We start from the raw sequence: 115,343 nt of genomic DNA, 5'->3' as shown, positions 1-115,343 counted from the left end.
GTGGCCCTTCGTCGCGGGGATTCGACGCGGGAGGCGCCGAGGTGGCCGGGGCGCCCCCGAGGGGTCCGCGCCGCGCACCGAATGTAGAAGCCCCGCCACTTCCCGGTCACCGTGCAGATGTCGGCAGGTCAACCAGCGGCTTCCGACACCTGAAGGAGCATGGATGCCTCCGCATCCCCATCGACACGACATTATGTTCGACTACGTCGATGTCTCGATCATGGCAATCGGCGTACCGCTATGAAGATCACCACCAGGCCGCCGTTCTGGAGCTTCGGTTCGCCGTCCGGACCGCGATAGCCCGCGTCGCGGCAGACCAGGTCATCGCAGAAGCCGCCGCCCGTCGCCGCACGGACATGTGGGGGGTACGACGAAGCGTGGCGACGCCGAACTCGGCACTGTCATCGGGTGACCGCCAGCCCGGCCTTCGCGCTGACACTGCTCGCCTTGTTCGCCCGCCGACCACGTACGCGACGGGCTCGACCTGCCCAGCAGTGATCGCGGCGGAACTCGCCGCCTCCGGCCTTCCCCCGGACTCGGTCCGGTACGGCTACCGTCCCCTCCACAGGCAGCCGCTTTTCCGCGCATATGCTACGGACTGCCCGAATGCCGAAGTGCTCGCGGCGACGACCCTGCAACTTCCGTGCCACCCCGGCACGGCGTCGGAGACGATCGAGTGGGTGGCTCGGCGGACGGCCGCTATCGCACGAAGGGAAACCTGACATGACCGTTCGACACAACACCGCATCCGCCATCGTCCTCGACGGCAGAGATCGGGTGCTCCTCGTCCATCACCGGAAGTCCGGGCTGTGGCTGTACCCGGGTGGGCACGTCGACCCGAACGAGGACCCGGCGGAGGCGGCCGTCCGGGAGGCTCGGGAGGAGACCGGCGTTGAAGTCGAACTCGTCGGCAAGCCCTCGTTCGAGCATCCGGCGGTACGGAGCATCGTTGCTCCGTTCGCGATCATCGAGATGGACGTCGCAGACTCGCGGGACGGAAAGCACCGGCACATCGACTTCGTCTATGTGTGTCGCGCTCGGACTGCGGCACTGACTGCTCAGGTGGAAGAGGTGGCCGGCGCGGAGTGGGTGGCCATCGGCTCGGTCGCCGACCTGAACGTGCCCCAGGAGTTGCCGACGCTTGTCGTGGCCGGCGCCCGGTGGGCGGAACGCTTCGGAGCCCTGACCCACACCGTCTAGGCAACCAGACACCACGGGGCGGAAGGTCCGGCGCCCACTCACCCCACAAGCGCAAGGAAGGGCCCCTTATTAACGCTATGCGTTAATAAGGGGCCCTTCCTTGCACTTCAGCTTGCGCTTCAGCAGCGCGGTTCAGATGAGGAAGCCTTCGGGGAAGGGGTCCTCGGGGTCGAGCAGGTACTGGGCGGTGGCGGTGATCCAGGCTCGGCCGGTGACGGTGGGGAGGACGGCGGGCAGGTCGCCGACGGTGGTGGTACCGACCAGGCGGCCGGTGAAGCGGGTGCCGACCGGGGACTCGTTGACGAAGTCGGTGTCCAGGGCGAGTTGACCACGGGCGTACCGCTGGGCCATCCGGGCGGAGGTGCCCGTACCGCACGGGGAGCGGTCCACCCAACCGGGGTGGATCACCACCGCGTTGCGCGCGTCGGCGCCGTCCCGGCCGGGCTGGACGATCTGTACGTGTCGGCAGTCGTCGATCCCCGGGTTGGTCGGGTGCACCGGCGGCGCCTGCTCGCCGATCGCCGCCATGATTTTCAGGCCCTGCCGGATCAGCTCCGGTACGGTCGCCGGCTCGACCGCCAGGCCGAGCGACTCGGCCTCCACGATGGCGTAGAAGTTACCGCCGTACGCCATGTCGTAACGTACGTCGCCGATGTCGCCGCCCACCTTGACCACCTGGTCGGTGGCGAGCACGAACGACGGCACGTTCTGGACGGTGACCCCGGTGGCGCGGCCGTCGCGTACCGCCACGTCGACGGTGACCAGCCCGGCCGGGGTGTCCAGCCGAACCGTGGTCACCGGCTCCACCACCGGCACCATGCCGGTTTCGACCAGCACCGTGGCCACCCCGATGGTGCCGTGACCGCACATCGGCAGCAGGCCGGAGACCTCGATGAACAGGACCCCGAAGTCGGCGTCCGGCCGGGTCGGCGGTTGCAGGATCGCACCCGACATCGCCGAGTGGCCGCGCGGCTCGAACATCAGCAGCCGGCGCAGACCGTCCCGGTCCCGCTCGAACAGGCGCTTGCGCTCGAACATGGTCTCGCCCGGCAGCACCCCGACGCCGCCGGTGATGACCCGGGTCGGCATCCCCTCGGTGTGCGAGTCGACCGCGTGCAGGACCATCCGGCTACGCATCGGGGCCACCGGGGACGACCGCGAGCGCGCGGGCCATGTCCTTGCGGACCTGGGCCTCGACCTCGGCCGAGAGGGGACCGCGCGGCGGGCGGCACGGGCCGCCGTACCGGCCGGCGAGTTCCATCCCGAGCTTGATCGCCTGTACGAACACCGGCCGGCTGTCCCAACCGAAGATCGGGTGCAGGGCGGAGTACAGCGGCAACGCGGCGGCGAGGTCCTGGGCCCGGGAGAGTTCGTAGAGCTGGACCGAGAGCTTCGGCAGCGCGTTCGGGAAGCCGGCGATCCAGCCCTTGGCCCCGCAGACCACCAGTTCCAGCAGTACGTCGTCGGCGCCGGCCAGCACGTCGAGGTGCGGGCTCAGGTCGAGGATCCGGTGCAGTCGGCGTACGTCGCCGCTGAACTCCTTCACCGCCACCACACCGTCGGTCTCGGCGATCGTGGCGAGCAGTTCCGGGGTGAGGTCCACCTTGGTGTCGAACGGGTTGTTGTACGCCACCACCGGCAGCCCGGCCGCGGCCACCTCGCGGAAGTGGGCCACCACCTCGCTGTCCCGGGCCGCGTACGTGTTCGGCGGCAGCGCCAGTACGGCGTGCGCGCCGACCTTCGCGGCGTGCTCGGCCCAGCGGCGGGACTGGCGGCTGCCGTACCCTCCGACGCCCGGGACCACGGCGAACCCGGCGGGCGCCGCCTCGACCGTCGCCCGGACCACGTCGGCGCGCTCGTCGTCGCTGAGGTTCTGGTACTCCCCCAGCGACCCGCACGGGGTGACCCCGTGGCACCCCTCGTCGGCGAGCCAGCGCACGTGTTCCTGCAACCGGTCGAAATCGATGGAGAGGTCGTCGCGGAACGGCGTGGGGATGGCGACCACGACGCCCTGCCACGGCTTGAGAGTTGTCACGGGGTTGTTCCTTCCTCGGCGACGGTGCGCAGCGGCACCGGCATGGCTAGTTGACGGTTCGCGAAGGTGGCCAGCGGCTGTGGCCGCCCGCTCACCTGTCCCAGCAGGCAGGCCGCGGCCCGCCCGCACATCCGGCCCTGGCAGCGGCCCATGCCGATCCGGGTGACCAGCTTGAGTGCGCGCACGTCGTCGATGCCGTACGCGGCGACGTCGTCCCGGACCCGGCCGACGGTCACCTCCTCGCACCGACAGAGCACGGTTTCCGGCCGCAGCCACCCGGTCCAGCCGTCGGGCACCGGGTGGACCCGGTGCAGGGCGGCGGCGAAGCGGCGCTGGCGGGCGATCCGGCGCCGCAGTCCGACGGCGGCGACCTGGTACGCGGCGGCGTCGAGGCGGCCGATCCGGTGCGCCGCGGCGAGTCCGGCCAGGGTGCCCTCGTTGCGGGCGAGGTCGGCGCCACCGATTCCGGTCGCCTCACCGGCGACAAAGACCCCGGGCACGGTGCTGGCCTGGGCGTCGTCGACGTCGACCACGAGACTGCCGTCGGCCGGGTCGGTCCGGGTGGCGCAGCCGAGCGCGACGGCCAGTTCGACCGACGGGGTGAACCCGTGGCCGACACAGACCGCGTCCACCTCCAGCGTTCTGGTCTCCCTGCCCGCACGCCAGTCCCGGTCCACCCGGCGTACGGTGGCGCGCAGCCGGTCGCCGTACGGCTCGACCGAGGTGACGGCCTGCCCGGACCAGATCGGGATCCGGCGGCGGCGCAGCGAGCCCAGGTAGCGAAACGCTTCGCCGAGCTTGCCGGGACTGCTGGCGATCGCACCCGGGTGTCCCGCCCAGCGGCGCAGCCGGGACGCCTCGACCACCCCGGCCACCTCCGCCCCGGCGGCGGCGAGCCCGTCCGCGACGGTGAGCAGGAACGGACCGGTCCCGGCCACCACCACCCGTCGGCCGACCAGCACGCCCTGTCCCTTGGCCAGCGCCTGGGCGGCACCGGCGGTGACCACGCCGGGCAGGTCCCAACCGGGGAAGGGGACCACCCGGTCGTGACCGCCGGGGGCGAGCACGAGTGCGGCCGTACGGAGCGTGACCGGCCCCGCCGGCCCCGCCAGCCGCAGCGTCAGTACGCTCTCCGCCTCCGGGCCGCCTTCCTGCGGAGACGGTTCGACGGTGGCCTGCCAGACCTGGTGCCCGAGCAGGAACGTGATCCGGGGGTGGTTACGGCTACGGTCGAGCAGGCGTTGCGCGGCCGCGCCGTGGCGTACCGGTGGCAGCCCCTCGACCGCCGGCTGGCGCAGGTACTGGCCGCCGGGGAGCGCGCCGAGGTCGACCACGGTCACCTCGGCCCCGGCGTCGGCGGCGGCGATCGCCGCCGCCAGCCCGGCCGGTCCGGCACCGACCACCACGGTCCGCCCGGTCATGCCCGTTCCCCCGTCCGGAACGGTCCCGCGTCGGGCGAGACGACGCCGCCCGACAACCGATCCGCGTCGGGCTCGACGACATCGCCCGGCGACCGCTCGGCGTCGGTTTCGATGACGTCGTCCGGGGCGACCGGGCGCAGGCAGGCGCGGACGCCCGGCTCGCCGTTGCAGACGACGAGGCAGTCGAAGCACATCCCGATGCCGCAGAACACCCCGCGCGGGCGCCCGCCGATCCGGGTCCGCCTGGTCGCCCGCTGGCCGGCGGCGAGCAGCACCGCGGCGATGGTCTGTCCGGGGCGGGCGGTGAGCCGGGCACCGTCCACTGTGATCACGAACCCGGCGGCGGCCGGCGGCGACTGGTCAAGCGGCTGCACCGAGGTCCACCTCCTCTTCGGTGTCGAAACGGGCCGGATCGAACGGCGTCAGGTCCAGCTCCGGCGGCTCCCCGAGCACCACCTGGGCGACCAACTCCCCGGTCGCCGGGGCCAACCCGATCCCGGCCCCCTCGTGGCCGTGCGCGTGGACCAGGCCGGGGACCCGCGGGTCGGCGCCGATCACCGGCAGGTGGTCCGGCGAGAACGGCCGGAAGCCGTGGTACACCCGCATCGCCCGGATCCGGGCCAGCGCCGGGAAGAGCGAGATCGCGCCGTACGCGAGCCGGCGTACCGCCTCCGGGTTCGGTGTCGGGTCGAAGCCGACCAGCTCACGGGTGGCGCCGATCAGGATGGTGCCGCTCGGCGTCCCCTCGACCACGGCCGAGGACTGGAGGTCGGAGTCGCCGCTGGCCACGTTGTCGAGATAGTCGGCGGCGTAGACCTTGTGCCGCACCAACGGTGGGACCGGTTCGGTGACCAGCACAAACCCGCGCCGGGGAGTGACCGGGACCGGTGCGGCGGCGAGCCCGGCGAGCCGACCGGCCCAGGCACCCGCGGCGTTGACCACGTAGCCGGCGTCGACCACCCCGTCCGGCGTACCGACGCCGGTTATCCGGCCGGCGGCGTCCCGGCGCACGGAGGTGACCTCGGTACGCAGCCGTACGCTCGCCCCGTGACCGCGTGCCGCGGCGAGCAGGACGGCGGCGGCCCGAGCAGGCATGAGCTGCATGTCCTGCGGGTAGTACACGCCACCGGCCAGGCCGGCGGTGAGCGCCGGTTCGAGCCGGGCCAACCCGTCCGGGTCGACCGCCTCGACGGTGGCCCCGACGGCCGCCTGACCGGCGGCGTACTCGTTCAACGCGACAAGACCGGCGGCCGAACGGGTCACCATCAACCCGCCCTTGGGCTCCAGCTCGAAGTCGCCGTACCGGGCCGGCAGTTCGGCGCCGAACTGCCGCCAGAGCCGGTTGCTGTAGAGCGCCAGGTCCAACTCGGGGCCGGGTGCCTTGTCCGACACCAGCAGGTTGCCCTCGCCGGACCCGGTGGCACCGCTGGCCAACCCACCGCGTTCGAGTACGGCCACCGAGAGGCCCCGGCGGGCGCAGGCGTACGCGCACGCGGCGCCGACGATCCCCGCACCTACCACCACCACGTCGTACCTGTCCGGCATGTCGCCTCCTCCCCCGTTCTTCGGGCAACCGTAGGTACGCCGGTTACTGCGAGTCTTCGGACAGTTGCCGGAACAGCGCCGGGCGTGGCAGTCACTTCTGTCGGTGGCGGTTCGCCCCGACTTCTGCCGTTAGGTGGTCCCGCCGGGGCCCGTACCCGGGCCGGTCGTCAACATCGGCGCGGTGGCGCTTTGGTAACGGGCTCTTGCGCTCGGACCAATATCAACGCGAAGGTAGGGCCTGGCGGTCCAACGGCTCCGGTCGGATTCCCGGGGCACCTGCCCTTTCGGCAACCGAGGACGACCAGGGGATGACATGCAGGCTGAGCTGCAACGCATTGTCGACGCCGTCGCCGCCCGGGTCGGCCGACCGGCGCTGATCGAGGACCGGCGCCAACGCGTCGTCGTCTACAGCGAACACACCGGGGTGCTCGACGACGTTCGCCGGGCCTCCATCCTGCGGCGGCAGACCACCCCCGAGGTGATCGCCTGGTTCCGCAACGTCGGCATCATGAAGGCCCGCGAACCGGTACGCACGCCGGCCTGCGAAGAACTCGACCTGCTGCCCCGGGTCTGCGTGCCGATCCGGCACGACGACCTGCTGCTCGGCTTCGTCTGGTTCATCGACGCCGACGAGGGGATGACCGACGCCGACATCGACACCGCGACGGGTGTGATGGTTGACCTCGCGCTCGCCCTCTACCGGGAGAACCTGCTCGGCGAGCTGGCCTCGCAGCGGGAGACCGAGGCGGCCCGTACGCTGCTGGTGGAGAGCCTGGAGGCGCGTCGGCACGCGGTCCGTACGCTGCTCGAAGAGGGCGTCATCGCCGGTGACGGGTCGGCCACCGGCCTGGTCGCGCAGCTTGTCGTGCAGCGCGGCGAGGTGCCGGACGAGGTGGCCCGGATCGCGCTGGAGCAGGCCCTCGTCACCACCCGCCGCTGGATCGGCATCCGGGAGGCGCTGCACCTGGTCCGGCACGACCACGGGGTGCTGCTGCTCTGCGGCGGGCGGGTCGCCGGACGGCCGGCACCGGAGGCGGTCGCCCGGCACCTGGACGAGGCGCTGCAACACGCGACCCGGGGACTCGGCTCGGTCGCCCGTACCGTCATCGGCATCGGGGCCTCCCGCCCCGGCCTGGTCGACGCCGTCAGCTCGTACGAGGAGGCGGTGCAGTCGGCCCGGGTCGGCGTGCAGCTTCCGGCGCTCGGGCGGGTGGTCTCCTGGGCCAGCCTGGGCATCTACCGGGTGCTGTCCCGCCTGGACCACCAGCACCTGGACGTGGCCGGGGTCCATCCGGGACTGGAGCGACTGCTCCGCGACGACGCCAACCACGTGCTGCTGGAGACGCTGGAGGCGTACCTGGACCTGGCCGGCAACGCGCACGCCACCGCCGAGCAGCTCCGCCTGCACCGGACCACCCTCTACTACCGGCTGCAACGGGTCGAGCAGCTCGCCGAGACCGACCTGAAGGACGGCAACGAGCGACTCTGCCTGCACCTGGCGCTGAAGCTGGGCCGACTCACCGGCAACTACCGCCCGCAACACTGAGGAGGGGACCCATGTCCGAGACGCTCGACACCGGCAGTCACGACCTACCCATTCCCGCCGCCCTGGCCGAGTTCATGGGCACCGGCTGGAGCGAGCCGGAGGCGCCGGTCGAGGTCCACCCCGAGGTCGCGGTCTGGGCGGCGAAGCGCCGGGCCCGACTCGCCGGCATGTTCCCGGGCGAGCACCTGGTCGTTCCGGCCGGCGGCGCGCCGGTCCGCAGCAACGACCAGTACCACCGGTTCCGTCCCGGCGCCGACTACACCTGGTTGACCGGTGACGGCGCGCGCGGCGGCACGCTGGTGCTGTACCCGGACGGCGAGGCGACCCTGTTCACCGACGAACCGCCCCGGCTGGGCAGCACCGAGTACTGGGCCGACCGGACCAGCGGGGTGGTCTGGAACGGCGCCCGAGCCGACCTGGTCACCCTGGGCCGGGCCCTCGACCTGCGCTGCCGCCCGCTGGCGGAACTACCCGCCGTCCTGCGTACGGCGCAACGTCCCCGGCTGCTGCGCGGGGTGGACCCGTACCTCGACGCGCTGGTCCCGGCGACCGACCCGGCCGCCGACCGCGACCTCGCCGTGGCCTGCGCGGACCTGCGGCTGGTCAAGGATCCTTGGGAGATCGCCCAGCTCCAGCACGCGGTGGACGTCACCGTCCGTGGTTTCGCCGACGTGGTACGGGCCCTGCCGGAGGCGATCGCCGCCGGTGGCGAACGTTGGTTGGAGGGAACCTTCTGGCGGCGCGCCCGGACCGAGGGCGAGGAGGTCGGTTACCACTCGATCGTCGCCGCCGGGGCGCACGCGGCGACCCTGCACTGGAAGGACAACACCGGACCGGTACGCCCCGGCCAGTTGCTGCTGCTCGACGCCGGGGTGGAGGTCGGCACCCGCTACACCGCCGACATCACCCGTGTGCTGCCGGTCAGCGGGCGGTTCACCCCGGTCCAGCGCGACGTCTACGAACTGGTACGCGCCGCGAACGACGCCGCCATCGCGGCACTGCGGCCGGGCGCGGCGTTCCGCGACTACCACTGGGCGGCGATGGCGGTCTTCGCCACCGGGCTGGTCGACATGGGCCTGCTGCGCTGCTCGCTGGAGGAGGCGCTCGACCCGGACCGGCAGCTCTACCGCCGGTGGACCCTCTGCGGCTCCGGCCACATGCTCGGCCTGGACGTGCACGACTGCGCCCGGGCCACCCCCGGCCGGTACGCCGAGGGCGAGTTGCAGGCCGGCATGACGCTGACCGTGGAGCCGGGGATCTACTTCCAGCCGAACGACGAGCTGGTCCCGGCCGAGTTGCGCGGACTGGGCATGCGGATCGAGGAGGACCTGGTGATCACCCCGACCGGCAGCCGCAACCTCTCCGCCGCGCTGCCGCGTACCGCCGACGACGTCGAGTCGTGGATGGCCGGTCTGGCCGGGTAGGCCGGGCGGTCTCTGGCCGGGTAGGCCGGGCGGTCTCTGGCCGGGTAGGCCGGGCGGTCTCTGGCCGGGTAGGCCGGGCGGTCGGGACGAACTGGCTGAGTCCGGACGCGGCGTGCCCGCCGGGACACCGGGTCCGGTGTCGGCCGCCACTGATCGTGGCACTGCCGGCGGATCCGGGCCCGGTGTCCGTAGCCTTGTCCGGGTGGCGTCGGTGCGGGAGCGGATCAGGGCGGTGGTGACCGGGGCGGTCGGCTACGAGTCCGGGCTCGACGCGCTCACCGTGACACCCTCGACCGAGGTTGATCCGGCCCTGGTCGGCGCGCTGCACGAGGCGCTCGCCGGGTTGTGGCGGCGCGGCTGGCAACCGGTCGAGGTGCACCGGGTGGTCGCCCGGCGGGGGCAGCCGCAGCAGACGGAGCTGGTGACCGACGGGGTCGCGGCGTACCTGCGGGGGTTCGACCGGAGCACGGTCGACCAGCGCTGGCTGGCGCAGGTGGAGACGCTGGGTGCCCGGATCTGGTGGAGCGACGACACCGGCTACCTGGACCAACTCGCCGCCCGGTGGCGGCTCGACCGGGTGGCCGTACTCGACCTGGTGCTGAGCCTGCTCGGCATCCTGGCCGAGCTGCCGCCGGTCGAGGTGCTCGTGCCGCCGCCGGGGTCCGCCGTCACACCGGCCGGGCGGCCGGGCGCCGACGGGTCGTCCCGGGTCGACACCCGCCTGCTGGACCGGGTACGCGCACTGCTGGCCAAGGCCGAGTCGACCACCTTCCCGGCGGAGGCGGAGGCGTACACCGCCAAGGCCCAGGAACTCGTCTCCCGGCACAGCCTCGACGAGGCGCTGCTGGTCGCGCGCGGCGGCGAGACGGCGACCGTGGTGCCGTTCGCGCGGCGGATCGGGGTGGACCACCCGTACGAGAGCGAGAAGGCGTCCCTGCTCGACGCGGTCGCCAGGGCCAACCGTTGCCACACGGTGTGGTCGCCGGAGTTGGCCTTCAGCACCGTCTTCGGCTTCGACGCCGACATCGACGCGGTCGACCTGCTCTACACCTCGCTGCTGGTGCAGGCGCACCGGGCGATGGCGCGCGACGAGCCGCCGGGCGGCAAGGCCGGGCGGGCCCGGCTCAAGGCGTTCCGCCAGTCCTTCCTGGTGGCGTTCGCGGTACGGATCGGCGAACGGCTGGCGGCTGCCGCCCGGGCCGCCCTGGAACAGGCCACGACCGGCGACGACGGGGCCGGGGGCGGCGACCCGGCCGACCTGCTGCCGGTGCTCGCGTCCCGGGACGAGCAGGTCCGCGAGACGATGCGACGGATTTTCCCGCGTACGGTCCGGGCCAGGGGCAGCCGGGTCGACAGCCGCGAGGGTTGGGAGTCCGGCCGGGCGGCCGCCGACCGGGCGGCTCTGCCCGAGTCCGGTCGCTAGGGCGGCGGTTCCCGGTCCGCTGTAAACGTTCTGTAGTGGCGCTTGCAGCGGGATTCAAGCGACCCCGGGCAGGCTCGGTCGAATTATCGACCTCGCCGCCGGGTTTCGCGGGAGGGCAGTCCTCGTGAAGTAGGTGCTGAACATGGAGATGGTGCTGCTGTCCGATCCGGACGTGACCGGGATCCCGGTGGCGGAGTGCGGCGAGCCACTGGTCGACCTCCGTGACGTCGCGGGATTCCGGATCGACCCGCGACTCGCCGACGCCGAGGGGGCGTTCGCGCACCTGCGGGCGGGGGTGGTCGAGCGGCTGGTGACCGCACAGGCCCTGCTGCCGGCCGGACTCCGGTTCCTGGTGGTGGAGGGCTACCGCCCGTTGGCGTTGCAGGAACACTACTTCCAGGCGCACGTCGGGCGGTTGCGCGAGCGGACACCGGAGGCGGCGGAGTCGACGCTGCGCCGCCAGGCGAGCCGGTACATCTCGCCGCCGGAGGTGGCGCCGCACGTGGCCGGCGCGGCCGTGGACCTGACCCTGTGCGGTCCCGACGGCGAGGAAATCTGGATGGGTACGGAGGTGAACGACACCGACACCACCGCCTGCCACAGCGACTCGACCGAGATCGACGAGCGGGCGCGGGGCAACCGGGACCGGCTCGCCCACGTCCTGCGGGAGGTGGGTCTGGTGAACTACCCGAGCGAGTGGTGGCACTGGTCGTACGGCGACCGGTACTGGGCCTACCGGACCGGGAGCGGCCAGGCCGGTTACGGTCCCGTCGACGCCGTCCCGACCAGACCCGCGCACTGACCACCGGCGCCCGCTCAGCTCACGGCGGCACGCCGGAAGACGTGCCGGTACGTCTGCGGCGAGACGCTGGTGACCCGGCGGAAGTGCCGGCGCAGGCTGACCGGGTTGCCGAAGCCGGCCCGCCGGGCGATCCGCTCCACCGGTTCGTCCGTGGTCTCCAACAGCTCCTGGGCCACCCGTACCCGCTGTTCGACCAGCCACTGCAACGGGCTGGTGCCGACGGTGTCGCGGAACCGGCGGGCGAACGTACGCGGGCTCAGGTGTGCCCGGTGTGCCAACTCCGCCACGGTCAGCGGCTGGTCCAGGTGTCCACGGGCCCAGTCGAGCAGCGGCGACAGGTCCGAGTGCGGTTCGGCCCGGGTGACCGGGCGGGCGTACTGGGCCTGGCCGCCGTCGCGGTGCGGGGGCACCACCATCCGGCGGGCCACCTCGTTGGCGACGGCGGTGCCGTGGTCGCGGCGGACCAGGTGCAGGCAGAGGTCGATCGCGGCACCGGTGCCGGCGGAGGTGAACAGGTCTCCGTCGTCGGTGTAGAGCACGTCGGGCTCGACCTTGACCAGGGGAAACCGGTGGGCGAAGTCGACCGCGTTCAGCCAGTGCGTGGTGGCCCGGCGCCCGTCGAGCAGGCCGGCGTGGGCCAGCAGGTAGGCGCCGGAGCAGATCGAGACGATCCGGGCGCCGCGCCGGTGCGCCCGGCTCACGGCGTCGAGCAGTGCCGCGGGTGGGCGCAACTGCACCGACCGGTTGCAGGCCGCGAGGATCACGGTGTCCGCGTCGGCCAGCCCGTCGAGCCCGTACGGGGTGTCGATCCGCAGACCGGCCGTGGTGCGCAGCGGACCCGGCTCGACGGCGCAGAGGCGCAGCTCGTACCAGGGGTCGACCAGGTCGGACCGGTCGAGGCCGAAGACCTCGCAGGGTACGGCGAGTTCGAACACCGGGATGGCGTCGGTGACGGCGACGGCGACCACGTGCGGCGACTTCATGGCAGGAACGTATCGCAGATCGGCATTCCTGCCACTGTTCGACCGGCCCCGGTTCGACCAGGTTGGACCCGTGACCGATTCGTTGATCAAAAACGCTCCCACCGTACGTTCCGGCGGGCGGCTGACCGTCGGCCAGGGCACCGCGCTCTACGTCGGAGCGGTGCTCGGCACCGGCGTCATCGCACTGCCCGCGCTGGCGGCGGAGGCGGCCGGACCCGCCTCGCTGCTGGCCTGGCTGGCGCTGGTGCTGCTCTCGGCTCCACTCGCCGCGACCTTCGCCGCGCTGGGCGCGCGTTATCCGGACGCGGGCGGCGTCTCCACGTACGTCCGCAACGCCTTCGGATCGCGGGCGGCGGCCGTGGTCGGGTGGTGTTTCTACTTCGCGGTCCCGGCCGGCGCGCCCGCCGCCGCACTCTTCGCCGGCGACTACGTGGCGGCGGCGCTCGGTGGCGGTGAGACCACCACCGCGATCACCGGGTCGCTCCTGATCCTGGTGGTGACGGTGACCAACGCGTTCGGCCTGCGGGTCTCCGGGCGGCTGCAACTGGTGCTCGCCGCCCTGCTGGTGGCACTGCTGCTCACCGCCGTGGTGGCCGCGCTGCCGCACCTGCGGTGGGAGAACCTGCGGCCGTTCGCGCCGCACGGCTGGCTCGCGGTCGGCCCGGCGGCGGCCCTGCTGGTCTGGAGTTTCGCCGGTTGGGAGGCGATCACCCACCTGGCCGCGGACTTCCGCCGGCCAAAGCGTGACCTGCCCCGGGCCGCCGCCATCGCGGTGGTCGTGGTCGGGCTGCTCTACCTGGGCATCGCCGCCGCCACCGTGCTCGTCCTCGGCCCGGCGGCCGGCAGCAGCGAGGCACCGCTGGCGGAGTTGCTCGCCCTGGGCATCGGCGCCGAGGTGCACCTGCTCGCCGCCGTCGCCGCCCTGCTGCTCACCCTCGGCACGATGAACGCCTACTTCGCCGGGGCGGCGAAGCTCGGCGCGGCGCTCGGCCGCGACGGCGCGCTCCCCGGCTGGCTGGACCGGGGAACGAGCGCGGGCGAGGTCCCCCGGCGCAGCCTGCTGCTGGTCTCGGTGCTGGCCGCGACGGCGATGGCGGTCGCGGTGGCGGCCGGGATCGGGCCGAAACCGCTGGTGTTGCTCACCACCGGCTGTTTCGTCCTGGTGTACGCGTTGGGCACGGCCGCCGCGCTCCGGCTGCTGCCCCGGGGCGGCTGGGCGCGTCGCTGCGCGCTGCTCGCGCTGGTGGCGGTCACCGCGCTGCTGGTGATGACCGGCTGGTACCTGCTCTGGCCGCTGGTCCTGGCCGTTGGCGCACTGCTCTACCTACGACTGCGCCGCTGACCGAACGGCTGATCTCGGCGCCCGCATCGACAGTTAGCCTTGTCGATTGGAGACGCGTCCTGCGGGGAGGATGGCGTGGAATTTCGTCTGCTGGGGCCGGTCGAAGCCTGGGCAAGTGAGCATCCGGTGCAGTTGGGCGGGACGAAGCCACGGACGCTGCTCACCGTCCTCCTGGTCGAGCACGACCAGGTGGTCCCGGGCACCCGGTTGATCGACGCGATCTGGGGCAGCGACCCGCCGGACCGGGCCCGCAACGTGTTGCAGACCTACATCTCCACCCTGCGTCAGGTGCTGGCCCGGGTCGGCGGAACCGACATGATCGTCACCCGCCCGCCCGGCTACACGCTGCGGCTGGCCCCGCACACGCTCGACCGTGACGTGTTCGAACGGTTGCTGGCGCAGGGGCGCGCGGCGGCGGCCGACCACCGACACCGCGACGCGGCCGAGTTGCTGCGCGCGGCGTCGGCCCAGTGGCGGGGCGCGGCCCTGGGCGGTGCCGAGAGTGAACTGCTCGCCGGTGAGGCGGCCCGCCTGAACGACCTGCGGATGGCCGCCGTCGAGGACCGGATCAACGCCGACCTGGAGCTGGGCCGGTTCGACGAGGTCAGCGCGGAGCTTGCCGACCTGGTCAACCGGTACCCGTTCCGGGAGCGCCTGCGGGGGCAACTGATGCGGGCGCTGTCCGGGCTGGGCCGGCGCCCGGAGGCGCTCGTGGTCTACCAGAACGCCCGGACCGCGCTGGTGGAGGAGTTGGGCATCGAGCCGGGACCGGAGCTCCAGGCGATACAGAACGCGATCCTGCGCGACGAACCACCCGCCAGCGAGCCGAACGCCGGGCGGGAGCGGTCCCGCGCCGGCCGGTCCGAGCAGCCGGGGCCGGGTTCGCCGGAGGACGCACCGGGCGCCGCGCCGCGTACGACACCGGCTCAGCTACCACCGGTGCCGGCCGACTTCACCGGGCGCGAGACCGAGGTCCTCGCCCTCGCCACCGCCCTGACCGACCAGGCACCGGTGGTGCCGGTGCACGTGGTGGCGGGCAAGGGCGGCTCCGGCAAGTCCGCGCTGGCCGCCCGGGTGGCGCACACGGTGGCCCCGGAGTACCCCGCCGGTCAGCTCTACGCCGACCTGCGTGGGATGAGCGAGACCCCGGCGGAACCTCGCGAGGTCCTGGGCCGTTTCCTCCAGGCGCTCGGGATCGCGCCGGCCGACCTGCCGGAGACCACCGAGGCGCGGATCGGTCGCTACCGTACGTTGATGGCCGGCAAACGGATGCTGGTGCTGCTCGACGACGCGGGGACCGAGCAGCAGGTGCGCCCCCTGCTTCCCGGCACCCCCGGCTGTTCGGTCATCATCACCTCGCGTAGCCGGCTGATGGGACTCGCCGGCCCGTCGGTGACCGAACTCGACGTGATGGGCACGGACGAGTCGCTGGCCCTGCTGACCAAGATCGTCAACGCCGAACGGGTGGAGAACGAGCCGGACGCGGCCCGCTGGATCGCCGCCCAGTGCGGTGGCCTCCCGCTGGCCATCCGGGTGGCCGGAGCCCGGTTGGCCAGCCGGCAACGATGGCCGCTGCAACTCCTGGCCGACCGGCTCGCCGACGAGCGTCGGCGGCTGGACGAACTCAGCGTCGGCGACCAGGAGGTACGCGCCAGCATCTCGCTGAGCTACCGGACGCTCGACCCCGAGGCGCAGTCCGCGCTGCGGATCCTCGGCCTGCTCGGCCTGCCCGACTTTCCGTCCTGGATCGTCGCCGCCGCGCTCCGCCTCTCCGAACTGGATGGTGAACAGGCGGTCGAACGGCTGGTCGACGCGCAACTGGTCGACTTCACCAGCATCGACGGCCTGGGCGACCTGCGGTACCGGATGCACGACCTGGTACGCATCTTCGCGCGGGAACGGGCCGAGGCGGAGGAGACGGTCGACACCCGCAACGAGATCGTCTGTCAGGTGGTCGGGCACTGGCTCTGGCTGATCCAGACGATCACCGCCGGGTCGCCCTCCGGCCAGTTCGACATCCTGGAGAAGTCACCGGTGGCGTCCGCCCCGTACGAGGGGGTGACCCGGCGGGTCGCCGCCAACCACCAGATCTGGTTCGACGCCGAGCACAACGCGCTGATCACGGCGGTCGAGGTCGCCGCCGGCATGGGTCTCGACCAGGTCGCCTGCGACCTGGCCCGCGCACTGTCCACGGTCGAGTACTCCAAGGCGAACCGGTTCGACGCGTGGACCCGTACGCACGACGCGGCGCTCCAGGCGGCCCGTCGCAGCGGTAACCGCTACGGCGAGGCGATCCTGCTCTCCGGCTTCGGCGAGTTGCGGTACGCCCAGGACCGGTACACCGACGCGAAGGACTATCTCCGGCAGGCGCTGGACGCCTTCCGCCAGGACAAGGACGCTCGGGGCGAGGCCACCACCCTCGCCGGTCTGGGACAGGTCTGCCGGGAACAGGGACACCTGGCCGAGTCGCTGCACTTCTTCGGGCGGGCGGCGGTGATCGTCGAGGAACTCGGCGACGACAACGCGACCGGCTTCCTCCGCCGCCTCGCCGGCTCGGTACGGGTCGAGCAGGGCGACTACCCGGCCGCGTACCAGGACCTGACCGAGGCGCTCGCCGCGTACCGCCGCTCCGGCAGCCGGCGGGGTGAGGCGATGACGCAGCGCTCGTTGGCGTTGTACCACCGTTCCCGGGGCGAACTGGACGAGGCGCTGGAGCAGTCCTCCCGGGCGCTCGACGGGTTCCGGCAGGTCGGCGACGCCCTGCTGGAGGCGTACGGGCTCCGGGCCCTCGGCAAGACGCTGGTCCGGCTGGATCGCCCCGGCGAGGCGGAGGAGCCGCTGCAACGCTCGCTGGCGATCTGCCAGGAGATCGACGACCGCTGGGGCCAGGCGGCGACCTTGCGGGTCCTCGGTGAGCTGGCGCTGAGCACCGGTGAGCTGGACCGGGCCGAACGGCTGCTCAACTCCGCGCTGGGACGGTGGGACGAGTTGGGGCTGCCGCTGTGGCGAGCCAGGACCCTGCGCGACCTGGTCTGGCTGCACACCGAGCGCGGTGACACCGAGGCAGCCGCGACGGCGGCGACCGAGGCGGTCTCGATCTTCGAAAGCTTCGGCAGCCGGGAGTACGGAGAACTCGTCGACGCGTTGCAGGAAAAGCTGTAGCCGCTTCAGAATCCGCTGAAGCGGCTTTGGCGTGAAGCTTCAGTACCCACCGCCAACCTTTCCATGTCGGGCACGGTGCCCGGATCGGAAAGGAATCGGCAGTCATGCAGAAGCTCTCTCGGCGGACCCGGCTACTGCGCGGTGTGGCCACCGCCTTCGCGGTCGTGGCGACCGCCGCAGGTCTTGTCGGCACCAACCTGGTGCTGACCGTACAGCCGGCCTCGGCCGCCTCCGCCGTCAACGGTTCGATCACCCGGGCCGAGGTGCTGGCCCGCGCGCAGTACTGGGTCGATCGTAGATTCACCTACAGCCAGGCCCGGTCGGCGCCGGACAGCAGCGGTCGCGACTACCGCACCGACTGCTCCGGTCTGGTCTCCATGGCCTGGCACCTGGGCACCAGCTACACCACCGACAGCTTCCCCGACTCGGGGCAGATCAGGACCCTGCCCAGCCTGCACTCGCTCAAGCCCGGCGACGCGGTGCTGCGCAGCGGGCACATGGAGCTCTTCTCGCACTGGAAGAACCCGAACGACCACGCCCAGGGTGCGTACGTCTACTCGTTCAACTCCGACGGGCAGACGGTGCAGAACCCGTACGCGCCGAACAACGTGGGCAGTCTCGGCTTCAACTCGTGGAGCGACATGAACACCTTCTCGCCGGTCCGGTACAAGCGGATCATCGACGGCGAGCCGGGCGGCGACTTCAACGGTGACGGCAAGGCGGACGTGATCGCCCGCCACGCCACCAACTCCGACCTGTACCTCTACCAGGGCAACGGGTCCGGCGGCTTCGCCGGCAGCCGGGTGATCGGCAACAACTGGTCCGGCTTCGACATCCTCTCCACCTCGGCCGACTTCAACGGCGACGGTGACGCCGACATCCTGGCCCGGCACGCCACCAACTCCGACCTCTACCTCTACCCGGGCAACGGCACCGGTGGCTTCGAGACCAGCAAGGTGATCGGCAACAACTGGTCCGGCTTCGACGTGATCTTCTCGGCCGGCGACTTCGACGGCGACGGCAACGCCGACGTACTGGCCCGGCACGCCACGAACTCCGACCTCTACCTCTACTCCGGCAACGGGACCGGTGGCTTCGCAGGCAGCCGCGTGGTGGGCAACAACTGGTCCGGCTTCGACGTGATCTTCTCCGCCGGGGACTTCAACGGCGACGGCAAGGCGGACGTGATCGCCCGGCACGCCACCAACTCCGACCTCTACCTCTACCCGGGCAACGGGTCCGGCGGCTTCGGCGCCAGCAAGGTGATCGGCGACAACTGGTCCGGCTTCGACGCCATCTTCTCCGCCGGGGACTTTGACGGCGACGGGAACAGCGACGTACTCGCCCGCCACGCCACCAACTCCGACCTGTACCTCTACCCGGGCAACGGGTCCGGCGGCTTCGGCACCAGCAAGGTGATCGGCAACAACTGGTCCGGCTTCGACCTCATCTTCTGATCGAGGCACCTCATTCCGGACGACCCGGCACCGCACAGAACCTTCCTCGATCGGTGACACCCCTACCCGTACCCAAGGAGAGACCATGACCGTCGTCGGACGTACCCGTCGTCTGTTGACCAGCGCCGTCACCGCCCTCGCGGCCCTTTCGATCGGCGCGGCCGGCGCCATCGGACCGGCACAGAGCGCCCAGGCGGCCGGGCCCCGCCCCCTCTTCCAACTCCCGGTGAACTGCGGCGAGACCTGGCGCCTGTCCACCTACGTCGGACACGACAACTACGACATCGACATGACGCCCACCTCGGGCAGCGCGTGGGGTCGACCGATCCTCGCCTCGTTCGCCGGCACCGTGGTCGCCTCCGGCATCGACGGGACGCTCGGCGGACGGACGCCGCAGAACCCGGGCGGCCCGATGGGGACCGGCGGCGGCTACTACGTGAAGGTCGACCACGGCAACGGCTGGCGCACCCTCTACCTGCACATGCTCCAGTCGCCGATGGTACGCGTCGGCGACACCGTCGCCCGAGGTCAACAGCTCGGCAAGGTCGGCAGTACGGGCAGTTCCTCCGGCCCACACCTGCACTACGAGCAGCAGCGGGACGGCGCCAAGATCGAGTCCTGGTTCGACGGCGTGCCCTCCGGCATCACCCACGACGACGCCAACTACAGCGTCAACCGGACCAGCCAGAACTGCGGCAGCACGTTGCCGGTGGACTTCAGCGGCGACGGTAAGGCCGACGTGCTGGCCCGGCACGCCACCAACTCCGACCTCTACCTCTACCGGGGCAACGGCTCGGGCGGCTTCGCCGGCAGCGCCGTGGTCGGCAACAACTGGTCCGGCTTCGACGCGATCTTCTCGGCCGGCGACTTCAACGGCGACGGCGACGGCGACGTACTGGCCCGGCACGCTACGAACAAGGACCTCTACCTCTACCCGGGCAACGGGGCCGGCGGCTTCGACGCCAGCCGCGTCATCGGCAACAACTGGTCCGGCTTCGACCTCATCTTCTCGCCGGGCGACTTCGACGGCGACGGCAACGTGGACGTGATCGGCCGGCACGCCACCAACAAGGATCTCTACCTCTACCCCGGCAACGGCAGCGGCGGCTTCGAGGCCAGTCGGGTGATCGGCAACAACTGGTCCGGGTTCGACACGATCTTCTCCGCCGGCGACTTCAACGGCGACGGCAAGGCTGACGTACTGGCCCGGCACACCGCCAGCCAGGACCTCTACCTCTACCCGGGCAACGGCAGCGGCGGGTTCGGCGCCAGCAAGGTGATCGGCAACAACTGGTCCGGCTTCGACAGGATCCTCTCGCCCGGCGACTTCAACGGCGACGGCGACGCTGACGTACTGGCCCGGCACGCCACCAACTCCGACCTCTACCTCTACCCGGGCAACGGGGCCGGCGGCTTCGAGGCCAGCCGGGTCGTGGGCAACAACTGGTCCGGGTTCGACTTCATCTTCTGATCACCCCCGCCGACGGTGACCACCGCCCACACCCCCGGGCGGTGGTCACCGTCCCCCAGGTCCGGCTCGCGCGTTGGACCTCAATAGGAAGGACCAAGACATGTCGCGCTTCACCCGACTTCGCCGCCACCTCATCATCTCGGTCACCGCGCTCGCGGCAACCGTCGTGGGCCTGGCTCCCTCGGCCCCGGCGAGCGCCGCCGCACCACCCGGGTACGCCGTACACGGCATCGACGTGTCGGTGTACCAGGGGACGATCAACTGGGCCTCGGTGGCCGGAGCCGGCACCGACTTCGCGTACGCCCGAGCCAGTCTCGGCAGCGGCTACACCGACCCCACGTTCACCGCGAACCACAACGGCGCCAAGTCGAACGGCCTCTACTTCGGGGCGTACCACTTCGCCCGGCCGGACCAGAGCAGCGGGCGGCAGCAGGCGGACTACTTCCTCGACCGGGCCCGGGTGGTGAACGACGGCAGGACCCTACCCCCGATGCTCGACCTGGAATGGGGTCCGGCGAGCGTGCCCACCTGCTTCGGTCTCTCCCAGAGCGAGATGGTGACCTGGATCGACGAGTTCCTCGATCGGGTCAAGACCCGCACCGGCCGTACCGCGATGATCTACACCAACCGCAACTGGTGGAACCCCTGCGTCGGCTCGACCAGCTTCGGCGGACACCCGCTGGCGCACCCCTGTTACTGCGCCAGCCCCGGCACGCTGGCCAACGGCTGGTCCCGGTTCACCGTCTGGCAGTACACCTCGACCGGCTCGGTGCCCGGTGTCTCGGGCAACGTCGACCAGGACGTCTTCAACGGCTCGATGGCCGACCTCCAGGCGCTGGCAACGGGTTCCTCGCCGGCCCGCGACTTCGACGGTGACGGTCACGCGGACGTGCTCGCCCGGCACGCGACCAACCAGGATCTGTATCTCTACCAGGGCAACGGATCCGGTGGCTTCGCCGGCAGCCGGGTGATCGGCAACAACTGGTCCGGCTTCGACACCATCTTCTCGCCGGGAGACTTCGACGGCGACGGGAACAGCGACGTACTCGCCCGCCACGCCACCAACTCCGACCTGTACCTCTACCCGGGCAACGGGTCCGGCGGCTTCGGCGCCAGCAGGGTGATCGGCAACAACTGGTCCGGCTTCGACACCATCCTCTCCCCCGGCGACTTCGACGGCGACGGAAACAGCGACGTACTCGCCCGCCACACCACCAACAAAGACCTCTACCTCTACCCCGGCAACGGCACCGGCGGCTTCGAAACCAGCCGCATCATCGGCAACAACTGGTCCGGCTTCGACACCGTCCTGTCGCCGGGAGACTTCGACGGCGACGGCAACACGGACGTACTCGCCCGCCACGCCACCAACTCCGACCTGTACCTCTACCCGGGCAACGGGTCCGGCGGCTTCGGCACCAGCAAGGTGATCGGCAACAACTGGTCCGGCTTCGACGCCATCCTCTCGGCCGGGGACTTCGACGGCGACGGAAACACCGACGTACTCGCCCGCCACACCACCAACAAAGACCTCTACCTCTACCCCGGCAACGGCACCGGCGGCTTCGGCACCAGCAAGGTGATCGGCAACAACTGGTCCGGCTTCGACCTCGTCTTCTGACCCTTCGACCTCGTCTTCCGACCCCGACCCCCGATCGAACCCAGGTGACCCGGGCCGCCGACGGCGGCCCGGGCGCCGTACCCTTTCCGACCCATGTCTCGGAGGCCACCATGTCCGACATCGTGCTGTCGGTCGATCAGACGATCGCCGAGATTCCGGTGGTCGAGAACGGCGAGCCACTCGTCGATCTCGACACCGTCGACGCGCTCCGGGTCGAACGTCGTCCCGACTCCGCCGCGCCCGGCGTGAGCCTGCGACTCGGCCTGGTCGACCGCCTCATCGCCGCGCAGACCCTGCTTCCCGCCGGTCTGCTGCTGCTCGTCGTCGACGGGCACCGGCCGCTGACCGACCAGCGTCGGCGCCTCGCCACCGCCCTCGACGAGCTGCGCCGGGCCCGGCCGGACTGGTCGGAGGAGAAGGTACGGGCGACCGTACGTCAACGGGTGCAACCCGGCGAGTTCGGCTCGCACCTGACCGGCGGGGCGGTGGACCTCACCCTGTGCCACCGGTCCGGTGAACCGCTCTGGCTCGGCAGCGCGCTGCACACCGGCCCGGAGGCCAGCTCGGGCGCGTGTTACGCCGCCTCCCCGGTGGTGTCGCCGGACGCGCGTGCCCGCCGTCTGATCATCCGGCAGGCACTCGCCGCGGTGGACCTGGTCAACCGCCCCACCGCGTGGTGGCACTGGTCGTACGGCGACCGCTACTGGGCGTACGTCTGCGGCGCGGAATCGGCGCGGTACGGCCCGGTCTGAACCGAGCCCTGCGCCCTGCTGTGTACGGGAGCGGTCCGGTCTACCTGCGACCGCGTCGCTGAGCCGCCCGGAAGGCTGACAGGCGGGAGTGGAGCGGACCAACCTGCGGCTTCGCCGTCGGCCGGGTGCGGGGCAACCGGTCGGGCCGCCGGCTCATACTATGGTCACCCGCTGGCCGCGCGCCGGACCGATGTGAGAGAGGCCCCCATGTCACGCTCCACAATCGTTCGACGCCGGTTCACCGTCGTCACCGTCGCGCTCGCGGCGGCCGTCGGGGGCCTCCTCGGGCAGGCCAGCCCGGCGGCGGCGGCCGCACCGCCCGGGTACGACGTACACGGGATCGACGTCTCGATGTGGCAGGGGACGATCGACTGGGCCGAGGTGGCCGGCGCCGGCACCGACTTCGCGTACGCCCGAGCGAGCCTCGGCAGCGACTACACCGACCCCACATTCGACGCGAACCTTGACGGCGCCAAGTCGAACGGCCTCTACTTCGGTGCCTACCACTTCGCCCGTCCCGACCAGAGCGGCGGGCAGCAGCAGGCGGACTTCTTCCTCGACCGGGCCCGGGTGCTGCGCGACGGCCGGACCCTGCCCCCGATGCTCGACCTGGAGTGGGGTCCCGCGAGCGTGCCCACCTGCTTCGGACTCTCGCAGAGTCAGATGGTCGCCTGGATCACTGACTTCGTCGACCGGGTCGAGGCCCGTACCGGCCGTACCGCGGTGATCTACACCAACCGGAACTGGTGGGACCCGTGCGTCGGCTCGACGGCGTTCGGTGGTCACCCGCTGGCCCACCCCTGCTACTGCGTCAGCCCCGGCACCCTCGCGAGCGGCTGGTCACAATTCACCATCTGGCAGTACACGTCCACCGGCTCGGTGCCCGGCGTCGCGGGCAACGTCGACCAGGACGTCTTCAACGGCTCGATGGGGCAACTCTCGGCACTGGCGGCGGTTCCGCCTCCGGTCAAATCATTGCCATCTCGGCCGCGCTCGACCCCGCCCCCCGACCGGGACTTGCACCCCGGCACTACCCCTGCGCCGCGGGGGCCTGGGCCCCGATCTCTGCCTCGCTGACCCGGGTCGGTTCGAGCACCCGGTGCAGGAACTCCCGGGTACGGGCCTCACGTGGCGCGCCGAAGACCTCCTCGGGCGGCCCGGACTCGACAACCGTGCCGCCGTCCATGAAGACCACCCTTGACGCGACCTCCCGGGCGAAGCTCATCTCGTGCGTGACCACCAGCATGGTCATGCCCTCGGCGGCGAGCGAACGCATCACCGCCAGCACCTCGCCGACCAGTTCCGGGTCGAGCGCGCTGGTCGGCTCGTCGAAGAGCATCAGCCCCGGCTCCATCGCCAGCGCGCGGGCGATCGCCACCCGCTGTTGCTGCCCACCGGAGAGCTGCGCCGGGTAGGCGTCGGCCTTCTCGGCCAGCCCGACCCGGTCGAGGTTCGCCATCGCGATCCGCTCCGCCTCGGCGCGGGACCGGCGCAGCACCCGACGCTGGGCGATGGTGAGGTTCTCCCGCACCCGCAGGTGGCCGAAGAGGTTGAACTGCTGAAAGACCATGCCGATCCGGCGCCGTACGGCGTCGATGTCGCAGTCCGGGTCGGTGACCTCGACACCGTCGACACGCACCGTGCCGCTGGACGGTTCCTCCAGCAGGTTGACGCAGCGCAGCAGGGTGGACTTGCCGGACCCGGACGGTCCGATCACGCACACGACCTCGCCGGTCTCCACCGACAGGTCGATGCCGCGCAGCACCTCCAGCCTGCCGAACGACTTACGCAGGTCGCGGATCTCGATCGCGGGCACCGCCGGTCACCTCTCCTTCTCGGCCCGGCGTTCCAGCCAGCGGACCAGTTGTGACAGCGGCAGCGTGATCGCCAGGTAGAGCAGGCCGGCGACGACCAGCGGGGTCGGGTTGACCCGGGTGTTGAGGGCATCGCCGGCGAACTTGGTCAGCTCGATGGTGGTCGCGGTGACACCCAGGACGTACGCGAGCGAGGTGTCCTTGGTGAGCAGGATGATCTCGTTGGTCAGGGGCGGGATGACGATCCGGAACGCCTGCGGCAGCACGATCGAGACCATCGCGCGGCCGTGCGACATGCCGAGTGTCCGGGCGGCCTCGAGCTGCCCCTTCGGTACGGCCTGGATCCCGGCCCGGATCGTCTCCGCCATGTACGCGGCGGCGGTCGCGCCGAGGCCGACCGTCACCGCGCCGTACACCCCGCCCGGGATCTCCCGGTCCGGGAAGGCCAGCGGCACGCCGTAGCCGACCATGAAGAGCACCAGCAGCGAGGGCAGCCCCCGGAACAGTTCGATGTAGGCGGTGGCGAACCAGCGGTACGGCGCGACGGACGAGAGCCGCATCAGCGCCAGCACCAGGCCGACCACCAGGCCGAAGGCAAATGCCAGCAGCGTGTAGACGATGGTGTTGCGCAGCGCGACCGTGATCGCCTCGGGGAACATGCCCGAGGCGATGTCCAGCCGGAAGAACGATTCGGCGAGCCGGTCCCAGTCGGCCGCCAACACCACGCCGAGCAGCACGAGCGCGAAGACCAGGTAGCCGGCCAGCCGCCAGAGCCGCTGGCGCTGCCGGCGACCGAGTCGCCGTCGGCCGGTCGGCGGGACCGGGGACGGTCGTTCCGTGTCCCCGGCCGTCAACGTCGTCGGATCTGCCATGCCTCCCCCAGACCGCCCGGCGGTGGCCGCCGGGCGGTGTCGTCACAGCTCAGAGCAGGTCAGAGCGTCGGCTTCGCGCCGATCCACTGCTCGTAGATCTTGTCATAGCTGCCGTCGGCCCGCGCCTCGGTGAGCGCCTGGTTGATCGTCTCCAGCAGCTTGGCGTTGCCCTTCTTGACCGCCAGGCCGTACTGCTCGCCGGTGTCGAACCCGCCCGCGACCACAACCTTGCCGGGGTTGGCCTTGACGTACTCGTTCCAGACCGGCAGGTCGCCGACGGCCGCCTCGATCTGGCCGGTGGCCAGGGCCTGCTGCTCGGCCCCGAGGTCCTTGTAGGAGACCACCTCGATCTTCAGGCCCTGCTGCTGGACCTGCTGCTTGACGTAGTCCTCGCCGGTGGTGGCACCCTGCACGCCGAGCCGCTTGCCGGCCAGGTCGGCGAGGGTCTTGTACGGCTTGCCGACCGGCACGACGAGCGCCTGGGTGGCGTCGAAGTACGGCGCGGAGAAGTCGAGCACCTTCTTGCGCTCGTCGGTGATGGTCATGCCGGCGGCGGCGACGTCGCACTTGCCGGCGTTGAGGTCGGCCCCGGACTTGATGCCCTCGAACGGGGTGTCGACGATCTCCTGGGTCAGGCCGAGCTTCTTGGCCGCGAGGTCGACGATGTCGACGTCGAAGCCGACCACCTTGCCGCTGTTGTCCTTCGACTGGAACGGCGAGTACGGCAGGTGGGTGCAGGTGGTCAACTTGCCGGCCGCCACCACCTGCACACCGTCGGCAGTGGTGCCGCCGGTGTCCTCCTTCGCGCAACCGGTCAGGCCGGCGATCGCGAGCACCGCGCCCACGGCCAGCGCCGTGCCGCGCCGGGCCCCTCGAAGCTCTACCATCCGCGCATCCTCCCCAGGCGAGTCAAACCGTATGTTCCCTATAGGTTAAGCCAGGATATGACGAGGTGACCTCGGGGTCCGCGTCATGATCCGTTCACCACATCCCATGGGACCACACCTACCCTGGCAGGGTCGCCTCGATTCCGGCGAGGATGCGGTCGAGGCCTCGGTCGAACCGGGTGTCGAAGTCCCGGTCCGCGCCCGCCCGTGCCACCCGGGCGAGGTAGGGGTAGTCACCGCTGTCGATCAGTGCCTCCAGGTGTCGGGCCATGCCCCGCTGCCACTGCTCCTCGTCCAGACCTCGGTCCCGGCGGGCCGCCTGCTCGGCGATCTCCTCCTGCACGAAGCCACCGACCCAGCTACTGACCAGGGCGAATATCTCCAGCATGTCGACCGTGTCCAGGCCGAGCCGGTCCAGGATGGACATGCCGTACTCGAAGATCTCCAGCATGTTCGGACCCATCGCCGGCCGACCGGCGGCGATCCGGGCCAGCCAGGGATGGCTGAGCTGGGCCCGCCGCAGGCTGCGGGCCACCTCGGCGAGGTCGACCCGCCAGTCGCCGGTCGGCTCGGGCAGTTCGGTCTCGCCGAACATGTGGTCGAGCATCAGCTCGCAGAGGGCTTCCTTGTTGTCGACGTACCGGTAGAGGCTCATCGGCCCGGTGCCGAGCGCGGCGGCCACCCTGCGCATGGAGACGGCCTCGATGCCGGACTCGTCCGCGATCCGGATCGCGGCGGCGGCGACCTGGGCCCGGCTGTAGGTCGGCGCCGGTCCCCGGGAGGAGGTGGGCGCGGGCAGGCTGACCCGGACCGACAGGGGCAGGGCGGGCGGCACGTCCCGGGCGGGACCGGAGGTGTCGTCGCTGTTCCCGCCGCTCGATCTCACCGACGTGCCCTCCGTGGTCGCCGTACCGCCGGGTCTCCCCGTCGGTCGACGCGCTTTCCGTTCGTCCGTCTACTTGCGTACAGCGTACCCGGTTAGCTAGCGTACGAGACACAAAACCGCGTACGGCGTACCCAGTAGGAGGTCCGATGGGGCAGACGACGGGCGACGCGGTGGTCGTCGCGGAGGGGCTGCGCAAACGGTTCGGCAGCACCGAGGCGCTCGCCGGACTCGACCTCACCGTGCCCGCCGGCACGGTCTACGGCCTGCTCGGGCCGAACGGCGCCGGCAAGAGCACGGCCATCCGGATCTTCGCCACCCTCACCCGACCGGACGCCGGGCGCGCCCTGGTCGCCGGCCACGACGTGGTCCGGGACGCGGTCCGGGTGCGCCACCGGATCGGCCTCGCCGGACAGTACGCGGCCCTGGACGAGGGACTCACCGGCCGGGAGAACCTGCACATCTTCGGTCGACTGTTCCACCTCACCGGACGTACCGCCCGGCGGCGGGCCGACGACCTGCTCGACCGCTTCGACCTCGCGCACGCCGCGGACCGGCTGGTCCGGACCTACTCCGGCGGCATGCGCCGACGGCTCGACCTGATCTCCAGCCTGATCGTCTCGCCGGCCGTGCTCTTCCTGGACGAGCCCACCACCGGTCTGGACCCGCGCAGCCGCAACGAGATCTGGCAGACCGTCCGCGAACTGGTCGCCGACGGCATGACCGTGCTGCTGACCACGCAGTACCTGGACGAGGCGGACCACCTGGCGCGACACATCGCGGTGATCGACCACGGTCGGGTGGTCACCTCGGGCAGCCCGGAGGCGCTCAAGGCGGAACTCGGCGGGCGGATCGACGTGGTGGTCCGGGCGGTGGCCGAACTCGACACCGCCGCCCCGGTCCTGGCCCGGCTGGCCGGGTCGGCGCCGGACGTCGACGTCGACCAGCGGCTGCTCAGCGTGCCGATCAGCGCCGACGCGGTGAGTCTCCCCTCGGTGGTGCGGCTGCTGGACCAGGCCGGCGTCGACCCCGAGGACGTCGCCGTACGGCGTCCCACCCTGGACGAGGTCTTCCTCCGACTGACCGACCGGGCCCGACCGACGGACGGACCGACCGACGGGACGACCGACGGGACGACCGACCGGACCACCACGACCAAGGAGACCGTCGGATGACCGCGATCAGCGGTGGCGTACCGGACAGCCACGGCCTGACCCGGCTGCGCTGGCGGATCGCCGACGTACTGACCATCTGCTACCGGGTGTTGCTCCAGCTCAAGCACGCCCCGGGGCAGATCATCGGTACGCTCGCCTTCCCGCTCGCCGCCGTGGTGCTCTTCGGGTACGTCTTCGGCAGCGCGATCCCGATCGGCGACGGCGGCAACTACCGGGCGTACCTCATGCCGGGCCTGTTCGTGATGTCGACGGTGACCACACTGGTCACTGCGATGATCACCGTCGCCAGCGACAGTGACCTCGGGGTGATGGACCGCTTCCGGTCCATGCCGGCCGCGCGATCGTCGATCCTGCTCGGGCAGACCACCGCCGACCTGCTGGTCAACGGGGTGAGCCTGCTGGTGATGGCCGGCACCGGCCTGCTGGTCGGCTGGCGGGTGCAGACCGGTCCCGGTGCCGCGCTCGGTGCGTTCGGACTGTTGATGCTGCTCCAGTTCTCGGTCTCCTGGGTCGGCATCTACCTCGGCACGGTGATCCGGAACGTGCAGACCGCGGCCAAACTCGGCCCGCTGGTCATGCCGGTCACGATGATCTCGAACGTCTTCGTGCCGACCGAGGGCATGCCGGCGGTGCTGCGTACGGTCGCCGACTGGAACCCGGTCAGCGCGGCCGTCGCCGCCTGCCGGCACCTCTTCGGCAACCCGGCCACCACCTCGGCCGACCCGGCCTGGCCGATCGCGCACCCGGTCGCCGCGACCGTCGGCTGGTGCCTGCTGTTGCTGGCGGTCTTCATGCCGCTGGCCATCCGGCGCTTCGACACCGGCCCGAACTGAGCCGAGCCGGCGGGCGCCGAGCGGGGTCAGATCGAGTAGCCCCACTCGGCCAGCGGTTTCTCCAGCACCCGCTCGATCGCCCCGAGCTGGAGCGGGCTGAGTTCGTCGCGGTAGGCGGCGGCCCGGCCGGGCGGGAAATCGTACCGGGCGAAGCCCTTCTCGAAGGCCGGCGACCAGTCCAGCCCGAGGAAGTCGAGCATCCGTTCGACCTGCTCACGCGGAGACGCGACCAGGTCCTCGTAGCGTACGTCGAGCCACTGGTCGGCCGGGTGGCGCAACCGGGCCTGCACGAACGCCTCCATCAGCATCTTCCAGCCGAGCGCGGCGAGCACCTGGAACGAGCGGCCGGACTCGATCCACTCTTCGCGCAGGTCGGACGGGAGCGGGCCGTAGATCCAGTTGTCCGGCCCACGCCACCCGTCCCACCAGCCCATCTGGAGCCAGGAGTTGGCCACCGCCCGACCGTCGCGTACGACGTTGACCACCCGCAGGTCCGGGTAGGCGGCGTGCAGCAGGCCGGTACGCGGCCAACCGGTGACGTGCTGCACCAACTGCTGGCAGCCCTGCCGGGCGATCCGCTCGTCGAAGAACGCCCGCAGCCGCCGGGCGACGAACGGGGTCAGGTCCTCGGCGAGCAGGTCCCGGCACGGCCGGGAGAACCCGGCGAGCACGTGCCGGTCGAGCAGGTGGTACGCCTCCGACGGCGCCACCCGCAGCCGGCCGCGCTCCAGCAGCCGCCGGCTGTGCCGCAGCGACGTCATCCCGGCCGGGCGCGGCGCGGACCGGCGGTAGAGCGTGCCGTTGAACCGGCCCTTCGGGTTCAACCGGGAGAGTTTGTCGTCCAGCCCGGAGACAAAGCCGACCGCCGGGTGCCGGGAGAGCAGCTCCTGGACCAGGGTCGAACCGCACCGACCGGTGCCCACCACCAGTGAGAGCATCGTTCAGCCTTCCTGCCGGGCGACGGGTGACGGGGAGACGGTGGCCTTGGTTGACGCCGGCCCGACGGCGGGACGACGCAACGGGTAGCCGAACCGGCGCAGGGTCGACCAGGTCAGGGCGGTGACCACGGCGTACCCGCGGGCGCCGAGCCCGGTCACCCACTCGGTGTCGGCGACCACCTCGACCACCCCGGTACGGTGCCGGGACGGGTTGCCGGCGACCGAGTGGGTGGGGGCGAGCCGGACCGTGTCCGGGGTGGGGAAGGGCAGGTCGCCCGGGGTGGCACCGACAAAACCGGTGATCCGCGCGGTGGTGCCGGCCGGGTCGTCGACGAAGTCCTCGTAACGGATCCGCAGGTAACGTTCGGGTCGGGCGCCCCAGAGCCGTACGGTCGCGGTGTTCCAGACCAGCCAGAGCAGGGCCGCCTTCCACACCGGTGGCCGGCTCATCAGCCGGTCGTCGGCGCCCCCGTCCAGGGGCCGGCGGCGGCGCCAGGAGAAGGCGGTGGCGCGCGGGTCGCGTACCACGTGCAGCACGTAGAGCTCGATGTCGGGCAGCCCGCCGAGCAGGGCGCCGTACGGGGGCAGCTTGGACGAGTCGACGACCACGCCCTCGCCCGGTCCGGGCAGCGCGTGCTCGGCGATGGAGGCGTAGAGCCGGGCCAGGTGGGTGTCGTCGGGATGACCGGGCACCGGTGGTCGCCCCCGGCGGTGCCGGCGCAGCAGCGCGGGCAGCCGGCGCAGCCGCAGCCGCTCGACCAGCCGGCCGGCGATCCCGGTGGGGTCGTGTTCGGGCAGGTCGGCCCGGATCCGGGTCCAGAGCGCACACTCGGCCAGCGGCAGTCCGCACCCGCACGGACGATTCTCCAGGATGCCCCGCCGCCACAGGTAACGCAGCTCGCCAGCGGCGAAGAAACCGGGCAACTGTCCCAGCACGGTGGTGACCAGGGTGCTGCCGCTGCGACCGCTACCGGCGAGGTAGAGCACCCGGACCGGGTTCACCGGGCCACTCCCCCGCCGACCGGGGCCGGGGCCGACCGGCGCCGGACCGGCCGCGCCTCGGCGGCCTCGGCGTACAACTCGCGGATCCGGGACAAATGCCGGTCGGGTGCGAAGTCCCGGGCCACCTTCGCCCGACCGGCCAGCCCCATCCGGTGCGCCCGCCCCGGGTCGGCCAGCAGGTCGCGCAGCGCGTCGGCGAGCGCCGCCGGCTGGTCCGCCGGCACGATCCGGCCGTCCACGTCGGGCTCGACCAGCTCGGGCAGGCCGCCGAGGTCGCTGGCGACCACCGGTACGCCGCAGGCGAACGCCTCCAGCACCGCCATCGGCTGGTTCTCGTGCCAGCGGGACGGCACCGCGACCACCGCCGCCGAGCGGACCAGGTCGTGCAGTCGCGCCTTGTCGAGCCGGCCGTGGAACCGGACCCGGCCGGGCGCCACCCGTTCGGCCAGCGCCTCCAACGCGGGTCGGGCCGGGCCGTCCCCGGCGATGTCGACCGGCACCCCGTCGGGCAGCGCGGCGACCGCCTCGACCAGCACGTCCACCCCCTTCTCCGGGGCGAGCCGGCCGGCGAAGACAACACCCCCGCCGGGTTCTTCCTTGGCCGCGATCCCGTTCAGGTCGACAAAGTGGTTCACCACCCGCAGCCGGTCGGGGAAGACACCGGCGCGACGCATCACGTCCGCCAGGAACCCGCTCGGGCTGACGAAGACCTGCACCGGGTCGTACAGGCCCAGTTCCCGGTGCAACCAGGACTCGACCGCGAGCAACGCGCTACGGGACAGCGATCCGTCCTTGCAGCGGCGCCGGGCCGCCTGCAACGGGCCGTCGGTGACACACGCCTGGCACGGTCGGCCCCGGTCCAGCAACTGGTAACTGGGGCAGGCGAGCTTGTAGTCGTGCATGGTGAGCACGCACGGTACGCCAGCCGACCGGGCGGCGGCCAGCACCGACGGGGAGAGCTGGTGGTAGATGTTGTGCAGGTGCAGCACGTCCGGCCGGAAGTCGTCGATGACCCGGGCCAGACCTCGCCGGCTCGACGGTGACCAGAGCATCCGACCGGCGGCCACCGTCCTGGGGCGCAGCCCGCTCGGCGCCGGCTCCAACTCCACCTCGCTCGGGAAGTGCCCGGCGTACGGCAACGGCGAGTCGTTCTCCGGGTGGCTCATGCCGAAGTAGGCGACCGTGTCGCCGGCTGCCCGCTGGAGTGCGGCGAGGTCGAGCAGGTAACCCTCCGCGCCGCCACGGCGGTAGAGGAACTTGTTGACATGCAGCACGCGCATCGACTCGGCCCGCTCCCGTCGATCGGGCGAACCCGGCCCGGAGGTGGTGACCGGAGCTTGCCCGCTCCGACCAGCGCTCACGCTATGCAGGGCGGGTCGGCGAGTCCAGTTCACCAATGTCATGTGCCTGAACGGATGATCTTTGTGTGCCCGTACGGACCGCAGCCTGGCCTCCCGCCACGATCTCCCGATAGCCTGGCTCCGCCGCCGGCCGTACCCGCTTGTCCCGCAGGGCGGGCCGGGTGCCTGAGCGAGGAGGACCGTGGCAGCCGACAACGAGGTCTCCACGCTCGTGTACACCGCCCGGCGGGTAGCGCGACACCTGCGCTGGGCGCGTACCGAGGGAATCGGGCGGCTGATCGAGGAGGACCGGCTCGATCCGGTCGACCGGATCGGCACCGCGCTGGCCAAGCGGCGCTGGCGACGGCAGGCCGGTCGGGAGCCCGGGTCGGCGGTGCCGGTCTACCTGGTCGGGCTGCAACGCTCCGGCACCAACATGCTGGTCCGAGGGCTCGACTCGGCCCCCGAGGTCGAGGTACGCAACGAGAACGACCAGACCGTCTTCCACCGCTTCCAGCTCCGCCCCGACGACGTGCTGGCCGCCACGATCCGGCGCAGCCGGCACGCGTACGTCCTGGTCAAGCCGCTCTGCGAGAGCCACCGGGTGGACGAGTTGCTGGCCCTGCCGGGACTGGCACCGGGGCGCGCGCTCTGGGTGTACCGGGATGTCGACGACCGGGCCCGCTCCGAGGTGGCCAAGTTCGGCGACGCCAACCTGCGGGCGCTGCGCGCGATCGCCGACGGCAGCATCGGCGGGCGGTGGCAGGGGCAACGGCTCGACCCCGGCACGGTCGGGCTGATCCGCCAGCTCGAGCCGGAGCGTCTGGACCCGTACGACGGCGCGGCACTGTTCTGGTACGTCCGCAACTCGCTCTACTTCCGGCTCGACCTGGACCGGCGCGACGACGTGCTGCTCTGCCGCTACGACACCCTGGTCACCGAGCCCGAGGCGCAGATCCGGCGGCTCTGTGACTTCCTCGACTTCCCCTACCACCCCCGGCTGCACGCGCACATCGCCCCCCGCCGCTCGCACGGCGCGGCGAGCGACCGCGACGGCGACCGTAATGGCGCACGCGACGGCGCACGGACGTTGCCGCTCGACGCGCGGATCCGGGCGCTCTGTGACGAACTGGCCGAGCGACTCGACCGGAAGGCGGCCGACCGTGGCTGAGACCGAATCCCGTACCGCGCCGATCTTCCTGGTCGGGTGCCAGCGGTCGGGCACCACGATGCTCCGGCTGGTGCTCGACTCGCACTCCGGCATCAGTTGCGGCCCGGAGACCCGGTTCCTGCCGGACCTGCGGCGGATCGTCGGACGGGACTGGGAACGACTGGCCCGCTTCGGCTTCCCGCGCGAGGACTGGCTGCGCCGGATCCGCGAGTTCTTCGGCGGCATCCACGCCGACTACGCCGCCGCCCGGGGCAAGACCCGGTGGGCCGACAAGACCCCGCTGTACGCGATGTCGCTGGACTTCGTCACCGAGGTCTTCCCGGACGCGCAGATCGTGCACCTGATCCGGGACGGGCGGGACGTGGTCGTCTCGCACCGCAAACGGTTCGGCTACTGGTCGGCGGTGAAGTGCGTGGTGAAGTGGCCGCGCTACATCCGTACCGCCCGCGCGGTCGGCGCCACCCTGCCGGCGGACCGCTACTACGAACTGCGCTACGAGGACACGGTGACCGAGCCGGAGAAGGCGATGCGCGGCCTGTTCGAGTTCCTCGGCGAACCGTGGGAGGACGGCATCCTCGACTACGACAGCAAGCAGCACGACGTGGCCCGCAAGTACACCACCGAGGCGGAGCGGCGGCGGGAGGCCGGCGGGGGCTCGGCACCGATCTACGGGTCCCGGGTGGGCAGCTACCGCCGCGAACTCGACCCGTTCCTCCGCCTGCTGGTCTGGATCTTCTCCGGGCCGACCCTGCGCGCGCTGGGCTACCGGTGAACCGGCTCCGGGCCGGGGCTGTGGGCCACCGGAACCGCCGCCTGCCGGGTCGGGCGCGCGCGCTCGCCGCCGTACTCGCCGCCGCGTTGCTGGTCAGTGCCGGTTGCACCGCCGACGACAACGATCCGCCGCCGGCCCCGCCGAGCACCGGCGCGCCATCGGGTACGCCGGCAGCCGGCGACGCCGGACCGGCCCCGGAGGTGACCGGCGTACGCAACCCGTTCGGCGCGCACTGGGACTGGTCGCGGTACCAGCAGTTCGCGCCGTACCTGGGCCGGATCGGCGGCTCGGCGACGTACGAGGAGATCGCCTGGTGCGAGATCGAGCGCACCTCCGGGCAGTTGGACTGGACCGGGCTGGACGAGATCGCCACCCGTAGCCGGGACCTCGGCATCACCCTGCACCTGAAGATCCGCACCGGGGTGTGCTGGGCCACCGGGGGCACCGCGAAGTACACCCGGGGCGCGGCGAACAAGACCGAGTCGGCGATGCCGACGGATCTGGCCGCGTACCAGCGCTTCGTGCAGACGGTGGTGAAACGCTACGCACCGTACGGGGTGCGCGAGTACGCGATCGAGAACGAGGTCAACGCGCCGAGTTACTGGGCCGGCACACCCGAGGAGTACGTACGGCTGGTCAAGGCCGCCGCCGAGACGATCCGGGCCACCGATCCGGCGGCGAGGGTGGTCGACTCCGGGATCAGCAGCGTCGCGTACGGCATGGGTGTGGCCGACCGGCTGCTACAGGCCGGTCGGGTGCCCGACGCGATCGCCGCCTACCGGGCGTACTTCCAGCGCCGGGTCGGCACCCGGGGACAGCAGATCCCGGAGGTGACGGCGGAGGCGCAGCTACGCAAGGCGCTCGGCACCGACACCAACAGTCGCAGCCTGCGGTTCCTGGCCGCGACCGAGTCGCTGCTGGCCGACCGGACGGTCGACGTACGCCAGGTGCACTTCTACGAACACTTCGACGGCGTACCACCGCTCCTGGACTACCTGCGTGCGAAGACCCCGACCGGTACGCCGATCCAGGCGTGGGAGGTCGGCCAGTTCTGGCGCGACGGCGACGGCGACCCGGCAAGCCGCGCGGCCGAGATGGTCAAGACGGTCACCCTGCTGGTGGCCGGCGGGATCGGCGAGGTCAGTTGGCTGCCGCTGGCGTACAACCCGAACAACGCCGCCGGCAGCGAGGTCCGGTACGGGCTGCTCGACCCGGACGGCACCGAGCGCGAGGCCGGCCGGATGATGGCCAGCCTGGCCGAGGCGGCCCGGGACGCCACCGTCACCCCGCTGCCGGCCTCGGTGGCCGGCAAGCTCGGCGGTGTCGCCTTCGTCCGGGGCGCTACCAGCACGTTGGTGCTCTGGTCGGCGTCGAACGCGCCGGTGACCGTGCCGACCGCCCCGGGCGGACAGACCGGCGCGGTGGGCGCGCCGCTGCGGGCGGCCGGCGGCGCCGGCACCACCGTCACCGACACGCCGTTGCTGCTCCGGGCCGACCAACCCATCGATCGGATGCTGGCGAACCTACGCTAGTGAGGCCGTGCCCCGGAGCCGTTGCGGTCGGCTCCGGGGCACGGTTCTTTCCCAACAGGTGCGCTGTTACTTGACGATGTCGATGTTGTGCTCGTCGTGCACGGTCCGGCAGCCGGTGTGGTCGCAGAACGCGAGGCTGGCCGAGCCGAACGCGACACCCTTGCGGAACGGCCGCTCGTCCGGCGTGATCGCCATGTCGACCCGCTGCTGCTCGCCGTTGCACGGCTGGACCTCGACGCTGCGCTCACCCTTGGCGATGCCGTTGCCGACCGCCTGGGTCACCTCCACCGTCACCACCGCGTACCGGGCACCCGGCGTGCAGGCGAACTTGACCTGCGGGAACACCACGGCTCCGTTCGCGTCGAGCCGAGCCTTGCTGGCGAGCTTCAGCGCCGCGATCGAGGGCGACTCTGACTGCACGCTGACGGAGGCACCGGCCGGCAGGGCGAACGCCAGCACGGCTCCCACCGCGATGGCCACCAGGGCGAGCGCCGAGGCCCGGAGTCGGGACATCTTCATTACTGCTCCTTCTTGTTGGAACTGGACATAATTCCCCCGGTGGCGGGCGCGGCGAGCCCGACGAGCAACGCGCCGACGAGCGGCAGTACCGCGATGTGCCACAGGAAGTCGAAGGCGCTGTGTACGGCAAACGCCGTCAGCGCGGCGAACACACCGGCCCGGATTCCGGGCTGGTGCTGGTACGCACTCCCGCGCCGGATGGTCAACGCCATCGTCGCGAAGAGGGCCAGCAGCAGCAGGGCGCCGATCGCACCCAGATCGACGAGCAGTTGCAGGTATTCGTTGTGGGCGTACACCGCGACCGCGCCGTTGCCGTTCGGGGTCAACCACACGAACCGGGCCTCGCCCATCCCCGTACCGATGAGCGGGTTGGCGGCGACCAGTTCCAGGGCCGCGGTCAGCGCGCCGCTGCGTCCCGGTGACTCGAGGTTGCCCCGGCTCGCCAGCATTGCCCCGAGTTGCTCCGAGTCCCGCTGGGTCAGCAGCAGGACCGCGCCGGAGAGCAGCGTCGCGACCAGCGCGCCGGCTCGGATCCGACCGGGCAGCAGCACCGAACCGGTCACGACGAGTCCCCCGGCGAGCAGGCCCAGCACCGCCAGCGCCGGTTGCGGCGGCGCGGCGACCGGTGTGGACGGCACGAGCAGGACGACGGCGATACCGGCTGCCACCAGCAGTGGACCGGTCCGGGAGATGGTCGCCCGGACACCGGCGGTCACCGCCAGCACCACGAGCCCGGCGGCCAGCGCGATCAGCCCGGCCCGGCTCAGGGTCGCCCCGGTGCCGACCAGCAGCAGGTACGCGGCAACGGCGTACGGCATCGACCGGGGGCGGGCCACCAGCAGCGCCAGTGCCAGCAGGGCCAGTGGCGCGAGCAGTGCCGCCGCCGCGTTGGGGTAGGTGAGCGTGGACGCACCACGCCACAACCGCCCCTCGACCAGGATGGCGAACTGCGGCACCCGCCAGGCGACGCCGATCCAGGCGGTCAGTGCGACCAGGACGCCGAGCCCGATCATCGCGTTCGCGCAGCCCAACCGCTCGACCGCGCTGGTCTGGGACAGGATCAGCAGCACCGCGGCCACTCCGGCCAGGGTGGCGACCGCACCGAACGCGATCGGGTAGGCATCCGCGATGACCGCCCGGACCAGGACCCATCCGGCGAGCGCGGCGCAGGCGGCCACCACCGGCCAGGTGTCGGCCCGGATCCCCGGCGCGAGCCGGAGCAGCGCGGCGAGTGCCACCATCACCAGCACCGTGACCAGGATGCGGCCGGCGTCGTAGTAGCCGCCCTGCGCCACCACACCGGCGGAGAGCGCGACGATCAGTAGGACGACGTGCCCGGACAGAGCCGAGCCGCCATGAGCGGTTCCCGGGTCGACGCCGGCAGGCGCGTTCGACCCGGATGCAGCAGAAGTACGCACCTGTCCCCCGTGGACGTTCGTGGCGTTTCTGTCATCGGGTGCTTCGTGGTCGGTGTCGGCGTCCCCCGTCACCCGCTGACGCGGTCGCGGTCGGCGCCCTCACCACAAACTGGATTCGGTTCGGAGTGGTTCCCGGGGGCCGGCGGCCCTCGCGATCAGTACACGAGATAGACGCCTCGGGGCGCAGCCCGGTTGCGTCCGTACCGCTGACAAAAGACCGACTCCCACACAACGCCCCCGCCCCACGTGCTATCCCCCGCCCGCCCGCCTCCAGGGCGTTGATATGAAGTTATCGCTGGCCGTTGGCACTGGCGGCTGCGATAACTTCATGATCAACCGCGCTGGGCGGGCGGGCTGGACCAGGGGGTGGTGGGCCAGCGCAGGAGGGTGGCCAGCCGGGCGTTGTACGGGGCGAAGTGCTCCGACAGCCGGGCCCGGAGTTCCGGGGTGAGCTGGGTCGCTCCACTGTCGACCCGACGGGTGTGCTGGACGAACGCGTCCGGCGTGAACGGCGGCAGGTCGAGGAAACGCAGGATCGCGCCGTACGTGCCGGCCGGGTCGGTGTGCAGGTCCTCGGTCCGCGCGACGTGGATCCGGTCGGGTGGGATCACCGCGAACCAGCGCTCCAACTGCTCGGCGTAACGCCCCCGGGCGACGTACGAATGGTTGCGCAGTGCCTGGTGCGCGGCGCGAGTGTCGGCACCGCCGCGCTGTGCCCGCGCCAACCGCTCCTGCTCCGCGTCGAGCGCGTCGGCGAAGCTGAGCGGCTCGGCGCCGTACGAGCGGGTGTGCAGGTAGTGCGAGTACGCCCGCTGCACCGGGTCCCGCAGCAGCACCACAAAACGGCCGTCCGGCAGGGTCGCCGCCACCCGGGCCGGCACGCTCGGGTGGAACAGGTAGTACGGACTCGCCTCGAAGGTCCGTTCGTCAGGTCCCAGGGGCGGGAAGTGGGCGCGGTACCAACGCGTCCCCCTGGCGTGGTAGAGACTGAAGAACTGCAGTTCCTTGCCGGTGGCGGCGCGTACCCGTGGGTGGGCGGCCAGGTGGTGGTAGAGCGAGGTGGTGCCGCAGCGCTGGCCGCCGATGACCAGGAAGTCGGGGAGCGGGCCGGCGGGACCCGGACGGCTGGCACGTCCCCATGCCCGCGCCGCCCGTACGCCCCGGCGCAGCCGGTCGGTGACCAGCCGCCGGCCGATGCCGGTCACGAGCCGGTCCCGGTACGGTCGGTCCGCCCGCCGCGCCCGGTACGTCCGGCGGCAACCGCATCGACGGAATCAGCGGCACCAACGGGATCGGCATCGCCACCGGCACCGCCACCGGCGGAATCGACATCGCCACCGGCACCGGCATCGCCGCTGGCGGTGCCACCGGCGGCACGCCGACCACCGCGTCGGGTCACCGATCGCCACACCATGATGTCCTCCCGACTGAGCCCGAGGGCGAGCACCGCGCCCAGGTAGACCACGACCACCGCGACCAGGCCGAGCACGAGCTGGACCGCCCAGCCGGAGACCAGCCACCGTACGCCGAGTCCGGCCACCAGCGCGGCCACCGCCGCGACCACGCCCTTGGCCATGCCGACGGTGACCGGGAGTGTGTGCACCTGCGCCCTGACCTGCCAGACCCGGGCGATGTTCACCACCGCCAGCGAGACCGCCCAGGCGACCGCCGCACCGAGGATGCCGTGTGCCGGGATGAGCACGATGTTGAGCAGGATGTTGAGCACCAGGGCGGCGAGGTTGTCGACCATGTTGACCGAGACCCGGCCGGACATGTTCAGCAGGGTGCCGCACGGCCCGGTCGCCGCGTTGACAAGCTGCCCGAGCGCGAGCACCACGGTCACCGCCGCCCCGCCGGCCAGCCCCGGCCCGCCGACCAGCCGCAGCAGTTGTTCCGGGAAGACCAACAAGGCGACGAAGGCGGGCAGCGACAGCCGTACCACCCAGCCGGTGGCGACCCGGTAGATCCGGCGTACCTCGTCCAGCTTGCCCTGGTGGTAGAGGTGCGCCAGGTACGGGCCGAACGACGCGTTGATCGGCGCGAGCACGAAGACCGCGACCGTGACCAGTCGGCTCGCCACGTGGTAGACACCGATCGCGTCGGCGCCGAAGCCGTAGAACCCGAGCAGCAGCGCGTCCACCCAGATCAGCCCGGTGGAGGAGAGCGAGGACACCCAGCTCACCGTGGAGAACCGGAACAGTTCGCCGGGACGGTACGCCGGTGCGGCGGCCGGCACCCGGCGCAGCAGCCGGGCGAGCGCGCCGAGGGCCAGCGCCGCCGCGCTCCAGCTCGCCAGCACCAGGGCCCAGAACGCACCGGTCAGGCCGGCGCCGACGGCGAGCGCCAGCGCGGTGAGCAGCAGCCGCGCGGCCGGCTCGTAGACCTGCCCGATCAGGGCGTACGCCCGCTGGGTGCGCCAGCCCCGGGTGGCGGCGAGCGCGGCCTCGCAGACCGTGGCCGCCGGCAGGGCCAGCGCGACCAGGCGCAGCCCGGTGGCGAGTTGTGGGTCGTGCAGCGCCCGCGCCAGCAAGGGCGCGCCGAGCGCCAGCCCGACCGCGATCACGGTCGACGCGACCGCCGAGATGACCAGACCGAGCCGGATGGTGCCCCGGATCGCGGCCGGGTCGTCGTCGGCCAGGTGCACCGCGACGAACCGGGTCAGACCGGCCCGGAAACCGGAGAGCGAGAGCAGCCCGAGCAGCGACAGCACCGCGTACACCTGGGCGTAGCGGCCGACCTCGCGTACCCCGAGCACCCGGGCCAGCAGCAGCATCACCAGGAAGAGCGCCGCCTGGCTCAGCACCGCGCTGGCCAGGTTCAGCATCCCGCCGCGCGCCATGCCGCGTACCTGCTGGTCGCCGGTTTCCGGGGCGGCCGGCGACCGGCCGGTCGACTCCCCGTTCACCCGGCGGTCCGGTCCCGCCCGCTCACGGCCGGGCCGAGGTGACGGTCTGCGCCGGCTCCGCCGGGGTGACGGTCACGGCCGGGCTGACGGCCTCCGCCGGGGTGACGGTCGCGGCTGGGTCGGCGGGCTCGGCCGGGGTGGGCGCGGCGGTCGGGGTGCCGGCCGGCGCGGCGGCGGGCGCGGCGGCCGGCGCGGTGATGGCCGCCGGAGCCGTGGCCGGCCGGGCCGTCGGGCGGACGGCGGCACGACCGCGCGAGAGCAGTTCGAGTACGCCGACCAGCAGCACCCCGAGCAGCAGTCCGGCTCCGGCGACCGGCAGGGCGGTGCGTACCAGTTCGGCCAGGCGGCTCACCGGATGCACCGCGCCGATGCTGGTCACCTTGGTTGGGTCGGCGGCCTGGACCTGGGCTCGAGCCACCTGGAGGCCCTGCCGGGCCTGGGAGAGCACGTTGGTCGCGGCGTCCCGCTGGGCGAGCAGGCCCTGGTACTCGGGAAGCTTCGGTCCCAGCTCGTCCAGCTTCTTCTGGGCCGCGTTGATCGCATCACCGGCCGCGTCCGCGCCCCGGCCGTTGCCGACCGCCTGCATGGAGAGCTGCTGCTGCCGCAGGCTGCCCAACTCGCCCAGGGTGGCCTGGTAGAGCTTGTCCGGCTGGGAGACCTTGTTGGTCTTCTCCCACTCGCCGATCGCCTTGGTGGCGGCGGTGACGTCGGCGTTGGCCGCCTCCACCTCGCCGGTGGCTATGCCCACCTGGGAGGAGAAGAGGAAGGCCAGCGCACGGCTGGTGGCCGCGGTCAGTACGGGCGCCACGGTCGCCCGCCGGTTCGCGGCGTACGTCACCTCCAGTTGGCTGCTCGCGCCGACCTGGGTGACGGTGAGGCCGTTGCGCAGCCGTTCGGGCGCCACCCCGGTGTCGCCGCTGACGTCGGCGAGGACCCGGGGTGAGGTCACCGCGGCACCGAACGCCGCGGCGAACTGACTGGCCGCCTGCGTACCGCTGTACTGGGCGCCGGTCGCACCGCCCACCAGCGCCGGGGCCGCCACCACGGCGGTACCGCTGTACTGCTGGGGCGCGAGCAGCACGAGGCCGGTCGCGGCACCGGTGGCGAGCACCGGCACGCCCACGAGTACCCAGAGCCGCCGCCGGGCGACCCGCAGGTAATCGACGATCTCCACGCTTGTTTCCCCAATGCTCTTCGTTCGCTCAGACCGGGACGGTGGTGCTTGGTGGCGGCCCGCCGACCGGGTTCGGCGCCGGCCTACGGGCGATCACGCTCGCCGACGCCGCGAAGGCGACGAAGTACCAGAGGGTGACCACGTTGGAGATGACGTTGGAGGCGGCGCTGATCGCCACGAAGGCGACGGCGCAGCCGGCGAAGCCGACCGCGACACCCCGCTCGAAGCCGCCCGGGGGCGCCCGCCGCAGCGCGCCGCGCGCGGTGTACAGGAAGGCGACCAGCATCGCCAGGTACGCGCCCAGCCCGAGCAGTCCGGTCTCGACGTACGCCCGCAGGAAGTCGTTGTGCGGCTTCTTCGCCTCGTCGGTCTCGCGCTGGGTCATGTTCGGCCCGATGCCGGTCAACGGGTTCCGGTTGGCCAACGTGACGATCTCGGTCCAGTAGCCGATCCGCCAGGCCAGCGTGTTGCCGGTCGGATCGCCGCCGACCGAGCGCGACTGGGCGAGCTGGGCGAACCGTTCGCCGACCGCCGGCACCAGGGCCACCCCGGCGACCGCCACCACGCAGAGCGTGACCAGCATCCGCTTGCTGCGGTGCAGCACCGCCACCGCGACCAGGCCGACCGCCGCGCCGAGCAGGGCGCTGCGGGTGTTGGTGAGCAGCAGGAACAGCAGCGAGAGCAGGAGCAGCGCCGCGAGCACCACCCGGATGCGACGCTCCAGGAAGCGGTAGACGGCGAACCCGAAGATCACCATGAACATCAGGTAACGGCCGAAGGTGGTCGACTGGCTGAACGTACCGCTGATCCGGGTGAAGTCGCCCTTCACCTCGGCCGGCGGGTTGCCCAGCAGGGTGAGGACCAGGGTGTAGCCGAGCGCCAGCACCAGCGAGACGTAGCAGGCCAGCAGCACCCGCCGGATCGCCGCGGTGTCCGGCATGAGTTGTTCCAGCACCACGAACATCACCACCACGGTGAGGATCCGCAGCGCCTCCAGCAGGCTGTTCGACGGCCGGGCCGCACCGAACGCGCTGACCAGGCTGGTCGCGCCGACCAGCAGCATCGCCCAGCTCAACGCCGAGCCGCGCAGGCGCCCGTCCCGGCTGAACTGGGCGGCCAGCCAGAGCCCGGCGGCGAGCAGGAACAGCACGGCGAGCAGGGTGGAGGGGTCGACCGCCCGGGCCGTCTCGCTGGGTCCGGCCTGGCCGGCGCTGGGTCCGGTGAGTTTGAACAGGTCGACGCAGGAGCGGACCGCGAGCATCAGCATCACGTACCCGGCGAACCGGGTCAGCGCGAGGACCGCCACCGCGATGCCGGCGACCGCGGCCAGCGGCAGCACCACGCCCTTGCGGTCACCGGCCGCCATCGACAGGCCGGCTACCACCGCCACCGCCGTGGCGAACAGCGCGGCGCCGACAACGAACAGGTACGAGGCGACGCCGCCCCGAGGCGACCCGACTCCCCGGAGCGGCGCCCCGCCCCGGGCCGAGGTCCCGTCGCCGGGCGCTGCCCCGCCCGAGGGCACGGCGACCAACTGCTCTGTGTGTTGTTCCACTGGTCCCACTGAAGCCGAATCGACGCTGCCCCGGCCGCTGCCGGGCGCGGCCAACCGATCTTCTCCCGGCACGATGATCGGTTCAATCTAGCCCTGGTCACCTGACGGGCAGAAGGGGCCGTTGCGCCGACCGGGTCATCCTCCCCTGGGCCGACACGGGTGGGTGAGCGGGCTCGCGGCCCACCCACCCACCGGCGGGTCGACCGGTCGTCAGGAGAACTTGACCGAGCTGGCCCGGTTGCTCCAGCCGCTACCGACGGCGGCCAGGTTCGCCGAGGCGTCGATCCAGACCGACACGGCGCCGCCGAAGTTGGTCCCGTCGTAGAACTTCACGTCGCACCGGTTGTACGTGCGTACCGAGGTGATCCGGTTGCTCCAGTTGCCGCCGCTGGTGACCCCCAGGTTGGCCCACTGCCACTCCGCGTCGTACGAGGGTGTGCACGCGCGAGACTGGACGAAGGTGAGCGAGGCGCCGGTGTAGTTGGCTCCGTCGTAGACCCGGGCGATGGTGATCGCGGCCGGGGAGACGTCGCCCGTACGCCGGGCCCGCGCCTCGGTCGCCGCACAGGTGACCGCGCCGCTGTCGAGGTCGACCACACAGTCTCGGTCCTGCCCGGCGGCGCCGGCCGGCGCACCGGCCCAGCCCAGCAAACCGGCCGCGCAGGTCAGGCCCAGTGCCGAGGCGATCATTCGTGCTCTCATCGTCTTCCTCCTCCGGTGGCACCGGCTCCGCTTCCGGAGCCGGTGGCTCTTGTCGGGTGAGCGGCCGGTCGGCGACGGATCCGTTCCGGCGGCGACCTGTCCGACGTGGCCGCTCGGATCCATTTCCGCCCGCCGACCCGGTTGTCCGGAAAGATCGGCGAACCCGATCAATCAATTCCGATCAAAGTCCACCCTTTCGCCAAGAATCCGACAGGCGGTGGGCCGGAGCGGGCGGGTCGGTGACGATGGACGAGGACCTGCCGGGAGATGCCTTTGGGGGGCGGGAGAACAGGTGGCTCGTCAGGAGAGACCGGTCGATCCCGACGCCGGCCCGCTGTCGGCGTTCGCGTACGAACTGCGCAAGCTGCGCGCCGAGGCGGGCAACCCGACGTACCGGGTGTTGGCCAGGTCGGCGGGTTACGGCGCGACGACGCTCTCCGAGGCGGCCGGCGGGGTCCGGATGCCGACCCTGGAAGTGCTGCTCGCGTACGTCGGCGCCTGCCACGGGGATCTCGAGCAGTGGCAGCGACGCTGGTACGAAACGATGGGTCGGCTGCGAGCGGCCGGCGACACGACGGCTCGGCTGCGAGCGGCCGGCGAGCGGGATGATCGCGAAGTGAGTGGCGCGGCCGTACCAGCGCCGGAGGTGTCGACGGCCGGTGGACCGGTGCCCGACGTACCCGTCCCGGGTTGGTCCCGATCGCGGCGCCGGCGGGTCGCCGTGGTGGCGGTGAGCGCCCTGGCTCCGCTGGTCGCCGCCGCTGCCGCGACCTGGCCGCCACCGCTGACCGGCCGCCCCGGCACGTCGACGAGTCCGGAGGCGGGGCGCTGCCCCGGCGTGCCGACCGACGCGCTCTTCACCGGTGTCACCTACGGCGGCGGCGCCCACGTACGTGCCGGCGCGACCAGGGACGACACCCTGCTGACCACCATCGCGCCGCACTGCACCGTCGGGTTCACCGGCTTCTGCGTCGGCGAGAAGGTGTACGACAACACCGGTGGCACGCCCGACGTCCGCTGGTTCAAGGCGGCCGGCGGTGGCGTCGTCTCCTCGGCCGTCATCCACGGCAACCCGCCCCGCGACGAGCCCGTCTCGGACTGCCCGAACGGGCGACCCGCACCCACCGCCGTCGACTTCTCGGTCAGCGCCGACAGCACCGGGCCGGGCGCGGTCATGCTGCACGCCCACGGCGCCGACCTGCACATCGTCGGGTTCACCCGGTCCACCGCGAGTGGGTTACCGAGCCACGGGCCGGGAAGCTGGCGGCAGGTGAGCCTGGCCGACGTCGCGCACCCGGCCGTCGGGGCGAAGGTACGACTCGACACCGCGACCGCTCCGACGGCCGGGGAGTGGGTGGTCGTGGTCGCCGCCGCGTGCTTCGGCGGCGACAGCCCGACCGGGGTGGTCGAGGCCAGGCGGGTACGCCGAGACGAGCCGGGCCGCGGCGAGCCGGTGACCCTCTCCCCGCAACAGCGCACCGCGGCGGCCAACTCGGCCTGCCGCTACCCCAGCCGGGGTTGACCGCCGCCGTCAGCCGGGTCCGGGATGGCTCGGTCGGGCGGCGGCGAGCCGTGCCCTCGTACGTCGGCTGGGCGCCGGGGCCAGTTCGAGGTAGAGCCGTTCCAACTCCCGCGCGGCCGTGTCCCAGCTATACATCCCGGTCACCCGGTCGGCCAGGGTCGCGGCACCGACCCGCTCGGCCGCCGGGTCGGCGAGCACCACGGCCAGCGCCCGGACCAGGTCGTCCTCGTCGCCGTCGCGGAACAGCCGCCGACCCGGCGCGTCGGACTCGAGCACCTCGACGTGCGGCGCGATGTCGCTCGCCACCACCGGCAGCCCGTACGCCGCCGCCTCCAGCAGGGTCAGCGGCAGCCCCTCCAGGCGGGACGGCTGGACGAACCCGGCGGCGTTCGCGTACAACTCGGCGAGCAGGTCGCCGTAGGCGAAGCCGGTGAAGACGATCCGCTCGTCGCCCTCGGCCTCGCGGCGCAGTCGGGCCACGAAGTCGTCGGTGAACGACGAGCCGCCGACGATCGCCAGCCGCATCGTGGTGTCGGTCCGGCGGAAGGCGCGGATCAGCAGGTCGGCCGCCTTCTCCGGGACCAGCCGCCCGACCAGCAGCAGGTAGCCGCCGGGGGTCAGCCCGAACCGGGCGCCGATCTGCCGGGCCGGCAGTGGCCGGGCCGGGTTCACCCCGTTCGGGATGTAGCTGGTGGGACGCCCGAACCGGGTGTCGTAGTGGGCGGCGAGGCCACGGGAGACGGCGACCCGCCGGTGCGGGACGTACCCACTGAGCCAGTGGGCGCTGCCCAGCACCGCTCGCGCACCCATGCCCCACTTGTCCCGCTGGTTGTCCAGCCCGTGCACGGTCAGCACCACCCGGGCCCGGGACAGCCAGCGCGGCAGCGGGGCGACCAGCCCGGGTCCCAACCCGTGGTAGTGCACGATGTCCGGCCGCTGGGCCATCGCCGCGACGGTGGAGGTGGCCGCGTGCACGATGGCGTCGAGGTGTTTGCTGGCGACCGTACTGACCTGGCGCAGGTGTACGCCCCGGTAGCGGTCGAGGGGCACGCCGCCGTAGCTCTGCCGGCAGTAGACCGTCACCTCGTGGCCGTAGTCGGCGAGCCGGCTCGCCAGTTCCTCCACGTGTCGTTCGATGCCGCCGTAGGTCGCCGGCATCCCCTTCTGCCCGATCATCGCGATACGCAGTGGACGCCAGCCGGCGCCCGGTCCGGCGGGCTGCGCGGGAATCTCCCGCCGGACCGGAACGCCCCGGCCGTGTTGGCCGGGAATGGCGGCATTTCCAGCATCGTGGTCTAATTCCTCGGCCTGCAGGTCGGGACGGACCACGACGACTCCCTGCGTGACTAGATGCGCGCCCTCTGTCCGGGCAGAGCAACACCCTGCCACGAACGGGCCGATCATCCCGCTGAACATCTGTCGGAAAAGATCACCCGCGACATTCGTCACTCGTCGAAATGCTGCCCGGATGTCGCCGAGGCGAACGGCGGTAGCGCCTGGTCGAACGGTGTGCGAACAAATTCCTACACCTGAAGATGGCCATCCATGGCTACCGGCGCCTAACCTACCGGTGCTTCTGACCTAAAAGGAGAACTGCATGGGTCGCATCAGCAGGCTGTGGCGTACGGGCATCGCCGTACTCCCGATAGCCGCGCTCGCCGTCGTCGGGGCGGCACCACAGGCACTCGCGGTCGACACCCCCGCGATCGTCGTGCAGGACGGCGTCACGCAGCCGGTCTTCGGCTACGCGGACGCCATCCGCGAACGGCTCTTCATCGACTCCACCTTCGACAGTGACAACGACGGGCTGCGCGACATCATCGCGTTCGACGTGATGCGGCCGAAGGCCACCGCAAACGGACTCAAGGTGCCGGTCGTCATGGACGCCAGCCCCTATTACTCCACCGTCTGCCGGGGCAACGAGTCCGAGTGCAAGGCGGACCTGGACGGCGACGGCCTGCTGGACAAGTGGCCGCTGTTCTACGACAACTACTTCGTGCCGCGCGGTTACGCGGTGATCCTGCTGGACATGGTCGGCACCAACAACTCGACCGGTTGCCCGACCACGAACGCGAACGAGGACAACCTCAGCGCCAAGCAGGCGATCAACTGGCTGAACGGCCGGGCCACCGCCCGCAACGCCGCCGGCCAGGTGGTCAGGGCGGACTGGCACAACGGCAAGACCGGGATGATCGGCAAGTCGTACGACGGCTCGCTGGCCATGTCGACCGCCGTGACCGGGGTCAAGGGCCTGACCACCATCGTGCCGATCAGCGGACCGACCGAGTACTACGACTACGTCCGCAGCAACGGCGTGATCACCCGGGGTAACAGCTACGTCGCGTCGCTGGCCAACACCGTCACCAACCCGGAGCGGCGGGAGTACTGCAAGCCGACCCGGGACGCGATGGCAGCCGTCGACGGCGACGAGAGCGGCGACTACACGTCCTTCTGGAACGAGCGCAGCTACGTCAAGAAGGTCCCGAACGTCACCGCGAGCGTGCTGCTCTACCACGGCCTCAACGACGACAACGTACGGCCGGACCACTTCAGCAAGTTCTGGTACGCGTTGGCCGAGAACAACGTGCCGCGCAAGCTCTGGCTGTCGCAGGAGGGGCACGTCGACCCGTTCGACTCCCGCCGTACCGTCTGGGTGAACACCCTGCACCGCTGGTTCGACTTCTGGCTGCACGGCGTGCAGAACGGCATCATGGACGAGCCCCGGGTCGACCTGGAGCGCTCCGCCGACGTGTGGGAGACGTACGCCGACTGGCCGGTGCCGGGCAAGGCCGACACCGAGATCTTCCTCCAGCCCGGCACCACCGGAGCCGGCGGGCTCGGCCTGGTCCCGACGACGAAGCCGGTCAACGGCGCGTTCCAGGACAGCCCGACGCAGAGCCAGAACACGATGATCCTCAACCCGGACACCGGGCAGCCGAACCGGCTGGCCTTCCTCTCCGCCCCGCTCACCGCGCCGCTGCACATCTCCGGTACGCCGGTCGTGAAGCTGCGCGCCTCGGCCGACCAGACCGACACCAACCTCGGCGCCATCCTGGTCGACTACGGCACCGCCGAGCGGGTCAACCACCGCGCCTCGGGCGAGGGCATCATCACCCTCGAGACCTCCGACTGCTGGGGTCAGAGCAGCCCGACCGACGACGGTTGCTACAAGAAGACCGAGAAGCGGGTGGCAACCGCCGACCAGGAGCTGGTCACCAAGGGCATCATGGACGCCCAGAACCGACAGTCGATCCGTACCGCGGTGCCGCTGGTGCCGGGTCAGGCGTACAACTTCGACTTCCCGCTGCTGCCGGAGGACTACGTCTTCCAGCCGGGCCACCGGATCGGCGTGATCATCGTCGGCAGCTACCCGCAGTACTCCAGCCAGGCCGACCAGAGCCGGGCGAACATCGCGGTCGCGCTGAAGAGCAGCAACATCGTCCTGCCCGTGGTCGGTGGCACCGCCGCCGCGCACGCCGCCGGGCTCTGACCGACCCCGGGACGTCCGGACCCGGACGTCCCGCCGGTGAGACCGCGGGCCGGCGGTCCCATCAGCCCCGCCGCCGGCCCGCGGCCCCCGGATGTAAGGAAGGGCCCCTTGTTAACGCTATGCGTTAACAAGGGGCCCTTCCTTACATTTGTGCACGGGAGCCGGACCACGACGGCGCGCGGCGTCGCGCCGGCGCCGAGACGCGCGTTTGGTTCGGTTCGATGCGGGAAGTACCGCCCGGAAGATGTGGTCCGGGCGGGGCCGCGTCCGGATCCGGAGGTACGGCGATGAGCAGCCGGGGCGCCAGCGGGGCACGGGTCGCCAGTATCGAGCGGTACGCCAGCGACGAGTCCTGCGGCGAGCTGGAGGTGGTGGCCACCTTCACCGGGCCGATGCCGACCGGGGTCACCGTCTCGCACACCGGACGGATCTTCGTCACCTTCCCGAAGTGGGGCGACCAGATGGACGCCACCGTCGCCGAGGTCCGCGACGGGGAGACCGTGCCCTATCCGGACCAGGCGTGGAACAGCCCGGCCGGGGACGACGATCCGGAGGCGTTCGTCTCGGCGCAGTGCGCGGTGGTCGACCCGGCCGACCGGCTCTGGGTGGTCGACACCGGCAGTCCGATGTTCCGGCCCACCCGGCCCGGTGGACCAAAACTGGTCCGGGTCGACCTGGACACGGACACCGTCGGCCAGCGGATCGTCTTCCCGCCCGAGGTGGCGCTCTCCAGCAGCTACATCAACGACGTCCGGTTCGACCTGCGGCGCGGCGCCGCCGGCACCGCGTTTGTCACCGACTCGGCCAGCGCCAGCGGACGCAACGGCATCATCGTGGTCGACCTGGCCAGCGGCGAGGCATGGCGGCGCCTCTCCGACCACCCGTCCACCAAGGCCACGCCGCTGTCGGACTTCCACCCGCTGGTGGAGGGTCGGGAGGTGCTGAAACGGCCGAAAGACGGCCCGCCGACCCCGCTGGACATGGGCTCGGACGGCATCGCCATCTCGGCCGACGGCAGCCGACTCTACTACTGCCCGCTGATGTCCCGACACCTCTACAGCGTCTCGGTCGACGCCCTGGTGGACCGGGGACTCGACGACGCCGAGGTGGCCGCCACCGTGGTCGACGAGGGCGACAAGGGCAGTGCCTCCGACGGCCTGGAGAGCGACGACGCGGGCCGGATCTACCTGACCGCGTACGAGCAGAACGCGATCCTGCGCCGCCACCCCGACGGGCACCTCGAGACGGTGGCCCGCGATCCCCGGCTGCTCTGGCCGGACACCATGTCCGTGGCGACCGACGGATACCTGTACGTCACCGCCAACCAGCTCCACCGGCAGCCGGACTACCAGGGCGGGGTGGACCGGCGGCAACGGCCCTACCTGCTGTTCCGGACCCGGATCGACGCCGGACCGGTGCTGCTGCGCTGAGCACGCCCCGGAGCACGTGTGATGATCTCCCGATGCTGCTGGAGAGTGTGCACGACCGGGCCGAGCTGGCCGAGCTGTTGCGCCGTACGCCGGACCTGCGGGCGTACGAGCTGGGCGACCTCGACGACCGTTTCTGGCCGTACACCACCTGGTACCGACGAGGCGAGGCGCTCGCCCTGCTCTACCACGGTGCGGGCCTGCCCATCCTGCTCGCCCTGGATTCGCCGGACCGCTGCCCGGCCCTGGTCGAACTGGTCTCGGACCTGGTTCCGCTGCTGCCCCGCCGGTTCTACGCCCACCTCTCCCCCGGCGTCTCCGAGGCCCTCGACCCGGGCTTCCGGGCCGAGTCGAACGGCCCGCACCTGAAAATGGCGCTGACCGACCCGGCCCGGTTGCTGCCGACCGAGGACCGGCCGGTCCGTGAGACCGCCGAGCCGGTCCGGAGATCCGCCGAGCCGGTGCGGGAGACCGCCGAGCCGGTGCGGGTGGTGGAGCTGACCACCGGTGACCTGGCCGAACTGAACGCCTTTTACGAACTGGCGTACCCGACGCACTCGTTCGCGCCGAGCATGGTCGCCAACGGCCCGTACGTCGGCGTTCGGCGCGGTGGCGAACTGCTGGCGGTGGCCGGGGTGCACGTCTGGTCGCCGAGCTACCGGGTGGCCGCACTCGGCAACGTGGCGACCCGTCCCGACGCGCGCGGCGGTGGACTCGCCTCCACGGCGGTCACCGAACTCTGCCGGCGGCTGCTCACCACGGTCGACCGGATCGCGCTGAACGTGAAGGCGGACAACGCGGCGGCGATCGGGCTCTACCGCCGGCTCGGCTTCACCCAGGTCGCGGAGTACACCGAGCTGACCTTCACCGCGCGCGGCTGAGGCGGAAGGCGGCGTGGGGTGGGGCGTCGCAGCCCCGCCCCACGCCGGCTGGCCACCCGCGACGGTGCTCAGGAACAGCCGGTGGTCAGGAACAGCCGGTGGTCAGGAGCAGCCGGCGGTCAGGAACAGCCGGCGGTCAGGAGCAGCCGGTGGCTTCGAGCCGGACGTCGGCCCGGGTCGTCGCCCCGGCGGAGACCGGAACGGTACGACTGACCGGGGACCAGCCCGCTCCACCGACCACCAGACCCACGCTGCCCGTACCGGCGTCCAGCCACCGGCCGAACCGCCCCTGCGGATCGGTGGTCGACGCGTACCGCCGGCCGCCCGCGTCGAACCACACCGGCACCCCGGCCAGCGGCCGATCCACCCCGGCACAGTCCACCCCGGTCACCGTGCCGCCGACCGCTGCCCAACCCTCGGGCGGGTCCACGGTCAACGCCACCGGCACCACCGTGGTCGGGTACGGCGTGTTCCCCCGCAGCAGCACCCCGGCCGCGTACGTTCCCGGCTGGTCCAGTCCGCCCGCGTCCAACGTCACGGTGAGCCGTACGGTCTGGCCGGGCGCCAGCACGGTACGGGCCGGGGTGACGGTCAGCCAGGAACTGTCCCGGTCACTGCCGCAGTCGGTTCGGCCGGGGAGCACCTCGGCGAAGGGCGCCCGACCGTACCGGGCAAAACTGCCGGCGATCCGGTAGAAGCCGCACGCGCTCGCTCCCCGGTAGAGCGCGTTGACCGCGTTCGGCAACGCCGACCAGGCATCGGTCACCGGGTCGTAGGCAAAGCCCTGGTTGGTGATGGTGCTGCCGTCGTCGGTGACACCGCCGGAGAGGGCCAGTCGACCGTCGGCCACGCTGTGACCCGCCGCCCAGAGGTCGATCGGCAGGTCCGCGACCCGGGTCCAGGTGTCCGCGGCCGGGTCGTACCGGTACGTCGACCGGCTGCTCCGCTCGGCCAGCCCACCGGCGCAGTAGACCGCCGCCTCGATCGCGCCGCAGGAGAGCCAGGCCACCGGCTCCGGATAACCGGCGAGGGTCTGCCAACTGTCGACGGTCGGGTCGTACCGGTAGACCCCGGAGGAGTATCCGCAGCTAAAGCCGCCCGGACGGCACCCGCCGACAACGTAGAGGCGCTGGTCCAGCACGGCCACCCCGGCGGCTGCCGTCGCCTGCGGCACCGGCGCCCCGGTCGACCAGGTGTCGGTGGACGGGTCGTAGACGTGCAGGCTCGGCTCGATCTGGGCCGGGGTGTCGGTCCCGGTCCACCCGCCGGTGACGTACAGCCGGTCACCGAGCCAGCCCGCCACCGGCCGTTGCCGGGCAACCGGCAACGGAGCGAACGGCGTCCACCTGTCGGTCGCGGGGTCATAGACGTACGCGTTGCGGACCCGGCCGGTGTCGGTGTTCCCGCCGACGGAGTAGATCCTGCCCCCGTGCTCGGCCGCCACGTTGTCGGCCAGGTCGATCGGGTAGTCGGCGATGCTCCGCCACGCCGTCGCGGAACCGGCCGGCACGGAACCCGCCGTCGTCGCACCGGCCGTCACGGAACCCGCCGTCACGGAACCCGCCGTCACGGAACCCGCCGTCACGGAACCGGCCGTCGCGGCATCGGCGGCACCGCGCTTGGCGTCGCCGGTCGAGCCAGGCTCGGTCGGTTCCGCCCGCTGGCCGGCGGGCGGGGTGAGACCGTCGGCGTCCGGGGAGAAGTGCCCGCTGATCCGGCGTACGGGCGCACCGGCCGGCGACGACACGATCGGCGAGGTCGAGGTCGCGCTCAGGCCGGTGGGCCGCGCGTCCGCGCCCGGCGGTGCCGGGTCGGTCCCCGGGCGCTCGGCGACGGTCAGCTCCAGCGGCGCGGTGCCGGTGTTGGTCACCTCCAGCGGCAGGCTGGTCCGGCCGCCGAGCGGGACCGTGCCGGCGACGGTCTGCGCCGCGACCGCGACCGCTCCGGTGGGCAGGTCGAAGTTGACCCGGGCGGTCTGCCCGGCTCCTGTCGTCGGACGCTTACGCAGCGGCTGGTAGCGGCGCATCGTCGCGGTCAGCTCGCTTCCACCGGCTGCCGGGTTGAACATCCAGTAGAACCCGTCGTCCAGCCGGGGATCGTCGCCGGTGGCGATGGTCTGGACCGCACCACCGCCGCTCTGGGCGGTGGTGCCGACCGTGGCACCGACCAGCGGCGCGCCGGTGTTCGCGTCGCGTACGTAACCGGCCACCAGACCGCCGGGGGTGGAGACGCACTGGTGTGCGCCGAGCCAGACCCGGTCGACCTGCCACCAGTCGCCCGCGGTCAACTCCCCCTCGAAGTAGTGGAACCGGATCCGCGCGTCAGGTTGGCCGGCGGCCTGCGGGACCGCGATGGTCACCTGCCCCGGTCCGCGTACGGCGTCGTCGGCGTGCCAGACGTTGGACCAGGTGTCGCCGCCGTCGACGGAGAGGTCGACCTCGGCTATCCCGGCGTCCTCGGGGTAGTCCGGGGTGTTGAAGTCGCTGGCGAAGCCGATCGTCGGCGCGGTCACCCCGGTCAGGTCGACCACCGGTGAGACGAGGGTGGTGTCCTGCCGGGCCGGGCCGCCGTACAGGTCGCTCTCGGCGATCGCGAAGCCGCCGGTGGCACCGGTCAGGTTGCCCCGGCCACCCGGGTCGGTGAAGCTCCACACCTGCTCGTTGCCGAGGTTGTCCAGCACCGTCCAGCCGACCGGCGGCGAGCCGGAGTCGAAGAGTTCGACCAGACCGTCCGCCCGGTGCCGGTAACCCGGGGCGACGCAGGCGTCCGGGTCGACCGGCAACGCCAGGTCGACCACCGTGTCCGAGGTGCCAACCTCGATCCGCCGGGTCAGCTCGGGATACCCCGGGTACCGGGAGGCCACCCGCAACGTGTACGCCTTCTCGACCGGGAGTCGGAGCTGGTAGGCCCCGGTCCAGGGGGCACTGGTAGCGGTCGCCGCCGGACGGCCGTCGACGTTGACCGTGGCCCAGATCGGCCAGCCCTGACCGGAGGCGTCCCGCAGTGAGCCGCTGACCAGCACGGTGTCCGCGGCGACCGCGGCCGGCGCCGGCAGGAGGGCGGCGAACAGGGCGGCGAGCAGGCTGACGACGCCGATCCGCCGGCCGGCGTCGGGACGCCGCCGGAAGCCGGGCTCGGCCAGCGGAACCGGGTCGGCCAGCAGGACCGGGTCGGGCACCGGGGTCATCCCAGGCAGCGGCGTCGCGTCGGGTAGCGCGGTCATCTCGGGTAGCGCGGTCATCTCGGGTAGCGCGGTCATCTCGGGTAGCGGGGTCATCTCGGGCAGCGGGGTCATGAGGTCCTCCCTGCGGTGACGCAGCCGGTGGGATCGAGCGTGACGTCGTGCACCACGGTTGCGCCGGGCGCGAGTGTGACGGTGTCCTGGTGGGGGAACGAACCGTCCGCCACCACCAGCAGTTCCGGTGGGCCGGCGGCCGGGTCGAGCCAGATCCCGTAGCCGCCGGCCGCGTCGGTGCGCAGGTGGTACGCGGCCGTACCGCTGGTCACCCGGACGGTCGCGCCGGGCACCGGGGTACGGGTGCCGGAGCAGTCGGACCCGGTCACGGTGCCGGTGAGCCGGCCCCACCCGGCCGGCGGCGCCACGGTCAGCCGTACCGGCACCGTGACCGTGTCGTACGGGGTGCCCGCGCGCAGCACCAGCCGGGCCGCGTACGAGCCGGGTTGGTCCAGCCGGGCCGCGTCGAAGGTCACCTCGACCTCGACCGTCCCACCCGCCGGTACGGTGATCCGCCCCGGCTCGGTACGCAGCCACGGCACCGCGTCACCGCCGCCGCAGTTGGCGTAACCGGGCAGCGTCTCGGCTAGCCGGGTGCCGAGCCCGGCCGTGGCGGCGCCACCGATCTTGTAGAGCCCACAGCCGCTGCCGCCCCGGTAGAGGGCGTAGGTGGAGTTGGGCAACGTGGACCAGGTGTCGGTCTCCGGGTCGTAGGCGAAGCCCTCGTTGGTCAGCTCCTCGCTCCGGTTGGTGACCCCGCCGGAGACCAGCAGCCGACCGTCCGACACCGCGTACGCCATGCCCCAGAGGTCGATCGGGAGCCGGGCCACGGCGGTCCAGGTGTCGGCCGACGGGTCGTAGCGGTAGGTCGACGCGCTGGTGACCGTCTCGGTGGCACCACCGGCGCAGTAGAGCTGACCGGCGATGCCGCCGCAGGCCGCCCAGGCGGTGTTCTTCGGATAGTTCGCCAACCTGGACCAGGTCCGCGCGGCCGGGTCGAACCGGAGCACGGTGTTGCTGCCGCAGAACCCGGAGACGCAGCCGCCGACCAGGTAGAGCCGGCCGTCGAGCACGGCGGTGGCGGCACCGGCGCGGGCCTCGGGCGCGGCCGGACCGGTCGACCAGGTGTTGGTGTGCGGGTCGTAGACGTCGACGTCGAAGCGGGGATCGCCGCTGGTGCCCCACCCGCCTACCACGTACAGCCGGTCGCCGAGCCAGCCCACCGCCGGCTTCTGCCGGGCCCGGGGCAGGGGAGCCAGCGTCTGCCACCCGGTGCCGCCGGTGTCGTACGCGAAGACGTCGGTGACCGGGCCGGCGGCGCCGCTGCCGCCGACCGAGTAGACCCGACCGTCACGGGTGGCGACGGCGTTGTCCATGACCGCGATCGGATAGTCCGGGATGGTCGCCCAGGGCGCCGCCCCACCGGTGACGGTCACCGAAGCCGGTGCGGCGGCGCTGGTGGACGGCTTCGCCGTGGTGGCGCTGGTGGACGGCTTCGCCGTGGCGGGGCGGACCGGACCGAGCGGGTAGTCGCCCGGAATCCGCTGCCGGGCGGCACCGGCACCGGTGACCGCCGAGCCGCCGGTCGCCTCCTCGACCAGGTCCAGCTCGGCCGGGGCGGAACCGTCGTTGCGGACGGTCAGCGTGGCGCGTCCGGACCCGCCGAGCGTGACCGAGGCGTCCAGGGTCGACTCGGCCACACCGACCTGGCCGGCGCCGAGGCTGAAGTTCAGTTTGGTCACCGCGTCCGCCGCCACCGTCACGGGTTTGGTCTGCGGGTGGTAGCGGTCCAGCGTGGTACGTACCTGGGTCACGCCCTCCAGGGGTGCGAAGAGCCAGTAGAAGCCGTCGTCAAGGCCGGGGTCCGCGCCGGTGGCGACGGTCGTGGTGGTCAACTCCGGGTGTCCCACCGGGCGGACGGTCGCACCGGTCAACGCCGCCCCGGTGTTGCGGTCGGTGACCGCGCCGGAGAGCAGGCCGCCGGGGACAGCGACACACCGCCGGTCTCCCACCCGTACGTCGTCCACCTGCCAGCGCAGGTCGAACACCGCGTCGTAGTGGAAGCGGATTCGCACCCGGGACTGGTTCGCCGCCTGCGGGATCGGCACCCGCACCTCCGCCGGACCGCGCAGCGCCTCGGTGGTACGCCGCCAGGCGGTGGCCCAGGTGCCGCCACCGTCGACGGAGACGTCCACCGAGGCGCTGGACTGCTGCCCGGTCTCGTAGTGGGTGTCGAACCAGACCGCCGGGGTGCCGGTGCCGGTCAGGTCCAGCACCGGGGAGACCAGTGTGGTGTCCTGCCGGCTCTCCATGCCGTACGAGCTGCTCTCGACCGAGGCGAAGCCTCCGCCACCGCCGGTACGGTTCGACTCGGTCGAGTCGTAGCGCCAGACCTGACCGGTCCCGGCGGCGTCGGTGACCGTCCAGTCCGGTGGCGCCACCTCACCGTCGAAGCTCTGCGCGTACCGCTGGTCCGGCTCCTGCTCGCGGTAGCCGGGCGCGACGCAGGCGTACCGGTCGACCGGCAGGGTGAAGTCCCGGACCAGGTTGCGGCCGGCGACCTCGACCGCCGCGCTGACCGGCTGGAGACCGGGGTAGAGGGCGTTCACCATGACCTGGTACCGCCGACCGGCCGGCACGGTGAACCGGTAGCTGCCGTCGGACGGCTTGGTGTGGACGGTGCCGTTCGGGACGCCGGCCACCGAGACGGTGGCGTAGAGCGGCCAGCGGTGGTCCGATCCCTCGGTCACCCGGCCGCTGACCGTGACGGTGTCGAGCGCGGTGAGCTTGAAGTCGTGCGTCGCCGCACCGGTGGCGGTCACGGTGACGGAGGCGGTCTGCGAGTCGTACCCGAACGCGGTCGCCCCGACGGTGTAGTCACCGACCGGGACGAGCGCGTCGAAGCCGCCCTTCGCGTCGGTGCCCAGCGTCCGGTTGGCCACTCCGGCGAGGGTGAGGACGGCACCGGAGAGCGGGGCGCCGGAGGTGGCGTCGGTGACCGTACCCCGGATCCGGCCGGCGGCGGCCCGGGGCGCGGCGGTGACGGCCGCGTAGACGTCGAGCCGTCCCTCGCCGTACACGTTGTTGTCGGCGGGGGTGCCGCCGCAGCTCGTGTCGTCGACGTCGACCGCGGTCCGGTCCAGCAGCGCGCGGGTCGCCGGGATGTCACCGACCAGGGTCGGCGCCGCCGACCAGAGCAGCGCGATCGCGCCGGCCACGTGCGGGGAGGCCATCGAGGTGCCGGTCTTGGCGCCGTAGCCGGACCCTGGTACGGCGGAACGGACATCCGTGCCGGGGGCCGAGATGTTCGGCTTCGGGTCGCCGTCGGCGCCCGGACCCCGGCTGGACCAGGGGTCGATCACGCCGTTCACGTCGTACATCCCGGTGCTGTACGTCAAGAGGCTGTCGCCGGGGGTGCCGGCGGTGTCGCATCCGGGGCCCGCGTTGCCGTTGGAAAACATCGGGAAGATGCCGGACGCCAACCACGCCCCGAGCACCTGGTCGAACCAGGGATTCTCCTCCGCCCCGTTGTCCTCGCCCCAGGAGTTGTTCACGATGTTCGGCCGCATCGACGGCAGCGGGTTGGCGCCGGCGCTGTCGGTCGGCGCGAGCATCCACTCGGCCGAGGCGAGCAGCGCGAAGTCCGAACAACTGCTCGCCTCGCACCCCTTGGCGGCGATCCAGCGGGCGCCGGGGGCCACCCCGATCCGGTTTCCGGCTCCGCCGTCGCCGACCATCGTGCCCATGGTGTGGGTGCCGTGGCCCGAGTTGTCGCACGGCTCGACCCGTCCGGCCTGGCAGATGGCGGCCGGGTCGTACCAGTTGTAGTCGTGGTCGAAGGCGCCGTCGCCGTGGTTGCCCCGGTACGTCCCGACCAGCGCCGGGTGGTCGTACTGCACACCGGAGTCGATGTTGGCGACCACGATCCCCTCGCCCCGGTCGCCGTACTCGCGCCAGACCCGGTCGGCGCCGATGTCGGCCACGCCCCACTCCACCTCGTCGGCGGCGGCACGCGCGGTTACCGTCGGATCGCCCGGCCGGGGCTCCGGCAGGGCGTGCGTACGGGCCGGGTACAGCCCGTGCACCTCGCTGCGGCGGGACAACCGGTCGGCCAGATCCCGGTCACCGCCGAAGACGTACACCGCGTTGGCCACGTGGAAGGCCCGGTAACGGGTGCCGGCGTCGGAGAGTTGGGCGCGTACCGCCCGCTGGCTCCGGTCGGCCTGCCGACGCAGGGTCGCGAGCACCGCCGCCCCGCGCTCGGCCCAGTCGGCGGTAGCGGCGGCGGTGTCCAGTTCGGACCGGTCGCGGGCGGTCCGGTCACCGAAGGTCACCAGGAAGTCGGCGGTCCCGCCGGTGGCGAGGCTCCGGCTGAGCCCGACGTCGATTTTCGCCCGGTCAGCGCCGGGATTGGCGCCGGGAGTGCCGCCGGGCACCGAGCCGGTGGCCCCGAACAGCGCCGACACGAGCAGGACCAGGGCGCAGAGCAGCCCGGCACCGAGCGGGTGGGGGGAAGGTCTTGTCCTACTGGCAGACCGCACGGTAACGCTCCCTCAGGCTCGACCGGTGACGGCACCGGTGGCTCGGCCGGTGGCTGGACCGGCGCGTCGACAACGGCGGACCGGACCGGGGCCTCGGTCGCCGGGATCTCCGACGCGAACATCTGTTGAACAGATGCCCGCAGCAGGTAGATGGAAATGGATCATGCGGTGATGGGTAGAGTGATCCGTACCCGCTACGGAAATTTGAGGGCGTACCCCGGTGCCGCACCTATCCGCTGTCGCCGATTCGGCCGCGCGCGCCCGGCGACCGGACCCGGTGTCACGGATTCTGGTCGGCCGCTCGGGCGAGCTGGCCGCCCTGCGTACGGCCATCGCCGACCCACCGTCGATCGTGCTGGTCGAGGGGGAGGCCGGGGTCGGCAAGAGCCGGTTGATCGAGGAGGCGCTGCGCGACTTCGGCGGTCGGTGGCTGCTCGGCCAGTGTGACGCGCTCCGCGAGCCGTTTCCGCTCGGTCCGGTGCTGGACGCGCTCCGGGACGCGGCGGTCGACCTGCCGCCGGTACGGCGACTGAGCCCACTGCTCGGCGCCCTGGTGCCGGTGCTGCCCGAGATCGCCGACCGGCTGCCGCCGGCCCTGGAACCGCTGTCGGACCAGCGGGCCGAACGGCACCGCCTGTTCCGGGCCGCCGCCGCCTTCCTGGACACCCTCGGCCCGGTGACGCTGGTGCTCGAGGATCTGCACTGGAGCGACCAGGGGACGTGGGAGTTCCTGGCGTTCCTCGGCGCGCACCCGCCGGCCGGGCTCGCCATCATCCTCAGCCGGCGCCCGGGAGCGCCACTCGGCGCCCCGCTGGCCGAGAGCCTGGCGCGCAGCCGCGCCCGTCCCCCCGTACGGGTGAACGTGTCCCCGCTGGCGCGGCCCGAGACCGGACGCCTCGCCGCGACCCTGCTCGGCACCCGGACCCTGCCGGAAGCATTTGTCGCCGAACTGTTCGAACGGACCGCCGGCATCCCGTTCGTCATCGAGGAAGTCCTTCGCGACCTGGCCAAACGTCTCCCGGCGCCGCGTGAGCCGGTCCGGGACGGACCGGACCGCACGCCGCCACGGGAACCGGCCCGGGGCGCCTCGGAGAGCGCGACGCCGTCGGAACCGCTCCGGAGCCGACCGACACGGACGCCCACGTCGGAACTCGTCCGCGGCGGCCCGACCCCGTCGGAACCCGTCCGGGGCGGACCGACACGGACGCCTCCCTCGGGGCCGGTCCGGGGCGACTCGGAGGACGCGACGCCGACGGACCCGACGGACGGGTGGCCGGAGTACGTCGCCGGCCTGACCGTGCACGCGCTGGCCGGGCTCGCGGTGCCGAACGCGCTGCGGGACGTGCTCACCCAACGCCTCGCCGGGCTGGACGAACGGGACCGGGAGGTGCTCGGCGCGGCGGCGGTGCTCGGCCCGGTGCCGGACGAACGGATCCTCGCCACGATGGTCGACGCCGACCCGGGCGAGATCGCCCGGGCGCTGGCCGGAGCGCTCGCCGTGGGTCTGCTGCACGAGCAGGAGGGGCGCTGCCGGTTCCGGCACGCCCTGGCCCGACAGGTGGTGTACGAGGCCCTGCCCTCGCCGAACCGCCGGTGGCTGCACCTACGGGCGGCCCAGGCGCTGGAGGCGGACCGGGATCGGAATCCCCGACCGGTGGCCCAGTTGGCCCACCACTACCGGTACGCCGACCTGCCGGCCGAGTTCGTCCGGCACGCGGAGGCCGCGGCCGACCTCGCCCTCGGCCAGGGCGACGACGCCACCGCCGCCGGTTACCTGCTGGAGGCGGTGGTGGTGCCGGAACTGCCCCGGTCACTGCGGGTCCGGCTGGCGGTCAAGCTCGGGCGGGCCGCGATCGAGGGCCTCGCGCACGCCGAGGCGGTGCCGGTGCTCACCCGGCTGCTGGTGGACGACCGGCTGCCGGCGCGGGCCCGGGGCGAACTGCGGCTGACCCTGGGGCGGCTGTTGCGGCAGCAGGGCCGGGCCGAACGGGGCTACACCGAGATCGAACGCTCACTGGACGACCTGGCCGACCCCGGCCTGCGGGCGCGCGCGCTGGCCATCCTCGCCGCCCCGAACACCGCCGTCGGCCGGCGGCTGGACGAACATCTCGCCCGCGCCGAGCAGGCCGGGGTGGCGGCTCGGGCGAGTGGCGATCCGCAGGCCGTGCTCGCCGTGCGCAGCGCGTACACGTCGTTGGAGTTGGAGCGGGGCGCGCCCGGGGCCTGGCTGCTGGTCGACGAGTTGCTGGCGGACCCGACGTTGATCGCCAGTCCCCGCGAGCAGGCCCGTGCCTGCGTCAACCTGGCCCAGGCCGCGCTCCAGGCCGGACACCTGGACCGGGCCACGGTCCTGCTGGCCCGGGGTCAACGGGTGGTCGACCAGTCCGACCATCCCCGACTCGCGGCCGTGGTGGAACTGGTCGGCGTGCTGGTGGACCGGGCCGCCGGACGGTGGGACGGGCTGGAGGACCGGCTGCGCCGGCTGCTGCGGCGAGGCTCCGAGTTCCCGGCCGCCGACCTCGACGTCCGGCTGAACCTGGGCACGCTGCTGGTCGCGTACGGCCGGACCGACGAGGCGGAGGGCTGGCTGCGCGAGGTGGTCGACCTGGCCCGTGGGGCGGGCGCGGTCTGGCCGCTGATCGCCGGGCGGGCGGCGCTGGCCCGGCTGCTGCTCGGGGCCGGGGACCCGGCCGGGGCACTCGCCGAGGCGCGGCGCGGGCTGGAACTCGTACGGGACAAGGGCATCTGGTCCTGGGGCGCGGAGACGGTCCAGGTCGCGGTGGAGGCGTCGATCGGGCTGGACCGCCCGGCCGAGGCGGCCCGGCTCACCGAGGAACTGGCCGACGGACTGGCCGGGACCGAGGTGCCGACGGCGCGGGCTAGGTTGGCCCAGTGCCGGGGGGCGCTGCTCCGGACCGGTGACCCGGTCGCGGCGGCCACGCCGGTCGATCCGGTCCGAGGCGGCGACCCGGTCGCGGCCGCAACGCTGGTCGATCCGGTCCGGGGCGGCGACCCGGTCGCGGCCGCCGCGCTGGTCGATCCGGTCCGGGCCGAGCTGGCCCGGCTCGGTCTGGTGGTCGAGGTGGCGCGGCTGGACGAGATCCGGGGTGACTGGCGGTGCGCCGCCCCGGACGCGGCCGAGCGGGACCGGGGCGCGCAGGCGCTGCGGGACGCGTTGGCGGTCTACGGCACGCTCGGTGCCGCCGCCGACGTCGCCCGGGTCTGCCAGACCATGCGTACGCGACGGCTTGCCATCCCGTACCCGTGGCGGGGCGGGCGGCAGTCGTACGGCGACGCGCTGTCGCCCCGGGAACGGGAGGTGGCGACGCTCGCGGCGCGGGGTCGGACGAACCAGGAGATCGCCGTACGGCTGTGCCTGTCCCGCCGTACGGTGGAGAGCCACGTGGCAAACGCGCTCCGCAAGCTCGGTGGGCGGTCGCGGCGGGAACTGGCCGGACTGATCGATCGCCTCGACCTCGGCGACAATATGGCGGAAACGCCTAAAAAGCGGTGAATCCGGTAGTAGACATAGGGCGCAAACGTCTTCACGTCAGGAGGGCCCCGTGTCGCACCATCTCGACTCCCCACTGGCCCGGCAGGACAGCCGGCTGGACCTGACCGACCAGTTTGTCTTCCGGGGCGAGAGCGGGACCGTCTTTGTCATGAACGTGAACAGCTCCGCCTACGGTGACGACGGCCGACCCGGCTTCCACCCCGAGGGTCGGTACGAGATCAAGATCCATCTGGACGGGTCACCGGTGGAGAACCTGACCTACCGCCTCACCTTCGCCGACATGGACCCGAACGGCGAGCAGACGGTCACCCTGCACGCGCTCACCGGCCCGGACGCCGCCGACGACTCGGCCACCGGCGACCTGCTCGCCGAGGGACAGACCGGGAGCACGATCTCGGGTGCGGACCGGATCCGGCTCTGGGCCGGCAAGGCGGCCGACCCGTTCTACATCGACCTCAAGCAGCTCGACGCCATCGACGCCGCTGTCAAGAACGGCGCCAAGCTCGACCTCTCCGGCTGGCAGGCGAATAAGGCGAAGAACAGCTTCGCCAACAGCACCATCCACTCGATGGTGATCGAGATCCCCGACGGCGACGCCCGGCTCGGCCGGGACCGGGACATCTGCGTCTGGTCCACCACCAAGCTCGCCACGGACTCCGGCGGCTGGCAGCAGATCAACCGGGAGGGCCACCCGATGGTCTGGCCGATCTTCCGCCCGGTCGACAGCGACTGGGCCAGCGACGCGAACGCCGGCCGCCCGGACACCGACGTCATCATCGACGCGGAGCAGATCGCCCAGCTCATCGCCGGGGTGGTGGCGGCGAACGGCACCGCCGAGGATCCCGCCGCCTACGGCCGGGCGGTGGCCGAACGGCTCCTGCCGGACGTGCTGCCGTACCGGCTCGGCACCATGGCAAGCTTCGGCTTCCTCGGCTTCAACGGCCGTACCCTGGCCGACAACGCACCCGAGACGATGTTCTCGCTGGCCCTGAACCGGGCCACCACCTCGGGACTCGCCGCCGAGCAGTTCGCCGACACCCGCAGCGACCGTTTCCCGTACGTCGTCGCGGCCACCTGACCCCGCCGGCTCTGCCACGCCCCGGGCGTTAGGAAGGGCCCCTTCCTATACAAAAAGCGATAACAAGGGGCCCTTCCTTCTACCGGGGGCGGGGGAGGCGGAGGCCGGACATGCCGCCGTCGACGGCGAGTGAGGTGCCGGTGGTGGCGCCGGAGAGCGGACTGGCCAGGTACGCGACCGCGCCGGCCACCTCGTCGGCGCGGACCAGCCGGCCGGTGGGCTGACGGGCGGCGAGCCGCTCCTTCTCCCCCACCGGATCGTCCGCCTTGGCCAGCAGCCGACCGATCCACGGGGTGTCCACGGTGCCGGGCGCGACGCAGTTGACCCGGATCCCCTCGCTCACCAGGTCGGCCGCCATCGCCAGGGTGAGCGCGTGCACCGCGCCCTTGGACGCGGAGTAGAGCGCCCGCTGGACCAGTCCGGCGGTGGCGGCGATCGAGGAGGTGTTCACGATCGCCCCGTGCGAGCTGCGCCGCAGGTAGGGCAGGGCGGCCCGGGTGGTCCGTACGATGCCGACGACGTTGACGTCGAGCACCCGCTGCCACTCCGCGTCGTCGTTCGCCTCGACCGTGCCGACCGCGCTGATCCCGGCATTGTTGACCAGGATGTCGATGCCGCCGAACGCCTCGGCGACCGCCGCCGTGGCCCGGTCCAGCGACTCCGGATCGGCCACGTCGGCGACCGCGCCGAGGGTCGCCCCACCCTGCTCGCCCGGGTTCAGGTCGAGCACGCCGACCCGGCCGCCGCCGGCCACGAACGCCTCGACACACGCCTTGCCGATACCCGACCCACCGCCGGTGACCACCGCCACCAGCCCGTCGAACTGACCCACTTCAACTACCTTCTCTCGTACGTCGACCCGGCCCGTCAGGGCCCGATGAATGGCTCGGTGAATCCCAGTTCCCGGTGCAGTTGGGTGACCGCACGGGTGAAGTCGTTCCGGTCGAGCACCGCACCGGCATAGCGGCCGGCACCGACCGGCTCGGTGAAGAACCGATCGGGCAGGGTGTCCGCGTCCAGCCCGATGCCGAGCCGCCGGTTGATCTCACGTTGCCGCCGCAGCCGCTCGGCACCGAGCACCAGCACGTCCGGCCGGTGCCCGCTGACCGCCCGCACCAACTCCTCGACCAGGTCGAGGGTGAGCGGCCGGGTGGGCGTGGCGGCGAAGGCGCAGACGCCCAACGCGTCCAGCCCGCTCCACAACCGCAGCAGTTGCGCCGTACGGGTCACGTCCAGCTCGCCCCGGGGGCGCGGCACGGTCGCACCGAGCCGGCGCAGCTCCGGATAGCTGTGCGGCAGCCCCTCGTCCGGGTCGAAGTCGAGGTCGTGCTCGACAATGTCGTACCGAGGCCCGATCGGGGCGACCGCATAGCCGAGGCCGAGGTTCGGCTGCACCCTCGGGTCGAACGGCGGCAGCTCCACACCCTTGCTGGTCATCGCCGTGTCCGGGGCGGCCCGCGCCGACCCCTCGCCGAGCGGGTCGCCTCCGGCGGCGATCCGCTCGACCGCCGCCGGCACGTCGGCCGCCGGCACCCCGGCCGCGGCGAGGGTGCCGCCGAGGGAGACCGGGTCCAGCCCGAGTTGCAGGCAGCGGCTGTGCAGCGGCCACGGGTCGGCCACCCCGAGGTTCGGCCCGAGCATGGCCAGCGCCTCCTGGTGCAGCCCGGCTCCGGCGTACACCTTGACGCAGTTGGTCGGGCAGCCCGGACAGGGGGCGACCCGGTCCGGCACGGGGGCGCCGCCGACCCCGCCCCGGTTGAAAGTGTCGGCGAAGTTCGCCACCGGCGCGTAGCCGGGTTCGGCGTCCCAGACCCCGAACCCGGGTACGCCGTGCTGCCACGCCGTGAGCGGGTTGCCCGGCAGCGCGTCCGCGTACCAGCGGGTGAGCCGGTCGAGCGTCGCCGGGTCGGCGACCGGCACCGGGTCCGGGCCGGGGCGGCAGACCACCGCCTTCACGTTCTTCGCACCGCACACCGCCCCGAGCCCCAGCCGGGGCAGCGGATGGTCCCGACAGGTGACGATCGAGGCGTACCGTACGCCGTTTTCGCCGGCCGGTCCGACCACCGCCACCGCCGCGTCGTCGCCGTACCGGGCGAGCAGGGCGTCGGTCGCCGGGCCGGTCTCCAGGCCCCACAGGTCGGCGGCCGGTTCGAGCCGGGCCCGGCCCGCCTCGACCACCACGCAGACCGGTTCGGCGGCGCGGCCGTACAGCATCACCCCGGTCACCCCGGCGGCCCGGAGCCCGGCCGCGTACGGGCCCTCGGCGCGGGTCTCGGCGATCCCGCCGGAGAGCGGGGAGAGCCCGATCGCGGCGCACCGGGCCAGTCCCGGCCCGGCCACCCCGGCGACCGTTCCGGCGACCAGGGCCAGCGGCGCGTGCGCCGGTTCGGTCGGGCCGGTGACCGTACGCAGGAACTCGGCCAGCACGTCGCCCGGCCCGCCGAAGTCACCGGGGTGCGGGAGCGGGAAGCTCTCCCCGGTGTCCAGCTCGACGTGGATCAGGACCACGCGGGCCCGTCCGGGTAGCGGTACTCGGCCAGCGACTCCGGCCGCATCCGGGCCGAGAAGCCCGGCGCGGTCGGCGCCCGGTACGCCCCGTCGACGATCACCACCGGGTCCTCGAAGTGCTCGTGCAGGTGGTCGACGTACTCGATCACCCGGTCGGTGAGCGAGCCGGAGACGGCGACGAAGTCGAACATGGACAGGTGCTGGACCAGCTCGCAGAGCCCCACGCCGCCGGCGTGCGGGCAGACCGGGCGGCCGAACTTCGCGGCCAGCAGCAGGATCGCGATGTTCTCGTTCACACCGGCCACCCGGCACGAGTCGATCTGTACGAAGTCGACCGCGTCGGCCTGGAGCAACTGCTTGAACACGATCCGGTTCTGTACGTGCTCACCGGTCGCCACCCGGATCGGCCCGCCGGACGGGGTCACCTCCTTGAGCCCGTGCCGGATGGCGGCGTGCCCGAGTACGTCGTCCGGGCTGGTCGGCTCCTCGATCCACCACGGGTCGTACGGCGCCAGCGCGGTCATCCAGTCGATCGCCTCGGCCACGTCCCACCGCTGGTTCGCGTCGACCGCGATCCGGATCTCCGGACCGACCACCTGCCGGGCCAGGGCCATCCGGCGCAGGTCGTCGGCGCGGTCGCCGCCGACCTTCAGCTTGATCTGCCGGTAGCCGTCGGCGACCGCCTCCTTGGCCAGCCGGGTGAGCTTCGCGTCGTCGTAGCCGAGCCAACCGGGCGAGGTGGTGTACGCCGGGTAGCCCCGCCGTTCCAGCTCGGCGATCCGCTCGGCCCGGCCGGGCAGGGCGGCCCGGAGGATCTCCAGCGCCTCGTCCCGGGTGAGCGCGTCGGTCAGGTAACGCCAGTCGACCAGGTCGACGATCTGCTCCGGGGTCATCTCGGCGAGCAGCCGCCAGACCGGCTTGCCGGCGACCCGGCCGGCGAGGTCCCAGGCGGCGTTGACCACCGCCGCGGTGGCCAGGTGGATCACGCCCTTCTCCGGGCCGAGCCAACGCAGTTGCGAGTCGTGGGTGAGCCGTCGGGCGAACTCGCCGAGGTCGTCCACCGGCTGGCCGACGATGAACGGGACCAGCGCGTCGATCGCCGCCCGGCACACCTCGTTGCCCCGGCCGATGGTGAAGGTGAAGCCGTGTCCGTCGACGCCGCTGTCGGTGTGCAGCACGACGTACGCGGCGGAGTAGTCCGGGTCGGGGTTCATCGCGTCCGAGCCGTCGAGTTCACGGGAGGTCGGAAAGCGGATGTCGTACGTCTCGACCCCGGTGACGATCACGCGGCGTCCTTCACGGCCGAGCGCTGTCGGCCGAGCCCGTCGACCTCGACCTCGACCACATCCCCGGCGGCCAGGTACGGGAACCGGCCGGAGAGCGCCACCCCCTCCGGGGTGCCGGTGGTGATCAGGTCGCCCGGCTCGAGCACGGAGTACTGGGACAGGTGCCAGACCAGGTACGCCACGTCGAAGATCATGTCGGCGGTGCTGGAGTCCTGGCGTACCTCGCCGTTGACCCAGGAGCGCAGACCGAGCCGCCCCGGGTCGCCCAGCTCGTCCGGGGTCACCAGGTACGGCCCGAGCGGGTTGAACGTCTCGCAGGACTTCCCCTTGGACCACTGTCCGCCCGAGACGGCGAACTGGTAGTCGCGCTCCGAGACGTCGTTGGCCAGGGTGTACCCGGCGATGTGCGCCAGCGCCTCCTCCGGCGAGGAGAGGTAGCGCGCGGCCTTGCCGATCACCACGGCCAGCTCCACCTCCCAGTCGGTCTTGGTCGAGCCGCGCGGCACCAGCACGTCGTCGTACGGGCCGACCACGGTGTTCGGCGCCTTGTAGAAGACAACCGGGAACTCCGGGTTCGCCGCGCCGGACTCGGCGGCGTGCGCGGCGTAGTTCAGCCCCACGCAGAGCACCACGCCCGGCCGGGCGATCGGCGCGCCGATCCGCAGCCCGGTGATGTCGATCTCCGGCAGCCCGGCCACGTCGGTCACCCCGCCGCCGGCCAGGAACGCGCCGTCGATGTCCCCCGTGATGCCGGACAGGTCGTAGTAGCGACCGTCCGTGTGGGCCACCGGGCGCTCCGCGCCGAACGGACCCACCCGCATGTACTTCATTCGATCTCCAACTTGTAGGTGCTGATCGCCGTGGTGGCGAAGATGGCGTCCGGAGTGCCGCCGAGGATCTGCTCCAGCGCGTCGCGTACCTGGGTGTAGGTGGCGGCCAGCTCGCAGACCGGCCAGTCCGAGCCGAACATCAGCCGGTCCGGGCCGAACAGCTCGACCGCCCCGGCCACGAACGGGCGCAGGTCGTCCACCGTCCAGCCGGTCGGGTCGGCCTCGGTGACCAGCCCGGAGAGCTTCGCCACCACGTTGGGCCGGGCGGCCACCGGGGCGACCAGGGAACGCCACTGGTCCAGTCCGGCGGCACCGGCCGTGATCCGGGGCTTGCCGAGGTGGTCGAGGACAAAGCGGGCGTCGGGCAGGTCGGCCGCGGCGCGGGCCACCGCCGGCAACTGCCCGACCCGCACCACCAGCTCGTTGACCAGGCCGGCGTCGGCGATCGTACGCAGACCGGCGCGTAACTCCGGCCGGTCCAGGTAGTCGTCGTCGGGGTGCCCCTGCACCTGGTCGCGAATGCCGACGAGCAGGTGGCCGCCGGGGCCCGCCCGGTGTCCGGCCAGCGTCTCGGCGAGCGCCGGGTCGGTGAGCGACGCCCAGCCGACCACCCCGGCGATCTCCTCGGTGTCGGCGGCGGTGGCCAGGAACTCGGTTGTCTCGGCCGCCTCGCCCCGACCCGCCTCGACCAGCACGGTCCGGTCCACCCGCGCGGCACGCAGGTTGCGCCGCAGGTCCTCGACGCCGTAGTCACGGCGGATCCGGGCCAGCGCGGGGTCGGCGAGCCAGCCGTAGTCGGCGGTCCAGAGGTGTTGGTGGGAGTCGACGATCACGGGGTCGGCACCTCCTCCGGCAGCAGCCCGGAGTCCTTCAGGTCCCGCCAGAGCTGACCCGGGATCGGGTGGGCGAACATCTCGGCGGCGTCGGTCACCTCGTCCGGTGAACGGGCGCCGAGCACGACGCTGGCGACCGCCGGGTGGCCGAGCGGGAACTGGACCGCGGCGGCCCGCAGCGGCACCCCGTGCTTGGCGCAGACGTCCTGGATGGCCAGGGCCCGGTCCAGCAGTTCGGTCGGCGCGGGCAGGTAGTCGTAGGTGGCGCCCGGTTTCGGGTCGGCCAGCAGGCCGGAGTTGTAGACCCCACCGGCGATCACCGAGACGCCCCGGTCGGCGCAGAGCGGTAGCAGGTCGGCCAGGCCGGACTGGTCCAGCAGGGTGTACCGGCCGGCGAGCAGGACCGCGTCGAGGTCCCCGGTGCGGACGAAGTCGGCGAGCATCTCGGCCTGGTTCATGCCGACCGAGACCGCGCCGATCCGTCCCTCGGCGCGCATCGCCACCAGCGCCGGCAGGGCACCGGCGAGCGCGTCGGCGTAGTGGTCGTCCGGGTCGTGGACGTGCAGCACGTCGGCCCGGTCCAGGCCGAGCCGGTCCAGGCTCTCGGCGTACGAGCGCTCGGTGCCGTCGGCGCTGAAGTCCCAGGTCGGGGTGAGCCCGACCGGCTCGGCCCAGATCTCGTCGTTGTGGTCCCCGGTGGCCGGGTCGGGCTCGCTGCGGTGCCGGCCGCCCCGGGACGTCTCCTGCCCCGGTACGAGCAGCCGGCCGACCTTGGTGGAGAGGGTGAACTCGGCTCGGGGCTTCTCCGCCAGCACCGACCCGGCCCGCCGCTCGGAGAGCCCGGCGCCGTAGAGCGGGGCCGTGTCGAAGTAGCGGAAGCCCAGCTCCCAGGCCCGTTCCAGGGTGGCCGACGCCTGTTCGGCGCCGACCGCCCGGTAGAGGCCGCCGAGCGGGGCGAGACCGAGGCCGAGTCGGGTGACCTCGACCTCGGTCGTACCGAGTCGGGTCCGTTCGTTCGGGTTCACGCGGATGGCTCCCCTGCTGCGTCGGGCCGGTCCGGGCCGGTGCCCGTCTGCTCACGGTCCGGTCCAGCGTGGATCAGCCGGATGATCGCCTGACTCATCCGGCCGTAGTCGTGGTCGTTCGCGAGTTCACCACGAACGGTGAAATCGTTCATCACCGCTACCCGGTCCGCCAGGGTCACGATCTCCGGAAGATCCGAGGAGATCAGCAGCAGCGCCATGCCGGCACCGGCCAGTTCGGCGATGAGCTCGTGGAACGCGGCCTTGGTGCGGACGTCGATGCCGACGGTCGGCTCGTCCACGATCAGGATCTCGCACCGCGCGGCGAGCCACTTGGCGAGACTGACCTTCTGCTGGTTGCCGCCGGAGAGCTGGCCGGCGAGCTGGCGCGGTGAGGCGGCCCGGATGCCGAGCCGTTCGGTGTACTCGGCCACCACGGTCCGCTCGGCCCGCTCGGTGACCAGTCCGCGCCTGGCGATCCGCCGCCAGATGGTCACCCCGATGTTGCGGGTGATCGGCTGGTCGAGGAAGACGCCCTCCTCCTTGCGGTTCTCGGTGACGTACCCGATCCGGTGGCGGCGCAGCGCCTCGCCGACGGTACGGATGCGTACCGGCTTGCCGTGCACCTCGACCGTGCCACCGGTGATCCGGTCCAGGCCGAGCAGGGCCTTGGCCAGCTCGCTGCGGCCGGCACCGACCAGCCCGTACAGCCCGAGGATCTCGCCGGGGCGGACGGCGAGCGAGATGTCCCGGTGTCCGCCCGCGGTGCTGACCCGGTCGAGTCGCAGCGCGGGCGGGGTCCGCTGGTCGATCTCGCGGGCGGCGAGCGACACCGACGCGTACGCCCGGCCCACCATCAGGTCCACCACCTGGCCCTGGGTGTACGACGCCAGCGGTTCGGCCTCGGCCACGCTGCGCCCGTCGCGCAGCACGGTCACCGCGTCGGCGACCGCGAACACCTCTTCGAGCTTGTGGCTGACCAGCACCACGGCCTGTCCGCTGGCGCGGAGCTTGCGGACGATGGCGTAGAGCCGGTCGGCCTCGTCGCCGGTGAGCGAGGCGGTCGGCTCGTCCAGCAGCAGCACCTTGCTGTCCAGGCTGAGCGCCTTGGCGATCTCGACGAGCTGGCCGTGCGCCACCGAGAGGTCGGCGACCGGGGTGTCCGGGTCCAGGTCGAGGTCGAGCAGGTCCAGGCAGCGCCGGGCCTCGGCCCGCATCCGGTTGCGGTCCACCACGCCGAGCCGGCGTGGCAGGTGGTGCAGCACGATGTTCTCCGCGACGGAGAACGCGGGGATCAGGTTCCGCTCCTGGTGCACCACCCCGATGCCGGCCCGCTGCGCGTCCAGCGGCCCGGTCAGGTGCAGTTCCCTGCCGTCGAGCACGATCTTCCCGCCGTCCGGCCGGTAGACCCCGGTGAGCAGCTTGACCATGGTGCTCTTGCCGGCACCGTTCTCGCCGAGCAGCGCGTGTACGCTGCCCGCCGCGAGTCGCAGGGTGGCGCCGTCGAGTGCGCGTACCCCGGGGAACGTCTTGACCAGCCCCTCGGCCGTGAGCATCACGACGACCTCCGCAACAGCTTCTGCCGGACGGTGCCGAGCAGCACCGCACCGAGGACGACCGCGCCGACGATCAGGTCGATCCAGCGCCGGTTGATGTCGAACTGGGCCTGGAGCACGTCGACCAGGCGGACGATGAACGCGGCCAGGCAGGTGCCGGCGACGCTGACCGCCCCGCCGGTCAGCGCCACCCCGCCGATGATCGGCGCGGCGAAGCTGGGCAGCAGCAGGTCGTCGCCGATGCTGGAGTTGACCGAGCCGGAGGAGGCGACGGTGATCACCGCGGCCACCCCGGCGAGCAGCCCGGAGAGGGCGTGCGCGATGACGATCGACCGGTCGTTGGAGATGCCGGAGAGCCGGGCGGCGAACGGGCTGCCGCCGCTGGCCAGCAACTGCCGGCCGGTGACCGTACGGGCGAAGAAGAACGCGACCAGCGCGGCCACCCCGAGCGCGACCAGGAAGACCACCGGCAGCCCGAACAGCGAGGCGCGGCCGAACTCGCGCAGCCCCGGGGAGTAGCCCTGGAAGGTGTCGGGGCCGTTCACCCCGTACCGGAGCCCTTCGATGATGGTCATGGTGGCGAGCGTGACGATGAAGCCGTTGATCCGGGTGAAGACCACCAGGGCGCCGTTGACCATGCCGGCGACCAGGCCGACCAGGAGCGCGACCAGCACCGCCACCGGCGCGGGCAGCCCGGCCTCGATCATCACCCAGGCGGCGACCATGGCACAGAAGCCGGTGAGGGCGCCGACCGAGAGGTTCATCTGACCGATCGCGAGGACCACCATCTGGGCCAGGCCGATGACGATCGGTACGGCGAGGAACCGGAAGAACGCGCCGAGCGTGCCGGCGGAGAGCAGGTTGCCGCCGGTGGCGACGGCCAGCGCGACGAACCCGACCAGCGCCACCAGGGCGAGGGTGAACTCGGGTCGCCGGGTCAGCGCCCGCAGCCGCCCGGCCGGCTCGATCCGCGCGGTCAGCTCCGCAGCCGTGATCTTGGCGTCGACGGTCATGGTGTCTCCTCGCTGCGCTCGTCGGCACCATGACCTGAACTGCCGAGCCGGCCGATGACCTCGCTGCGCTCGGTCATGCCCGCACCCCCCTACGTTCGGCGAGCACGTGGCGTACCCGGTCCAGCGAGAGCGCGACCAGCAGCACCAGCCCGATGTAGAGCTTGAGCTGGTCGAGTTGGAACTGGAGCAGGTTCAGTCCCTTGTAGATGACCTGGGTCAGGGTGGCGCCGAGGACCGTACCCAGGATGCTCACCGCGCCCCCGGCGAGCAGCGTGCCGCCGAGCACCGGGCCGAGGAACGACGGCAGCAGGAAGCCCTCGCCGATGTTCGCCGAGAAGGCGCCGTTGTTCGCGGCGAGCAGGAAGCCGGCCAGGCCGGCGAGCAGGCCGGAGAGCGCGTGCGCCTGGATCACCCGGGTGCCGGTCGGGATGCCGGACAGCTCGGCGGCGCGGGCGTTGTCGCCGGTCATCAGGATCTCCCGGCCGAGCCGGGCGTAGCGGAACAGCAGCCCGACCGCGAGCGCCGCGACCAGGGCGAACGGTACGACCAACGGCACGTTCGGCCCGCACACCTCGCCCATGCAGTAGTCGGCGAAGGTGTCGTTGCGCAGCGCGGTCATCGCCTCCGGCTGGCCACCGAAGGCGACGCCGTCGGTGAACCGGGTGTAGAGGATCGTGATCAGCCCGATCATCGCGAAGTCCAGGGCGAGGGTGACCACGAACGAGTTCACCCCGGTCCGCGAGATGATCAGCCCGGCCAGGGCGCCGAGCGCGGTCCCGACGGCGAGCCCGATCAGCAGCCCGACCGGCAGTGGTACGTCGAGCCGGTCGTACGCCAGCCCCATCGCGAACGCGCTCATCGCCGCCATCCGGCCGACCGCCATGTTCATGTGCCCGAGCGAGAGCACCATGAGCTGGGCCAGGCCGACCACCGCGTACACGCTGATGTCGGCCTGGAGCGGCACCAGGGTCAGGGCGGTGTTGAGGAACGCCGGCCGGAGCGTGCTGAAGAGCACGACCAGTCCGATCAGCAGGACGACGAGCCCGAGGCGCGGGTTGGCCCAGAGCGGGATCCCCGGCGGCTTGCGGGGGGCCGGAGGCTCGGCCGCCGGCGGCGCCTCCGGTGTGACCGTGGTGCTCTGATCACTCACTGGACTCTCCGGTTGTCGATCTCGTCGCGGTCCCAGTCGATGCCGAGACCGGCGGCGGTCGGTGGCAGCGCGTGCCCGTCGACCACCTCGATCTCGCGGCTGGTGATGGCGCGCAGTTGCGGGATGTGTTCGAGGTAGCCGCTGTTCGGCACCGCGCAGCAGAGGCTCACGTGCAGTTCCATCAGGAAGTGCGGGCAGACCGTGACGTTGTACGACTCGGCCAGGTGCGCGACCTTCAGCCAGGGCGTGATGCCGCCGATCCGGGCCACGTCGACCTGGACGATGCCGGCGGCGCCCCGGTGCAGGTAGTCGCGGAACTGCCCGATCGAGTACATCGACTCGCCGACCGCGACCGGGATCGACGTGGCCGAGGCCAACGCCCGGTGACCGGAGACGTCGTCGGCGGGGAGCGGTTCCTCGAACCAGTACGGGTCGGACGGCTCCAGCAGCCGGGCCCGCCGGATCGCCTCGGCGGCGGTGAGCGACTGGTTCGCGTCGAGCATCAGGTCGAATCCGGGTCCGACCTCGGCCCGGACCGCGGCCAGCCGTTCGGCGTCCTGCACCGGGGAGCGGCCGATCTTCAGCTTCGCCCCGGGCCAGCCGGCGGCCTGGCTGGCCCGCGCCCCGGCGATCAGCTCGTCGGTGCTCAGGTGCAGCCAGCCACCCTCGGTGTCGTAGAGCGGGATGCGTTCCTTGGCGCCACCGGCGAGCACCCAGAGCGGTTGGCCGGCGGCGCGGCAGCGCCAGTCCCAGAGCGCGGTGTCCACGGCGGCGAGGGCGAGCGAGGTGATGGCACCGACGGTGGTCGCCCGGGTGGCGGCGAAGAGGTCCCGCCAGACCGCCTCCACCCGCCGGGGATCCGCGCCGACCAGTCGGGGCACCAGGTAGTCGCGCAGCAGCGCGAGCACCGCGGTCCCACCGGTCCCGATCGTGTACGCGTAACCGGTGCCGGTCCCGCCGTCGTCGGTCCGGATCTCGACGAAGACGGTCTCCTGTTTCAGGAACGACTGGACGGCGTCGGTGCGTACGGTCTCGACCTCCAGGTCGACGAGGTACGCCTCGGCGTGGGTGATCGCGGGCAAGGATGCTCCTCGGAGGGGTGGCGCGGTCCGGCTGGCACGGTCCGGGGTGGTGCGGTCCGGGGTGGCGCGAAGACGATCGGGCCGGCCGGAGGTCCCGCCGGCCGGCCCGAAACCACTACTGGCAGGTCAGGTACTCGCTGTCGAACGCCTTCTTCAGCTCGTCCGTCTTGGCCTGCCGGTCGGTGTCGTAGTTGTCCACGTTGGCCTTGGTGACCACGAACGAGCCGGAGTCCACGACCACACCGGGCTTGCTGACCGTGCAGCCGCCGGCGAGCTTGGTCAGCGCGTACGAACCGACGGAGACCTGCCCGACCGGGTTCTGCAACACGGTGCCGGCGACCGAGCCGTCCCGGATGCCGGCCAGGATGGTCTGGTCGTCGTCGATCGCGATCACCTTGATCGGGAGCTTGGCCTGCTTGACCCCCTCGGCGGCGGCGACCGCCGGGTTGTAGGCGGTGTTCACGATGCCCTGGATCTGGGTGCCCTTCGCGGCGAGCAGGTCGGCGACGGCCTTCTGCGCGCTCTGCAGGTCCTTGTCCACGTCGGTCACGGTCTGCAACAGCTTGACCTTGCCACCGGTCTCGTCCACCGCCTTCTGCACACCGGCGATCCGGCGCTGGGTGTTCGAGTCGACCTTGTTGCCGGTCAGGTGGACCAGGTTGCCCTGCCCGCCCATCGCCTCGACCGCCGCCTGACCGGCCTTGTACGCGGCCAGTTCGACGTCGGTGGAGAGGCAGAAGTCGGCCTTGTTGACGTCACCGGCCGGGCAGGACGCGAGCGACGCGACCGGGAAGCCCTGTCCCTTCAGGTCGTCGAAGGTCGAGTTGATGTTCTCCGGCGAGACGCCGAAGATGCCGAACGCGTTGTAGCCCTGCGCCGCCAGCGCCTTGAGCACGTCGTTCTGCTTGGTCTGGTCCCAGCCGGACGTCTCGTTGAACGTGACGTCGGCCAGGCCGAGCTCGGTCTTCGCCTTCGAGCCCGCGTCCTTCCAGGGCTGGAAGTACGGGTGCGCGCCACCCGGCACGAGGGCGATCTTCACTTGGTCGGCCGCCCGCGTAGTCGCGCCGGCCGCCTCGTTGTCACTCTTCTTGGTGCATCCGGCGGTGGCCAGGGTGCCCAGCACCAGGATGGCAGCCGCAGCGCCGAGCCGAATAAACGGGCTCCGATTCATGACCGCACCTTTCCCGCATATCGTCGATCCTATAGGATGTATCATGGATGTTTAGTCGATCACTTTGGTCGCGTCAAGGCTTAACCTCGAAGAAACATGGCACCGTTACCGGAGCGTGTTCGGGGCGTGCCCGGCGACCGGGAGTGGCAGCGCAGAAGGAGACGGATGGCCAACCAGCAACCGGTCCGTCCACTACGCCGGTCCACCCTCGGCGAAGACGTGTACGAGACGCTCAAGGTGCTCGTACTGGAGCACACGCTCACCCCGGGCGACCGGATCAACATCGACGCGGTCGCCCGCGACCTGGGGGTGAGCCCGACCCCGATCCGCGAGGCGCTGGCCCGACTCGAGGCCGACGGACTGGTACGCAAGCGTCCACTGGTCGGCTACACGGTGAGCCCACTGCTCACCCGGGCCGAGTTCACCCACATGTTCGAGATGCGCTCGCTACTGGAGACCGCAGCCGCCCGGTGGGCCGCCGAACGCGCCGACGACGACCTGCGGGCACAGATCAGCACGGAGGCCGCGACCACCGTCGACACCGACGAGGGCGACCCGGAGGGCTGGCGCTGGCACGCGGCGTTCACCACGCTCGACGCCCGCTTCCACGACCTGATCGCGAGTGCCGCCGGCAACCCACTGCTCTCCGACGGCATCGCCCGACTCCACGCCCACCTGCACCTGCACCGCCGCTACTTCCCGTACGCCGAGACCGGCACCACCAGCGCCGAGCACCAACGGATCGCCGACGCGATCGTGGCCGGTGCCCCCGACGACGCCGAAGCCGCCATGCGCGACCACCTGGACCGGGCCCGCGCCCGCCACCTCCCCGCCTTCGACTGACCTCCGGTCCCCCGCCCCCCGAGCGCGAACACAAACCCGTACGAGATCGACCGAATGCGATGCGTGGTTTACGCTGGGCTACTCTCTTCATTCACGAGTGTCGTCGCCTGGGCGGGAGACATCGATGGCCAGTGCTCGGGTGGACGCCACCGGGAAGCCGACCGGACCGGCTGCGTTGGTCCCCCTGCCCGCCCGGCAGACCCTGACCGAGGATGTCTACCAGGCGGTCAAGCGACTCATCATGGACCACCTGATCCCGCCGCAGGGCCGGTTGAGCATCGACCAGTTGGCCCGCGACCTGCGGGTCTCGTCGACCCCGATCCGGGAGGCCCTGGTACGGCTGGAGTCCGAGGGGCTGGCGCGCAAGGAACCACTGCGCGGTTACTCGGTCACCCCGATCCTGACCCTCGACGAGGTGGACGACCTGTTCGAGTTCCGGGGACTGATCGAGCCCTGGGCCGCCGCCCGGGCCGCGCGACAGCGCAACGAGTCCGGTATCGCCCGGCTCCGGGCCGAGATCGAATCGGTCGGCGTGCTGCCCTACGGGGACAGCTACGCCGACTACCAGGATCTCGCCGGGCACGACGACCGGTTCCACCGGCTGGTCGCCGACCTCGCCGGCAACCAGCACCTGCTGGACGCGTTCGCCCGGATGCACTGTCACCTGCACCTCTTCCGGCGCCGCTACAGCACCCCGCTGGGCAGTGCCACGGTCGCCGAGCACCGGGAGATCGCGGTCGCCGTCGTCGCCGGTGACCCGGATGCCGCGTACGCCGCGATGGAGACCCACCTGGACCGGGCCCGGCAGCGGCTCTCCTGAGCCCGGCCGCCCGACCGGCCCGCGCCCGGGAGTACGAGCCCCGACCGCCGGGCGGGGCTGCGGCCACCCCCGCGCCCCGCCCGACCTCACCGGTCGGTCCGAACCCACCCGGCCCCTGACGATGTCGCCGCCCGGCGCGACACCGTCAAGCCGGCCCCACCCGGTGACCCCTCAGTGCGACATCACGCGCTGGTGCAGCGCGGTCACCACCGACCGGGCGGAGACAAACGCGCCGTGCTGCCAGGCGGTCTCGTGGCTGAGCCAGTCACCGGCGAAGTAGACCCGACCGGCCGGCTCCAGCAGCAGGTTGTAACCGGCGGTGCCGTGCGGCGGTGAGGTCCAGGCGCCCTCCAGGTAGCGGGTCCGGTCCCAGGCGTGCGAGAACGAGCTGGCCAGTTCGCTCCGGTACTTCCCGCCGTGGATCTTGACGCCCTGGGCGACCGCCCGCGCCTCACGCTCCGCCGGGGTGAGTGCGCTGTACGTACGGGCGTTCGCGCCGGTGTTGTAGTAGCCGACGATCAGGCCCCGCTTGCCGTGGAAGCCGTACGACGGGTACCAGATGTGCGACAGGTCGAGATCGGTCTCGGTGATCCCCCCGTAGATCCGCTCGTCCGTCTCCCACCAGCGGCTGCGGTACTCCAGTCCGATCTTGCCGGAGGCGGTCACCGGGAAGCCGCTCAGCGCGGCGGTCACGTTGGTGCCGAGGTTGTGCGGCACCCGGGCCATCAGGTGCGGCGGCAGCGTCGCCACACAGAAGTCGGCCCGGATCGACCTCTCGTGCCGTCCCTGGCGGTAGGTCACCTCCACCTCGTCGCCCCGGTTGGTCACACCGGTGACCTCGGCGCCGAGCCGGACCCGGTGGTTGCCAACGGCCCTGGTCAGGGCGCGCGGGATCGCGTCCATCCCGTCGACCGGCTGGAACATCAGCATCGCCTGGTCGTAGCCGAGTTCGAAGGAGAAGTAGCGCCCGACGTTGCTGGCGAAGACGTCGGCGAGCGCCGGTGGCGAACCGAGCAGGGTGCCCGCGTCGTTGCCCGCGCCCGGATAGGCCGCGTAACCCCGCCGGCTGGTCCCGGTGTACGCCCAACCACTGGTACGTCCACCGATGGCACCGAAACTCTGTAGGAACGACAGCAGCCGTTGCTTGTCCTCGGCGGTCAACCGGGCGTCCAGCGCCCCCTGGTCGGTCGCCTTGGCGAGCAGTTCGGAGACGTAGCCGTACACGTCGGCCCGGGCGGTGCGGTAGCGCTGGGCCGAGGTCATGCCGGTCGCCTCGTTGTAGATCCGGGCGTCGGCGTTGGCGTTGGTGAAGACCTCGATCGGCACCCCGAGCTCGCGGCAGTAGTCGAGGGTGACCATCCACTGTGCCAGCCGGCCCGGACCGGCGTTGAAGTACGTGCCCGGAGAGAACCTCGCCTTCTGGGTGTGCCCGTCCAGGTCGGTCTCGACGCTGCCGCCCCGGATGGTCAGGTTCCGCCCGCCCGCGATGCCACGCGCCTCCAGGACGGTGCAGTCGTACCCCGCCTTGCCCAGCTCGTACGCGGTGGCCAGCCCGGCGATGCCGCCGCCGAGGATGACGACGCGCTTGCTCGACCGGCCGGTCAGGGTGAAGTCGGATCGCGCGGGCGCGCGGTACGCGGGCGCCGCCGACGCCTCGCTCGGCGCGAGCCCGAGGGCCCCCATGGTGGCGAGCATCGCCCCCGCGCCGCCGCTCGCACCGACCGCGCGCAGGAAGCCGCGCCGGTCCAGCGCGGGTGGTATCGGTTGGCTCACGGGTTGCGTCTGGTGGCTCATGCGTCCCCCTGTTCGAGAATCCGTGGGACGCCGAGTCTCTGCGGCGACTGTTACCGCCGAAGCGAAATGTTGTTGCCGACGCATTTCGTTGATCTTCGATGGGAACTGCGCACGGGGGGCCGACGAAGGCGCGGCCGACGGGCGGCCGACGACGGCGCGGCCGACGGGCGGCCGACGACGGCGCGGCCGACGGGCGACCCGACCGGCGGGGGCGGGCCGGGGCGATCAGCCCGAGGCGGTGGTCCGGCCGCCCTGCACACCCATCGCGGCCACCAGATCCGCCCGCGCCCTGGCCACCCGGGAGCGGATGGTGCCGACCGGGCAGTCGCAGACCAGCGCCGCCTCGGCGTAACTCAGCCCGGCCACCTGGGTCGCCACGAACGCCTCACGCCGGTCGCGCGGCAGCGTACGCAGGATCTGGTCGAGCAGCACGCCCTCCTCGAACCCCGTCCCCTGTCCCAGCCTGGCCGCGTCGGCGGCACCCGGCCATTCGGAGAGATCGGCGGTACGGGGCCGGCGGACCAGGGTACGGATGTGGTCGGCGGCCACCCGGCGGGCGATCGCCAGCAGCCAGGTACGCGCCGACGACCGGGCGGCGAACCGGGGCAGAGCCCGCATCGCCCGCAGGTAGGTCTCCTGGGTGAGATCCTCCGCCTCCTGCTGACCGGCGAGGTGGGCGACGAACCGGTGCACGTCGTGCTGGGTGGCCCGGATGAAGGCACCGGCCGCGGTCCGGTCGCCGGCCTTCGCGGCCAGCGCCCAGCGGGTGATCTCGTCGTCGTCCGACCCGGTCGCAGCCATGCGGGAAGGTTAACCTGCCCCGGCCCGGTTAGGGTTGCGGCATCCACGTGGAAAAACGGCGCCATCCGTCCGGAGAGCGGCGTCATCCCCGTGGAAAGCGGCGTCACCCGCGTGGAGCGGCGTCATCCGTGTGGAGAGGCGACGTGGTCCGCGCGGAAAAGCCGCGTCTCCCTGGGAACTCGACGGAGCCGAGGACCGACAAATGAGCGTGGGGTGCGAACAGTACCGGGAGGCACTCTCGGCGTGGCTGGACGGAGAGGACGATCCGGCCGAACGACACGTCGTGGAGGATCACCTCGCCGGATGTACGGAATGCCGGGAATGGGTGGACAGCGCCGCGACGGTCACCAGACTGGCTCGTACCAGCCTGGTCAGCGCCGTGCCCGAATTGGACGAGCGGCTGCTCGCGGCGGCGCCCGGTCCGGGTCGCCTGCGCCTGGCCATCACGCTGCGCGTACTGCTCGGTGTGCTCGGTGGGGTGCAGTTCGTGCTCGGTGCGGCGCAGATCGCCGGCATCGCGGGCACCCGGCACCTGCACGACCTGAGCGGGACCACCGTGCCGGCGAACCATCTCTGGCACGAGTCCGCCGCCTGGAACGTGGCGATCGGTGCCGGCTTCGCCTGGATCGCGCTGCGGCGTACCCGGCCGGTGGGCATCCTGCCCACGCTCACCGCGTTTGTCGCGGTGCTGACCCTGCTCTCCGCGAACGACATGATCGTCGGTCGGGTGGACGTCAGCCGGATCCTCAGCCACGGATTCATCGTGGCCGGATACCTGATCATCCTCGCCCTGACCCGGCCGGCACTGGACCCCGGCGAGCCACCGAGCCAACGCCAGCCCGGCCCGTCCCGGTGGCGGGCCAGCTTCGACACCGACGAGGCGGCTCCGCTACCCCCGCTGCGCCTGGTCCGCGCCGACACCCACCCGGTCGTCGCCCACCACAACGACCACCGCGCCGCCTGAGGTGTAAGGAAGGGCCCCTTATTAACGCATAGCGTTAATAAGGGGCCCTTCCTTAACGGCCGTCGCGGCGGGCGGCCTCGGCCAGGAAGGCGTTGTAGCGGGCGAGTTCGTCCTCCTCGCCGCTGGCCTGGGCCCGGTCGGCGGCCCGGTCGAGCCGGGCCTGCTCGCGCTCGTCCGCCCGGATCCACTGCCGGACCAGCAGGATCATCACGATCGCGGCGGGCACCTCGCCGAACGCCCAGGCGATGCCGGCGCCGAGGTGCTGGTCGGCCAGGAGCGTGCCGGCCCAGTCCGGATGTACGGCGGTGTACCAGTCCGGTGCGATGACCGTGGTCGACTGCATCAGGATCACGCCGAGGAAGGCGTGGAAAATCATCGCCGCGAAGTGAACGACCACCAGCAGCGGCCGGGGTAGCCGCCGTCGCCCCGGGTCGATCCCGATCAGCACCCAGAAGAGCAGGTATCCGACCAGCACGAAGTGGACGAGCATGGCGAGGTGGCCGAGGTGGTAGCGCATCAGCGTGCCGAGCAGCCCGCTGAAGTAGAGGCCGTAGAGGCTGGCCACGTAGAGGCCGAGGGCGATCAGCGGGTGGGTGAACGTACGCAGCACCCGGCTGTGCACCAGGAGCAGCAACCACTCCCTGGCCCCGCGTACGTTCGGATCGGCCGGACGGCGTAGAGCGCGCAGCGCGAGTGTCACCGGTGCCCCACCGACGAGCAGGATCGGCACCGCCATGGAGAGCACCATGTGCTGCACCATGTGCGCGCTGAACAGGACGTACGCGTAGCGGGCCACGCCGAGGTTGGTGATCGCGGCCAGCAGCAGCATTCCGGCGACCCAGTTCGCCGTCCGCGACCACGGCCACCGGTGCCCGGCACGACGGAGCCGCCAGACCCCGGTCAGGTAGGCGGCGATCCCGAAGGTGGTCACCGTCAGGAAGAACATGTCCGGCAGTACGTCGCCGAGCATCCGGGCCGCGCTCGGTGCCGCCGGCATGCCGAAGCCGAGCAGGTCGACCAGCGGATCGGCTTCGACCGGGTCCACCGGCACCGGGGTCGGGCTCCGGGACAGCGCCACGGCCAGGCCGAACGTGGCCGCGAAGAGAACCACCTCCCCGGCCGCCAGCCGAACGAAGCCCCAGCGCGACCCGGCGCTCCCCGAACTGACGCGAGTCGACCCGACCGGTGACGCCGACCCGGCCGGTAACGCCGGCCCGATCGGTGACGCCGACCCGGCGCGCAGGGCGGGCAGCGTACGGGCGCGGTGCACGGCGCCGAGCCCGCCCAGGAGCAGCAGTGCCGCGATCTTGCCGAGCAGCAGCAGACCGTAGTCGGACCGCCAGAGCTGGTCCCACTCGCCCAGCCGTACCCAGGCGTTGGCCAGGCCGCTCGCCGCCACCAGGACAAAGCAGGCCAGGGCGAGCCGGCTGTAGCGGGCCGCCGCGTCGGCCAACAGCCGGCTGCGCCGCAGCAGGAGCAGCCCGACCAGGCCACCGACCCAGACCGTGGCGGCCAGCACGTGCAGGGCGAGGCTGGTCGTCGCCAACTGGTGGTTGCCGGCGCCGGCCGCGTGACCGGTGAAGGCCGGGGGCAGGACCGCCACCAACCCGAGTACGGCCGTGGTCGCGGCCAGCGTACGGGAGACACCAGCCCGGGACAGGACAGCCAGCAGTAGCGCCAACCCGGCCTGCAACGCCAGCGCCCTCCCCTGGCTGATCGAGGTGGTGAAGCTCCACACGGTCGCGAGCGGCAGCCGCTCGACCGGCTGTCCGAGCAGGTCGGAGACGGTCAGTACGAGCATCGCCAGCGACGCCAAGGCCCAGCCGAACGCGCACCAGGTCACTCGACGCAGCAGCAGGTAACCACGAGGTGACACGCTGCCCCCGTCGCCGGGCAGCAGGAAGGCCGAGGTGACCAGCAGGCCGACGGTGACGGTGGCCAGACCGTCCAGCAGCACCCGGACCACCGGCAGCGCCCAGCGGGTCAGCGCACCGGGGTCGGGCAGGCCGACGATCGCCGTACTCTCCAGCCCGCCACCGAGGCGCAGGGCAAGCAGCAGGACCACGGTCGCCGCCACACCGACCGAGGCCGGCAGCCACCAGATCCGGTGCCCGTCACCCCGCCCCGCGTTGGATAGACCGGAAGCGGAAGCACGGAAAGCAGAAACACCGGAAGCAGGAACACCGGAAGCAGGAACACCGGAAGCGGAAGCACGGGACACGGAAGCACGGGACACGGAAGCATCGGGAGCGGGTACACCGGGAGCGGGTGTGCCGGGGGCGCTCATCGCGTACCCACTGGTCGGCGACGTACCCGGATCAGACCGGCGGCGACGGCGACCAGGGCGACCACCGCACCCGCCGCCCACCACCAGGTTGCCGGACCACCGCCCCCGGCGACGGGTGTCCGCACCTTGTCCGGTGTTGCCGCCGCCGGTTCCCGGTCGGGCGGTAGCGCGACGGTGAACCGGAACTCACCCTGCACCGGGTGCCCGTCGACCGAGATCGCCCGCCACGCCACCCGGTAGTCGCCCGAGCGCAGCGGACGTACCGGCTGGCGCAGTTCGTGGTCCACCACCTGGGCCGGGCCGTCGCCGTAGCCGGTGTGGTCGGCCGCCCGCTCGACCAGCACCGTGCTCAGATCGGCCCGGACCACCTCGTTGAAGGTCAGCGTCACGGCCGGCAACACGCTGGTCACGGTGGTGCCGTCGGCCGGGTCGGTGCCGAGCAGCCGGGAATGCGCCCAGACCGGCGCCGCGACCGGAAGACCCGCCAGGAGTACGGCGAGTCCGGCGCCCGCCAGCACCGCGACCCGCGCCACGACCCGTCCCACCCGCACGACCACCGACCCCGCTCCCACCTGCTACCAATTGCCGGGTAGGTGGTCGTGCCGGCGTCACCCGGAGTTCCCGCGTGCCGGTGCGGGCCGCGTCACACCGACCCGCGTCCCGCCGAAACCGGAGCGACAGGGTCGATCAGGGGAACTCGACGATGTGCATCGCGGCCTCCTCGGCCGAGGCGCCACCGCCGTCGATGCCGACGTCGCTGCCGATCGACTCACCCTCGTCGTCGGCCCCGAACCCCTGGTCGGGCGCGACCAGACGGCCGGCACGCAGGTCGCCCACCTCGTTGGCGTCGAGGAACTCGTCCGACTCGCGGGTCAGCGCGTCCTCGTCCAGGTCCGTACGGAGCACCGGCTCCTCCCACGGCGTCGCCTGCTCCGGCACCTCCTGGGTGAGCCGCTGGTCGAGCGACTCCCCGATCTCGGCCTCCTCGGCGGTCACGCCGAAGGCGGTCGAGCCCCGGTAGTTCTCCGGTGGGGAATAACCCTCGTCGAGCGCGTCGTCGAGCCCTCGGTCCTCCAGCGTGTCCTCCGACGAGAGCTGGCCCTCGTCGTGGGGGAACCAGACGTCCGTCTCGGCCGATCCGTCAGGGGTGGTCATGTCGTCTCTCCTTGCCGCGTGCCCACGGCGACACCTGCCGCCGTGGGCGAGCCTAACCACCCGTCGGCCGGACCGCCGAGGTCGAACAGCCGTCCGGCCATCGGCTCCCCGGCGGGAGGTCGTGGATCACATCGGGCCCGCCGCGTTTCCTCAGCCGCCCACGGGTACGACGCGGGTGGACGCCACCGGCTGCCTCAGCGGGTCCAGTCGATGAACCGGTCCCACAACTCGCCGGGCGAGAGCCGGATGTCGCGAGCCGCCGGGGCGAGCATCTCGCCCATGTACACGGACAGCCCTACCCGGTCGGTGCCGAACTGGTCGGCGAGAGCCTGCCGGGCCGGCGGGCACGGCCACGGCTGCTCGCAGGCCGTACACCGCCAGGTCGGTTGGGCGCATGCGTGCACTTCGGTGGCGGCACTCGGTTCGCTACCGGGAGCCGGACCGGTGGTCACCGGGTTGCCTCCCGCTCCGCAGCCAGCATCTCCGGGTCGAGCACGAGTTGGCGGGCCGCCGCCAGCCGGGGACACCTACCCATCGGGTACGCCGGACACAACCGGCACTCCTCACCCCGCTCATGCGCGGCGACGGTCGCCCGTGCGATGCCGAGCAGGGCGGGCCAGACCGAGCGGGGCATGATCGTCAGCGGATGCCGGTCGATGGTCATCGACGCCGCCGTACGAATCGGACCACGCCGGAGTTGCAGATGATCCGCCGCAACGGCCACGGCATCGGCTCGTCCGGCACGGGTGGCGGGTCCGTCGGCACTCGTCGCACCAGCGGCGCAAAGAAACGCGGCTCGCCGTCCGCGCCTATGAACCACTTCATCGCTTCTACCTCCGTTGGGCGGAGCGCGAGGCCATGGTGCGAGCCGGTCGGCCGACCACACCCTGCGCTCGGGATGCCGACCCGACGCGGGGCGCCCGGTACGACACGATCGGGAGGCGCGGCGATCAGGCCCACTGAGGGGGGCCACCCCGCGGCGGAGCTCTGTGTGTGCCTGTCGCCGCGCCCACAAACAGCCTCGCCTCCGGTCAGCGCGATGGGTAGGTGTGCCGTGTCCCGGCTGCGTCCATGGACGTCAGCGAGTGTCCATGGACGCACCGATTTGCTGGACAGCGGCTGTGACCTGGGCAAGCAGACGCCGCGACCGCATCGCCACCCCGACCCTTCGGGCCTGGTCCAGAATCGTCCGCGCGCTCGCGGTATCGCTGACCTGCCCGTGGGCCACAGCTAGATCACACAGATACGAGGCGGCCCAGTCGGCACCCTCCGTGTTGGCCTCCAGTCCCGCGAGCCCCGTCGTCAACCGCCGTATCGCCTGTTCGGCAGCCGGACGGTCCCCGATTTTGACCAACGCCCGACCTGCTTCGACCTCGAAGAACGACGTGGACCGGTAGTAGTGCCAGGGCGGCGTCGGCCCGATGTCTTCAGCGACCGCTGCCACCAGGTCGTCGCCGGCCGCAATTGCGCTCCGGGCGTCGGCCATCTCGCCGACCCGGGCCAACCCACGCCCGAGTTGATAGCAGTCATAGGCGCGCTGGGCCACGTGCACCGCTCCGGGATCGGCCAGGCTGGCACGGGTCAGCCCGATCAGCGACCCGTACGCGCCCTGATCCTCCGCAAGGTACGCCCGAAAGCTGAGCAGCGTGTAGATCAGGTCCCGGTTCCCCACCTCCGTGGCCCACTCAAGCGACCGGGCCAGCCAGCGGTCCGCGCCGTCCGGCAGGCCGCACGCCTGATGGACCCATCCGCCGAACTGAGCCCACTCGGCGGCGGCCTGGACCAAGCGCGGGCGCACGTTGTCACGGCTCTCACCGACCAGTTCCAGGATCAGGGCGAGTTGAGACTGGACCGGGGCCAGGATCGCGGGCGCGCCAATGCTGTCCTCGATTCGACGCTGGCCCGCGAGCAGGGTCTCCAACCCGTCGACGATTCCGTGATCGGCACGGGAGGGATGCGCTTCGGCGTACCGGAGCCGATCTTCCACCTCTGGAGAGAGCTCGGCCTGGGGGTCGGCGACCAGTGAAGAGAGGAGGCCACCGGCGTTGAGCGCGCTGTCCAGCCGGGCGGCGAGGGCAGGCGTGGGCTGGGCGGTGCCAGCCTCGATCATCCCGAGGTGTGACTTGCTGGCGTAGACAAGGCGCTCAAGGGAGCGGAGTGAGAGGCCACGCTCGGTACGAACACGACGTAGCTCGGACGGAAAGCGCGGGTCGACGGCGGTGCGCATGGCTGCTCCCAGGTAGAGGACTGGGCGGTGGTCCACCGGGCCTCTACCCCCGACGGACCGCCACAGCGGACAGTACCTTCAACGCGCCGTTCGGTCACTAAGTGGCGTACTGGAGTACGCCAATCGATGATCGAGCCCCGGCCCCTAGCCTGCGGCCATGGTCTACCCAGGACAGCAGCCGGTCGGCTACGCCGATATGGCCGCTGAGCTGCGGGAACAGATCCGCTCGGGCGAGTTGCGACCCGGTCAGCGGTTGCCGTCCGAGCGGGATCTGGCCGAGACCTACGGCGTGAGCAGGCTGACCGCGTCCCGCGCCGTCGCGGTACTACGCAACGAGGGCCTCATCGTGTCGGTGCGTGGCTACGGTTACTGCGTACAGACGCCGCCGGAGGTGGAGAGCGTCGCGGCCGGCTCAGGTGACCGGGTGAGCACTCGGCCGCCCACGCCGGAGGAGCGAGCGCAGTACGCCGTGGCAGCAGGCTACGGGGTGCTGGTCGTGACGCACGCCGACGGGTTGCAAGACATCTACCCGGGCGACCGATACGAGATCGTGACCGAAGCGGATTCAGCGCACGAGTAGGTCGGGTCGCCTGCCCACGCAGATGGCGCCAGGAGTCTCGAGCCTTCCCTGCTCAAGATGATGTTTCTGACCTGTTCGGGCTACCGGAGGTGTCCCCCTATGCCTACAGAACCCGCGTACCACAGGCTCGCAGCCGTCCTGCGTACTCAGATCCTCAGTGGCGAGCTGCCACCCGGGGCGAAGCTGCCCAGCGAGACCCGACTTATGGAGCAGCACGGCATCAGCCGCAGCGTGGCGAAGTGGGCCATCGCCACCTTGAAGGGCGAGGGCCTTGTCGTCGGCCGGGCCGGGTCCGGTGTCTACGTACGCGACGGCCATCGCCTCGTCCGCTACGCCCACGGGCGTGAGATGCGGACCGGGTCCGGCCCGACGTCACCGTTCGCCCGGGACGCCGAGCAGGCCGGGCGCACCCCGACCTGGGAGCACGACAGTCGGCACGACGTCGCGGACGAGTCGATCGCCCGGCGTCTCGCCATCGAGCCGGGCGCACCGGTGATGCGGACCTCGTACCGTTTCCTCGCCGACGACGAGCCGATTCAGCTCTCGACCTCGTGGGAGCCGTTGGCGATCACCGCCGGCACCCCGGTCGAGTGGCCGGAGGCCGGCGCCGCCGTCGGCGTCGGCGTCGTGGCCAGGCTGGACTCGATCGGCGTACGGATCGACGAGTTCGAGGAGCGGCTCACGGATCGACCCGCGCTGCCGGACGAGATGGAGGCGCTCGCCCTGACCCCGACCTCGGCGACGGTCTGGGTCATCGAGCGGACGTACTACGCGGCCGGGGTGCCGACCGAGACGGCCACGATCGTGCTCCCGCGCGGACGTTACGAGCTTGTCTACCGCGTGCCCGTGCTCTGACCGCCACCACTGTCGCCCGGTGCCCCTGCCGATCCAAACTGGACGTGATCTACCAGGCCAGGCTCACCCGGTGAGGGCAGGGGCTGGCGGTCGACTCAGCCATGACTGGATCTCTACCGAATAACGACTGAAGGCCAGGTCAGATGTGCTCTGACCTGGCCTTCTGGCGGTGGGCGATACTGGGATCGAACCAGTGACCTCTTCGGTGTGAACGAAGCGCTCTCCCGCTGAGCTAATCGCCCTCAGCGCGCATGACTGTACCTGATCCGGTCGGCCCCCCGCATCTTCGGGGTCGGCGCCACCGGGGCGGCCCGGCCCCCGGCGACCCCTCAGTGGGTGGCGAGGTAGTGCAGCACGTCGGCGACCAGGTCGATGCCGAGGCTGTACTTGAGCGACAGCCAGACGACCACGCTGACGAAGACCAGGCCCACCGCGCCGAGCAGGAGGCGCACCGGCCAGGACTGGGCGGTCGCCCACCTGGTCCAGGCTTGCACGTTGCGGCGGGTGAAGGTGAGCAGGCGTCGGGCCCAGTGGTATTCGACCGCCCAGACGCCGAGGCCGGCGATCACCAGCAGCCAGCCCGGTCCGGGCAGCGGGATGAGCGCGAGGCCGACCAGGACCACGACCGCTCCGGCCACCGCCACGACGATCTTGAGGGCAATCCGGCCGGTGGGATTGGCGCGGATGATCTCCAGGGCGGTCTGCACCCGCTGCCGCAGGCCCCGCTTCCCTGGCTCTTGCTCCACCATCAGGGCGTCACCCTCCGCCGGCCGCTGCCCGCTCTCGTAGGCGACGCGCTCGTCGTCCGGCACGTGGTACCTCCGCTCCTCGACCACGGCCGTCGACCCGCTTCCGGCGGGGGCTGCTGTGGTCGTCGTCACCGTTGGTCGTTGCTCCATTGAGGAGTGTTTCGTGACCATTTCGCCCCCCAGTGTCGCCCCGGCCCGTCACTCAACAGGACGACTGGACGTTACCGGAGTAAGTCGACGTGCGAACCATCCGGCGCCGGGTGGAATCAGGGACCCGGGTAGAACCGGACATCCTACCTAAATTTTCGATTTTGAGCGGCGTTTGGGGACCCTCTTCCCACTACTGGGTGAGATCAGCGTATGGCGGAGCGTAACCAGGTTCATCACCTGAGGATGGGAAAAGCGGGGCACGTACGCCCCGCAGCGGTGCCGGGGGGAGAACGTCCATGAGTGTCATCCGACCGACGACAGTCGAGGTCGAGACGTCGTTAAGGCTCGTCGCACCTGATGCCACCGCGCTGCCGGTGCGTGCCAGTCTGCGCTACGACCCAGCCGACCCGTACGCGGTCCATGTCCTGTTTCATGCCGAATCTGCCGGCGGCGAAGCGGTCAGTTGGTCCTTCGCCCGAGAATTGCTGGTCACCGGGCTCGACGAGCCCGCCGGAATCGGCGATGTCCGGGTATGGCCCTGGGCCACACCCCGCGGGGACTTCGTCGCGCTCGCACTCTCTTCACCAGATGGGAACGCCCTGTTCGAGGTGCCCCGAAGCGTCCTGGTCAGATTCCTCCGGCGCACCTACGTGGTGGTGCCGAGGGGCCGGGAAAGCGAGCACCTCGACGTCGACGCCGCGGTCAACCGGCTGCTCGCCGGTCGTTGACCAGCGGACGGGACAGCAGCGGCGCCGCGCGGACCTGCCGAGTCCGCGCGGCGTCCCGCTGATCTCTTCGGGTACGTCCCGATCCGCTTCGGGTACGCCTCGGACGGCGCCTCAACCGTGCGTGGTGATGCCGCCGTCGACCGGGATGACCGCCCCGGTGAGGTAGGCGCCCGCGCGCGAGGCGAGGTAGATCGCGGCTCCGGCCATGTCCTCCGGCCGCCCGATCCGGCCCAGTGGCACCTGGTGTTCGATGGCCGCCCGGGTGTTCGGGTCATTCAGTGCGAAAGCCATCATCTTGCTCTCGAACGGGCCGGGCGCGATGGCGTTGACCGTGATGTGCTCGGGCGCCAACTGGTGGGCCAGGCTCCGGGTGAGCATGTGCACCGCGGCCTTGGTCGCGGAGTAGGCGTACACCTCCATCGAGGGCACCCGGAGGCCGTCGACCGAGCCGATGTTGATCACGCGGGCCGGGTCGTCGACGCCGGCCGAGCCACGCAGTGCGGGCAGCAGCGCGGTGGTCAGCCTGAACACGGCCTTGACGTTCACCGCCCAGAGCTTGTCGAACGCGCTCTCCGGGTACGCCTCCAGCGGCGCTCCCCAGGTGGCACCCGCGTTGTTCACCAGTACGTCGAGTGCCGGCACCCGGGCACGTACCGCCTCGGCGAGCCGGTCGGCGCCCGCGTCGCTGGAGAGGTCGGCCGGAATCGACTCGCAGCTTCCGATCGCGGAGAGGCGGGTCGCCACCTCGTCGCAGACGTCGGCACGGCGGGAGGAGATGATCACCCGGGCCCCGGCCTCGACGAATCCCTGGGCGATCATCAGGCCGATTCCGCGCGACCCGCCGGTCACCAGCACCGTCTTGCCCTCGACCGAGAACAGACCCGGCATCCACACTCTCCCCGGGAATCGTCGCTTGTCACTCTTGTGACATCGCTAACCCATCCGATACCGTTCGGTAACTTAATCGCGGTGCCACCACCGGGGCAACCCCTCCGGACCCGCCCGTCCCTCGGGTCCGGTCGCGCCCCGGTGGTGTCCGCGTCTCCCCCGCCAACCTCGGCGGTCCGCCCGCTCAGGGCTCCGTACCGGCGATCCGGGTGCCGTCGAGATACACGGTGACCCGGGGATTCACCGCGTACGAGGTGGCCGCCGGCAACCAGCTGTGGTCGTTCGACTCGGGCAACGGTGCCCAGTCGGCACGGGCCGCCCGCAGCTTGATCGGACCGGTTCCGTCGCTGCCGGAGAGGGTGCCCGCGTCCGTGGTGAAACCCACCTCCAGGTAGCCGTCGGCACCGGGGCGGGCGGCCGGCAGCGCCACGATCCGCCGGGTCACGTTCGCGCAGCCGATCTCGGCCCAGTCACACCACACGTTCACCGATGCGGTGCCGCCGTCGCGGGTGAACCAGTAGCGCAGGGTCAGCCGGGACAGTTCGACCGGCACCCCGCCGAGGTGGTCCAGGCGCAGACCCGGCTTGAGCTGGTTGTCCGTCGGCGACCAGTCGAAGTTCTGGTGTGCCACCGCCACCGAGGGCACGGCCACCGGCGGCTTCTCGATCACGAACAGGGTCACCGAGTCGGCCGGGAAGGTCCGGCTGAACAGGCCGTTCGGCGCCCCGGCGTACGGCGGCGGGACCATGATCGGCTGGTCCGGCAGGTGCGCGATCGAGGTCAGGTCGGCGACGGAGTACTGGTAGACCTTGGCCTGCCGGGCGAACCGGCCGCGTACCGAGACGCTGCTGGTCTGGTCGACCCCGCTCTTGTTCACCACCATCAGCGTCAACGCGCCGTCGGTGGAGCGCTCTGCGCCGTACACCGAGATCTTCTCCCGGTCGGCGCTGGTGGCGCGGACCGCGACATCGCCGAACCGGCCGCCGGCCCCGTCGTAGTTGCGGTACATCCGGAACGCGTACGCGCCCGGCTGGTCGGCGCTCGGCGGCGCCCAGAGGGTGGCCAGGTCCAACCCTTCCCGACCGAAGATGCCGAGTACGTCAGCCTGCGTCAACGCGCCGTTGACATGGTCCAGCGCACCCCAGTTGTACTCGGTGATCGCGGTCTTCGTGCCGGGATAGTTCGCCGCCACCGCCTCGCGCATCCGGGGCACCAGGCGCACCTGAGTGTTGATCCAGCTCTCGTCCAGGTAGGACGGGTCCCAGAGCGAGCGGGTGGAACGCAGCCGCAGCGCGTTGGTGGCCGGGTCACTCCCGTTGCCGAAGGCGACGCCCGGTGCCTGCGGGTAGAAGTGCATGTCGAAGTAGTCGAGCACCCGTACGCCGTGCTCGTCGGCGTACCGCTTCATCTCCCGCAGGTACCAGGTGGTGAAGGGCAGGCCATCCCGAGCCTCCCGGTCGGGCGGGTCGGCCCAGCAGCCGGTCCGGCCGCAGGTCTCCTGGTCCAGCCCGGAGTAGTCCCACGAGGTCCAGCCCCAGCCGACCGGGCCGAGGGTGGCCGCGCTCGGGTCGGCCGCCTTCACCGCCGCACCGATCTCGTACGCCCGGTCGCGCAGTTCCGCCGCGCTGGCGCCGAGCGGGTGCACGTCGCGGTGGGTGGAGTGCCAGATGTCGGGCTCGTTGTCCAGGCTGTAGAACGGCACCCCGCCCTCGGCGGCGGTCCCGTACCTGCTGGTCAGGTGGCCGATCCAGTCCCGTACGTAGGCACCGCCGACCGGCACGCTGGTGTCGAGCGGATCGTTGCCGGTGACCTGGGTGCCGTCCGGGCGCAGCCCGTTGCCGCAGTCCGGCCGCCACTCGTCGGTACGCTGCTGCGGCCCGTACTTCGCCACCGAGAAGCCGCACGAGCCGTCCCGGGCCTTCGGCGCCCAGCCGATCAGCGGCACGGTGAGGATGGTGTCCGCCCCGGTCCGCCGGTCCTGCTCCACGAAGCGGTCCGTGGTGGAGCCGTCGGGCAGCGCCCCGGGGTCGTCGTTCGCCTCGGCGATGTTCTCGAAGAACCAGTCCGACGCCCGGTTGGTGGTGTCGTAACGGTAGTGGTAGCGGGTGGTGGCGTTGCCGCCCCAGCGGCGTACCGGCAGGTCCAACTCGTCGGCCAGGGCCTCGTCGGCGAAGTTCATGCCGTAGACGTGCGGGCTGATCGGTTGCCGGTCGGCGGTCAGGTCGACCTCCAACGCCGGCCCGACGGCCGACGCGGCTGGCGGCGCCGATCCCGGGCGGGCCGACGCGGGCGCGCCGGGTGGCAGGCCGGCGGCGAGCAGGGCGACGGCGAGCATCACCGAGGTACGGGCGCTCGGGGCGGCCCGGCTGCGGCGAGGCGCCCGGGTGGACGCCGAGCCGAACGGGTGGCGGGGTACGGATGATCGGTGACGCATCTGTGGACTCCCGGGATCTTCCGGCCCGGCGGGCGCGTCGGGACGGTGCGTGGGGATCGCCGCGGCGGCGTGCCGTGGCGGCGCGTGCGGACAGGCGTGCCCTCCGCGAGCGCTCCCGGTGCGCCCGTGTCCAGCCCGGACCCGGTCACGTTACCGATTCCGGAGTGGGATGGTCAACGACGACGATCGATGTCACCGGCTCCGGGTCGGGCGGTCCGCCGTTTGACCCGACCCGGCCCCGGGTACGCAGCGGGTGCTCGGCTCTCCGGGAGGGTGACACGATGACCGACGCGGTCAGCCTGATCCAGCAGGACCATCGGGTCCTGGAGAAACTCCTGCACCAACTGCGCGATCCCGACGTCGACCGGGTCGCGGTGGTGGAGGAGGTGGCCGCCCGGCTGGCCGCGCACCGGCACGCCACCGAGCAGGTCTACCCCGTCCTCGCCGGCCGCGAGGCGCCCGCCGCCCGGATCCCCGACCTCGGTACGGCACAGGAGCGACTGGCGGCGCTGCGGTCGAGCGATCCGGAGAGCGACCGGTTCGACGAGGCGCTGCGGGAGTTCGGCGACGCCGTCGCGCACCACATCCAGACGGAGGAGACCGAGGTACTGCCGGCGTTCGCGATCGACGACGACCCGGAGATGTTGGAGCGTGCCGGTGCGACCTTCGACTCCGGGCGCCTGGGCGAGCTACGGGTGTACGGCATCAACGACGACGCCGGCACGTCGGGGCAGTGAGGCCGGGCAAAAGCCTCCTCCGCCCGACGATCGATGACCGGCCGGTCGGGAACTGGTCCCATCCGGTCACTCCCCGAAATCAAACGGACACGCCTCGGCGCGCGCGGATGCGCTCGGGTTGACCTGCGGCTACCGTCAGGCGGATGGTCCGTTTCGGTCAGACTTCCCAGCACACGGCCAGGTCCGCCGCCGTACCGGGGTGGGCGGGTATCGGCACGTCGACCCTGCGCGAGATGTCGGCCGACTCCCGGCTGAGCCGCCCGGCCCTGCTCGACCAGCACGTCCTGATCCTGGTCACCGTCGGGCACGGGACGTACGAGGTCGACTTCCAGCCGTACCAGTGCCGGCCGGGCACGTTGATCCTGGTCCGGCCGGGCCAGTTGGTCCGTACCGAGGCTGCGGGAGGCTTGGACGCCGTGGTTCTCTGCTGGGCCGACGACGTGCTCGACCGGCTCGCACCCGAGGGTCACCGCTTCGCACCCACCCACTGGCAGTTGGCCGGCGAGGACCAGGACGCGGTGATCAACGAGGTGAGCCAGCTCGTGGTGGACTGCCAGCGTCACCGTGGCGGCCAACTCGCCGCCGACCTGCTGCGTCACCAGCTCACCGTGCTGCTGCTCCGGCTCGCCCTGCTGCCCTCGGATCCGACCGCGCCGCCGAGCCCGCAGGGCGCCACCCGTCCGGCCGCGCCGCCGCAGAGCCCGGGAAGCGCCACCCGTTCGACCGCGCCGCCGCAGAGCCCGGGAAGCGCCGCCCGTTCGACCGCGCCGCCGAGCGCGGAGAGCGCCACCTATCTCCGGCTGCGCGAGGAGATCGAGCAGCACTACCGGGGCACCCGACGGGTGGAGGACTACGCCGCCTGGTTGGGCTGCTCGGTGCGTACGCTGACCCGCGCCTGCCTGGCCGCCACCGGGCGCAGCGCGAAGCAGCTCGTCGACGACCGGGTGGCGTTGCAGGCCCGGCGACTGCTCGCGGCCACCGACGAGCCGGTCGCCGACATCGGGCGACGGCTCGGCTTCCCCGAGCCGACCAACTTCGGCCGGTTCTTCCAGCGTGAGGTTGGCCAGAGTCCGGGGGCGTTCCGGGCCGGGCTGGGCCGGGTGGAACCCCGGGCCGCCGGTGGGGCGGTGCCGGCCGAGGGCGGCTCCGGCGGTGGCCGGACGGACCCGACCGTGGTCGCCCAGCGGGTGCCGGGACAGCGGCCGGTCGGGCCGGGCGGCCTGCTCGCCCCGCCACCTCGGGTGACGGTTGTGGGATAGCGCGAGCCTGGGCCGGGTCCGGCGGCTCACGGCAGGCATGATGGGGACGTGCACATCTCCGCCCGCGGCGACTACGCGGTCCGGGCCGCGCTGAGCCTCGCCTCCGCGTACCCGTCGCTGATGTCTGCCCAGGCCATCGCCCAGCAGCAGGACATGCCGCGCAAGTTTCTCGAAGCGGTCCTGGCGGACCTGCGTCGGGCCGGCATCGTCCGGGCACAGCGCGGCGCCGAGGGCGGTTACACCCTGTCCAGCCCGCCCCGGGAGGTCAGCGTCGGGGCGATCCTGCGGGCCGTCGACGGTCCGCTCGCCGGGGTACGCGGACTGCGTCCCGAGGAGACTCGCTACGACGGTGCCGCCGAGAACCTGCCCCGCCTCTGGATCGCGGTGCGGGCGGCGGTACGTGACGTGGTCGACGAGGTGAGCCTGGCCGAGCTGGTCAGCGGGCGGATGCCGGCCCACGTACGCAAGCTGACCACCCGCCCCGACGCGTGGCAGCCGCGCTGACCCGGCCGGGCGGCCGGTGGCCGACGACTGTCGGGTGCGGACGCACCGAGGTTTGGGGTGCCGTCCACGAGGGAACCTTCGACCCATCCCCCGACACCGACGGAACCTACGAAGGGAGCACGGCCATGGGTCTGATGTTCCGCAAGCGCAAGAAGTTCGGCCCCTTGATCCTCAACTTCACCGAGAACGGCTTCTCCTCCTGGAGCATCAAGATCGGTCGCTGGTCGTGGAACTCCCGGGCCCGCGCACACCGCGTCGACCTGCCCGGCCCGCTGTCCTGGAAGCAGGACAAGGCGCGTCACTGAGCACAGCCACGTCGAACGGGGTGCGGCCACCGGCCGGCACCCCGTTCGACGTGGCCGGCGCCCGCCCAACGGACGCTCGCCGGTCGTCAGGGCGCCGACGTGGGCGCCAGCTCGACCGACACGTCACCACCGAGCCGCCCGGTCGCCGGATCGCGGACCACCAGCCCGGCGGCGAGCAGGTCCCCGATCGCCTGGTTGGCGTCGCGGGACCGGTAGGCGGTCCGGCTCACGGTGAATTCGCGCAGCTCACTGACCGAGCACCGGCCCACCTCGGTCAACCGTTGGAGCAGCCGCCGGGCCAGCGGCTCCGGGTCCGGGCTGGGCGTGACCTCCACCGGCCCGGTGGCTCCGTCCGGTGCCCGGTAGCGCACGCCGATCGTGGCGCCGACGACCCAGATGCCGTCCTTGAACGCCTCCAGGCGCTTACCCGACGACGTGGCGAAGACCAGCAAGCTCGGCCCCGGGTCCGACGTACCGAACACTTCGACCTCGCTGACCAGGGAGAAGCCTGCCTGGGCGAGCGCCTGGCGGTGGTCCGAGCCGGTCCGGGACCGGTCGTCGAGCACCATCAGCATCTCGGCCGGGCGACCGGTGGCGGCAGCCGTCAGGGCCGCCGGGGCAGGAGCCGGCCCTCGTCGCGCGTCCAGCACCGCCAGCATCGGCGCACCGGCGGCACCGGCCGCCTTGGCCGCCGCCGGCAGCCGGTCCGGCCCACCGGGTACGAGGTGCACACTCACCTCGGCCGACAGACCGGCCTGCCCGGCGGCGAGCCGCGCGCCCAGGTCTCCCGGATCGGCCGCGAGCACCACCACGGTCAGCCGCTGTCCCCGTCTCGGCTCGGCGGGACCGGTGAAGACCCGCAGCGCCGCCTCCACCGGGCCGGCGTCGCCACCCGGGTACGCGTACAGCAGGGTGGCCCGGCGTCCCGGGGCGGCCAGGGCACCGGGCGCCCAGTCGGCTATCCGCGAGACGAGCAGCTCAGACAGGATGTCGGCGATCGGGTCGGTAACCATGCCGCCCGTTCTACCGTGCCCCCGGAGGCGGTGTCACATCCGCCCCTGCCGAGGTAGGCGAGGTCGGTCGACTCAGGCCGGTACGGAGATGCCGACGCCGGCTCAGGCCGGTACGGAGATGCCGACGCCGCCGCGCGTCTGGCCGCCGTACCGCTGCCGCTCCCGGTCGAGGTCGAGCCGGCCGATCCGCTTGCGCGCGGCGAGCGCCGCGTCGTCCAGCCGGTCGGCCGGGACGAGCCAGACCACCTCGAACTCCAGCCCGTCCGGGTCGTGCGCGTAGAGGCTCTTGGTGGTGCCGTGGTCCGAGCTGCCGGAGAGGGCTCCGGCCTCGGTGAGGCGCTGCGCGGTGGCGGCCAACTCGTCCAGGGTGTCCACCTCCCAGGCGAGGTGGTAGAGGCCGACCGTGGTCCGTCCGGCGCCGGACGGTCCGGCGTTCGCGCCGATCTCGAACAACCCCAGGTCGTGGTCGTTGGTCGAGCCCGGGGCCTGGAGGAAGACGGCTCCCGAGAAGTTGTCCGGCGTCATCGGGACCAGGCGGAAACCGAGCACGTCGCGGTAGAAGGCGACGCTGCGGGCGAGATCGCTGACGAAGAGTACGGCGTGGTTGAGCCGGTGAATACCCATGCGCTCACAGTAGCGCGGTGTAGTTGAGCGTTCAACTACACCGGTTATGCTCTACCTCATGACCCGGTGGCTCGATCCCGACGAACAGCGCACCTGGCGGGCGTTCCTCGCCGCGACCCAGGCCCTGATGGAGACGCTGGACCGGGAGTTACAGGCCGACGCCGGCCTGCCGCACGCCTACTACGTGATCCTGGTGCACCTCTCCGAGGCACCCGGGCGACAACTGCGGATGAGCGAGCTGGCGGACCGGGTTGGCTCCTCGCGCAGCCGGCTCTCGCACGCCGTCGGGCGGCTGGAGCAGTTCGGCTGGGTGAGGCGCGAGGACTGCCCCACCGACCGGCGCGGCCAGATCGCGGTCCTCACCGACGAGGGCTTCGCCGAGCTGGCCGCCGCCGCGCCCGGACACGTCGAGGGCGTACGGCGCCACCTGTTCGACCCGCTCAGCCCAGCGCAGATCGACCAACTGCGGCGAATCAGCGAAGCATTGGTCGACCATCTCGACCCGAAACGTCCAGCATCATGACCAAACTGCCACCCACCCACCTCTTGTACTGAACGTCGCCGGACCAGCACGATGGGACGTGTCCTCCGGCTTCGGCGATCTCACCCCTCAGGCGCAACAGCTCGTGGCCGCCGGCGACCTGGCCGGCGCGCAGGAACTGCTCGGTGCCGCGCTCAACAGTGCCGATCCCAGTCCGGCGCACGCCTCGCCCGAGTTGGCCGAGGCGGCCGGGCTTCAGGCGAGGGTGCTGGTCGCCCTGGGCGAGCCGCATTCCGCCCGGGGTTGGGCCGCGTTCGCGTACGCGGCGACCACCCGGCTCTACGGACCGGCCGACCAACGTACGGTCGCCAGCGCCGCGACGCTCGCCGCCGTACTGCACCGGGTCGGCAGCCACGAACGGGCGGCCAGGCTCTACCGCGAAGTGATCATCGAGCTGACCGCGACCGACGGCCCCGAGTCGCTCCGGGTGCTCGCCGCCCACGCCGACCTGGCCACAGTGGAATACGCCCAGGGCGAGTGCCAGCTCGCCCGCAACCGGCTGGAGGACGCCTGGGAGCTGCACCGCGAGGTGTACGGGGACGGTCACCTCAGCGGCATCCGGATGCTCGCGCGCCTCGGCTCGATGCAACGCGACTGCGGGCACTTCGCCGAGGCACACGACCACCTCGCCCTCGCCCGCGAGCTGTGCCGCGAACACCTGGCCCCGGACCATCCGCTGGCGGCCCAGGTCGCGGCGCTGGCCCGCGCGGCGGCCAACCCCGACCACAGTTGCGCCAGCGGCCAGTCCACCGGATCGGACAGCCCCGCGACCGGCTCGACGGCCGGTTCGGCGCTCGGCCCGGCGGCCGGGTCGGCGCTCGGCCCAACGGCCGGTTCGACGGTCGGCTCGGCGGCGGGGTCGACGGTCGGCCCGGCGGCCGGTTCGGCGCTCGGCCCGGCCGAGGCTCCGCTGGCCACCGAACACGTCGCACCGAGCGGTCATCCGGTCGCGGAGCGATACTCCACCCCGGACGGCTACCCCACCCCGGACGGCTATCCCACGCCGGTCGACCCGCCCTCCGCCCCGGACGGCGGCTACCCGCCCCCGGCCACCGCGTACGCGGCACCGGCCGGTGGTTATCCGACGAGCGGCGAGAGCTACCCGACCGGTACGGACACCGAGCACCCGAGCGGGGCGTCAACGAGTCCACCACCGCTTCCGCCGCCACGGATGCCCCCGCCACGCGTACCCCCGCCACGCTCCCCCGCCGACCACGGCCCGTTCGGTCCCGGGGCCTCCTCGGCCGACGCGGTCTACCCCGCCGAGGGTGACACCGCGCCCGACCGGGACAGCCAGTGGTGGCCGCCGGACCGGGCCGAGCCGGAGCCGGAGCCGGCGGAGGAGTCCACCGCCGACCGGAACGGCTGGCCGTCCGACGATCGGCCCGACTGGCGCACCGAGCAGCCCGTCGACCGGGACAACGACGCCTGGGCACACCAGCCCCCGGGCAGGGACTGGAACCACGCGCCGGCCGGCAGCGGCTGGGACCGGGCCCCGGCCGGTTCCGGCTGGAACCATCCGACCGGCGGCTCCGATTCGCCGCTGCCGCCGTCCGTACCGGGAATGGCGACCGATGCCGGCCCCTTCCACGACCAGGGTGGCGGCCCCGGGGGCCGGCACCTGCCCGAGCGCCGGCCGTCGGCGAAGCTGCCGGTACGGATCTACCAACCGCCCCGCCGGCCGCTGCGACGAACCCTGCCGGTCATCGTCGCCGGGCTGGTGGTCGTGCTGCTCGGCACCGTCGCCGTGGTCGCCGGGTTCGCGCTGACCAGCGACTCGGACCCCGGTCCGGCCGGGCTGGGCGAGCCCACCCCGAACGGCGCCGCCCCGAGCGGCTCGCCGGGTCAGGCCACGCCGACCGCTCCAGCCGCGACACCACAGCTCTCCCCCGGCGCGCCACCGGAAAACCTCACCCTGCGCGACAGTCGGGACAGCGTCAGTCTCAGTTGGACCTACCCGGCCGGCGCCGAGGGACCGGTGGTGATCTCGGCCGGCCGGACCGGGCAGGACCCCCGCGCGATTCACGAGTTGGCACCGGGGACCAGCACCTTTGTCGTCTACTCGCTGAACCGGAACACCGACTACTGCTTCACCGTCGCGGTTGTCTACTCGGTGGACCTGGTCGGGCGGAGCAAGCCCGTCTGCACCAAACGGGCCGGAGCCAGTTGACGGCTCGACCACCGCTCAGAGTCGCAACGACAGGGCCTGCTCCCCGGGCCGGAGACCGGCGTACCTGGGATCCCAGCCGACGATGCCGGCCAAGACGACGGTGACCACCCCGGTGACCAGCAACGCGGCCTGTCCGACCAGGACCGGTGACACGGCGACGAGCAGCACCGCGCCTAAGAAGAGCTCGATGAAGGTGATCTGCTTCGGCTGCCGCAGGTCGCGGATCAGCCGGGACTGCCCACCCATCGTCCGCCCGTCCCGCCGGCCGTTGATCGTTCCTGCCGTCGCATCCAGCTTTGCTGATGTTATGCGGCAATAGCAGGCTTTGCCCGACTACGGCGGCAACTGGCGGGGGTGGTGCCGGTGGGTGCGTACCCCTCCCGACACCGCCGGCAGGCGTACCTCGACCCGCAGCCCCGGGCCGCCCCCGGTGTCCGAGTCGGCTAGTCGGACCGTGCCGCCCTCGCGGCGTACCAGCTCACGGACGATGGCCAGCCCCAACCCCGCACCGCCGGCATCCCGGGTACGGGCGTCGTCGAGCCGGGTGAACCGGTCGAACACCCGATCCCGGTCGGCTGGCCGGATGCCCGGACCGTCGTCGCTGACGGCGACCAGGTGGAATCCGGGGTCGGCCGGATCCGGCGCCAGCACGGTCAGGACCACCTCGGAGGCCGCGTGGCGTACCGCGTTGTCGAGCAGGTTCGCCAGCACCCGGCCCAGACCGTCCGGGTCCCCCGCCGTCCAGGCCGGACCGGCGGCCGGCGCGACCCGTACCGGCGGGGACGGGTACCGCTGCGCCACCCCGGTCGACAACTCCACCAGCTCCACCGGGTCGCTGACCGCCCGGCGGGGTCGTGGCACCCCGTCGTCGGCCCGGGCCAGCAGCAGCAGGTCGTCGACGAGCCGGCTCAACCGTTTTGTGTCGGCGAGCAGGTCCTCGGCCACCAGCGGCCAGTCGGTACGACCTCCGAGGTGCTGCGCCACCTCCAACTGCGTACGCATGTTCGCCAGCGGGCTGCGCAGTTCGTGTGCCGCGTCGGCGACAAAGGCCCGCTGCCGGACCCGGGCCGACTCCAACCGGTCCAGCATCCCGTTCAGGGTCACCGCCAGCCGGTGGATCTCGTCGTGCGACGCCGGGACCGGAAGCTGCCCCGGCCGGGCTCCGCCGGTGATCTCCTCCGCACCGGCCCGCAGCGCCTCGACCGGACGCAGGGTCGCCCCGATCACCCGCCAGGCGACCACCGCCAGCAGCACCAGCAGCAGCGGAAACCCGACCGTCAGCACCGTACGCACCAGTTTCAGGCTGTGCGTCACGTCGGTCATCGACTTTGCCACGAGCACGGTCTTCGGGTCCTCGGGCGGACCGGCGGGTACGGCGACCACCCGTACCGGCCCGGTCAGCCCGAGCTGCCGACCGGGTACGTAGATCCCGTTCCGGTCACCGGTACGGGCGAGCTGGTCGCGGTCGAGCATCGGCACCAGCCGGTCGGCGTTGATGCTGGCCGCGGTGATCCGGGAGCGCGCGTCGATCACCTGTACCCGTACCTCCGCACCGGCGACCGGCAGCGGATCGGGCAGGGCATTCTCGTTCGCCAGGATGGCGACCGCGTCGGCGGTCTTGAACGCCTCGGTGTCCACCGTACGTTCCAACGCGTAACCCAGCGCCGCCACCAACAAAACCCCACCCACGGCAAGCCCCGCCGCCAACCCCGCCACCCCGATAACCATCAACCGCGCCCGCAGGCTCAGGGTAAGGAAGGGCCCCTTGTTATCGCTTCTTGTATAGGAAGGGGCCCTTCCTAACGCTTGGGCGAGGAGGTGGCGGGGGTTCATGTGGTGAGGCGGTAGCCGGCGCCGCGGATCGTCTGGAGGCGGTCCCGACCGATTTTGCGGCGGAGGTAACCGACGTAGACCTCCACCGCGTTCGGTGCCGTCTCCAGGCTGGCGTCCCAGACGTGGTCGAGCAGTTCGGTCTTGGAGACGACCTGACCGGCCCGGCGCAGGAGGTATTCGAGCAGCCCGTACTCGCGGGCGGTGAGCTCGACCTCGGCGCCGTCCCGGGTCACCCGGCGCCGGGCGGGGTCGAGGCTGAGGTCACCGGCGGTCAGCACCGCCGGACGCTGGGGTGCGCCCCGACGCAGCAGCGCCCGCAACCGGGCCAGCAGCACCACGTACGAGAAGGGTTTGGTCAGGTAGTCGTCGGCACCACAGTCCAGCCCGTCGGCCTGGTCGTACTCGCCGTCCTTGGCCGAGAGCATGAGCACCGGCACCCACTGCTCCTCGGCGCGGAGCTGACGTACCACCCGGTAGCCGGACAGACCCGGCAGCATCACGTCGAGGATCACCGCGTCGTAGCCGCCGTGGCGGGCGAGGTCGAGCCCGGTCAGCCCGTCGCCGGCCACGTCGACCGCGAAGCCCTCCGCCTGTAGGCCCCGTTGCAGGGCGGCGGCCAGCCGCGCCTCGTCCTCCACCACCAGCAACCGCACCCGCCAAGGGTGCCACCGCCGTCAACCCGCACATCACGAGTTCTCAGCCGCCGCACAGCACCGGCAGGGCACCATGGACCCCGGGAGGTACGAAGATGTCAGTTTTCCAGAATCGCCCGGCCCTGCGTTGGCTGGTGCCGGTCGCCGCCTCGGTGGTGGTGGTCGGCGGGGGTGCGGCGATCGGCACCCTCGGCGCGGCCGCCGATCCGGCCCTGCCTCCGCGCAGCGCCGCCCAGCTCCTGGTCGACCTGCAGACCGCCCAGGTGGACGGGTTCTCCGGCACGGTGGTGCAGCGGGCCGACCTCGGCCTGCCGGCGCTGCCGGGCATCGGCGGATCCGGCAGCGCCGACCTGGTCGCGCTCGCATCGGGTACGCACACCCTGCGGGTCTGGTACGCCGGCCCGGACCGGACCCGGGTCGCCCTGCTCGGCACGCTCGGCGAGAGCGACGTGATGCGCAACGGCTCCGACGTCTGGACCTGGCGCAGCCAGTCGAACGAGGCGACCCACTACCGGCTGCCCGAGGGTGGCGCGGAGCACCCGCACGGCCCGAACGGCAGCGGCCCGAACGGCAGCGGCCCGAACGGCCTGCCCGCCACCCCGCAGGAGGCCGCCGACCAGGCGCTCGCCGCGATCGACCCGAGCACGCGGGTGACCGTCGGCCGGTCCGCCACGATCGCCGGCCGGGACGCGTACGAGTTGGTGCTGCACCCGAGGGACGCGGCGTCGCTGGTGGACCAGGTGCGGATCGCGATCGACGCGGAGGAACACGTACCGCTGCGGTTCGAGCTGTTCGCCAAGGGCAGTGACGAGCCGGCCTTCGAGTTGGCCTTCACCCAGGTCGACTTCGACACCCCCGGCGACAACCAGTTCACCTTCAACCCACCGCCGGGCACGAAGGTGACCGAGGGCAGCGGTGAGCCACGGCGGCACAGGCCGGAGGGCGGCGAGGCGCCGGACGGGCTGAGCACCGCCGGCCAGGGCTGGACCACGGTGCTGGTCGGCCGGATCCCGGGCGGGCAGGCCCCGGCCCTGACCGGCAAGGATCTGCCGGCGGGCACCGCCGGTACGCCGAACGGCGCTGACCTGCTCGGCAACCTGCTCGACGCGTTCCCCCGGGTGCAGGGCGACTGGGGCAGCGGGCGGCTGTTCACCACCAAGCTGGTGAATGTCCTGCTGCTCGACGACGGCCGGGTGCTGGTCGGCGCGGTCACCCCGCAGCGTCTGTACGAGGTGGCCGGAACGGCACGCTGACCGGTTCCGCCCCGCCCCGGGACGGAACCCGAGCACAGCCCGAGCACGACCGAGCACGACCCGCCGATCCGCCGGCCGGTATCGCCTCACCGCGATGTCCGGCCGGCGGATCGCTTTGTCCGGCCACCGGATCATCGCGGCGGGAGGAGGTCGATAATGGTGACGGCGGCGTTCGCCGACCCGTACTCCGGCCGATGGGACCATGGTCGGGCTACGCGCTGTCGCGCTATCTTCGTCATTTGGGCACAAAAAAGAACGGCATTTGAATGCCGTCCTCGGAACACTATAGCTAATGGGGAGAAGGTTTGTCAAGGTACTCCGACACCTCGGATGACCAGCACGCCGACGAGATCGGACGGGAGCAGGAGTACGTCTCCATGCTCTACGGCCGGCTCGACGGGTTGCGCGACCGGGCCGCGCGGCGGCTGGCCGGGCAACTGCGCAGCGTCGGCGGCACCCAGCAGGCCCGCTCCCAACGGGACAGCACCATCGCCATGTACGCCGAGCAGGTCGACTCGTACGGCGCGGTGGAGGACGGCCTCTGCTTCGGGCGGCTCGACCTCGACGAGGGGGCACCGCGCTACATCGGCCGGATCGGCATCTTCGACGAGGAGGGCGACTACGACCCGCTCCTGGTCGACTGGCGGGCCCCGGCCGCGCGCTCGTTCTACCTCGCCACCGCCGCGTCGCCGGACGGGGTGCGGCGCCGCCGGCACATCCGCACCCGGTTCCGCAAGGTGGTGGGGATCAACGACGAGGTGCTCGACCTGGACGCCGCGCGGACGACCGAGCACGAGGGACTGACCGGCGAGGCGGCGCTGCTGGCCGCGGTGAACGCCCGGCGTACCGGCCGGATGAGCGACATCGTGCAGACCATCCAGGCCGAGCAGGACCGGGTGATCCGGGCCGACCTGCCCGGGGTGCTGGTGGTGCAGGGCGGGCCGGGCACCGGCAAGACCGCGGTGGCGCTGCACCGGGCCGCGTACCTGCTCTACACCCACCGGCAGCAGCTTTCCACCCGGGGCGTGCTGGTGGTCGGCCCGAACGCCACCTTCCTCCGTTACATCTCGCAGGTCCTGCCGACCCTGGCGGAGACGGGCGTGCTGCTGCGTACCCTCGGCGAGCTCTTCCCGGGGATCAGCGCGACCAGGGCCGAGGCCGCCACGGTCGCCGAGGTCAAGGGCCGACCGGTGATGACCGAGCTGCTCGCCGCCGCCATCCGCGACCGTCAGCAGGTGCCGGACGACGGGATGGAGGTGCTGGTCGAGCGGGACACCCTCTGGCTGGACCGGCAGACCGTACTGGCGGCGCGGGAGCGGGCCCGCCGCTCGGGCCGCCCGCACAACCTGGCCCGACCGCTGTTCGACATCGAGATCATCCACGCGCTCTCCCGGCAGGTGGCCGACCGGATCGGCGCCGACCCGCTGGGCGGGGAGAACCTGCTCGAAGAGGCCGACCTCGCCGAGATCCGGCGCGAGCTGCGCGACGAGCCCGGGGTGGAGGAGGCGCTGGCCGAACTCTGGCCGGTGCTGACGCCGCAACGGCTCCTCGCCGACCTGTTCGCCTCGTCCGAGCGGATCGACGCCGCCGGGCGGGACCTGGTCGGCGCGGAGCTGACCGAGGCCGAGCTGGAGTTGTTGCACCGGAACCCCGAGGGCGGCTTGAGCCCGGCGGACGTACCGCTGCTCGACGAGTGCGCCGAGTTGCTCGGCGAGGACGACCGGTCCGCGCAGGCGCTGGCCGAGCGGGAGCGCCGGCAACTGATCGAGTACGCCGAGGGTGCGCTGGAGATCGCCCTCGGCTCCCGCTCGATCGACCTGGAGGACGAGGCCGAGGGTGAGGTCCTGAGCGTCACCGACCTGCTCGGCGCGGACGAGTTGGCGCAGCGGCAGGAGACCGGGGACCGGCTGACCACCGCGCAGCGGGCCGCGGCCGACCGGAAGTGGGCCTTCGGCCACATCATCGTCGACGAGGCGCAGGAACTCTCCCCGATGGCGTGGCGGTTGCTGATGCGCCGCTGTCCCAGCCGGTCGATGACCATCGTCGGGGACGTGGCCCAGACCGGCGCGCTCGGCGGGGCCGCCTCCTGGCAGCAGGCGCTGGAGCCGTACGTGGCCGACCGTTGGCGGATCCGGGAACTGACCGTCAGTTACCGGACCCCGGCCGAGATCATGGAGGTGGCCGGCCGGGTGCTGGCCGAGATCGACCCGTCCCTCGATCCGCCCCGGGCGGTACGTCGCACCGGCGTACCGCCGTTCGACCTGTCGGTGGAGCCGGGCGAGCTGCCCGGACGGCTGGTCGATCTGGTGCTCCGCGAGGCGGACGCGGTGGACGACGGCCGGCTCGGCGTGATCGTGCCGGAGGGGCTCGCCGCCGACCTGGGTCGGGCCGTCGTCGACGCGGTCCCCGAGGCGGCGCTCGGTGAGCACCCGGAGTTGGAGAGCCGGGTGGTGGTGCTGACCGTGCCCCAGGCCAAGGGGCTGGAGTTCGACTCCGTCCTGGTGGTGGAGCCGGATCGGATCGTGGCCGAGTCACCGCGCGGACGCAGTGACCTCTACGTCGCGCTGACCCGGGCGACCCAACGGCTCGGCGTGCTGCGCGCCACCACCGCGGACGTCACCGTACGGTAGTCGCGGCACCTCGGCGGACGGTCACCGTACGGTGGTTCAGTCCGCCGGGCGGCGTTCGCCGAAGTTGCCCACCTGGCTGGCGTCGCTCGACTGGTCGCTGGTCGAACCACCCGTCGGGGTGCTCATCCCGCCGGTGGTCGCGTCTCCGGTGGTGGTCGGGGCGACCTTGCCCTTGCCGCGTGGCGGTCCGGCCCGGCGAACACTCGCCGGGCCGGCACTGCCACCCGTGGTGGTCACCATGCCCCGGGGCGTACGGGTGGGGCCGCCGTCCCGGAACACACCCGTGTCCGACCTCGCGTCCGCCGGATCCTGCCAGTCCTCTTCGCGGGCCTCGTGCTGGCCGTCGGTGGGAAGGGTGACCTCGTCCACCGAGCCGTATTCGCCCCGGCCCACCCGATCCTGGGCCCGGCGGGTCGACTTCCGCTTTTCGTCGTCTGCGCGCACGTTCGCACCACCTTGTGGGAGACCATCCGTACCCGCTGCCTGCCCGTGCGTCAGCGGGCTAAACGGGCCGCCGGCAAGCTGGACGACCCGGCCGCCAAGGGTTGCGATCCCGCGCGAATCCCGGTCGACCACCAGGTCAGGGGCCGGGTCGGTCGTTTGCCGGGAAGTGGGTCGGGTAGCCAGGTGGTGCCGCCCTCACCTCGGGCCGAGTCGGACCGTGGCCGAGGGGGCACCGAAAGCCTCATCGAATCCTGAGGAGGAAAGATGAGTACGCAGACTCCGTCCAGGTCGCAGCAGCGGCCGATGTCGGATCAGCCGACGATGAACCGACCCATGTCGGACCAGCAGTACTCGCAGGGCTCGTACATGCAGGATGACATGTCGAACCGGCAGATGGTCTCCGACCAGCAGATGATGTCGGGCCGGCGCGGCGACCGGATGCCGCGGAGCGAAACCAAGCCGGCGTTCCTGACCACCGAGTTCTACGTGTTCCTGCTGGCCGTCGGTGGCGTGATCGCCGCCTCGGTGATCATCGGGAACGACAACGCGGGCCTCGACGTGTTCCGGGCCGACCGGGCGTGGTTCTTCATCGCCCTGCTGAGCATCGGTTACATGCTGAGCCGTGGTATCGCCAAGGCCGGTAACTCGTGGCGGCGTGGCGGCGGTGACCGGTAGTCCGGGGATCCGCTAGCCGTACGGCGACTTCCGGCGCGACCGGAAGCGGATGACCCCTGAGCATCACGGTGCCGCGGTCGTCAGGTTCTCCCTGGCGACCGCGGCATCCTCGACTCTGTCGGGCGGACCGGCGGGGCTACTCCTCGCCGAAGTCACCGCCGTCGTCGCCGCCGTCGAAGGCGTCTTCGAGCAGTTCACCGGCGAGCAGGCCGCCGCCGAAGCCGAGCGCGGCACCGGCGATCGCCCCGCCCATGCCACCGCCGCCGCCATGGTGGCCGTGACCGCCGTGGAAGCCGTGGCCGCCCTGCTTGGCCCGGCTGCCGTAACCGGAGATGGTCTGGTTCAGCCAGCCGTCGACCAGCCGGACCCAGTCGACCGACTCGACCCCGGTGTGCTGGACGGAGTAGCGACCGAAGCTGTCGTGGCCGCCGGTGAAGAAGCCACCCCGCTTGTCGCACTCGATGATCACGTCGACGCTGTACTGGTTGGTGACGAAGGTGAGTTCGACCTCGCGTACGACGTGCGCGTACTGCGGCGCGGCGAAGAACTCGATCTCCTGGTAGAACGGCAGCGTCTGCTGCACGCCGTGGATGTGCCCACGCTCCAGGTCGGCGTTCTTGAACCGGAACCCGAGTTGGTTGAACGCTTCCAGGATCCGCTCGTGCACCGGCAGCGGGTGCACCGAGACCTGGTCGAGGTCGCCCTTGTCCACCGCCCGCGCGATCGCGAGTTCGGTACGCAGCCCCATGGTCATCCCGTGCAGGCGCTGGCCGTACACGTCGGTGATGGGGGTCTCCCACGGCACCGGAAGCTGGAACGGAATGCTGAGCTGCTGGCCGGCGGCGAGTTGCATCGCGCCGGTGACCGGCAGCCGGTGGAACTCCATCGTGCCGGCGTACTCACTGTCGCCGGATTCCATCTCGACCCTGGTCACCAGCGCCAGGCTGATGTGCTCGATGTTGGCGGCGGCCTCACCGCCGCGCAGGTTGACCTGGCCTTCGAGCACCAGGCCCGGCCGGGTGTTCGGGTTGGAAAGCACGGTATCGACGCTCGGTCCACCCACCCCGAGTGCGCTTAACATCTTCTTGAAGACCATTGTCCTGACACCATCCACCGTGGATCGACGTACGACATACCGAACAGTAGTGGTCGACCCTGTGAGATCGCTGTGAGCAGCCAAATCGTCACCGGAGTGTCGCTGGGACGTGAGGGTCCCACCCGATCGCGCCGGGGTGACTCAGCCGAGGGTGAGGTCGACCGTGGCGGTCTGGCCGGCGGTCACCGTCGCCGTACCGGGCTGGGTCCGGCTGCCCGGGTCGGAACCGCTGGGCTGGGTCCGGAACTCGTACCGGCCCGGCTCCAGGACCCACCGGAAGACGCCCTTGTCGTCGGTGGTGACGACGAGTTCCGGGATCGCCCTGGCCGGGTCGTCCAGCGACTTCGGCTGGACCACCACGCCGGGGACGGCCGCGCCGTCGGCGTTGGTGACACGACCGGTGACGGTGCCACGGTTGGTCGAGTTGCCGGGGTCGGCCGGCTGGCTGGAGGCGGAGACCGGCGAGTCGCCGCCCGGCCCGCCGGCCGATCCGACCGAGTCGGTGCCCGGCTGGGCACAGGCCGACAGTACGGCGACGGCAAAGAGAGCAGAGGCGAGTACGCCTGTTCGAGTTGACCTCATTGGTAGCTCCTTATGGTGATCTGGAGCTTATGACGTACGGGTGGTGGCATTTGGTTCCGCCTCGGTGACAGAAGGTCACACAGCGACGGGTGGGCCGGGAGAACCCTCCCGACCCACCCGCTGATCAATCAGGCAGCCTTCCAGGCCTGCAGGTTGTTGAACCTCGCCTCGGTGATGCGGGTCCCGTGGTTGTAGGTGTTGTGCGGGTAGCCGATGTGCGGGAACCCGTACGCGTGGATACCCATCGAGCAGTAACCCGTACACCACGGGCTGCCGGCGGCCCGGAGCTGGTAGATCGGGCTGCCGCTCATGCCGCCGGTGGTGTCGTTGCTGTAGAAGATCTGGTTCGTCTGGCTGACCGCGACGGTCCGGGCCACCGAGTCACCGCGCCACTGCTGGCCGAACGGCTTCTCGCCCGGGTACCCGTTGATCAGCGTGCTGGCGCCGGCCAGGCTGGCCGCCTGCCACCAGTAACCGAACCAGCCGGTGCTGTAGCCGATGGTGCAGTTCAGCTTGATCGCGCCGTAGTCGTACGCCTCGTCGCCGCTGACCGTCCAGCCGGTCACCGAGTAGAGCTGGCGGACCGAGCACGAACCGTACGGCGCCGAGCCGCCGTTGCGCCCCGGCCAGACGGTCAGACCGGTGTACCAGGCTCCACCGCCACCGGCGTTGACGCAGTGCCCGGCGGTGGCCACGATGTCCGGCCCGTACATCCAGCCGGTGCAGTGGGCGTTGCCGTTCCGCGTGATCATGACGACCGCGCGGGCCGGGAAGGAGGTGGTCGGGTTGATCAAGATCCGGTTGTCCGGGCCGAAGATCGATTCCGTACCGAGAGCGGTGGCGGACGAACCGCTGGCGGCGGTCGTGTTGGTGCCCACCGTCCGGCCGGTGCCGACGTAGCTCGACGTGCCGCCGACCAACGCCCTGCTCGGGACCGAGACGCGCGAACCGTCGCTGGCGACCGCCGTGTCCGGACGGGCCGAACCCGGCGCCGCGTTCGCGGGGGCCGTCGCGACGGTCGTGCCGGCCGCCATTACGGTCACCGCCACCACCATTCCGCGCAACCAGGTTCGACCCAGTCCATTTCTTGTCCTCATTCGGGAACTCCCTTTCCCTCATGTAACCGGGCTCGAATTGAGCACGGCAGTATTCGTCCCGACCCTTCGGTACGGGCGAGATAACCGCTCTGATCGGGGCGATAATCCGTGGCCTCGCCCGGGCTGGCCGCACCAGAGCCGGTCGTCAACCGGTTGCCGGTTCAGGCTTCCCGGACGTATCTCGACTCGGCACCCCCTTGCAGTGGGCTACCACTCCCACCTGCTGATATCGCTCACTGTAGAGAGACAATCACAGACAGGGAAGGAGGCCGCAACGCAATTAAGCGGTTATACCGTGTCAGATCCGCGACAAGGCGTTAAATCCCATCGAGACAGTAGAAGTCGCTCGCGTCCGGCGATTCGCGAACCGTGATCGTTCACGTTTCCGCCGTGGCGACGCGGCCGAATAACCGTACGGTCCCGACGGGCTCTCCGATCCACACGACCGCCATCAGTCATCGGGCCCGGATACCCGTGAGACGACGATGGCCGGGCCCCGACAAAGGGGCCCGGCCACCGGTCGCGCGGCCCGGTTCACACCGAACAGCGGCGGGAGGAACGATTTGCGCTCAGGCGGATCAGGTCGCGACGCAGCGTGTCGTCGGCACGCCGTTGCCGCCGTTCCAGGTGCCGATGAAACCGAAGCTCGTGCCGGCGCCCGCACCGAGGCCGCCGTTGTAGGCCACGTTCCGGGCGGTGATGTTCGCGCCGCTGCTGGTGATGGTGGCGCTCCAGGACTGGCTGACCGTCTGGCCGTTGCCGAACGTCCAGGTGACGGTCCACCCGCTGATCGGCGTGGCACCGGCGGTCACCCGTACGTCGCCCTGGAAGCCGCCCTGCCACTGGCCGGTCACCGCGTACGTCGCCGTGCAGGTACGCGTACCGGGCGGGGGCGTGCTGGGCGGGGTGGTCGGCGGGGTGGTCGGTGGCCGGGTGGTCGGCGGTGTGGTCGGCGGGCGCGTGGTCGGCGTGGTCGGTGGCGTGGTGGGATTGCCGCCGTAGACGCTCGCCTCGCGGGCCGTCTGCCGGATTCCGTTGGCGCCGTTGAAGATCCGCTGTCCCCACGACGTCAGGCTGCCGGCGTTGAAGTTCGTCACCATGTCGAGGTATTCGACGCCACCGCCGTTGCCGCTCCACGACCAGCCGACGTACCCGATGCCGTTGGCCTGGGTGTAGGACATGATGGTGTCCTCGTCGGGGTTGCCGTCGGAGTGGTTGTGGCCGAACTCCCCGACCACGATCGGCAGGTTGGCGCTACGGAACCGGCCGAGATAGTCGCTGATCTCGGTCGCGGTGTCGAAGACGCCGTACATGTGGATGCTGAAGACGGTGTTGCGGTCCGGGTCGCTGGCGAAGACCGACTGCGCGTTGTCGCGCATGGTGAACTGCCAGTCCTGGCCCCAGTTCGGAGCATCGACCATGATCGTGTGGTCGAAGCCGGCGTTGCGCAGCCGGGTGATGGCGTTACGGGTCGCGGTCGGCCAGGTCGCGCTGACGCTGGCGTTGTTGCCGAACGGCTCGTTGCCGATGTTGAGGATGACGTACCGTTCCTGACCGGCGAGGGCACTCTGGATACTGATCCAGTAGCTCACCGCCTGGTCGAGGGTGATCGCGGCGGCCTCCTCGCCGTACCCGGTGGTGTCGTGTGCCTCGAGCACACAGATCAACCGGTTCTGCTTACAGATCGAGATCACGTTTGCGACGTCACTGGCGCTGTTCTGCGTCCAGCGCGCCCCGGTGCTGAGCACCACGCGTACGGTGTTGGCGCCGAGCGCCTTGATACTGGCGAACGAACCGGTTTGACTCGGGTACCAGGTGTGCGCGTGGCTCACCCCGCGCATCACGAACGGGTTACCGTTCGCGTCGATGAGCTGTCCACCGCTCACCGTGAAACCGGCGGCGGCGTGTGCCGGCTGGACGAGGACGAGCACGGAGACGAGGAGTGCGAGCAGCGCCGAGACGGCGGCGAAGATCCTGGTTTTCATGACCTACCTCAGGAAGAGCCCCGGGACGGGGAGGGACGTGAGGGTTCGGCAACTGCTGCCCGGCAGCTGCCGCCCGGCTTCCTGCGGCGAGGATCAGAGTAGGGACACCCGTCGATTTACGCAACCGGTTAAGTACCCCTGCGGCGCGCGGCACCAACGTAAGGAAGGGCCCCTTATTAACGCTATGCGTTAATAAGGGGCCCTTCCTTACACTGCGGGCGGAGCTACCAGGTGGTGGGCTTGCCGGGGGTGTAGAGCCAGGTCTGGAAGAAGGAGTTCAGACGCTGGCCGGAAACCTTCTCGGCGAGTCGGACGAGGTCCGGCGTGCCGACGGTGCCGTCGCGGTTCGCCGCGTACCAGAGACGGAGCAGGTTGAAGAAGGCGCGATCACCGATCTTCTCCCGCAACGCCTGGAGGGTCATCGCACCCTTGGTGTAGACCGAGCCGGCGAAGAGGTTGCCCGCGCCCGGGTCGCCCGGCGGCGGGTTCCAGATGGCGGAGGTCTCCGGGCGGGCGTAGTAGCCGTCGAACCGGGCCGCGGCCGTGGTGCCGCCGACGTGTTCGGTCCAGAGCCACTCCGCGTACGTCGCAAAGCCTTCGTTGAGCCAGATCTCCTGCCACCGCTGCGGGCTGACACTGTTGCCGAACCACTGGTGGGCCAGTTCGTGCGCGACCGTACCCTCGGATGGCGGTCCCGAGTAGATCGGCCGGGTCTGGGTCTCCAGCGCGTAACCGGCGTCCTCGTCGTCGTCGACGATCGCGCCGTACGAGGTGAACGGGTAGCGACCGAACAGCCCGGAGAAGTACGTGATCATCTCCTTGGTACGGGCCAGCCCCGCGTCAGCGCCCGCCGGCAGGTCCCGGTCGATCGCGTCGATGATCGGCAGCCCGTTCGGGCCCTTGTCGAAGCGCAGGTCGTAGTCGCCGACGGAGGCGGTGGAGAGGTAACTGGCCATCTGGTCGGTGGCCCGCCAGGTGAACGTGGTCCAGCCACCCTTGGTCCGCCGGCCGACCAGTTCGCCGTTGGCGACGGCGGTCTTGCCCTCCGGCACGGTGATCTGGAAGTCGTAGCTGGCCTTGTCCGTCGGGTGGTCGTTGACCGGGTACCAGGTCGACGCCCCCTCCGGCTCGTTGGCCACGAAGGCGCCGTCCGGGGTGGAGACCCAGCCGTAGAGCGCACCCTCGTTGTCGGTGGGCTGGCCGGTGGTCCCGTCGTAGCGGATCACGACGGTGAACCGCTCGCCGTCGGCGAGACCGCGCGGCGGCGAGATCCGCAGTTCCTGGCCGTCCCGGTCGAACCGCGTCGAGCGTCCGTCCACCGTGACCGAACGTACGTCGAAGCCGCGCAGGTCGAGGTTGAACCGGCTGAGCCGCTGCTCGGCCCGCGCACTGATCGTGGCCACCCCGGAGAAGGCCCGGGTGGCGGGCTGGTAGCGGATCTCCAGCCCGTAGTGTCGTACGTCGTACCCGCCATTGCCGGCAAGCGGGAAGTAGCCGTCGCCGACGCCGGGCGCGCCGGTACGACTCCGGGTGGCACCGGCCGGCGCACCCGTGACGGTGAGGGTGAGCGTCGCGGCGACGGCGACCGCCGCGATCCGTCGAGTCATGTGCATAGCGCGTCACGCTAGTGCCGGCGCCCGGGCCAGGGAAGTGACCGGGCCGAATGGCCGACCGAGCGCGACCGGGCCGATGGGTGGGTGTCCGGTCGGTCCGGCGGTCTCCCACCGGACCGACCGGACACCGACATCCCCACCACAGGATGTTCACGCCAGCCGGACTCTTAACCGGTTAAGCCGGTCACGCTACCCGCCACACCGGCAAACAGTCAAGCTTGTCACTGTCTTCTCGTTCTTCGGGCCGACCCGGTCCGACCCGGTCCGACCCCGGTCCGACCACATCCCGGCCGCGGCCCGGCTGTGGCCCGGCCGCGGCTGTGGCCGGTCAGTCCGGACCGGCCCGGTAGAGGTCACGAAGCAACGCGACCTCGGCGCCGTGGTGGATGGCTTCCCGGTTGATATGCAGGACCAGCGAGGCGAGCGGATACTCCGCGAACGGGCCCTCCGCCGGTCCACAGGGGCGGGCCAGGCCGTCCGGTCCCAGCGCCCGTACGCCCTCGGCCCACCGGACGTACGCCTCGTCCAACTGGCGCAACGCCTCCGCCGCCGTCCCGGCGTACGGGAACGAGTCGTAGCTCGTCGCCGGGCCGCCGAAGTGCGCCGCGTTACGGGCACCGAAGACCCCGGCGATGATGTGGCCCAGCCGCCAGGCGATCGTCGTCACCGGCGCGGGGCTCGGTTCCGGATAGGCGAAGTCGATCACCCACTCCCCCGAGCCGACGCCGTCGCCGGTCCGGCTCTCGCCACGTCGACGGATGCTCCAGCAGCCGGCGACCGGCTCCCAGAGGTACTCGTCGTCGGTAAGCCCGTCGAGCCGGGGCCGAAGCTGGTTGCGCCAGTGCCAGTCGAGCTGTTCGGACAGCTCCTGGTTCCAGTCGATGTCCATGGGGTCGAGGTTACGGACGCGCTGGGACGTTCTCGCTGCTCTCGACCGGGCGCGTCGCCCCCTCGTCGTCGAGTGCGCCGCCCCCCGCGCGGTCGGGCGCGCCGCGTGCTCGTGTTCAGGCACGCCGACGGAGGCCGAGCGCGACCAGCACCTGCCGGGTGGTCAGCCGGACCGGCCGGACCACGCCGTCGCGCAGCCAGCGGAACGTCGACACGACCAGGTGTCTCCACACCCAGCGCACGGCGCGACCGGCCGGGGTCACGGTGTGGCGCCACAGCCAGCGCAACGTGAGCCCGACCGGACGCAGCAGGTAACGGTAGACAAACCTTCCCACCACCCCGGCCAACCAC

98 protein-coding genes and 1 tRNA gene are annotated in these 115,343 nt (G+C 71.8%); 39 read left to right on the top strand and 60 right to left on the bottom strand.

Annotated features, from left to right (window positions below):
• Window positions 1-209 precede the first annotated feature (209 nt).
• Both ACI2K4_RS10610 and ACI2K4_RS10605 read left to right on the top strand, forming a co-directional pair.
• Window positions 210-722: a DegT/DnrJ/EryC1/StrS family aminotransferase gene (locus ACI2K4_RS10610; RefSeq protein ID WP_404510200.1), complete on the top strand. Its 513-nt coding sequence runs from the start codon at window positions 210-212 to the stop codon at window positions 720-722.
• A 1-nt stretch (window position 723) separates the two neighbouring features.
• Window positions 724-1,200, top strand: a complete 477-nt coding sequence (locus tag ACI2K4_RS10605) for an NUDIX hydrolase (RefSeq protein WP_404510199.1) — start codon at window positions 724-726, stop codon at window positions 1,198-1,200.
• Between the two features lie 132 nt (window positions 1,201-1,332).
• On the opposite strand, the gene ACI2K4_RS10600 is transcribed toward ACI2K4_RS10605, so the two are convergent.
• Genes ACI2K4_RS10600 through ACI2K4_RS10580 form a run of 5 tightly spaced genes read right to left on the bottom strand, consistent with a single transcriptional unit; the run spans window position 1,333 to window position 6,201 of the window.
• Window positions 1,333-2,337, bottom strand: a complete 1,005-nt coding sequence (locus ACI2K4_RS10600; RefSeq protein ID WP_404510198.1) for a proline racemase family protein — start codon at window positions 2,335-2,337, stop codon at window positions 1,333-1,335.
• A complete protein-coding gene (locus ACI2K4_RS10595) occupies window positions 2,330-3,235 on the bottom strand; it encodes a dihydrodipicolinate synthase family protein (RefSeq protein ID WP_404510197.1) in 906 nt (301 codons plus the stop codon). Before ACI2K4_RS10595 ends, ACI2K4_RS10600 begins: the two co-directional genes overlap by 8 nt.
• Window positions 3,232-4,656 carry an FAD-dependent oxidoreductase gene (locus tag ACI2K4_RS10590; protein WP_404510196.1) on the bottom strand — a complete coding sequence of 475 codons (1,425 nt, stop codon included), beginning with the start codon at window positions 4,654-4,656 and terminating at the stop codon, window positions 3,232-3,234. Before ACI2K4_RS10590 ends, ACI2K4_RS10595 begins: the two co-directional genes overlap by 4 nt.
• Window positions 4,653-5,030, bottom strand: coding sequence for a (2Fe-2S)-binding protein (locus ACI2K4_RS10585; protein ID WP_404510195.1), 378 nt, complete (start codon window positions 5,028-5,030; stop codon window positions 4,653-4,655). The genes ACI2K4_RS10590 and ACI2K4_RS10585 overlap by 4 nt, the downstream gene beginning before the upstream one ends.
• A complete protein-coding gene (locus ACI2K4_RS10580; protein WP_404510194.1) occupies window positions 5,017-6,201 on the bottom strand; it encodes an NAD(P)/FAD-dependent oxidoreductase in 1,185 nt (394 codons plus the stop codon). Before ACI2K4_RS10580 ends, ACI2K4_RS10585 begins: the two co-directional genes overlap by 14 nt.
• A gap of 313 nt (window positions 6,202-6,514) precedes the next feature.
• On the opposite strand from ACI2K4_RS10580, the gene ACI2K4_RS10575 reads away from it, so the two are divergent.
• From ACI2K4_RS10575 to ACI2K4_RS10560, 4 genes are all read left to right on the top strand, one after another.
• Window positions 6,515-7,747, top strand: coding sequence for a PucR family transcriptional regulator (locus ACI2K4_RS10575; protein WP_404510193.1), 1,233 nt, complete (start codon window positions 6,515-6,517; stop codon window positions 7,745-7,747).
• An 11-nt stretch (window positions 7,748-7,758) separates the two neighbouring features.
• Complete coding sequence (locus tag ACI2K4_RS10570) at window positions 7,759-9,171, top strand: aminopeptidase P N-terminal domain-containing protein (protein WP_404510192.1); 1,413 nt, start codon at window positions 7,759-7,761, stop codon at window positions 9,169-9,171.
• Window positions 9,172-9,373: 202 nt separating this feature from the next.
• A complete protein-coding gene (locus ACI2K4_RS10565; RefSeq protein WP_404510191.1) occupies window positions 9,374-10,594 on the top strand; it encodes a DUF2786 domain-containing protein in 1,221 nt (406 codons plus the stop codon).
• Between the two features lie 142 nt (window positions 10,595-10,736).
• Window positions 10,737-11,396 (top strand): M15 family metallopeptidase, encoded by a 660-nt coding sequence (locus tag ACI2K4_RS10560; RefSeq protein WP_404510190.1) that lies wholly within the window; start codon window positions 10,737-10,739, stop codon window positions 11,394-11,396.
• Between the two features lie 14 nt (window positions 11,397-11,410).
• Here ACI2K4_RS10560 and ACI2K4_RS10555 read toward each other — a convergent pair whose 3' ends face one another.
• Complete coding sequence (locus tag ACI2K4_RS10555) at window positions 11,411-12,379, bottom strand: helix-turn-helix domain-containing protein (protein WP_404510189.1); 969 nt, start codon at window positions 12,377-12,379, stop codon at window positions 11,411-11,413.
• An 85-nt stretch (window positions 12,380-12,464) separates the two neighbouring features.
• On the opposite strand from ACI2K4_RS10555, the gene ACI2K4_RS10550 reads away from it, so the two are divergent.
• From ACI2K4_RS10550 to ACI2K4_RS10520, 7 genes are all read left to right on the top strand, one after another.
• Entirely contained in the window at window positions 12,465-13,721 is a 1,257-nt protein-coding gene (locus ACI2K4_RS10550; RefSeq protein WP_404510320.1) for an APC family permease, read from the top strand.
• 75 nt (window positions 13,722-13,796) lie between these two features.
• The gene (locus ACI2K4_RS10545; protein WP_404510188.1) at window positions 13,797-16,883 is read left to right on the top strand and encodes an AfsR/SARP family transcriptional regulator; all 3,087 of its coding nucleotides are present in this window, start codon (window positions 13,797-13,799) and stop codon (window positions 16,881-16,883) included.
• 104 nt (window positions 16,884-16,987) lie between these two features.
• Window positions 16,988-18,340, top strand: a complete 1,353-nt coding sequence (locus ACI2K4_RS10540) for an FG-GAP repeat domain-containing protein (RefSeq protein WP_404510187.1) — start codon at window positions 16,988-16,990, stop codon at window positions 18,338-18,340.
• An 85-nt stretch (window positions 18,341-18,425) separates the two neighbouring features.
• Window positions 18,426-19,811 carry an FG-GAP-like repeat-containing protein gene (locus ACI2K4_RS10535; RefSeq protein WP_404510186.1) on the top strand — a complete coding sequence of 462 codons (1,386 nt, stop codon included), beginning with the start codon at window positions 18,426-18,428 and terminating at the stop codon, window positions 19,809-19,811.
• Between the two features lie 100 nt (window positions 19,812-19,911).
• Window positions 19,912-21,432, top strand: coding sequence for a GH25 family lysozyme (locus ACI2K4_RS10530; protein WP_404510185.1), 1,521 nt, complete (start codon window positions 19,912-19,914; stop codon window positions 21,430-21,432).
• A 110-nt stretch (window positions 21,433-21,542) separates the two neighbouring features.
• Complete coding sequence (locus tag ACI2K4_RS10525) at window positions 21,543-22,184, top strand: M15 family metallopeptidase (protein ID WP_404510184.1); 642 nt, start codon at window positions 21,543-21,545, stop codon at window positions 22,182-22,184.
• Window positions 22,185-22,391: 207 nt separating this feature from the next.
• On the top strand, window positions 22,392-23,261 hold the full coding sequence (locus tag ACI2K4_RS10520) for a glycoside hydrolase family 25 protein (RefSeq protein ID WP_404510183.1): 870 nt from the start codon (window positions 22,392-22,394) through the stop codon (window positions 23,259-23,261).
• Here the strand turns inward: ACI2K4_RS10520 and ACI2K4_RS10515 are convergent.
• From ACI2K4_RS10515 to ACI2K4_RS10500, 4 genes are all read right to left on the bottom strand, one after another.
• On the bottom strand, window positions 23,215-24,000 hold the full coding sequence (locus ACI2K4_RS10515; protein WP_404510182.1) for an amino acid ABC transporter ATP-binding protein: 786 nt from the start codon (window positions 23,998-24,000) through the stop codon (window positions 23,215-23,217). The two genes, ACI2K4_RS10520 and ACI2K4_RS10515, sit on opposite strands and share 47 nt — an antisense overlap.
• Before the next feature lie 6 nt (window positions 24,001-24,006).
• The gene (locus ACI2K4_RS10510; protein ID WP_404510181.1) at window positions 24,007-24,870 is read right to left on the bottom strand and encodes an amino acid ABC transporter permease; all 864 of its coding nucleotides are present in this window, start codon (window positions 24,868-24,870) and stop codon (window positions 24,007-24,009) included.
• Window positions 24,871-24,929: 59 nt separating this feature from the next.
• Window positions 24,930-25,757, bottom strand: a complete 828-nt coding sequence (locus tag ACI2K4_RS10505) for a basic amino acid ABC transporter substrate-binding protein (protein ID WP_404510180.1) — start codon at window positions 25,755-25,757, stop codon at window positions 24,930-24,932.
• Between the two features lie 118 nt (window positions 25,758-25,875).
• Complete coding sequence (locus ACI2K4_RS10500; protein WP_404510179.1) at window positions 25,876-26,643, bottom strand: TetR/AcrR family transcriptional regulator; 768 nt, start codon at window positions 26,641-26,643, stop codon at window positions 25,876-25,878.
• Between the two features lie 146 nt (window positions 26,644-26,789).
• Between ACI2K4_RS10500 and ACI2K4_RS10495 the strand changes: the two genes are divergently transcribed.
• Both ACI2K4_RS10495 and ACI2K4_RS10490 read left to right on the top strand, forming a co-directional pair.
• The gene (locus ACI2K4_RS10495) at window positions 26,790-27,815 is read left to right on the top strand and encodes an ATP-binding cassette domain-containing protein (protein ID WP_404510178.1); all 1,026 of its coding nucleotides are present in this window, start codon (window positions 26,790-26,792) and stop codon (window positions 27,813-27,815) included.
• Window positions 27,812-28,648 carry an ABC transporter permease gene (locus ACI2K4_RS10490; RefSeq protein ID WP_404510177.1) on the top strand — a complete coding sequence of 279 codons (837 nt, stop codon included), beginning with the start codon at window positions 27,812-27,814 and terminating at the stop codon, window positions 28,646-28,648. The genes ACI2K4_RS10495 and ACI2K4_RS10490 overlap by 4 nt, the downstream gene beginning before the upstream one ends.
• 26 nt (window positions 28,649-28,674) lie before the next feature.
• On the opposite strand, the gene ACI2K4_RS10485 is transcribed toward ACI2K4_RS10490, so the two are convergent.
• From ACI2K4_RS10485 to ACI2K4_RS10475, 3 genes are read right to left on the bottom strand one after another with little or no spacing between them, the layout of a single operon-like run.
• Complete coding sequence (locus ACI2K4_RS10485) at window positions 28,675-29,586, bottom strand: sulfotransferase family protein (protein WP_404510176.1); 912 nt, start codon at window positions 29,584-29,586, stop codon at window positions 28,675-28,677.
• A gap of 3 nt (window positions 29,587-29,589) precedes the next feature.
• Window positions 29,590-30,588, bottom strand: a complete 999-nt coding sequence (locus ACI2K4_RS10480) for a sulfotransferase (protein WP_404510175.1) — start codon at window positions 30,586-30,588, stop codon at window positions 29,590-29,592.
• Complete coding sequence (locus tag ACI2K4_RS10475) at window positions 30,585-31,868, bottom strand: glycosyltransferase (protein ID WP_404510174.1); 1,284 nt, start codon at window positions 31,866-31,868, stop codon at window positions 30,585-30,587. Before ACI2K4_RS10475 ends, ACI2K4_RS10480 begins: the two co-directional genes overlap by 4 nt.
• A gap of 262 nt (window positions 31,869-32,130) precedes the next feature.
• Here ACI2K4_RS10475 and ACI2K4_RS10470 point away from each other — a divergent pair, with 262 nt between their 5' ends.
• The 3 genes from ACI2K4_RS10470 to ACI2K4_RS10460 are packed head-to-tail and all read left to right on the top strand — an operon-like array spanning window position 32,131 to window position 35,403.
• A complete protein-coding gene (locus ACI2K4_RS10470) occupies window positions 32,131-33,099 on the top strand; it encodes a hypothetical protein (protein ID WP_404510173.1) in 969 nt (322 codons plus the stop codon).
• On the top strand, window positions 33,092-33,871 hold the full coding sequence (locus ACI2K4_RS10465; protein WP_404510172.1) for a sulfotransferase family protein: 780 nt from the start codon (window positions 33,092-33,094) through the stop codon (window positions 33,869-33,871). The genes ACI2K4_RS10470 and ACI2K4_RS10465 overlap by 8 nt, the downstream gene beginning before the upstream one ends.
• On the top strand, window positions 33,868-35,403 hold the full coding sequence (locus ACI2K4_RS10460; protein ID WP_404510171.1) for a hypothetical protein: 1,536 nt from the start codon (window positions 33,868-33,870) through the stop codon (window positions 35,401-35,403). The genes ACI2K4_RS10465 and ACI2K4_RS10460 overlap by 4 nt, the downstream gene beginning before the upstream one ends.
• A 66-nt stretch (window positions 35,404-35,469) precedes the next feature.
• On the opposite strand, the gene ACI2K4_RS10455 is transcribed toward ACI2K4_RS10460, so the two are convergent.
• The 7 genes from ACI2K4_RS10455 to ACI2K4_RS10425 form a co-directional block, all read right to left on the bottom strand.
• Window positions 35,470-35,922: a hypothetical protein gene (locus ACI2K4_RS10455; RefSeq protein WP_404510170.1), complete on the bottom strand. Its 453-nt coding sequence runs from the start codon at window positions 35,920-35,922 to the stop codon at window positions 35,470-35,472.
• A complete protein-coding gene (locus tag ACI2K4_RS10450) occupies window positions 35,922-37,340 on the bottom strand; it encodes an O-antigen ligase family protein (protein WP_404510169.1) in 1,419 nt (472 codons plus the stop codon). The genes ACI2K4_RS10455 and ACI2K4_RS10450 overlap by 1 nt, the downstream gene beginning before the upstream one ends.
• A 332-nt stretch (window positions 37,341-37,672) precedes the next feature.
• Window positions 37,673-38,545: a sulfotransferase family protein gene (locus ACI2K4_RS10445; RefSeq protein WP_404510168.1), complete on the bottom strand. Its 873-nt coding sequence runs from the start codon at window positions 38,543-38,545 to the stop codon at window positions 37,673-37,675.
• The gene (locus ACI2K4_RS10440; RefSeq protein WP_404510167.1) at window positions 38,542-40,245 is read right to left on the bottom strand and encodes a flippase; all 1,704 of its coding nucleotides are present in this window, start codon (window positions 40,243-40,245) and stop codon (window positions 38,542-38,544) included. The genes ACI2K4_RS10445 and ACI2K4_RS10440 overlap by 4 nt, the downstream gene beginning before the upstream one ends.
• 22 nt (window positions 40,246-40,267) lie before the next feature.
• Complete coding sequence (locus ACI2K4_RS10435; RefSeq protein WP_404510166.1) at window positions 40,268-41,419, bottom strand: Wzz/FepE/Etk N-terminal domain-containing protein; 1,152 nt, start codon at window positions 41,417-41,419, stop codon at window positions 40,268-40,270.
• A 28-nt stretch (window positions 41,420-41,447) separates the two neighbouring features.
• Window positions 41,448-42,974, bottom strand: coding sequence for an O-antigen ligase family protein (locus ACI2K4_RS10430; RefSeq protein WP_404510165.1), 1,527 nt, complete (start codon window positions 42,972-42,974; stop codon window positions 41,448-41,450).
• Between the two features lie 210 nt (window positions 42,975-43,184).
• The gene (locus ACI2K4_RS10425) at window positions 43,185-43,676 is read right to left on the bottom strand and encodes a peptidase inhibitor family I36 protein (RefSeq protein ID WP_404510164.1); all 492 of its coding nucleotides are present in this window, start codon (window positions 43,674-43,676) and stop codon (window positions 43,185-43,187) included.
• Between the two features lie 292 nt (window positions 43,677-43,968).
• Between ACI2K4_RS10425 and ACI2K4_RS10420 the strand changes: the two genes are divergently transcribed.
• A complete protein-coding gene (locus ACI2K4_RS10420; RefSeq protein WP_404510163.1) occupies window positions 43,969-45,198 on the top strand; it encodes a helix-turn-helix domain-containing protein in 1,230 nt (409 codons plus the stop codon).
• 9 nt (window positions 45,199-45,207) lie between these two features.
• On the opposite strand, the gene ACI2K4_RS10415 is transcribed toward ACI2K4_RS10420, so the two are convergent.
• Complete coding sequence (locus ACI2K4_RS10415; protein WP_404510162.1) at window positions 45,208-46,527, bottom strand: glycosyltransferase family 4 protein; 1,320 nt, start codon at window positions 46,525-46,527, stop codon at window positions 45,208-45,210.
• Between the two features lie 268 nt (window positions 46,528-46,795).
• Here ACI2K4_RS10415 and ACI2K4_RS10410 point away from each other — a divergent pair, with 268 nt between their 5' ends.
• The 3 genes from ACI2K4_RS10410 (at window position 46,796) to ACI2K4_RS10400 (ending at window position 50,996) form a co-directional block, all read left to right on the top strand.
• Window positions 46,796-48,688 (top strand): CocE/NonD family hydrolase, encoded by a 1,893-nt coding sequence (locus ACI2K4_RS10410; protein ID WP_404510161.1) that lies wholly within the window; start codon window positions 46,796-46,798, stop codon window positions 48,686-48,688.
• Window positions 48,689-48,975: 287 nt separating this feature from the next.
• Entirely contained in the window at window positions 48,976-50,118 is a 1,143-nt protein-coding gene (locus ACI2K4_RS10405; protein WP_404510160.1) for an L-dopachrome tautomerase-related protein, read from the top strand.
• A gap of 32 nt (window positions 50,119-50,150) precedes the next feature.
• Window positions 50,151-50,996, top strand: a complete 846-nt coding sequence (locus ACI2K4_RS10400; RefSeq protein WP_404510159.1) for a GNAT family N-acetyltransferase — start codon at window positions 50,151-50,153, stop codon at window positions 50,994-50,996.
• A gap of 136 nt (window positions 50,997-51,132) precedes the next feature.
• Here the strand turns inward: ACI2K4_RS10400 and ACI2K4_RS10395 are convergent, their stop codons facing one another.
• Complete coding sequence (locus ACI2K4_RS10395; protein WP_404510158.1) at window positions 51,133-54,291, bottom strand: kelch repeat-containing protein; 3,159 nt, start codon at window positions 54,289-54,291, stop codon at window positions 51,133-51,135.
• Window positions 54,288-58,772, bottom strand: coding sequence for a S8 family serine peptidase (locus tag ACI2K4_RS10390; RefSeq protein WP_404510157.1), 4,485 nt, complete (start codon window positions 58,770-58,772; stop codon window positions 54,288-54,290). Before ACI2K4_RS10390 ends, ACI2K4_RS10395 begins: the two co-directional genes overlap by 4 nt.
• A gap of 277 nt (window positions 58,773-59,049) precedes the next feature.
• Between ACI2K4_RS10390 and ACI2K4_RS10385 the strand changes: the two genes are divergently transcribed.
• Together ACI2K4_RS10385 and ACI2K4_RS10380 are read left to right on the top strand one after the other, a co-directional pair.
• Window positions 59,050-62,286: an AAA family ATPase gene (locus tag ACI2K4_RS10385; RefSeq protein WP_404510156.1), complete on the top strand. Its 3,237-nt coding sequence runs from the start codon at window positions 59,050-59,052 to the stop codon at window positions 62,284-62,286.
• Between the two features lie 49 nt (window positions 62,287-62,335).
• Window positions 62,336-63,364, top strand: a complete 1,029-nt coding sequence (locus ACI2K4_RS10380; protein WP_404510155.1) for a DUF4331 family protein — start codon at window positions 62,336-62,338, stop codon at window positions 63,362-63,364.
• Window positions 63,365-63,443: 79 nt separating this feature from the next.
• Here ACI2K4_RS10380 and ACI2K4_RS10375 read toward each other — a convergent pair whose 3' ends face one another.
• The 11 genes from ACI2K4_RS10375 to ACI2K4_RS10325 all read right to left on the bottom strand — a co-directional run bounded on the left by ACI2K4_RS10375 (window position 63,444) and on the right by ACI2K4_RS10325 (window position 75,815).
• A complete protein-coding gene (locus ACI2K4_RS10375; protein WP_404510154.1) occupies window positions 63,444-64,196 on the bottom strand; it encodes an SDR family NAD(P)-dependent oxidoreductase in 753 nt (250 codons plus the stop codon).
• A gap of 35 nt (window positions 64,197-64,231) precedes the next feature.
• A complete protein-coding gene (locus tag ACI2K4_RS10370) occupies window positions 64,232-65,872 on the bottom strand; it encodes an aldehyde ferredoxin oxidoreductase N-terminal domain-containing protein (RefSeq protein WP_404510153.1) in 1,641 nt (546 codons plus the stop codon).
• The gene (locus ACI2K4_RS10365) at window positions 65,863-67,158 is read right to left on the bottom strand and encodes an L-fuconate dehydratase (protein WP_404510152.1); all 1,296 of its coding nucleotides are present in this window, start codon (window positions 67,156-67,158) and stop codon (window positions 65,863-65,865) included. Before ACI2K4_RS10365 ends, ACI2K4_RS10370 begins: the two co-directional genes overlap by 10 nt.
• Window positions 67,155-67,988, bottom strand: coding sequence for a fumarylacetoacetate hydrolase family protein (locus ACI2K4_RS10360; RefSeq protein ID WP_404510151.1), 834 nt, complete (start codon window positions 67,986-67,988; stop codon window positions 67,155-67,157). The genes ACI2K4_RS10365 and ACI2K4_RS10360 overlap by 4 nt, the downstream gene beginning before the upstream one ends.
• Window positions 67,985-68,821 (bottom strand): amidohydrolase family protein, encoded by an 837-nt coding sequence (locus tag ACI2K4_RS10355; RefSeq protein WP_404510150.1) that lies wholly within the window; start codon window positions 68,819-68,821, stop codon window positions 67,985-67,987. Before ACI2K4_RS10355 ends, ACI2K4_RS10360 begins: the two co-directional genes overlap by 4 nt.
• Window positions 68,818-69,846: an aldo/keto reductase gene (locus ACI2K4_RS10350; RefSeq protein ID WP_404510149.1), complete on the bottom strand. Its 1,029-nt coding sequence runs from the start codon at window positions 69,844-69,846 to the stop codon at window positions 68,818-68,820. The genes ACI2K4_RS10355 and ACI2K4_RS10350 overlap by 4 nt, the downstream gene beginning before the upstream one ends.
• Window positions 69,843-71,399, bottom strand: coding sequence for a sugar ABC transporter ATP-binding protein (locus ACI2K4_RS10345; RefSeq protein WP_404510319.1), 1,557 nt, complete (start codon window positions 71,397-71,399; stop codon window positions 69,843-69,845). Before ACI2K4_RS10345 ends, ACI2K4_RS10350 begins: the two co-directional genes overlap by 4 nt.
• Window positions 71,399-72,412: an ABC transporter permease gene (locus tag ACI2K4_RS10340; protein WP_404510148.1), complete on the bottom strand. Its 1,014-nt coding sequence runs from the start codon at window positions 72,410-72,412 to the stop codon at window positions 71,399-71,401. The genes ACI2K4_RS10345 and ACI2K4_RS10340 overlap by 1 nt, the downstream gene beginning before the upstream one ends.
• Before the next feature lie 73 nt (window positions 72,413-72,485).
• Window positions 72,486-73,562, bottom strand: coding sequence for an ABC transporter permease (locus ACI2K4_RS10335; protein WP_404510147.1), 1,077 nt, complete (start codon window positions 73,560-73,562; stop codon window positions 72,486-72,488).
• Complete coding sequence (locus ACI2K4_RS10330) at window positions 73,559-74,644, bottom strand: mandelate racemase/muconate lactonizing enzyme family protein (protein ID WP_404510146.1); 1,086 nt, start codon at window positions 74,642-74,644, stop codon at window positions 73,559-73,561. The genes ACI2K4_RS10335 and ACI2K4_RS10330 overlap by 4 nt, the downstream gene beginning before the upstream one ends.
• Before the next feature lie 115 nt (window positions 74,645-74,759).
• Window positions 74,760-75,815 carry a sugar ABC transporter substrate-binding protein gene (locus ACI2K4_RS10325; protein WP_404510145.1) on the bottom strand — a complete coding sequence of 352 codons (1,056 nt, stop codon included), beginning with the start codon at window positions 75,813-75,815 and terminating at the stop codon, window positions 74,760-74,762.
• A 165-nt stretch (window positions 75,816-75,980) separates the two neighbouring features.
• Between ACI2K4_RS10325 and ACI2K4_RS10320 the strand changes: the two genes are divergently transcribed.
• Both ACI2K4_RS10320 and ACI2K4_RS10315 read left to right on the top strand, forming a co-directional pair.
• On the top strand, window positions 75,981-76,658 hold the full coding sequence (locus ACI2K4_RS10320) for a GntR family transcriptional regulator (RefSeq protein ID WP_404510144.1): 678 nt from the start codon (window positions 75,981-75,983) through the stop codon (window positions 76,656-76,658).
• Between the two features lie 124 nt (window positions 76,659-76,782).
• Window positions 76,783-77,478 (top strand): GntR family transcriptional regulator, encoded by a 696-nt coding sequence (locus ACI2K4_RS10315; protein ID WP_404510143.1) that lies wholly within the window; start codon window positions 76,783-76,785, stop codon window positions 77,476-77,478.
• Between the two features lie 171 nt (window positions 77,479-77,649).
• Here ACI2K4_RS10315 and ACI2K4_RS10310 read toward each other — a convergent pair whose 3' ends face one another.
• Both ACI2K4_RS10310 and ACI2K4_RS10305 read right to left on the bottom strand, forming a co-directional pair.
• The gene (locus tag ACI2K4_RS10310) at window positions 77,650-79,251 is read right to left on the bottom strand and encodes a flavin monoamine oxidase family protein (RefSeq protein WP_404510142.1); all 1,602 of its coding nucleotides are present in this window, start codon (window positions 79,249-79,251) and stop codon (window positions 77,650-77,652) included.
• A gap of 246 nt (window positions 79,252-79,497) precedes the next feature.
• A complete protein-coding gene (locus ACI2K4_RS10305) occupies window positions 79,498-80,073 on the bottom strand; it encodes a sigma-70 family RNA polymerase sigma factor (RefSeq protein WP_404510141.1) in 576 nt (191 codons plus the stop codon).
• A gap of 202 nt (window positions 80,074-80,275) precedes the next feature.
• Between ACI2K4_RS10305 and ACI2K4_RS10300 the strand changes: the two genes are divergently transcribed.
• Window positions 80,276-81,037: a zf-HC2 domain-containing protein gene (locus tag ACI2K4_RS10300; RefSeq protein WP_404510140.1), complete on the top strand. Its 762-nt coding sequence runs from the start codon at window positions 80,276-80,278 to the stop codon at window positions 81,035-81,037.
• A 52-nt stretch (window positions 81,038-81,089) separates the two neighbouring features.
• Here the strand turns inward: ACI2K4_RS10300 and ACI2K4_RS10295 are convergent, their stop codons facing one another.
• The 7 genes from ACI2K4_RS10295 to ACI2K4_RS10265 form a co-directional block, all read right to left on the bottom strand.
• A complete protein-coding gene (locus ACI2K4_RS10295) occupies window positions 81,090-83,102 on the bottom strand; it encodes a cytochrome c oxidase assembly protein (RefSeq protein ID WP_404510139.1) in 2,013 nt (670 codons plus the stop codon).
• A gap of 218 nt (window positions 83,103-83,320) precedes the next feature.
• A complete protein-coding gene (locus ACI2K4_RS10290; RefSeq protein ID WP_404510138.1) occupies window positions 83,321-83,881 on the bottom strand; it encodes a copper resistance protein CopC in 561 nt (186 codons plus the stop codon).
• A gap of 130 nt (window positions 83,882-84,011) precedes the next feature.
• Window positions 84,012-84,479: a DUF5709 domain-containing protein gene (locus tag ACI2K4_RS10285; RefSeq protein ID WP_404510137.1), complete on the bottom strand. Its 468-nt coding sequence runs from the start codon at window positions 84,477-84,479 to the stop codon at window positions 84,012-84,014.
• 194 nt (window positions 84,480-84,673) lie between these two features.
• Window positions 84,674-84,931 (bottom strand): hypothetical protein, encoded by a 258-nt coding sequence (locus tag ACI2K4_RS10280; RefSeq protein WP_404510136.1) that lies wholly within the window; start codon window positions 84,929-84,931, stop codon window positions 84,674-84,676.
• Window positions 84,928-85,143, bottom strand: a complete 216-nt coding sequence (locus ACI2K4_RS10275) for a hypothetical protein (RefSeq protein ID WP_404510135.1) — start codon at window positions 85,141-85,143, stop codon at window positions 84,928-84,930. The genes ACI2K4_RS10280 and ACI2K4_RS10275 overlap by 4 nt, the downstream gene beginning before the upstream one ends.
• Complete coding sequence (locus ACI2K4_RS10270; RefSeq protein ID WP_404510134.1) at window positions 85,140-85,304, bottom strand: hypothetical protein; 165 nt, start codon at window positions 85,302-85,304, stop codon at window positions 85,140-85,142. Before ACI2K4_RS10270 ends, ACI2K4_RS10275 begins: the two co-directional genes overlap by 4 nt.
• 253 nt (window positions 85,305-85,557) lie before the next feature.
• Window positions 85,558-86,706, bottom strand: coding sequence for a helix-turn-helix domain-containing protein (locus tag ACI2K4_RS10265; protein WP_404510133.1), 1,149 nt, complete (start codon window positions 86,704-86,706; stop codon window positions 85,558-85,560).
• Window positions 86,707-86,863: 157 nt separating this feature from the next.
• Here ACI2K4_RS10265 and ACI2K4_RS10260 point away from each other — a divergent pair, with 157 nt between their 5' ends.
• Window positions 86,864-87,286: a GntR family transcriptional regulator gene (locus ACI2K4_RS10260; protein ID WP_404510132.1), complete on the top strand. Its 423-nt coding sequence runs from the start codon at window positions 86,864-86,866 to the stop codon at window positions 87,284-87,286.
• A gap of 99 nt (window positions 87,287-87,385) precedes the next feature.
• Window positions 87,386-88,141, top strand: coding sequence for a GntR family transcriptional regulator (locus tag ACI2K4_RS10255; RefSeq protein ID WP_404510131.1), 756 nt, complete (start codon window positions 87,386-87,388; stop codon window positions 88,139-88,141).
• 170 nt (window positions 88,142-88,311) lie between these two features.
• On the opposite strand, the gene ACI2K4_RS10250 is transcribed toward ACI2K4_RS10255, so the two are convergent.
• A tRNA-Val gene (locus ACI2K4_RS10250) sits at window positions 88,312-88,383 on the bottom strand.
• An 87-nt stretch (window positions 88,384-88,470) separates the two neighbouring features.
• Window positions 88,471-88,890, bottom strand: coding sequence for a TIGR02611 family protein (locus ACI2K4_RS10245; RefSeq protein WP_404510318.1), 420 nt, complete (start codon window positions 88,888-88,890; stop codon window positions 88,471-88,473).
• Window positions 88,891-89,336: 446 nt separating this feature from the next.
• On the opposite strand from ACI2K4_RS10245, the gene ACI2K4_RS10240 reads away from it, so the two are divergent.
• Window positions 89,337-89,768 (top strand): SsgA family sporulation/cell division regulator, encoded by a 432-nt coding sequence (locus ACI2K4_RS10240; RefSeq protein ID WP_121159322.1) that lies wholly within the window; start codon window positions 89,337-89,339, stop codon window positions 89,766-89,768.
• 111 nt (window positions 89,769-89,879) lie between these two features.
• Here ACI2K4_RS10240 and ACI2K4_RS10235 read toward each other — a convergent pair whose 3' ends face one another.
• The gene (locus ACI2K4_RS10235; protein ID WP_404510130.1) at window positions 89,880-90,656 is read right to left on the bottom strand and encodes a glucose 1-dehydrogenase; all 777 of its coding nucleotides are present in this window, start codon (window positions 90,654-90,656) and stop codon (window positions 89,880-89,882) included.
• Window positions 90,657-90,840: 184 nt separating this feature from the next.
• Window positions 90,841-93,090, bottom strand: coding sequence for a glycoside hydrolase family 44 protein (locus ACI2K4_RS10230; protein ID WP_404510129.1), 2,250 nt, complete (start codon window positions 93,088-93,090; stop codon window positions 90,841-90,843).
• A gap of 281 nt (window positions 93,091-93,371) precedes the next feature.
• Between ACI2K4_RS10230 and ACI2K4_RS10225 the strand changes: the two genes are divergently transcribed.
• The 4 genes from ACI2K4_RS10225 to ACI2K4_RS10210 all read left to right on the top strand — a co-directional run bounded on the left by ACI2K4_RS10225 (window position 93,372) and on the right by ACI2K4_RS10210 (window position 95,895).
• On the top strand, window positions 93,372-93,827 hold the full coding sequence (locus ACI2K4_RS10225; protein ID WP_404510128.1) for a hemerythrin domain-containing protein: 456 nt from the start codon (window positions 93,372-93,374) through the stop codon (window positions 93,825-93,827).
• Window positions 93,828-93,970: 143 nt separating this feature from the next.
• Window positions 93,971-95,086, top strand: a complete 1,116-nt coding sequence (locus tag ACI2K4_RS10220) for a helix-turn-helix domain-containing protein (RefSeq protein WP_404510127.1) — start codon at window positions 93,971-93,973, stop codon at window positions 95,084-95,086.
• 48 nt (window positions 95,087-95,134) lie between these two features.
• A complete protein-coding gene (locus tag ACI2K4_RS10215) occupies window positions 95,135-95,590 on the top strand; it encodes an RrF2 family transcriptional regulator (protein ID WP_404510126.1) in 456 nt (151 codons plus the stop codon).
• Window positions 95,591-95,715: 125 nt separating this feature from the next.
• Window positions 95,716-95,895: a DUF4236 domain-containing protein gene (locus tag ACI2K4_RS10210; protein ID WP_121159317.1), complete on the top strand. Its 180-nt coding sequence runs from the start codon at window positions 95,716-95,718 to the stop codon at window positions 95,893-95,895.
• An 86-nt stretch (window positions 95,896-95,981) separates the two neighbouring features.
• On the opposite strand, the gene ACI2K4_RS10205 is transcribed toward ACI2K4_RS10210, so the two are convergent.
• A complete protein-coding gene (locus tag ACI2K4_RS10205; protein ID WP_404510125.1) occupies window positions 95,982-96,908 on the bottom strand; it encodes a hypothetical protein in 927 nt (308 codons plus the stop codon).
• Window positions 96,909-97,010: 102 nt separating this feature from the next.
• A complete protein-coding gene (locus ACI2K4_RS10200; RefSeq protein ID WP_404510124.1) occupies window positions 97,011-97,532 on the bottom strand; it encodes a VOC family protein in 522 nt (173 codons plus the stop codon).
• 46 nt (window positions 97,533-97,578) lie between these two features.
• On the opposite strand from ACI2K4_RS10200, the gene ACI2K4_RS10195 reads away from it, so the two are divergent.
• Window positions 97,579-98,055, top strand: a complete 477-nt coding sequence (locus ACI2K4_RS10195) for a MarR family winged helix-turn-helix transcriptional regulator (RefSeq protein WP_404510123.1) — start codon at window positions 97,579-97,581, stop codon at window positions 98,053-98,055.
• Window positions 98,056-98,113: 58 nt separating this feature from the next.
• Window positions 98,114-100,243 carry a tetratricopeptide repeat protein gene (locus ACI2K4_RS10190; RefSeq protein WP_404510122.1) on the top strand — a complete coding sequence of 710 codons (2,130 nt, stop codon included), beginning with the start codon at window positions 98,114-98,116 and terminating at the stop codon, window positions 100,241-100,243.
• Window positions 100,244-100,258: 15 nt separating this feature from the next.
• Here the strand turns inward: ACI2K4_RS10190 and ACI2K4_RS10185 are convergent, their stop codons facing one another.
• The 3 genes from ACI2K4_RS10185 to ACI2K4_RS10175 all read right to left on the bottom strand — a co-directional run bounded on the left by ACI2K4_RS10185 (window position 100,259) and on the right by ACI2K4_RS10175 (window position 102,729).
• On the bottom strand, window positions 100,259-100,489 hold the full coding sequence (locus ACI2K4_RS10185) for a hypothetical protein (protein WP_404510121.1): 231 nt from the start codon (window positions 100,487-100,489) through the stop codon (window positions 100,259-100,261).
• An 87-nt stretch (window positions 100,490-100,576) separates the two neighbouring features.
• The gene (locus ACI2K4_RS10180; protein ID WP_404510120.1) at window positions 100,577-101,971 is read right to left on the bottom strand and encodes an ATP-binding protein; all 1,395 of its coding nucleotides are present in this window, start codon (window positions 101,969-101,971) and stop codon (window positions 100,577-100,579) included.
• A gap of 101 nt (window positions 101,972-102,072) precedes the next feature.
• Window positions 102,073-102,729, bottom strand: coding sequence for a response regulator transcription factor (locus ACI2K4_RS10175; RefSeq protein WP_404510119.1), 657 nt, complete (start codon window positions 102,727-102,729; stop codon window positions 102,073-102,075).
• Window positions 102,730-102,824: 95 nt separating this feature from the next.
• On the opposite strand from ACI2K4_RS10175, the gene ACI2K4_RS10170 reads away from it, so the two are divergent.
• Window positions 102,825-103,982, top strand: a complete 1,158-nt coding sequence (locus ACI2K4_RS10170) for an outer membrane lipoprotein carrier protein LolA (RefSeq protein ID WP_404510118.1) — start codon at window positions 102,825-102,827, stop codon at window positions 103,980-103,982.
• Between the two features lie 305 nt (window positions 103,983-104,287).
• Window positions 104,288-106,612, top strand: coding sequence for a HelD family protein (locus ACI2K4_RS10165; RefSeq protein ID WP_404510117.1), 2,325 nt, complete (start codon window positions 104,288-104,290; stop codon window positions 106,610-106,612).
• Between the two features lie 36 nt (window positions 106,613-106,648).
• On the opposite strand, the gene ACI2K4_RS10160 is transcribed toward ACI2K4_RS10165, so the two are convergent.
• Window positions 106,649-107,056, bottom strand: coding sequence for a hypothetical protein (locus tag ACI2K4_RS10160; RefSeq protein ID WP_404510116.1), 408 nt, complete (start codon window positions 107,054-107,056; stop codon window positions 106,649-106,651).
• A 264-nt stretch (window positions 107,057-107,320) separates the two neighbouring features.
• On the opposite strand from ACI2K4_RS10160, the gene ACI2K4_RS10155 reads away from it, so the two are divergent.
• Window positions 107,321-107,731, top strand: coding sequence for a hypothetical protein (locus ACI2K4_RS10155; RefSeq protein ID WP_404510115.1), 411 nt, complete (start codon window positions 107,321-107,323; stop codon window positions 107,729-107,731).
• A 136-nt stretch (window positions 107,732-107,867) separates the two neighbouring features.
• Here the strand turns inward: ACI2K4_RS10155 and ACI2K4_RS10150 are convergent, their stop codons facing one another.
• The 7 genes from ACI2K4_RS10150 to ACI2K4_RS10120 form a co-directional block, all read right to left on the bottom strand.
• On the bottom strand, window positions 107,868-108,827 hold the full coding sequence (locus ACI2K4_RS10150; protein ID WP_404510114.1) for a sporulation protein: 960 nt from the start codon (window positions 108,825-108,827) through the stop codon (window positions 107,868-107,870).
• 141 nt (window positions 108,828-108,968) lie between these two features.
• A complete protein-coding gene (locus ACI2K4_RS10145; RefSeq protein ID WP_404510113.1) occupies window positions 108,969-109,409 on the bottom strand; it encodes a carboxypeptidase-like regulatory domain-containing protein in 441 nt (146 codons plus the stop codon).
• 128 nt (window positions 109,410-109,537) lie between these two features.
• The gene (locus tag ACI2K4_RS10140) at window positions 109,538-110,506 is read right to left on the bottom strand and encodes a trypsin-like serine peptidase (RefSeq protein ID WP_404510112.1); all 969 of its coding nucleotides are present in this window, start codon (window positions 110,504-110,506) and stop codon (window positions 109,538-109,540) included.
• Window positions 110,507-111,084: 578 nt separating this feature from the next.
• Entirely contained in the window at window positions 111,085-112,491 is a 1,407-nt protein-coding gene (locus ACI2K4_RS10135; protein ID WP_404510111.1) for a cellulase family glycosylhydrolase, read from the bottom strand.
• A 224-nt stretch (window positions 112,492-112,715) separates the two neighbouring features.
• On the bottom strand, window positions 112,716-114,104 hold the full coding sequence (locus ACI2K4_RS10130; protein ID WP_404510110.1) for a M1 family metallopeptidase: 1,389 nt from the start codon (window positions 114,102-114,104) through the stop codon (window positions 112,716-112,718).
• Between the two features lie 328 nt (window positions 114,105-114,432).
• The gene (locus ACI2K4_RS10125; protein ID WP_404510109.1) at window positions 114,433-114,993 is read right to left on the bottom strand and encodes a DinB family protein; all 561 of its coding nucleotides are present in this window, start codon (window positions 114,991-114,993) and stop codon (window positions 114,433-114,435) included.
• A 115-nt stretch (window positions 114,994-115,108) separates the two neighbouring features.
• Window positions 115,109-115,343, bottom strand: a 235-nt coding sequence (locus ACI2K4_RS10120) for a hypothetical protein (RefSeq protein ID WP_404510108.1), incomplete at its 5' end; no start/stop codon positions are given.

Origin of the sequence: Micromonospora sp. NPDC050397, assembly GCF_044901685.1 — a bacterium.
Classification (GTDB): domain Bacteria; phylum Actinomycetota; class Actinomycetes; order Mycobacteriales; family Micromonosporaceae; genus Micromonospora_G.
This window is presented reverse-complemented; position numbering and strand designations above follow the sequence as displayed.

What these genes read in the sequence shown, in the direction of transcription:
- ACI2K4_RS10285 (WP_404510137.1), bottom strand. Translation starts at nt 84,479, where the DNA reads ATGACCACCCCTGACGGATCGGCCGAGACGGACGTCTGGTTCCCCCAC.
- ACI2K4_RS10410 (WP_404510161.1), top strand. Translation starts at nt 46,796, where the DNA reads ATGGGTCGCATCAGCAGGCTGTGGCGTACGGGCATCGCCGTACTCCCG.
- ACI2K4_RS10610 (WP_404510200.1), top strand. Translation starts at nt 210, where the DNA reads ATGTCTCGATCATGGCAATCGGCGTACCGCTATGAAGATCACCACCAG.
- ACI2K4_RS10475 (WP_404510174.1), bottom strand. Translation starts at nt 31,868, where the DNA reads ATGCGCGTGCTGCATGTCAACAAGTTCCTCTACCGCCGTGGCGGCGCG.
- ACI2K4_RS10590 (WP_404510196.1), bottom strand. Translation starts at nt 4,656, where the DNA reads ATGACCGGGCGGACCGTGGTGGTCGGTGCCGGACCGGCCGGGCTGGCG.
- ACI2K4_RS10195 (WP_404510123.1), top strand. Translation starts at nt 97,579, where the DNA reads ATGCTCTACCTCATGACCCGGTGGCTCGATCCCGACGAACAGCGCACC.
- ACI2K4_RS10235 (WP_404510130.1), bottom strand. Translation starts at nt 90,656, where the DNA reads ATGCCGGGTCTGTTCTCGGTCGAGGGCAAGACGGTGCTGGTGACCGGC.
- ACI2K4_RS10575 (WP_404510193.1), top strand. Translation starts at nt 6,515, where the DNA reads ATGCAGGCTGAGCTGCAACGCATTGTCGACGCCGTCGCCGCCCGGGTC.
- ACI2K4_RS10405 (WP_404510160.1), top strand. Translation starts at nt 48,976, where the DNA reads ATGAGCAGCCGGGGCGCCAGCGGGGCACGGGTCGCCAGTATCGAGCGG.
- ACI2K4_RS10140 (WP_404510112.1), bottom strand. Translation starts at nt 110,506, where the DNA reads ATGAGGACAAGAAATGGACTGGGTCGAACCTGGTTGCGCGGAATGGTG.
- ACI2K4_RS10455 (WP_404510170.1), bottom strand. Translation starts at nt 35,922, where the DNA reads ATGAAGATGTCCCGACTCCGGGCCTCGGCGCTCGCCCTGGTGGCCATC.
- ACI2K4_RS10600 (WP_404510198.1), bottom strand. Translation starts at nt 2,337, where the DNA reads ATGCGTAGCCGGATGGTCCTGCACGCGGTCGACTCGCACACCGAGGGG.
- ACI2K4_RS10605 (WP_404510199.1), top strand. Translation starts at nt 724, where the DNA reads ATGACCGTTCGACACAACACCGCATCCGCCATCGTCCTCGACGGCAGA.
- ACI2K4_RS10580 (WP_404510194.1), bottom strand. Translation starts at nt 6,201, where the DNA reads ATGCCGGACAGGTACGACGTGGTGGTGGTAGGTGCGGGGATCGTCGGC.
- ACI2K4_RS10525 (WP_404510184.1), top strand. Translation starts at nt 21,543, where the DNA reads ATGTCCGACATCGTGCTGTCGGTCGATCAGACGATCGCCGAGATTCCG.
- ACI2K4_RS10560 (WP_404510190.1), top strand. Translation starts at nt 10,737, where the DNA reads ATGGAGATGGTGCTGCTGTCCGATCCGGACGTGACCGGGATCCCGGTG.
- ACI2K4_RS10400 (WP_404510159.1), top strand. Translation starts at nt 50,151, where the DNA reads ATGCTGCTGGAGAGTGTGCACGACCGGGCCGAGCTGGCCGAGCTGTTG.
- ACI2K4_RS10505 (WP_404510180.1), bottom strand. Translation starts at nt 25,757, where the DNA reads ATGGTAGAGCTTCGAGGGGCCCGGCGCGGCACGGCGCTGGCCGTGGGC.
- ACI2K4_RS10510 (WP_404510181.1), bottom strand. Translation starts at nt 24,870, where the DNA reads ATGGCAGATCCGACGACGTTGACGGCCGGGGACACGGAACGACCGTCC.
- ACI2K4_RS10490 (WP_404510177.1), top strand. Translation starts at nt 27,812, where the DNA reads ATGACCGCGATCAGCGGTGGCGTACCGGACAGCCACGGCCTGACCCGG.
- ACI2K4_RS10125 (WP_404510109.1), bottom strand. Translation starts at nt 114,993, where the DNA reads ATGGACATCGACTGGAACCAGGAGCTGTCCGAACAGCTCGACTGGCAC.
- ACI2K4_RS10520 (WP_404510183.1), top strand. Translation starts at nt 22,392, where the DNA reads ATGTCACGCTCCACAATCGTTCGACGCCGGTTCACCGTCGTCACCGTC.
- ACI2K4_RS10225 (WP_404510128.1), top strand. Translation starts at nt 93,372, where the DNA reads ATGACCGACGCGGTCAGCCTGATCCAGCAGGACCATCGGGTCCTGGAG.
- ACI2K4_RS10155 (WP_404510115.1), top strand. Translation starts at nt 107,321, where the DNA reads ATGAGTACGCAGACTCCGTCCAGGTCGCAGCAGCGGCCGATGTCGGAT.
- ACI2K4_RS10540 (WP_404510187.1), top strand. Translation starts at nt 16,988, where the DNA reads ATGCAGAAGCTCTCTCGGCGGACCCGGCTACTGCGCGGTGTGGCCACC.
- ACI2K4_RS10535 (WP_404510186.1), top strand. Translation starts at nt 18,426, where the DNA reads ATGACCGTCGTCGGACGTACCCGTCGTCTGTTGACCAGCGCCGTCACC.
- ACI2K4_RS10145 (WP_404510113.1), bottom strand. Translation starts at nt 109,409, where the DNA reads ATGAGGTCAACTCGAACAGGCGTACTCGCCTCTGCTCTCTTTGCCGTC.
- ACI2K4_RS10130 (WP_404510110.1), bottom strand. Translation starts at nt 114,104, where the DNA reads ATGCACATGACTCGACGGATCGCGGCGGTCGCCGTCGCCGCGACGCTC.
- ACI2K4_RS10315 (WP_404510143.1), top strand. Translation starts at nt 76,783, where the DNA reads ATGGCCAGTGCTCGGGTGGACGCCACCGGGAAGCCGACCGGACCGGCT.
- ACI2K4_RS10340 (WP_404510148.1), bottom strand. Translation starts at nt 72,412, where the DNA reads ATGACCGTCGACGCCAAGATCACGGCTGCGGAGCTGACCGCGCGGATC.
- ACI2K4_RS10320 (WP_404510144.1), top strand. Translation starts at nt 75,981, where the DNA reads ATGGCCAACCAGCAACCGGTCCGTCCACTACGCCGGTCCACCCTCGGC.
- ACI2K4_RS10530 (WP_404510185.1), top strand. Translation starts at nt 19,912, where the DNA reads ATGTCGCGCTTCACCCGACTTCGCCGCCACCTCATCATCTCGGTCACC.
- ACI2K4_RS10205 (WP_404510125.1), bottom strand. Translation starts at nt 96,908, where the DNA reads ATGGTTACCGACCCGATCGCCGACATCCTGTCTGAGCTGCTCGTCTCG.
- ACI2K4_RS10360 (WP_404510151.1), bottom strand. Translation starts at nt 67,988, where the DNA reads ATGAAGTACATGCGGGTGGGTCCGTTCGGCGCGGAGCGCCCGGTGGCC.
- ACI2K4_RS10200 (WP_404510124.1), bottom strand. Translation starts at nt 97,532, where the DNA reads ATGGGTATTCACCGGCTCAACCACGCCGTACTCTTCGTCAGCGATCTC.
- ACI2K4_RS10275 (WP_404510135.1), bottom strand. Translation starts at nt 85,143, where the DNA reads ATGACCATCGACCGGCATCCGCTGACGATCATGCCCCGCTCGGTCTGG.
- ACI2K4_RS10570 (WP_404510192.1), top strand. Translation starts at nt 7,759, where the DNA reads ATGTCCGAGACGCTCGACACCGGCAGTCACGACCTACCCATTCCCGCC.
- ACI2K4_RS10240 (WP_121159322.1), top strand. Translation starts at nt 89,337, where the DNA reads ATGAGTGTCATCCGACCGACGACAGTCGAGGTCGAGACGTCGTTAAGG.
- ACI2K4_RS10255 (WP_404510131.1), top strand. Translation starts at nt 87,386, where the DNA reads ATGCCTACAGAACCCGCGTACCACAGGCTCGCAGCCGTCCTGCGTACT.
- ACI2K4_RS10260 (WP_404510132.1), top strand. Translation starts at nt 86,864, where the DNA reads ATGGTCTACCCAGGACAGCAGCCGGTCGGCTACGCCGATATGGCCGCT.
- ACI2K4_RS10485 (WP_404510176.1), bottom strand. Translation starts at nt 29,586, where the DNA reads ATGCTCTCACTGGTGGTGGGCACCGGTCGGTGCGGTTCGACCCTGGTC.
- ACI2K4_RS10495 (WP_404510178.1), top strand. Translation starts at nt 26,790, where the DNA reads ATGGGGCAGACGACGGGCGACGCGGTGGTCGTCGCGGAGGGGCTGCGC.
- ACI2K4_RS10150 (WP_404510114.1), bottom strand. Translation starts at nt 108,827, where the DNA reads ATGGTCTTCAAGAAGATGTTAAGCGCACTCGGGGTGGGTGGACCGAGC.
- ACI2K4_RS10345 (WP_404510319.1), bottom strand. Translation starts at nt 71,399, where the DNA reads ATGCTCACGGCCGAGGGGCTGGTCAAGACGTTCCCCGGGGTACGCGCA.
- ACI2K4_RS10305 (WP_404510141.1), bottom strand. Translation starts at nt 80,073, where the DNA reads ATGGCTGCGACCGGGTCGGACGACGACGAGATCACCCGCTGGGCGCTG.
- ACI2K4_RS10185 (WP_404510121.1), bottom strand. Translation starts at nt 100,489, where the DNA reads ATGGGTGGGCAGTCCCGGCTGATCCGCGACCTGCGGCAGCCGAAGCAG.
- ACI2K4_RS10220 (WP_404510127.1), top strand. Translation starts at nt 93,971, where the DNA reads ATGGTCCGTTTCGGTCAGACTTCCCAGCACACGGCCAGGTCCGCCGCC.
- ACI2K4_RS10180 (WP_404510120.1), bottom strand. Translation starts at nt 101,971, where the DNA reads ATGGTTATCGGGGTGGCGGGGTTGGCGGCGGGGCTTGCCGTGGGTGGG.
- ACI2K4_RS10170 (WP_404510118.1), top strand. Translation starts at nt 102,825, where the DNA reads ATGTCAGTTTTCCAGAATCGCCCGGCCCTGCGTTGGCTGGTGCCGGTC.
- ACI2K4_RS10425 (WP_404510164.1), bottom strand. Translation starts at nt 43,676, where the DNA reads ATGAGAGCACGAATGATCGCCTCGGCACTGGGCCTGACCTGCGCGGCC.
- ACI2K4_RS10395 (WP_404510158.1), bottom strand. Translation starts at nt 54,291, where the DNA reads ATGACCCCGCTGCCCGAGATGACCCCGCTACCCGAGATGACCGCGCTA.
- ACI2K4_RS10555 (WP_404510189.1), bottom strand. Translation starts at nt 12,379, where the DNA reads ATGAAGTCGCCGCACGTGGTCGCCGTCGCCGTCACCGACGCCATCCCG.
- ACI2K4_RS10245 (WP_404510318.1), bottom strand. Translation starts at nt 88,890, where the DNA reads ATGGTGGAGCAAGAGCCAGGGAAGCGGGGCCTGCGGCAGCGGGTGCAG.
- ACI2K4_RS10265 (WP_404510133.1), bottom strand. Translation starts at nt 86,706, where the DNA reads ATGCGCACCGCCGTCGACCCGCGCTTTCCGTCCGAGCTACGTCGTGTT.
- ACI2K4_RS10325 (WP_404510145.1), bottom strand. Translation starts at nt 75,815, where the DNA reads ATGAATCGGAGCCCGTTTATTCGGCTCGGCGCTGCGGCTGCCATCCTG.
- ACI2K4_RS10230 (WP_404510129.1), bottom strand. Translation starts at nt 93,090, where the DNA reads ATGCGTCACCGATCATCCGTACCCCGCCACCCGTTCGGCTCGGCGTCC.
- ACI2K4_RS10210 (WP_121159317.1), top strand. Translation starts at nt 95,716, where the DNA reads ATGGGTCTGATGTTCCGCAAGCGCAAGAAGTTCGGCCCCTTGATCCTC.
- ACI2K4_RS10300 (WP_404510140.1), top strand. Translation starts at nt 80,276, where the DNA reads ATGAGCGTGGGGTGCGAACAGTACCGGGAGGCACTCTCGGCGTGGCTG.
- ACI2K4_RS10270 (WP_404510134.1), bottom strand. Translation starts at nt 85,304, where the DNA reads ATGAAGTGGTTCATAGGCGCGGACGGCGAGCCGCGTTTCTTTGCGCCG.
- ACI2K4_RS10135 (WP_404510111.1), bottom strand. Translation starts at nt 112,491, where the DNA reads ATGAAAACCAGGATCTTCGCCGCCGTCTCGGCGCTGCTCGCACTCCTC.